The following is a 115,343-nucleotide window of genomic DNA, read 5'->3' on the forward strand; positions in this document are numbered from 1 at the left end:
GCCATCATCAGGCACATCCGTATTTCCATCCAGTGGCAGCATCATTGCTTGATAAGGCTCTGGCACCATTCTATATTGATGAACATAGGAAGTTAGGACGAACCCGTTGCGTTGCCAAAACTGAATGCGTTCCTGATGAGCCTCCGTTGTGCCGGATTCCGCCTCGATAATCATACCTTTGATCCCGTGTTCCTTTAACCCCCAGGCTCTGAGCTGCTCCAGCATCCAAGTCCCGATGCCCGATCCGCGAAGCTTCTGTTTAACCGCGAGGTAATCGATGATCAGGATGCGGTTCGCTGCCTTCCCCGCCAGTCCAGTAACAGCCATCGCAACCACTTCTCCATGATGCACGCCCGTGTGTAAGTAACCAATCCCCCGGTCTAGCATACTGCGCAGAATGGCTTTTGTCTTGGCGCCGGTTGGAAAAGCCTCATGATAGATCCGCTCCATCCGCGCCCACAATGCTTCATCCCACGCCTCTATAGTAGTAAACTCTAATTCCAGCATCTCATTCGCCTCCAGATTTTTATCATAACAAATTCCGCCTCTGCTAACACTGTTAATGCTGCTGCTGTTTTTATTTATTCCGTGTAATCGGTTGATTACAATTTTTTTGAGATTATCCATTAAACAATTTACTTCTCTGGTTGGGAGGAAATAATGCCCTACTTCAACAGGATATGTTCGTCGTCTTTTCCTAAACAATAAGCGGATAAACCTAAAACAAGAACCGGTTCAGGGTCGATCTAACATAGATAACATAATAATCGGATTATACTTATATTAACCATAGGAGTTGTCGTCATTAAAAGTATATTGATTCCATCTATAATGGCAAACAAATGCTGGCTCAATTACGAAATGTTCGTGGAAGACTTTTCTGAGAGAATGACTATGTACACCAACTTGTTAGTGTAATTGGAGCATAAAATAGATGGCCTTCTCGTAAAGTTGGTAAAAAGCAAAAAAGCACCAGCACCTGCTTCGCAGGGATCTGGTGCTTTCAGAGAATTGTATTCAATACGATTAGTATAATCTACGATCCTAAGGCTCGTCAGCGCTCGGAATTTCGTAATATTGCTCAAGCCGTGAAGACCTATAATTCCATAAATCCCCATGTCAGTCCCCTAATATCATTCAAGGTTCTAATTCAAGGTGCATCTTGGCTTCCGCCTCATCCCATGGCACCGAGTAACCCGCCCCCTTGGCGCAAAAGATGGAGGAAGATGTATACAATGGGTCTGCCCCTTTGCGGTAGCCCATCCGCTCTATGACTTCCTCCGTATTATGGCAGCGGTCGTAGCCGCCGAACACGCAGCGGATACTGCCTCGTCCATGCGTAAAGGATGCAAATTCGGCACTGTAGTTCATGAAAGTCGACACAGGCACCCTGCCCGTGACCACCGCTTGCGTTCCGGCTGTCTCCGGCGGATTAAAAATACCTGAAGCACGCTGAATATCGGACAGCACCCTGCCCATTTCATCGATAGCGACTTTGATTTTGAAATCGTAATAGGGCTCCAGCAGCACGTTGTCCGCCTTCTCCAGACCCTGCCGTAGTGCTCGTAAGGTAGCCTCACGAAAATCGCCGCCATGGGTATGTTCTTTATGCGCGCGGCCCCTCAGCAGCGTGATGTTCACATCGGTGACCGGCATGCCGGTCAGCAGTCCGTGATGCTCCCGTTCGTAGAGGTGATTCCGAATCAGATTCTGATAGCTGACATTCAGATCATCGGCATGACATCTGCTATCGAACGTGATGCCGCTGCCCCTTTCTCCCGGTTCAATCAGCAGATGCACTTCCGCATAATGTCTGAGCGGTTCGAAGTGTCCGTACCCTTTCACAGCCGATTCAATCGTTTCCTTATACAAGATTTCCGGTTGTCCAAAAGAGATCGCAAAGCCAAACCGCTCTCTAACAAGCTGCTCCAGCACTTCCAGTTGAATCAATCCCATGACGCGGATCGAAATCTCCTGCAATTTCTCATCCCAAACGACGTTCAGAGACGGCTCCTCCGCCTCCAGCGTGCGAAAAGCACCGAGCACCTTCTGTACATGGTTCGAATTATCGAATAATACCTTCGATTGTAACGTCGGCTCCGAATCGTAAGCTAACTTGTCGGATATCGCCCCCAGGCCTTGACCGGTCTCGGCGGCCGACAATCCCGTAACCGCAAACAAATCGCCGGCTTCTACTTGTTCCACCGGCTGCGATTTAAGGCCGTTAAACAAGAAGAGCCGCGTAATTTTTTCGTCATATTGAACCCCGCCGCTCTCATAACGAAGCTGTTCTCTCACCTTCAACCGACCACCCAGTGCCTTAATGAACGTGAGTCTCGCTCCGCCTGCATCGTGCCGAATTTTATACACCCGCCCCTGGAACGAAGCATCCCCGTCATAAGTGGTTGTCGTCAGCAGATGCAGCTGATCCAGAAATTCAATGACGCCTGTATCCTGAAGCGCAGAGCCGTAAGCACAGGGGAAGAGAAGACCGGCCGCGATCATCCTCTGCAAAGCCTCCAGCCAGAAGCCAGAATCATCTCTTCCCTCCAGGAATGCTTCCAGCAAAGCTTCGTCCCGCTCCGCCATGGCCTCACGCAGCGGCTCACCGATGATGCCGTCAGCGAAGCCCTCTGTAATGCAACATACTTCCCCTGTCAACTGCTGACGGATATCCGCCTCGGTTCTGCCTGCATCCGCTCCGATCCGATCCGTCTTGTTGATAAAGAAAAACGTCGGAACCCGATGCTTGCGCAGCAGCTGCCAGACTGTCTCAGTATGGCCTTGGACGCCTTCAACTGCGCTTACAATCAGAATGGCATAATCAATGACCTGAATCGTTCGCTCCATCTCCGGGGAGAAATCGACGTGTCCTGGCGTGTCTATTAAATAGTAGCTGTCTCCTTTATATTCTATTACCGCCTGATCTGCGAACACCGTAATGCCCCTTGCCCGCTCGATGTCGTGGCTGTCCAGAAACGCATCCTGATGATCCACCCGCCCTCGCGACCGGATACTGTTCGTATGGTACAGCAGCTGTTCCGCAAAAGTAGTTTTACCTGCATCCACATGGGCGAACAGGCCAATCGTTAGTCGCTTCATCGAATCCCACTTTCAACATTTCTTGTTTTTACTGCTCATTCTATTTAAGCATAGAAATCGGGAGAGTGGGTAGAAGTCCGTTTGGAGAGAGAGTTCGGTTTCTTCACTGTGACTCCATGGTTGAATGTGACCGTTCCGAATTAATCCGAATACCCTAAAAAATGCACCTCCAATTGTTAGTTGTGTCTAACAATTGGGGATGCAGTTCATATCCTTGGGTGTCTTTTATATTGCTTGAATGAATAATATCATGCCTTAGGTATTTCATTGAAGAAAGTGACATCTTCAATCGGTAATCTTACCGTTCGGTGTCCGGGCTTCGTCGCCTTACCGATGGCGATAAGCATAACAGGAGCGTATCTCTCTGGAATATCGAACGCCTCTACAAATTTAGTGTGGTCAAAGCCGCCCATAGGGACCGTATCATAGCCTTTAGCGCGGGCGACAAGCATAAGCTGCATGGATACCAACCCACTGTCAATAAGTACTTTTCGGAGAACATTTTCTTGGGACATGCCCGCGAACAGTCTTTGGTAGCGTTCCACGAATGATTTAGCTGTCTCTTCAGGCATGTAACCCGCATCGACCGCCATTCCATAAATTTTCTCGGCCAATGTGTACCCTTCCAAATCTCCGAGTACCGCAATGACTGCTGAAGCCTCAATCACTTGCTGCTGGCTGTTGGCGATAGGAAGCAGTTTTTGCTTCAGCTCCTGCGAGTCGATTACAAGGAACCGCCACGGCTGCAGATTGGCGCCTGATGGAGCCAGCGTAGCTTGCTGCAAGATTTCTTTCATTTCCTCCCGTGGGATCATTACTTCAGTATCAAAGTAGCGTATGGACCGCCGATCTTGAATAATGTTAAAAAACGGCTGCTCCACCTTTTGGTTCGGTTGTACAAAAGACATTCTTCTCTCCTCCTCATACTCACTATCCTCAATTGAGTCACAGTTAACAGTCTCATTTACTCTGTAAGAAACAAGCCCTAAATTTCACTTATCTTTGAACGGATATCCGGAATCGATTAATTCCGGGAATAGCTTGCGGACACTAGAAGTGTCCAATTCCAAAATCAATATCTTTTAGCACATAGCCATACTCCTCCCTAAGCTTTATAAGACTAATTCTGCTTTAGTTAAACCACATAGCACTGCAGTAAAATAAGTCTTATTGTTACTATAAATTATTCAATATATAATCTAAAGTAGACACATTATTTTAATATAGCCTTATAAAGTAGACTAACTATATTATAGTAAGGAATGATTTTGTGGATATAAGCAAAGAGAACGAACTATGCCTCATCTCCATTTGCGAAGCTTTAGAGGTTGTTCGCGGAAAATGGTCTATTTTGGTACTTACCTTACTTAGTTTGGGTCCGCAGCGATTTAATCAAATGCGAAGAAATTTAGACAACGTCAGCATCAAGTCTTTAACGGATGCCCTGCGTCATTTGGAGCAGCATGAAGTAATCAACCGCCAGGTGTTGCCTACATCACCTGTCACCGTTGAGTATTCGCTAACGGATAAAGGAAGGGCATACACTCCCGTACTTCGGGAATTGCGCATATGGGGTGAGACCTGGGGGAGAGAAACGTCTGAAGCACGTTGATGATCGCGAACCCTCCTTAGGTTAAGCTGTTCCATAACTTCTCTAACCGGACTGAATGCTAATTTAATATGAATTGCACTCATCTATATTTACACTGTTGCCACAAAACACACCTCCAAGATGATGTCCATATCTTACGACATGGTTACATTTTCTTGAAGGTGTTTTTATATTAAGCCACCAAGCGGGGTTTGTCCCCTTGTGGGAGATTGGGAAACATCAACTATTCATTTTGGTAAGGTGTTTCATAAGGTTCAACATACAATCCTATTTTTTTAGATGAACTTCTAACCGTAAGTAGAATGGTTTTCAGTTCACTATCTTGCATTATTCAGTACTGCATGCTATTATTCTTTCTGTACTACTGAATAATGAACAATAGCTTGATTTGCGATCTATTTCCAACTTTGACCGGGCCGTGATCTCTTTATTCATTAATGGTGGTTTGATTTATCTAGCTAAAGTCATCCGTTAGCGGACTGGTGATAACTTGAAAGGCGGTAACAACCATGTTTAACATTAGTTCAAAAAATGACAAGAAAGCACTCAGAAGACGGCTGTCAAAGTTTCCTCTTCCACGTATCTCTCCCCTTCCGTCGGGATGGAAAGGAGCTATTTTTGGAGTTTCTATTGTTACGTTGTTCATTTGTTTAGTTCAAGCTTTCTATTACCTTGGGTCGCGAGGGGTTCAGGACTACTTCGTCGGTACAATATTATCGATTCTGGCCGTTCTTGGACTCACGGGACTTGTTGCAGGCGTGTTGCATTGGGCTAAAAAAATGCCTTCTCGGTATGTTTGGTTCCTGCTGGCATCTATTGGTTTACTGTATCTCAGTTTTTTAGGACCCCTACCGTTAACGTTATCCATTCTTTTATGCATCCTCTTCTCCTTTTCTTTACTTGGAGCCTTGCTTTATCGATTCATAAAGGGTTCGTATCGCGAAGCTGCAAGGTGGGTAAAAGTAACAGCAAGTTCAGGGATTGCTGCGGTGTTTATTTTCATTTGTGTACTGGGATATTGGCTCACTTGTGGAGGTTTTGCCGAGTTAGAGGTTCAGTATCCTTTACAAACCGTCAAGACTGCGGACAATTACTCAAACTCCGTGGCCAATCCGGCTGAACCTGGTACATTTCGTGTAAATTCAGTGACCTATGCAAGTAATCCTACGTATCGCAAAGATCTTGATACCCAAGGTCGTCTAACGACAAAGACTGTGGATGGATCGGCATTTGTAGGAAATTGGTCTTCCAGACGTACGAACACCTTTGGTTTCGGTCCAGAAGCGATGCCGCTGAATGGCACAGTTTGGTATCCTGAAGGCGACGGCCCCTTCCCGCTTGTCCTTGTTGTACATGGTAACCATCTTGCGACCGAGTTCTCTGATCCCGGATATGCCTATTTGGGAAAATTACTGGCAAGTCGTGGATATATCTTAGCTTCGATCGATGAGAATTTTCTGAATATTTCTCCGTACGATGATCTGTTTATTTTAGATGGATTGGAGGGTGAAAACCGTGCACGAGGTTGGTTACTGCTCGAACATTTAAAAACGTGGGAGTCATGGAATGCTTCTGAAGGAAATCCGTTCCATAGCAAAGTAGATATGCAGCATATTGCACTGATGGGACATTCCCGTGGGGGTGAGGCCATCACTACGGCAGCCGCGTACAATCAAATGACAACATATCCCGAAGATGCAACCATCAAGTTTGATTACCATTTTAATATTCAATCCCTTGTCTCGATCGCAGGTACCGACATGCAGTACCAACCGGGCGGACAACCCATCGAGCTTCATGATATCAACTATTTGTCCCTACATGGCTCCCACGATATGGACATCAATTCGTTCGTTGGAGCGAATCAGTATTTTCGTACACGCTTTACTGAAAATAGTCATTATTTCAAATCATATGTGTACATATACGGTGCAAATCATGGACAATTCAACACGGTTTGGGGTAAATCCGATGCTGCCGGGATCGGAAACATGTTATTTAATAACTCAGAGATCCTTCCTGGTGAACAACAGATTCAAGCTGCAGAAGTATTGATATCCTCCTTTTTGGAGGCCACATTGAGGAACAATCATTCGTATCGGATGGTATTTCAAGATCTAGGATACGCCAAGGAATGGTTGCCAGAAACCATGTATATCAGCAATTATTGGGACGGAAACACGACCACCCTCACTAATTATGAAGAAGATTCCGATCCGGGGACAACCACGTTACCCGGCGGGCGTTTGGAAGGAGACTCCCTAAAGGTCTGGAAAGAAGACAAAGTAAAGATGGAACTGTCGGATGAACAGTATAGCGCGGTTTTCTTGGAGTGGGATAACAGATCGGCTTCCTCCACTCCTGTATATAAGGTCATATTGCCGGATTCGGGGATTGATATAACTGACACAAGTACTCTTGTTTTTTCCATCGCTAACCATGATACCGGGCAAGAAGCTCATGAAGCAGACACTTTAGTCGACCTAACGATCTCCGTTGAAGATGAAACTGGAAACGTGAGTCGCTTGCCACTTAGCAATTTTTCACCCCTTCTCCCCATGTTCGAAGGTGTTCTTGCCAAGCGGCCGTTAGGATTCTTCCAAACGATTAAGGAACCGATTTTTCAAAACTTTGCTTTCGATATGAATGATTTTATTAAAGCCAACACCAATTTAGTGCCCGAACGGATCCGCAAGATTAGTTTTATTTTTGACCAGACCACCAAAGGTAATATCTTAATGAAAGACATCGGTATTCGGAATGATAAAAAATAAATGACTATGGATTTGGAGGTGTAGGCACAGCGGGTTCTCCATCGCGGCCAAGCCGCCGGCTTGCCGTTTCTCTACGACCCGTTGCCGGGACGTGAGTTCCCGCTTTTGCCAAACCAAACGTCGGCATATTGTTGTACATACATTCATATTGCCCTTCTGGGACTAGATAGGTTTCGTGAAAAATACCTACATCTCCTCCTGTTCCAATTTTGCGGTTGAAATCCCTCCATGCCTTCAAATGGTTAGCTCCGTGTCGGGCATAGTGCTCCAAGTGTTCAAAGCTTCTCCAATATTGAATGAGTGTAAGTCCCCGTCCAGAAAAGTGATAGGAACCTTCCATGAACCCGAGCTCCTCTTTGTTCCGGTACAGTTCCTGAAGCATCGGGGACATGGCATTCATAACAGGCAGCCATTTATGTACCGCCCACCACTTGTTAATCCGAAAACCAATCACGAACACAACGAAGGAACCCTCCATATGTGCGGTATACCGACCTGCAATCACGTTACCCATGCTTATTCACTCCTTCTCCTTTATTTCAAGCAAACCCATATGCGTTTCATAGAAGCGACCGATATCCGTAGAATTGTACAATTGAGCCGTCAGGAACGCACCATAAAAAATGGTGAAACAGATCTGTACAGCTTGTTCCAAGGTAAGAGTGTAATGGAGCTTCCCAGCTTGCTGTTCATCCCTCATGAACTGTTCGAATAAAACAAACATATTAGGCGATTGACTTCCTGCTTCCTCTTGGCCCGGAAAGAGCAGCGATACTTCAGCCCGACTCAGCTCAGGCATGCAAGGCTGCATGTTCTGTTCTGCGAGAAAAGAGATCAAACTCGGCATCATTCCCGGTCTTACTTGATACTCCTTAGCGACCTCGGACAGCAAATGGCGGAATGCATGAAATCCTTTTATACCTTCCTGTTCGATTTCGATTATCCGTTCAGTGAGCCAAACCCGCATAAAATAAATAAGGAGATCCTCTTTACGTTGATAAAACTTGAAAAAAGTGACCTTGGATATTTCAGCTCTCTTGCAGATATCCTCAATCATGACCTGGCTGAACATCCGATCCTTCATTAAGGATAATCCCGCTTCATACAGCGCAATTTTGTTCTTGGCTTTTTTTAATTCCCTTAATGGGATATCCCGGCTCATAGCGATTGCACCTCTTTAATATTAACTACAGTAAATAAATTAACACGAGTTAATTTATTTTGTCAATGTGGCTAAATAGACAAAAAATACCCCTTACATTGTTATACAGATGCAGGGGTACGGCCTAGTGTAAATCATTTTTATCCTATTGGACTCATTAAATAAATCGCCAAGGCCCGATGTCTGTGATTCGGCGCCCAAACCGCATGGTTCAATAATTCGATCATAACCAAAAATAAATGAATCATGTGAGAAAAAATCTTTAGTATCCAAAAACTGTGATTGATCTAGAAGCACATAAATATAGTTATTCATGTCAATACAGTCCATCAAAAAAGTGCATATATCCTTGTTGAAGTGCCGGATCAACTGACGACTTAAATGTTGGCGAAGAAACCAAGGACAAAATTCAAAGGAGGGAGTGCGGTAGAAGTCCACGTAAGTGCTTCCCTTATTCAAGGTGAGTTGGAGCGGAATGAAATGTGTCATAATCCATGGTTTAGCCTGTGAGTAATTGGCTAAGACGGCAAACATATTTGCCTGCCACTGCCACGAGGTTATAGCCGGATACTTCATCGGTAATATATTGGATCGCAATTAGGCACCCCCTTGGGTAAAGAATTTAATTTTCCCAAATGCTTGCCAGATCATTGATTTGAAGTGACACGACCTTTAGTTCTCCGCCAAGAGCATAGAGTTCTAGCCCCCTACTTTCCAAGTCGGGGAAAATCATGTCTGAAACGATTGTTTTTCCTTTATTGCCGAAGACCTCTACACTAGACCAATCCACGTAAATGCTCAACTGTATCTGTTCATGCTCTGACTTCATAAAGGCCTTGTGTTTTGCAGCAAAATCGGGATGAAAATCAATAGCGTTCGACTTCGTCCGATCGACAAACAACTCCTCATTCAAGACATTATATCCAATGATCGTCTCCTGATTGGAAGACTTTCGCACCTTGAACCCAAATTCTATGGCAGTACCGATTTCAAATTCCGCAATAATTTCTGCCTTTACAGCAGAAATATCTGACAAGACGTTGCTGCCTGGCTTAATCGTCAAGTCTTTCAGTGATAAAATCGGTTTCCTTAGTTGGCTTAACTCACTTATAGGTGCTTGAATTAAACGGAGCCCCTCCGAACAACTCTTAAGTTGTATCTCCCGGGGAATGGACATGTTGCCACGCCATTCCTTTGAAGGAAGAGTGGAAGCATACCGCCAATTGTTCATCCATCCAATCCATATCTTTCGTCCGTCCTCGTTCGGAATGCCATCCCAGGTCACGGCCGCGTAAAAGTCAGATCCGTAATCGATCCATCTGATAGCATCCAAAGATTCCAATGTTTCATCTGGTGTGAATGACTTACCGTCAAAGCTCCCTATGAAATACATCATGCCAGAACCTCCAGCCGGTGGCTCTGGATCCTTTGGATTCACACCATTTCGATCCCCGACACTTAGCGTCAGAATCCACTTCGTAATACTGGGATCCTCAGCTACTTGGATTCGAAATACATCGGGACACTCAAATACCCCACGGTGAATACCCGGAATATCGGAACCGAACTCGCTTGCAAAAGACCATTCCTTAAGATTTGAGGACGTGTAAAATTCGACACGGTCTCTTACAGCAAGAACCATTATCCACATTGAGGATTCATCATGCCAGAATACCTTCGGATCACGAAAATCTAGCGTTTTCATTGGGAATAAAACCGGGTTGCCTTCATATTTTGTCCAGGTTCGACCTTTATCCCTGCTGTAAGCGATGCTTTGTACCTGCGGTTTTCCTGGCTGAGCACTGTTGCCATCATTAGTATAGATAGCAACTAATCCGGATCCATCCTTGTTGAAAAATCCACTTGTATTGTTTTTGTCCACCACCGCACTCCCCGAGAAGATCGCTCCATCTTCTTCAGGAAAAATAGCCGGTGGAAGTTCCTCCCAATGCACTAAATCCTTGCTTACCGCATGCCCCCAATGCATTTTGCCAAAGTCAGGCTGGGTATCATGAGGTGTATGTTGGTAGAAAAGGTGATATTCTCCTTCATAGTAAACCATGCCGTTAGGATCGTTCATCCAATTTTCCTTCGGCGAATAATGTAATTGGGGCCTGTATTTATTTTCGCAAAAACTATTCTCTGGTTCTTTTCTGCCACTCATCTCACCCGATAAATGAATTTTCTTAATGTTATTCACTCTCCTTTTAGGTTATTTAGGATCTTATTGGAATGCGTGCTGGTAACTGCTTAGTGTACCTGAAATATGCATCCCTTATTAACAAAATAATCCATCTTCGTGCATTTGTCAAAATATTTTTACTTAAATATATATATTTTTGGTTATATGATTCATTTTATTTTTACATTTGCACAAAATTCTATCAATCCACTCGAAAATGACCAGTTTTATTTAAGATGAGCTAATTACCCTTCTTTATTTTGTAAACCAAATGTTCATCCCAGATGTTCATTAAAGCGCTGTCAAATTACATTTTTTATTGAATTTTATTTGATTCATCAAATTATGTTGTTAAAATTATTATTTCTAAGCTATTAGCATACTGTTTGGAGTGGTTATATAAATTCAGGCGGAGTCTATCCAACGTTTTATGAACCAAAACGAGACATTTCATTCAGAGGCTTTAACTTCACCGGTTTTTATTTAGATCCCCACCTAATCGGCAATCAGACTATGTTCTTGTTCTTTCCGGCAATAGAACTTGTACCGATAACATAAATAAGCCGCTAAAATAGCGACTTTAATGGGAATATGTTCTTGTACCTCGACATCTTTGGTCGAGATACCTGCTAATCTCATTTCAATAGTCTGCATCTACACTTCTACCGGGTAGTCAGTTCCTCGCAGCTTTCAATGGGCAATCTTTTTGTCATCCGACACGTTTATATCATGCAACTATTTTCTCAATTTATTATTTAAAGATGGATAAGAATATTGATAAGTTTCCCGAATGGGTCTCTAACAAAAAAACGCCGAACTCCCCATGGCTCCTCAGTTGGTCCATACTCAATTGGAATTCCTGCTTCTTTTATACGAGTCAACGCGTCATCAAGATCATCAACCTCAATTGACAGATCAGGCACAGGTGTTCCAGAGCCTCCTTCTAATAGAAAACTAACCTGAGTGTCCATTTTCTCGTTCGAACCGTATGTTGTAATAAATCCCATATCCATTAATTGATGAAGTCCAAGGATTTCCCCGTAAAAATGCGAGGCTTTGGAAAAGTCCTGCGCTGCAACATTTGCAACAATTCGTTTGACCTTCATTTTTCATCCTCCTAAAGTTTTGATATCTAATCATAAAAGCGATTGAGAAACTGAAATATATACGTAACACCAACTGGGGACAATTTCAGTTTGGGGCGAGCTAAGCGGTAATGTTTAAATTTAAACATATTCTGCAGCAACAGTCCAAGAAAGCGGCATAGGGATTATCGGCAAGTTCAAAAGGCAGCAAACACCGCTGACAACATGCCTTTTAAAAGGTACATTATTGGGCCCGAACGGGCCATATTTTTGAGTGGATTTAAATAAGACCTACATTTTGTTGTTATTATGTAAAATACAATGGGTTCATAGATTGATTTTTCACAAAAAAGCTAGCCAATGTTTATCATCGGCCAGCCTCTCTTTAATTAAACCATTAACATTGTGAGACACAGGTTCATTGTATTCCGAACCTCTTTTTCCTTTTACGATAATGGTATATGTTCCCGATGGATCTGTCTTTACACTAAGGCAGCTGAATTCAATCCGATGCCAACTCGTTTCCCGGCTGAATAATTCAGTCGTTTACCGCTCGCGTTATGGAGCTTCCTGATCGGCCTTTAAAAGACAACGTATACTCCGGACACCTTATTCATTGTGGAGTACATTGACCGCATTAGCCGGAAGTCTTTTTCTTGTTCTTGCGGAGCAGCATCGTCAAGAACAGGAGGAGCGGAAGCGCAACCTGGAAGATCGGCCAGATTCTATTCAAGGCCACATGGAGACCGAACCATACAAATTCGGTAAATCGGGGTGAAATAAACGTCAGACCGTATATGATAATGCTCAGGAAAAGGAGGGCAGGCTTGTATCTGAAAGGGGTGACCGTTTGCATGCCGATGACGGCACCGAACAAAAACCCCGCCGTTTTGATCCCGATTCCAATAAACAATATCATGGTAAACAGGACGTCTGCCCGTTCAAACACCTTGGGCACCTGTATAAGCTGCGTTACCTCGAATAACGGATAGGTGCTGGATGCAGCCAACTCCGGGCCCAGCACAAGGATGGAAAGCTCATTAACGACTATAAGGAAAATGGCCGTAATCCAGTATACGATAACGATCCACCGCTTCAGCTTACGTTTATCCGCAATAAGTTTAAACAGAGTTAAGAAAAGTACCGTCTGCCCGAAGGGGAAGGACATAATTTCGGGTATGGCTGCCTTCACTACGGGCATGAAGCCGTTCTCCAACACGGGAAACAAAAATTCAAAATGCAAAAGCCCCGTAAAAGGAATCAGCAGCATAATACTGCCATAACCCAAAACCATGAGCAGCACCCATATATGGCAAAGAAGAAACCAGACTCTTGGACCGAACCGCACCACATCGGCACAGACGATTAACGCAATTAAAGTAACGATCCCGGTTGGGGTTCTGTTCAGTAATGTCAAGGTCCCGAGCTCCCCCATATCCCTGATCGTTCGGGATGACTCATATGTAAAGTAACCGATGAACCCGAGTCCCGCCAGACTTCCCATCCATCTTCCCCAATAATGGCGGAACATCTCGAATAAATCCAGCTCCGGTTCAAGGCGGTGAATGGTCAGGTACATCAGCAGCAGAATGAAGCCGGCGATGGCCCCGATCATCATGGCCAGCCACGCATCCTGCTTTGCATCGCCTCCCAATAGGAATAGTGTTGTACTGCCAACCTGAAACAAAGAGAAGGCCATGACCAATCCGGATACACGGGTAACGGTTTTACTCATCCTTTTTCGCTCCTCCAACAGGGTTAGGATTTGCTCCCGATATGCTTCTGCAGAAGCCCCGGGCGCCGAATTTGCGCATCCACCCGAACATCCAATTCCATCTTTTTAAATTCCCGCCCCCACTCGCTTTTCACTGTTTTCCACTCCTTCGGGTATTTGCGGTGAATCCGGTCAGCGAATCCCGCTGCGTCCACGCCAAGCTCTTGAAGCCTGGTCCAGCCTTCTTGAATCGTCCGTTCAACTTCTTTTTCGATCTCCGCTTCCATCTCATGGATGGTCTTCATTTTGGAGATATCTTTGTCGCATGTGGTTTCGATCAGTCCCCCGGTAAGTTTGACCGCAATCTCCATCGTGTAATGGAATCCGGTTTTGCGGGGGGTTAATTTGACTTTGGCGTTGTCTGCCCTGAACGACGTGTACATCTCGGACTGGTCGCCGCAAGGGAAACTAATTTGGGTATTCTTCACCTTTTGCGCCAAATAAGATAAGCCCAAACTTTCATCCCTGTTCAGGAATCCTTTGAGTTTTCCTTCATGAAACAACGCCAATTTGGTTAGAGTCAGCCTGAGCGGAGTTGAGGTCTTTTTGAAGACATCCATATTTTCGGCTTCCTCTTCGTTTTTGCGGGTTACCTCCCCGGTCAATTCGGCAACCGGCACTCCAATGGACTTGGAATCGGAATTCATGCTTAAAGCGAAATCATAAATCCTTGTTTTAGGAAAGACGGACAGGGTATCGCTTTCCTTATCGATCAAATCAGCCATCCCGGCACCAGGGAGCTTTTCGGGCGGCATGAGTTTTTTCAAAGTATCTGAAGCAGACCCCTCCGTCACGACCAAAGCTACCATTTCCCTAGCCTCGGTATTGCGCAGATAAAAATCGATCAGACGGTCCATGCCTGCCTCCGCCGCTCTTTTTCCAACATACACCACGCGATTATGCGAAATGTAGATCCGCCGCGATGTCTCCAGATTGCTGTTCGACAAAGCCTGATTATAGGTTTTTCCTTTTACCGAAATGACATGTGATGCGAGTTGGGAAGCTCCTCCAGATCCTCCTCCGGTTCCGCTTGCAATGGCCGACGGGATAATGACCTGATAGGATACCATCCACGAGCCATCCTCCATCATATCAACTCCCGTGGCTGAAGTTACCCACAGCTCGTTGAGCTCGATCCGGTTCCAACAGCCCGTTAAACCGAACAAGGCAGCCAGGACCATAATAAACCTGCCGAATTGATGCAACATCCGTTCCTCCTTATGCCATTGGGTCCCGACCGTGTTCCCCCGCCTGTTCCGCATAGGATTCCTGTTCCGTGGCCTGCCTTACCGGATTGACGTCGCCAATCATCACCGGCCGTTTTTTCATCTTCCACCAAGGCGCTCGTACAAACAGGTCTTTCATGTTGCTCCTATTGAACGGTGCGAGCGGCATCATGTAAGGAACGCCGAACGACTCCAACGCTACCAAACGAACGAGAATAGGTACAAGCCCTGCCAATACGCCATATAATCCAAAAGAGCCGGCCAACAGCATCAGCACAAATCGGAGCAAGCGGATGGAGCCGGCCATGTTGATGGCAGGCAGCACAAAGTTCGAGATGGCGGTGAATGATACCACGATAACCATGGCAGCGGACACCAGCCCTGCCTGGACAGCGGCTTGTCCAAGCACCAACGCCCCAACGATGGAGATGGCCGGCCCGATCGCCCGCGGCATTCGGACTCCGGCTTCGCGGATGACCTCGAAAGTCAGCTCCATAATGATGGCTTCGAACAGTGTCGGCAGAGGCGTGGCCTCGCGCTGCGCGGCCAAACTGATCAGCAGCGTGGTCGGCAGCATCTCCTGGTGAAACGTCGTGGTTGCAATGTAAACCGAAGGCAGCAGCAAGGCCAGGAAAAAGGCAGCCATCCGAATCACTCGAAGAAAGCTTGCGAGATCGTACCGCTGGTAATAGTCCTCGCTTGATACGATAAATCGAAAAAAGGTAATAGGGGCTATGAGCACAAATGGAGTCCCGTCAACCATTATGGCGACCTGGCCTTCAAGCAAGCCGCCCGCTACGGCATCGGGACGTTCGGTGTTATTCAGGGTGGGAAACGGTGTCCACACCCCATCCTGGATGAACTCCTCGATATATCCGCTCTCAAGGATGCTGTCGGTATCGATGGAATCCAATCGTTTGGAAATTTCCTGAACCACATCCGGATCCGCGATTCCCTGAATATATACGACCGATACCCTTGTCTGCGTATAGGCACCCAAGCTGCGGGATTCAATACGGAGCTCGGTCGATTTGATCTTTCTTCGAAGGAGCGCGATATTGGTAGAAATATCTTCGGTAAATCCCTCTTTGGGTCCCCTCAGCACCGTCTGGGACGTCGGCTCCTCGACCGACCTTTTGGATCCTCCACTGATCGAGACGGCAAAAGCCCTGGAGCTTCCTTCGATGATGAAGGCCACCTCTCCGTTCAGAATGGCGTCAATCAAGCCTTGATCGTTGTTGATGCAGGTTACACTCCCTATGGTGATATGATCCTTCAGCCACGTTACGTCATGCAGGTCGGAGATGGCTTCATTTCGGATATCATTAGCGAGATCTTCCACTATTCTCGTAAGAAGCTGCTGATCGATCAGGCCTTCGATGTAACCTACGGCCAAGGACGGGTTGCCATGGCAGTTATTCCAGCTGCGAAGAACAAAATCAGAGCTATGTCCCATTCGCTGATTCAGCATGGTCATATTGTCCTTAAGTGCACAGCTTAGCGGCTTCGATACGTCCGGCGTTTGCCGTCGATCGTTCGAACCACGCTTTCCACCACTGCTATGGGGGCGTTCCGGCTGTTTAAACAGCCATTTTTTCAACTTCTGAATCACGGAATACGCCTCCTTCTGGCTGGCGGTTAGGATGTAGTATGCAAAAATGTACATCTTTGTATACAAAGTACATGCAGAACAATCTCTTTCAGCATTGCTGAAGATGCGCCAAAGGCAGCAAAAGCCAAAAAGCCACCCTGAGGGCGGCTCTGATCCATGCTGCTTAAATAATCGGTTGCATAACGGAATCCAATGTCATCTCGACAACCTTTTGGATTGAAGGAGATTGGGGATAGAACGCAAGCAGTTCTTTCAGATTTTGCTCCAGAACTTGAATCGTGCCTTTATACAGTCTATTCAATGCCGGATCGGTCACTTCCTTTATCGCTTTTTTCAACTTAATCAGGACGACGGAATGAAAAGCGACAAGTTCATGTAATTCCATCGTTTCATGCCAGGCCAGATGTTTTTGCTGCACGCTCATGGTTTCCTCCTCGAGTGACACACCAGCATACAATAATGCGTTTGCTTCGATGGTTACTCTTAGTCGTGTCGGGTAACGGATACTGCAGCAACTGCTAAAAAGTTGCCGGGAGCACATGAAAGAAGCCGGTTATTCGGCTTCTTTCATATCTTTTTATGCAACATTTTTTCGGATATAGCGTTGTTTACTTATACATACATTTTTCATCGATGAGAAGAGGCATGGTCATGAAAAAAAATAAGCTCAACATTATGATTGTTATGATAGGAATTCTTGTTGTTGTTTCTGCTTGTGGGAATGTTACTGAAGAAAAACAGCTGGAGACTGCTCAAAACGTAAAACAGGAAAATGGTAATAGGGATGGCCTACAATCAGAAACAACAAACTCTGCATTTAATGCTAACTTTGAGAAAGGTGTATTTGTCGATTTCGGTAAAGATAATGACCCTTTATTGAATGAACAGATTAAGGAAAATTTAAAGGTAACCCTTGAAGCACAAACGAATGGTGACAAAGAAGCTTTCCGCAATACGTTCAAGACCCCTGAGACTGGTGATGCATATTTAGGTGTCATAGGTGATTATAAATTTACAGATATCGGACTTGTTCAAAAAGACACTACAAAAAATCAGATTTTGGTAGAGGTCCAAGGTGAATTAGCAAGAGAAACAGCAATTGATTCTGCTGCACTCACCTATTATTTTGCTTCGGATCCTGATGGGAATTGGTCTTTGGTTGCAATTGATTAATCTTTTCATTCAATTCGAGTTAAATTTGGGACCCCAACTGTACCAAGAGCTCAGCGTGCTCTTGAGCTAATCCCTTACCACTTTTGGCTTGCACTTGATGGATAAATCCGTTCAATGCGCCATTTTTTGCTCCCGCATTACCCGATTCATCGGCTTGTTGCACTTTGATCCATTGTTCTTTCAGTCTCTCAGCCAGCCCTTGATCATTAGGGAGGAACTCGTCAATAAGTCCTGCCATGCCTTGATAGGTAAGGATCACTTCATAAGAAAAAGAGGACTTTGCAGCATTCCCAGCGATATCATACACGGATGCATCGACCAGATGCGCTCCAATACCCGTTAAATAGGCCGGGCGATCTGCAAGCACAGCATCGCAATCACTTTTGGCTATACCTGATAATGCATCCTGAGCGGAGCATTCGATCCGGATGACATCATCGACTTCATAGACGGGTTTTCCGGAAAATTCAATGATAGGGGCCGTTTTGTCGATCTTTACCTCGGTAGTAGAGGGCACCCCGAACACGCCATAAGCTGATTCTGCCCAATACGTTACTGACGTTACGCCTTCTGCGCTTACTGTAAACTCTGTGGTACTACCTGGGGTCTCACGCTGCTCGATTCTCTCAGCCCCTGTAGTTTCGTAGAAGAGGGAAGCTGCTCCTTCCGAGTTCAACGTTATGGAAACATCTTCATGGTGCCAGCCCTGCTCATTTGCCTGCGGATTAAAGGCAACCTCAGTCAAGGGAGCCGTATGATCCTTAACCGTTACGGCAAAATCGTCGTAGTAAGCTGTTGAGATATTATAACGGCTGGTTACTGCGATCAGTCTGCCATACGCCGTTCCTTCCGGTGCCGTACCGCGTAGGGTTACTTTTTGCCATTGGTGAAGTCGAGATTCATCCAGATGCGTTTCAAGCGTGGACAAACTCTGCCCTTCCGCATTATAAAATCGGAACATGAACCCCGGCTGGCCTGATTCAATATAAATTTGAGTGCTTGCGGTATACTCTCTCCCAGGCACTAGTGCGATTGGATCGCTTTGCACCGCGACGGAGGCTGTACGGACAAGATCCGTTGTTTTCAGGCTGTAATCACCCGCAAAACTCTTGTCGCCGCTTCGCTCAAAATGGGCATCCCCGCTGGTTGCAAACATTGAAGTCCAGCCCGGCAGCTTTCCGTTCTCTTCCGGCTGCTCCAGTCCGGCATTGTTCACCGGCAAAGGTAGTCCCGGCGGTTCGGGTACAATCTCTCCATCGATTTTGATTCTATACAGAACCGTATTCGTTGCGAGATCGGTGAAATACAGGTTCCCATCCATCCCGAGATCAAATCTCGAAGCATCCGCTAATGTTCTGAAATCCAGCGTTTCCGGATCAATGACCGTCAGCTTGTTGTTAAACAGAACATACAATAGTCCGTCTTCCGACCAACGCATCGGATGATGGTGCCACTGGGTGTAATAAAGCTTCGGATATATTTTTTTATATTTAACAAGTTTGTACGTGTCCGGATCGATCGCAAAAATATATTCATAGGATGCTCCCCAGATGAGTCCATCCGGCCCGAGAGACAGGTCCCCAATGAAAACAGGATCGATAAGTTCGGGAATATCCAGGGTAAACTCCGTCATTTTTTGCTCTTTCTGAACATCCCATACAAAAATTTTGGCCTCCTGCTCGCTTGGCGTGGAGCCCAGTCCTCCCCTAATAGTCGTTGATCCAAAAATCTTTCCGTCTACATAGGCAGTACTAAGCACACTCTGATTCTGGACCACGTTGCGATGGACTTTGGTTTCACCTGTCGCTGTATCATGGACCGTCAGCGATCCTCCCAACGTCCCGTATCCGGAAATGGTCGAAATAAACAGTTTGCCGTCCCCTTCAGACATATGCACAAGCCGTTCCTGATCGTTCCCGAGTACAGCGAGACGCTGCGGATTCGTGCTTCCCGGTTCTTGATTCAGATCATAAACGTACAAGCCACCTTCCGGGTAGACTCCCATATAGACTTTGTTTCCAATCGGGTATACACTGTCCGCTTGACCGATGCTGAAAGGTTTTGCCGTCATGGTCTCTAAATCAACCAACGAAGATCTCGCTTGTGAACCTGTTGTTATCAGCTGTGTCTCTGATACGCTTTGAAGACGATTGACGACTCCCGGCAAACCCGGAATAATCGGAGGTTTTACGATGACTTTTTGGGTATCGATATTTAGCATGGCTACCCCGCCGTCATATCGGACCGTAACGAGTGTTTTTCCCGGCAGCTCGGGATTGTTCTGAAACTCTACCCAATCTGCGCCTCTGAATCCACTCTCATAAGTCATGCCGGTTTCCGCCACCTGATGCGTCTTCAGGTCAAAGGTTTTCAGTTTTTTCTCTGACATATAATACAGCTTTCCATCGACCGAGTCGGTCGCATGAAGACCGGTTACCTGCTGGAGCTCCGCATCAAGCCATGATCCTGTTGTTGTATCGTAGATGTAACCCTCACCCGGTATACCACTTCCATCCGTATAACGGGCGAACAAGTAACGGTTATCGATCGTACTCAAATCGTATACTGTATCGTTTTTGACGGTAAGCGAAGATGCAATATTTGTTTTTTCACCTGTAGCCAAATCCACTCTCACGATCTGTTCATGGGCCGTACCGGCATAAATATATCCACCCTGGTAAGCAATGGAACGGACATACTCCTGATCAAGCGCGCCAATAACGCGGCCGTAATCCCTCACTTGCTTGGTAGCAGGGTCATACTGCCAAACCTTGCCGCCCGGATAAGTCCCGACGTACACTCTCCCCTGTTCATCCGTCGTGATGCTGTTGGAGACAGACTGTCCTTCAAATTGGGCTACTTGAACGGCCTCATGGGTGACAGGCGAATACTCCCATAACCGTGCACCCGATCCTTCGGCCGCCACATATAGCGTACCGTTCGGCGCAACGGTATGCGCCCAAGAGCTTTCCGACGGCGCAAGAGAAACGGTCCGAAGCAGTTTGTACTCTTCGAGATCGATCACATTCAGGTAGCCAGGCTTTCCTTTGCTTGTGGCATACATCACGGGTTTTCCATCCTCGTAGCCTACGGTTCCGTTAAAGACAGCTACCGTGTAGTTGTTGGGAACAAGCAATTCTTCGGGTTCGCTGAAGTTTTTTTGATTAAGTCTGGATTCCTCTGCTCGGACAGGAGCAGGCTGCACGGGAAACATCACAACAACAAGCAAACAACTCATGAACATGGTGATCAGGTTGAAAAAAGGCTTTTTCATCACGTATCTCCCCTTCTTCATGTCATCAAAAATACTTGATCAACGTGGCCAGGGCCCCTTGAGCCGAGTCGGATTGATAATTTCCATAGGCTTGAAACGCTTCGTCCAACGCAAACATATGCGTGATAGCAGGACTTACCGTAATTCGCTGATCAGCAAGCAGCCTGACGTACTCGTCCATATTTCTTCCTTCCGTCCAACGCACGAAACCGATCGGATAATCCTGATTGTCCATCTCGTACTGCATATCGTACCTTCCCGGCCCGCCCGCTCTCGAGATCAGGATCTGGGCTTCTTTGCGAAACATCAAATCTCTTGAAAACTCCATGGACAAATCACCGACGATCACGACTTTTCCCCGGTCACGAAGCCACTCAAGTGACTTGTTGATCAGCATTTCTCCAGGTCCGCCAGCACATAAGAGGATGGAATCAAATCCGTGTCCCCCCGTTTCGTTCACCACAAAACGTTCCACTTCCTCTTCGCTTGAAAAGCTCGCTTGAATTCCCATCTGCTCCTGAAGCAGCTGAACCCGTGCTTCGCTCAGATCGTATGCAGCAGTGTGACATGCACCAGCAGCGGCAATTTGGGCCACAAGATTTCCGAGAATACCCAATCCAACGACAAGCACCTTGTCCCCGAACCTCACATCGGCTGTACGCAGTGCATGTATGGCAATGGCCCCGAGCCCTGTAAATGCGGCCTCCTCAGGTTTGACATGTTGAGGCACTTTGGTTACCAGATTGGTCGGTACCGAAATCACTTCTGCATGTCTTACGTAAGGCACACCGTAACAAGCCACTCGATCTCCCGGCAGAATATCCCTGACTTCACTCCCCGTTTTTTCCACAATCCCGACGGCACTATAGCCAAGATATACGGGAGATACGCCTGATTTCTTAATCGCACTCATCTCCGTACCGGGACTAATGCCCGAATATTCGGTTCTCACTTGCACATGCCGCTTGTTCAATTCGGGGATATTCGCTTGCAGTATCGTAACTTTTCCTTCCTTCGCAGCAACGATTTTCATTAGACAGAGCTCCTCCTTATGTCTGTTTAGCCCTTTTCCGAACCGAGCATCACACCTTTAGCGAAATACTTCTGGGCAAACGGATAGATCAGCAGAACGGGGATCATGGAAAGCACGATGGTTGCATTTTTGATCGACTGAGGGGCAAGAGCCGAACGATCCACAAGTCCTGCGTCGTTTTCCGCGCTGTAGATTAGCATATCCCGCAGCACGACCTGCAAAGGATATTTATCCGGATCGTTCAAGTAAATCAGCGGCAGGAAAAAGCTGTTCCAATGACCCATGAAATAAAAAAGACCGATGGAAGCAAGCGCAGGCTTGGATAATGGAATGACAATGTTGAACAGAATCCGGTATTCGGAAGCTCCGTCGATCAGGGCCGCTTCGCGGATCTGGGAAGACATGTTTTCGTAAAAGCTTTTTAAAATAATCAGTTCCATGGTCCAGATGGCATTGGGAAGTACGAGTGCCCAAACCGAATCCGTTAACCCCAGCTGCTGCACGACCACATAAGTGGGAATAATGCCGGGATTCAGGAACATGGTTAGAACGATGGCCATCATAAAAAACCTGCGTCCGAAAAATCCTTTTTGGGACAAGGGATACGCGGCAACCGCCGTAAAAAGTAAATTCACAAACGTGCCGAATGCCGTATAAAAGATAGAATTCAGATAGGCTCTGGGAATCGTATCATTTTTAAGCACCTCGACATAAGCCTCAAGGTTCAGACCTTTCGGGAAAAGAAACACCTTGCCTTGAACGACTGCTGCTGTATCACTTAAAGAAACGGCTGTAATGTACACGAGGGGATAGAGTGTCGCTACAGCAACAAGACAGAGTATCAGCGTGTTTATGACACCAAAAACAGAAATTTTGCGCTCTCCTACCATAAGCCGTTTCCTCCCAGCCTTTTGCTGATCGCATTGGCGGACAGCAGCATCACCATGGCCACAAGCGCTTCGAATAGCCCAACTGCCGCTGCATAACTGTAATTCGATTCAAGCAGTCCTTTACGGTATACATACGTTGAAAAAACGTCGGCAACGTCATAGGTCATCGGATTGTAGAGCAGCAGTACTTTTTCATAACCGACGCGGATCATGGACCCGGTTTTCAATATAAACATGATGAGCATCGTGGGAAATAATCCGGGAAGCGTAACATGGCGGATCATATGGAAACGACTGGCACCGTCCACTTTAGCCGCTTCATAGAGCGTAGGACTGATTCCCGCGATCGCCGCCAGATAAATGATCGATTCGTATCCTGCGTTCGCCCATATTTCCGAAATGACATAGATCGGACGGAACCAACCCGGGTCAACGAGAAAATATTTTTTCTCGAAACCGAATGCAGCCAGCATTTGATTCAAAATACCATGGTTCGGAGAGAGGAAATCGATAATCATGCTGCTGATAATGACCACGGACAAAAATGCCGGCAAATAACTGAAGGTTTGAACGGATTTTTTAAACCATTTGGTTCTGACTTCGTTCAGCAAAAGGGCCAGCATGATCGGAAAAGGAAAGCCAAAAATGAGTGTATACAATCCAAGGAGGAGTGTGTTCCGGAACAGCAGCCAGAAGTCTTGGTTCGTAAAAAACGTGATGAAATGCTCGAATCCTACCCATTCGCTGCCAAGCACTCCTGTAAATACGCTGTAGTCTTTGAAGGCAATAATCAGTCCATATAGCGGCCCGTAACGAAAAATGACGTAGAATAGGATGCAAGGAAGAAACAGCAGAAGCAGCTGCCTGTCGCGCTTGATATGATTCCACGTTTTTCCAAGTCGGCTTCTGAAGCTCTTCTTTGGCACTCCTTTATGGTAAACTGCCGAATGTTCCGTGCCCATGTCTGCCATAAGATTTTCGCCTCCAATCCTTTTTCCCACAAGGAGGGAAACATTCCATCGATCGTCCCTCCAGTGGAATCACGGCCTTAAGGCCGTTTATTTGGACTCATCGTATCTTTTTTGAGCTTCATTATAGATCGTCATCAGTTCCTCCACGCCGCCTTTGCTGATTTGGCCTTTGAAATTCTCCCACTCGGCATCTCCGTAGCTGGCGTCAAGGATATATTTCGCATTAAATTCTTCAGCCGATTTTTGCAGCGATGTCTGCAGCTCGGCGATCTTGGAGGTTTCTTCGTCCGTAAAATTAAGAATCGGATCAAGTGGTTCGAAACGATCCTCATTCACGATTTTATCCTGCGCCTCCTGCTCTTTCTCCGAGAAACGATAGTAGATGCTACGATGGTCCGGTCTTAGGTAAGCTCCTTCCAGCCACATGGCATAACGATCCTCCAGCACGGTGATATCGACAAGTGGAAGCTCCTTCAGTTCCGGGTATACCGGATATCCGTCCTCGCCCCATTCGAAGTTAACCCCTTCCACTCCGATGGTCATCAGTTCACTTCCGGATGGGCTGGTCAGATAGTCGAGCAGCTTGAGCGAGGTTTCTGTATTTTTGTTCTTGGCTACGGCAACGCTGAAATCCGAAACTTCGGGCAGGGTTCTGACATTGCCGGTCGGTCCCACGGGATTGGCATACCTGAGGTCATAGTCCGGATTTTGCCCTTTGATCTGGTTGTAAAAGAGATCAAGGCGTCCAATCCAGTCAAACGTAACAAACGATTTGTCTGTCGTCATCTTGGTCGTCCAGGAATCCTGCGTGTCCGTCAAAAATTCCGGATCAAGCAGCTTTTCGTTGTACAGCTTCTTCATGAAATCGAGCATGTCCCTATGCTCTTGCTGGATTGCGGCGTACTTCCAGGTGCCATCTTTCTCATCGTAATAGGCGGGGTACTGATCCGTATTGCCTAGCCCCCAGCCGAAGGCCCAATCTCTGAAGATATTGGCCAAGCTTTTCGATGCATATGGGTAAGAATCAGGATAAGCTTCTTTTACTTTTTTCAAAGCCTCGTAAAACTCGTTCGTGTTCGTCCATTCCTTAATGCCAAGCTCATCAAAGATATCTTTCCTGTACATGAATCCGTGATTTACTTTGCGATTGAGGTTATAAATAGGCCAGGTATATACATTGCCGGCTTCATCGCCGAAGGATTTGATGACCCAGTCGTTTTCTTCCATATATAGCTTTTTGAAATTAGGGAGCTGATCGGCGTATTCATTGATGGCAGCTACACCGTTTTGTTTGCCGATTTTTTTGAGTTCGGCCGGTTTTAGCCCTGTAAAGATGTCCGGCAGCTTTCCGGATGCCACAATGACTTTTAATTTATCCTGGTAGGTTTGTGGGGAATAGGTTTGGAAGTTCACTTTAATACCGGTCCGTTTTTCAAGCTCCTGGACAACCAGTTTGCTCGGACCGAGATCTTTCGCGTTGCTTGGCAGCATGTACGTGATGGTGGTCGGTTCATCTACAAGAGGCAAAGTGAGGCCGCCTGTATCACCGTACTGTCCGGGCTCCTGGGGCGGCAAAGCAGCAGAACCGCCTTTGTCCGTACCGCTGCTGCAGGCGGCGAGGATTGAGGTGAACAGAGTCATCGCAAGTAACATGGAAATCCTCTTTTTCAGCTTCATCAAACATTCCTCCTTCAGATAGGTGGATCTGATTCACTAGAGCGAGGGGGCATTCCGTATAAGGCTTGATCACATTTCCATGAGGACGGTGCGTTTTTGTAGACGGCTTTGCTCTGCGCACTCCAAAAATCGGATGACTTCCAGCGTTTCAGAGGGATGCACCGTGCACACGCCGTTTTTGAACCAATTCATGACAGACTTTAAAAGCTCTTTGTAGCTCGTTTCAATCGGGACATGCCGGGTAGCGTTTCTGGTGTGCAGGCTTATTCCAAAAGTCTCTGGGCCACTTCGGATTCCGCGGATCGTTCCCATTCTCCCCTCTTTCCAGGTTCCAGTAATGAGATCGCCGTGATCTGTGGAAAAGGCGGTCACCTCCCTGCACCCTTGGCCCATGATTCGAAACAACAGTTCTGCCGTATGGATGCCGTACCAAAAATAATGCCCCTGCGTCGATTCGATGTGCATCGGGCCATACACGTCCGCACCCAAGATGTCTTCTCTTGTACATTCAGGCAGGGCTTCGGCATAACGTAAGCTTGAAGCACTCATTAAAGGGATTTGAAACTCTTCTGCGAGTCTGATGATTTCACTAGCGTCTGCTGTAGACAAAGCAAAAGGCTTATCGATAAATACGGGCTTCCGGTAAGGGCAGATCACCTTGAACTGATTCAGATGTATCCTTCCGTCGGCACTCAAGATAAGGATGGCATCGGTGCTTTCTGCAACCTGCTGCATCGTGGGCATCAACCTCACCCCGTATTCTTTCGTCATCCGGCCGGCAAACGTGTGTACACGGCTCACGCTGAGCGGAAAATCCGGAGATCCGCCCGCATATGCGGCAGTCACGGTCACATCTGAAAAAAGAGTCTCCCGGCTTTCGTGAAGAATACGGGTGAATGCCAGGGCATGCGAGCTGTCAAGCCCGATGATTCCAATATTCATGACTGGGAAAGAGAAGCAAGCCTAAGCCACTCATTCAGATGCTGCTTCACAAAATCGTCATCATGGAGGTGAGGATACTGGCGGTATACACGATCGATTTCCTCTTTTTGCCCTTCGGATAAGGTCTCCTGCGGATTCAAGCACCAAATCCCTTTCATGAGACCCTGCCTTCGAAGAACCTCGTGTATCCCCGGTATGCAGCCGGCAAACTGATGGGCGGGATCAAAAAAAGCGGCGTTGGCATCTGTAATCTCCACGCTGCGCGTGAGCCAATCCGGTGACAATGGCGATCCCTCTTGCTTGCGGAGACGTTTCACTTCTTCCAGCAGCTGGACCGCTTTATGTGTCCAGACAGCAAAGTGGCCCAGCAGCCCGCCAACGATTTTTTTCTCCATGGTGCCTTCTTCCGTTTCGAACCGGAAGGTTGTGAGCAGATCGATCAGGATGTTGTCATCATTCCCTGTGTATAGTGCAATGTCATCCCGGCGGCTGGAGCAGCAAACCGCTCGCACGACATCAATGGTTTGATACCGGTTAAAAGGAGCAATTTTGATGGCGATAACCTGATCGATTTCGGCAAAAGCCTGCCAAAAACCGAAGCTCAACATACGACCTCCGACGGAAGGTTGAAGATAAAATCCGATGACCGGCATGATTTCGGCTATCTTTTCCGTATGCCGAAGCAGGTCTTTCTCGCTCCAACCGTCAAGTCCACCCATACTCAGCAGCACCGCATCATATCCGAGCGCTTTACTAATCCGGGCTTCTTCCGTCGCCTGTTCAGTATCCCCGCAAACGCCCGCCACTTTGATGAAAGGCCGCCGCAGGCTGGCTTGCTCCGTTTCCTCTGCGGCCAAGCGGAGCACCCGTTCATAGAGGTTAACCTTGGGATCCCGAATCTCGAACTGGGTGGAATGCACGCCAACCGCAATTCCGCCCGCTCCTGAAGCGATGTAGTATTTGGTCAGCACCCTCTGATAGACTTCATCCAGCTCTCTGCGTTCATTCAAGGCAAGCGGATGAGCAGGGATGACCAGGCCTTCATGGAATGCGGCTGCCTGCTCCGGCGTAAGTGATGCTTGTTTTTGGTGCATCAGAACCTCCCCTTCCTTTCCGAAAAATGGGTTGGTTTGTTCCACGTATGTCCGCCGGATGCAACCCACTCTGCAATGAGATCAATCATTTCCAGCAAGCCTACTCTCGGATAACCGAATTCGCGAAACGCCTTAGCTGCATTGCTGAGCAGAGCCGTTTCGGATTCGCTTCCCTCAAACGATGCAGCAAGACCGAACCTTTCGGCAAACTGCTGCGCTGCCCAGCGAACTGACATGGTTTCAGGTCCGGTCACATTCAAAATTTCGGGAGGGCTTTGACACTTGAGCAAGCTCCTTAAGGCAATCTCATTGGCATCTCCCTGCCAGATCACGTTGGCATGCCCCATCGCAAGCGGCACCGATTTGCCTTCGTGGACTTTTTTGGCAATTTCAAGCAGCACCCCATAGCGCAAATCAATGGCATAGTTCAAGCGGTACAGCAGCATCGGCGTGCCATACTTGTGAGAGAAGTATTCGAATATCCGCTCTCTGCCCAGTGTGGATTGTGCATATTCACCGAGAGGCTCAGGGGTTACCGATTCATTGACTCCTCCGAGACCCACCGGGGAAAAGGGATACACGTTACCAGAAGAAAAAACGACGATACGCGAATCTTTATACTTTGTTGCCACTCTTCCGGGCAAGTAAGCATTCATTGCCCATGTATAATGCTCCCTGCCCGTTGTGCCAAACTTGTTGCCTGCCATGTATATGACGTTATCCGCTGAAGGCAGCTGCATGAGCTCTTGATCGTCTAAAAGATCGCAGGAAATCGTCTTTACTCCAGCGCTTTCAAGATCGTTCTTCACCTCCTGATCCTGAAATCGGGATACAGCAGTCACCTTCTTGTTCATTCCTCCCGCCTTGATGGCTTGAGCGGCTAATTTCGCAAGACTTGGACCCATCTTCCCGCCTGCGCCTAATATCAGAAGATCCCCGTCCACTTTATGTAAGTCGCTGATTAGCCGGTCTGATGCCTCCGAAAGCTTTGCTTCCAATTCAGCCACGGTCTTCATCCGAATAAGGTCCCCTCTCCTTGTTAAGCCCTTGTAATTGGATCATATGTGGTACTTATTTTCAATAAGAAATTAGCATATGCCATGTTGTCTGTCAACTGGTTCTTTTGTAGTTCATATAAAATCAAAAAAGCACTTGCTCATGGCAGTGCTTTTTTAGGCTTCTTTTCGTTTTTTAAAGATTGAGACTTTTTGACGGAAGCAGCACTTCAGCGAGTCCCTCTTCATCGATTAAATAAGACATGTACTGCTTCAGGCTTTCTCCGAAACGAATCTGGGTTTGCATGGAAATCGACAGATCGCGATACGTCATGTATTTCGAACTATAGTCTCGATGAAGCTCCAACCTGGACGGTTTGTTTTGAAGCTCTACTGAAACCGATTCTGTAATATATCTGCTTGCAGGTAAACTGTATGTGTACTGCCTGATATAGGTCTGTGCCTCATCTGAAGTGAGATAATTCACAAAGCAGGCTGCCGTGTCCTTTCGGCTCGATTCTGCACTGAGAGCAATGGCTGTAGAGAGAAGGAGTGTCCGATCATTCTTAAAATGTGGTAGCGGAGCGATATCAAAGGAAAAATCCGCATTCTTCAGCTCATTCAGCATGTAATAAGTGGTTAGCATGACGGAGATCTTCTGCTCCTTAAACAATTTCTCGGCTTCGAATTCACCCTGCGCCAAGGCAAGCGGAAATATGCCTTCCTCTGTCACAAGCTCCCTGAGCCATCGTAATCCTTCTGTAGGCAAGCCAGTTCCATTCTGAGTTGGGCTGGAATCGATCGAAGATGGATCGTCCTCATTTTGCATCCAGAAAATGGGCCACCGATTCATGGAAAATAACTGAAAAGCGATGCTGTAACGATGAGGCGCTTTGAGCTCCCTGAGCAGTGCTGCCAGTTCATCCCAGCTCCAGCTGCTGTTTGGTTCACCCAACCTTTTCTCCCTCAGATGCTCCTTGTTGTAACACAAAATAACAGGTGAGTATACGAAAGGCTGTGCTGCCAGAACACCTGATTCCTTCTCAAAATAGGGTGTAAGAAAAGGATATATCGTATCGTCTCGATCCTGGTCGACAAACAAATCAAGATAATTTTTCTCTTGGAATTGGTACATATCCTGCAAGTTGATGGTTAACGCATCGATAATCCCTAGCTTGATCAGATTGGCGATATTGTCTGAATTCATATAAGGAAGCTCAATCGTTTCCACATGAATATGCGGATGTTTCTCGTGGAATCGCTTAATCAGTTCCTCCATCCCCGCTTCTTTATACAATGAGGGATAGACGCCAAAACGAATGGTTTCCTTGGAAGCAGGCTTTGTCACCTGCGTGCCCACCCTGGGAATTTTAATGATCAATCCCTCTTGTACAAGCTCATCCAGAACGTATCTCACCGAGTTTTTGCTTAGTTTGTACTGTTCTGTCAGCGCCAACTCGGAAGGCAGAAATTCTCCCGGACTGTATGCTCCGGAGTTAATTTTTTGCTTCAGATCGGCAGACATATGTCTGGTTCTGGTCTGAAAAGTATGACGATCTATTTTCGCCATTGGCCGTTCCACCTATCCTCTTCATCTTTTTATGTTCTATATAAACCGCACTAAACAATCACACAAGGCACTGCGAGTGCAGTACCATCTTCCGATCGCTGTTATCCCCAGATTTTTTCAAATCCCTTTTTCAAAGGGAAAATCCGGTGATAAGCCTATGCTTCCGACGCAGCTTTCTTTCAGAAAGCTTTAAGACCGCTTCGCTTCTCCAGATTGGTTCTGCCTCTCCGTTAACGTGTGCATCTTTTTTGCGGTTTATATACCTATATTTCATTGTACTTCCTGATTATTATTTATTATACCAGATATGAACCAGTTGCACACGCTGTGAGTAAATTATTTCACCTGAAATAAATACTGAAATTGTTCATGCCTCTTTGGATGTAGTGGATGTTAACACGGGGGTTCTGAACCATTTATCCCTTTTAGAATTTATCGGATTCAAAAAACCGCCACAGGATAAGTACCTTTGACGGTTTAAGAAGTGATCAAACCTGCTGAAGCAGCTTAATCTATCCGGATCGCATCATCCTTCGTGTATCCCTGCCGATCATCAGTATCAAGGCAAGACAATGATCGCGTACAGTGATAAGGGGCGACTTAAGCGTTTATTGGTTAATATTTTGCATGAAACTGTATTAAAGATGAACAGTCCTCCCTACTTGGGCTCCCGAAGATTCAGCCCTTTAGTCTCTCATTGAATCGAGCATCGTAGACATATAGATAGGTTAGGACATTATGATTTCTAGTATTCTTAAACTCTTTTTCCAATTTCATTCCGAGACGGATCGCCACCTTTTTCGAATCGAGATGACTAACCGGCATGTTGGCGCAAATTCTCTTCAGATCCAGCTTGTCCACTCCATACTTCAGAACCGCTGCAGCCCCTTCCACTCCGTAACCATGTCCCCAATATTTTGCTTGAATAATGTAACCTAGATCATTTTCTTTCTTACTGTCGATATCTGAAACCCGAAGACCGGCATCACCGATAAGCGAACCATCGCTCTTAAGGAACACGCCGAGTCGTCCAAATCCAACCGCATACATTTCCATACTTTGCCTCATCCATTGCTGACTTTGATCGAGCGTAAAAGGTGCTGGCCAAAACTTCATGGTTACCGGATCAGATAAAATGGCATGCAGCTGATCTAAATCCCCCCAGTCATACGCCCGTAAGAATAATCTTTCTGTTTCTAATAACATAGGTTACGTACCTCCAGTGGAATCAATTCCATTTTATATATGTGTGTATGAATTACGACTAATTATGTTATAATTCCTGCGTTTCCATTAATTCAAATAGAAATAAAAAACGGCTAAATTAGCGACTTCCATGGGAACGTCTTCTTACCCCTCGACACCCTTCATCTAAAGGAATAATAAATCGTTTCTTTCTAATGGTCATTTCATTCTCACGGATACTCTTTTTTGGGTTTGAAGCCTTGCTTTTTCCGCCCTTAATTCAATGACAAAATCAAAAAACATCATCTCCTCTTAAGAATTACGTCAGTATTAAGGCAAAAAAGACGAAAGGAGCCCGCTGTGTGCAGGCTCCTCCAATTTAAGTACTGATGTAAATTTAATACGTATTTGATCATCTTGGCAACAAAATTTTAGAATGCATAGAAATATGAATTCCTACCGTATATTACCCACGTCCGCCCTGAAAGGACGGATATTTTGTCATCCCTCCATCTGCGAATAAGGTAATACCTGTGACATAACTCGATTCCGATGAAGAGAGCCATGCGGCCACCGCCGCAATTTCTTCAGGCTTACCGATGTATCCGAGCGGTACCAGATCCTCAACCGATGCTCGTAACGTGGGATTGGCAAATTTGGCTGCGTTAATGGGAGTATTGATCGCGCCCGGAGCGATGCTGTTTACGCGAATTCCCTTCGGGGCAAATTCCAGAGCCAGCGTCTCGGTCATCATCTTGACTCCACCCTTGCTCGCAGCGTAATGAAGGAAATGCGGCCATGGGATAACTTCATGCACGCTGGAAATATTAATGATGCGGCCTTTGATGTTATGCTCCAGCATATAATCCACGGCCTCCCGGCAACCGAGAAATGCCCCGGTTAAATTTACATCAATGACTCGCTTCCAGTCTGCCAAACTCAGCTTTTCTGACGGAACCTCGTTCTCTAAACCAGCATTGTTGATCATGATATCCAGGGAACCGAAATGCTCATGCGCCGCCTGAACCAACTTCTGCACGTCCGCTTCTTTCGAGACATCACCCTGTACCCCAATGGCTTGTCCACCATGTAATTTGATTTCATCAATGATGGGCTGTACGTTCTGATTATTACTGTAGTAATTAATCACAACGTTTGCTTGTTCCTGACCAAAACGTCGTGCCATAGCCTCTCCCAAGCCGGTGGCAGCACCAGTAATGACAACGGTCTGTCCTTGAAGATCCTGATACATCTGCGTACCTCCTGTATCCATGACTGATATGTTCTAAATTACATTAACCGATCCCTTCCTCCATAAACATGATTTGATCCAATCAGCGGGGGCAGAAGGGCAGATCGACCAAGATATCATGTTGTTACTAATATGTTTATTATTTAGAGCGAGTATGCAGATGCAGCAAAATCTTGAATGGAGTAATGCTATTCAAGCTTTTTTAGAAGTTTTTGGTGTATCCCCTTAGCAGACTGTCGGAAATTAAATAGTAACTTTCCCCATCATTGTGGCGTCTTTATCTACATGAATCATCTAAAGGTGGGATATCATGCTAAAATCGTTCGCATTAACAATGCTGTTAACTTCATTTATTGTCCTTACGGCGTGTGGTGATACAACCTCACCAACTGATAAATCAACGAATTCGACCAATACAACTCAGAATTCAGTACCTGATACATCTAAACATTCTGAGAATGAAACGGAGCCATCAACTCATTTTAAACCTGGTATTAATATTGATTTTAACAAGGCTGAATCTTCCCTGACAGAAGACGAATCCCCTCTTCTAGATGTACTTAAATTGAACTTAAAAGGACTTGTTGAGCATGACCATCATCTGTACCGATCCGGATTCGTCACCGAGAAATTGGCTGATGCTATGGAGGGGTATTATAATGAGGATTTCCAATATAAGTTTTCAACAATTGAAAGCATTGAAAAATTTGTATCAACCTATAAACAAGTGCATGTTTTTGTTCTTGGGGAACGTTTAGATTCCAGTACAGATACGATTGAAGCAGTTAAAATGATGTACGCATTCCGGAAGAATAATGAAGGTGTGTGGTCCATCTACACCATTGATTGATTTGATTCATTGATTGATGAATTCCGCTAAACGAGCAGCGCTCTTCCAGGCCGCTGAGGGAACGAAATCCAGAAAAACAACGATATAGGAGCTCAGTCTTTTAATAGAAATCCCATGGCTATGCGTTCTTTATCTGCAATCTCGAGCAAAAGCTCGGAAACCTGATTCAACTCCTGGTAGTTTCCCGTTCTTCCCGCAAGATCGATCATAGAAGAAACGTGAACCCACATTGGAGCGATTGCAGTAAACAACAAGTATGCCTGTTCAACTTTGGGGTCACCCGACAGCTCCACGCATTCTTTTAAAAAATCCCGATACAGATTGCGAAACAAAGCGCCGCCGGTTCCCGCTCTTTCCATTAGTAAAGCAGTCAAGCATAGATCGTGCTCCACATTTTTACTGCGGGAAGGCCAATTCAGGATTTCCTTGCTCATTTTTACAATGCCTTTATTCCCCATATTGCTAATGGGCGGGTTCAAGTAGTCATGTGCATTTTGGGCTAAAGATAATCGTATAGCGGGCATAAGCGGCGGACGGGTGTCGAGCGGTTCGATCGTAAAGGAACGATTCCTGGAGCTCATGGGCCCCTTAGCGTTTCTGGCCATAGCCAAATGGTCCAAACTTGTCTTCACAAGTCCTCCCTGTTGTCTGGTATCCGCCATGTAGGCGTATTCTTCATCCATGCCGTATATTACAGCATAATGGGCGGCAAAGTGTACTTTGTTCGTGAAATAATCCAAGTAATAGGAATCTAATTTAAGCCCTACCGGAATTCCGTGTTCGATGAAGCTCTGTACGTTCTGCCACGCTTTTTTTATGGACGAAGTCTCCTGCGCTTTTATGGTGAAATTGAGTCGGGATGCTATGCAAGCAGTCAATTCATCCGGCTTAACCCTTCCCCCAATAAAAGGGAAATCCATCCCCTTTGAATCCCAATATATGAATCCCAGCCCTTGCCCAAGTCCGAATAACATCGGCTCGGATATGCGGACGCCCGCAAATTGAAGTAAATTGCCCATGGTTGTCGTCTCGCAATGTTCCCCTTCAAAAGGAATGAACTCCTCAATTATTTTAGACATGTCCCTTCGCCTCCTCCATCAATTCACTGATTATTTTCGAAACGAATACCTGCTCACTCTCGATAAGATGGATCGGATGAAGGAAAAGCACTCTTACGTGCAGCGGCAACCGAGTGGAGCCTTGTGATTCGTACTTCTGTTTTATATTTTTTAAAGCCTCTTCGAGATAATCAAGCCGCTTCTGCAAAGCTTCGATGGCTGCATTCCTCTATATTTGGAGGACAAAACATAAACAGCCGATCACAATAACCGGCTGCTTTCTTCGTTTCACAATGCTAACGTTTCCCGTTAGTTTAGGCAAGGATTTCCGATTTGACATCATTTTGACTTAAAAATTCCATTAAATCATTACTCAGCTGCACAATCTCATTGTTAGCATGATTCGCATAATCCGGCAACATCATATCCCTAACCATTTTAGTTCGTAGCCATGTCATAAAGAATAGATCCAAGAATACGTTTGGACATTGAAGCACCATTTTAAGTATTGGTGGATCAATTGAAACGCCAGCTTTTTGTATTGCCCTTAGATACGCTTTTAAAGTGACTGTTATTTTGCGTGCCGTCTTTCTGGTTCTAACTGTTTTTTTGTTAATGATCTTATTCTCAGAATACAAAGTGCCCATCATGGCAATGTCTGATACGGAATGTGTGATTAGATACGCTTGCATATCCTTTTTAATAACGTAGGGAAGCTTTGCTGCTTCAAAACATTTTGCGAGGTTTTTTATGCGTTCTGTCACTACACCATTCATTTCTCCAAATGCAGTTGCCACTATAATCCTTGGTAGAAATCGAGCATGCAATACTCCATCTTTAATCTGTCCGCCGAAGCCGGGAAAAGCTGGTAAAAGTCTATCCCCTACGATGTCCAGCCACGAAGAGAATCCAATTGAATTATTAGTCATCGTAACTATATTTTTGCTTTGATTATCTTTTAGCGCTAACAACGCTGATTCGGCCCGATCATAACGAACGGTAACGAAAATAAAATCGTATACATCGTCGTTTTCGAGCGTATCAATGACATTCACTTGGATCGATTTAACCGTCTCTTTTTCCTTATATTGCAGGCCATTTTCTCTTAATGATTTAAATCTATTAGAACGTGCAAACAGGGTAACGTCAAACCCTGCTTCAATGAGCTTAATTGCGTACATGCTCCCGATAACACCTGCACCAAAAATTAAAATTCGATCTTGTTTTGCTGACATTAAAACCACCCCTACTTATGAACATTTCCTTTTGATTATCAGACAACATGTTGTATGATGTGATTGTAAGACGTTATGATTTCTTGATCAACCATCAGTTTTTTATGATTTGTCGGATGATATTCTTATTCGCTAGTAGGAGGGAAACATGAATAAGCAACCCCAAATAACGGAGAAAACAAGACAAAAGTTTATAGAAGTTTTTTGTGAGTTATATAGCCAAAAGCCGATTGAGAAAATTTCGGTTCAGGAAATTGCGAATAAGTCCGGATATAACCGCAGCACCTTTTATCAATACTTTACTGACATTTACGAATTGTTAGACTCTGTTGAGAATGAGTTATTGAATGACATTAAAAAAGAATTGGCGAATAAAGAGATATCGATGCATACGGTTCAAGATACGCTCTATTGTCTGGATAAAAGAGAACATCTCCTGGTTCTTAATGCCCTCTTAGGCGATTATGGAAGTGCCCGTTTTTTAAAACGCTTAAAAAAAGAAATCACTTTGGATCAATTAGAATTAAACATTCCGCAAAACCATTCCTTAACGCCATACTTCATTGAGTTTTACCTGACAACTTCCCTTTCTTTATTTCGTCTTTGGCTCCAGCGTCAAAAGGATTTATCGTCAGAAGAATTTTTCAAGTTAGTGGAGAACCTATATTCAAAAGGGATTACGCCCTATTTTAAAGAATGAGTCTGTCCTTCAAACCAAATCCATATGTGGTATAACCATAAAAAAGCGCGCATCAGCTTGTTTACACAGATACCCCATAAAGACAGTAGCACCTGGTGATTCTGCGCCGGCGCTTTCAGAAAGAGCTAGCCGCAAGCGAACGCGAGTTCCTCCTCATAAAAACACACCACCTCCCTCTTGAGAATTAACTTCATTATTAAGGCAAAAAAAGACAAAAAGAGCCCGCTATGTGCAGGCTCCTCCATTTAAAACCATTTTCAGTTTATCCATTTAAGTGCTGATGTGAATTAATGTGGCGCCATAATGGCCCCCATTACCCCGACCAATGCGAACAGAGCGACCTCCTTCTGAGTGAAATGGAACGGCGGACTTGTCAATACCAACGGAACTGTAGTCCAAAACAAACTGAATGCTCCGAATACACAGGCATGATAAATTGCCCTCCGGCGCAATGCCGGTGTCGCGTTCAGCAGATGCAGCATGGAGTGCAGCAGCGCCGGGTAAGTTGTAACGGTCGAAGGCTTCCTTGAGGGTAGCGCCTTTGCCAATACAAGAGCCAGCGCGAAAATCAATGCCGCGGAGATGAAATATATGGCGCGCCAGCCCATATACTCCGCCACCAAGCTTGAAACGGGACGCGCGAGCATAATCCCCAGAAGCAGCCCGCTCATAACGTTGCCCACATTGCGACCACGCACGGCTTCAGGCGAGAGATGAGCCGCATACGGCACAAGGATTTGTGCTGCTACGGAACCTACTCCGATCACGAGTGAAGCGGTGAGGAACAGGATGGCGCTTTTGATTACAGCGACTATTGCCAAAACGGCGGCTGTAAGAAGCAACGATGAAAGGATCAACTTACGATTTTTCAGGATGTCTCCGAGCGGTACGATAAATAACAAGCCGATCCCCCGGTTTCCATCTTGGGAGAATGATATGCATGAAGCTGCTGAATTTGCTTCAAAACCCGAATCCGTGCTTAATTCAGCAGCTTCATAGCTTGTAAAACTCCTGTGCATTGGCTCCAAATAAACGCTCAATTTGAGGTTTGCCCCACTCCTCGGGAATTGAGCATTTCAGGAGATCAACAACTTCCGAATAATCCGCGGCAAGCAGGCATACCGGCCAGTCGCTGCCAAACATGACCCGTTCAGGTCCAAACAGTTCTATAGCCGTTCGGATATAGGGGGGAAAATCATCCGGGCTCCAAGCCGCATGATCGCCTTCCGTTACCAGTCCGGATAATTTGCAATACATTCCGGGATGTTGGGCAAATTCGCTCATATACGATTTCCAAGGCTCGAATGTCTTCTGTTTAATCTGAGGTTTGGCAAGATGGTCAATGACCCCCCGCAAATTCGGGATTTCCCTGAGCAGCTCAGCCACAAAAGCCATTTGTTCCGATACGAGCAGCAAGTCCACCGGTACTTCCTCATCGGCATAGCTGCGGAGCGCTTTGACAAAGGCCGGTTCCAGAATGCGGGAGGCATCCGGCATGTCCTGGATCATAATCCGGAAGCCCTTAAATTTGGGGCTGCGCCGAAATTGATCATAATGCTGCCTGTGATCCGCATCCAAGAGATCGAGCCAGCCTACCACACCGGCAACCGATGGCGTCTGGTCGGCAATACTGAGAAGGAAACGGGTCTCCTCGATTGTGGGAGCCGCCTGGACAAGGATGCTTGCATCCAGTTCATGTTTCACCAAATATGGTTCCAAATCGGCCGGCATAAAATCGCGATACAGTTCAGGCAGCCCGGGGGTAATCCAGCCGTAGTCATTCCGATCGATCTTCCAGTAATGCTGATGAGCGTCAACACGCATCCAGCTGCACCTCCTTTGCATCATCGTTTCAAAATTCATCTTTCGGTTTCTTGAACATTGTATACGAAGCGATTCTGAATCGTTTAAACCGTGCAGAACGAGCTGAATAAGATCTTTACCGGTTAGTGCTTCAGGATCAATGCTGCTATTGCTCTTCTTGGCGAGTAAAGGTGTAGGATTGCCCTGCGGTTCCTTCAAAGGTCACGGGTCGTAAACCGGGGGCTTCCAAACGGCAAGGACCGGAAACGGTGCACTCCACCACAGCGGTTGATATTTGACCTGAATCCCACGCAAAATCAAGCGTAAAACCTCCCCGGGCTCTCAGTCCTTTAACGGTTCCATGACTCCACTCCTCAGGCAAAGCCGGCAGCAGCCGGAGGATTCCGCCGTGGCTTTGCAATAACATTTCGGTTATGCCCGCCGTTCCGCCAAAATTGCCGTCAATTTGGAAGGGCGGATGATTATCAAACAGATTAGGCAGTGTCGAATGTGCCAAGAGCGCTTTTACGTTATCGTAAGTTTGTGTCCCGTCCTGAAGTCTGGCCCAGAAATTGATAATCCAGGCCCGGCTCCATCCGGTATGTCCGCCGCCGTTCGACAATCTGCGCTCCAACGTGATCCGGGCCGCTTTAGCCAGTTCGGGCGTACGTTCCACGCTGAAGCTTTCTCCCGGGTAAAGGGCAAACAAATGCGAGATGTGACGATGACCCGGTTCTAGCTCCTCATAATCGTTCATCCACTCCTGGATTTGGCCATAACGGCCAATTTGCGGCTGTGGAAGGCGTTCCAGAGCCGCTGCCAGTTCCTTCCGGAATGCCGCATCCATCCCGATGATTTCCGAGCTTGCGATGCAGGCCTTAAACAAAGCATCGATAATCTGAAAATCCATGGACGCCCCGGCACATAATACTCCTGTCTCACCGTTAGCGAGCATGTAGCTATTCTCAGGGGAAACAGACGGACAGGTAACAAGGCGTCCCTCTTCATCTTCAATCAAGTAATCCAGCAGAAATAATGCCGCCTCTTTCATCGTCTCATAAGCTCGGGCAAGAAAGTGCCGGTCCTGAGTATACTCGTAATGCTCCCACAAATGCAGGCAAAGCCAAGCCGCGCCCATCGGCCAGAAAGAAGCCGGCAGGTAGGTATCCTGGGGTGCTGTATCCCCCCAGATATCGGTATTATGATGAGCGGTGAATCCCCTGCAGCCATACATTACCTTCGCCGTTGTCCGTCCGGGCTCGCGCATGCGTTCTATTAAATCGAACAGCGGTTCATGGCATTCGGATAGATTACCATTTTCTGCAAGCCAGTAGTTCATTTGCGCATTGATATTAATGGTGTATTTACTATCCCAAGCCGGAAGAAAACTATCGTTCCAGATCCCCTGCAGATTTGCCGGCAAGGAACCCGGCCTGCTGGAGGAGATGAGCAGGTATCGGCCATATTGGAAATAAGTTGAGATTAAACCGTGGTCGTCCTCCCCTTCACGTATCCTGGCAAGCCGCTCGTCGGTCGGAAGCAAACTTAAATCAGCCCGCTCCGGAAGGGTCAGCTCCACCCTTGCATACAAGGCACGGTAATCGGCGGTATGCCGTTCCAGCAAATCGGAATAAGTCATTTTACTTATCGAGTCCAGCCTCCGTTTGGCCTCCAGCTCCGGATCAGGATGCCGGAAAGTCGTTCCGGCGGCAAGCATCAACGTTACCGAGTCGGCATCATTCACCAGCAAATATTCACCCACGGTCCGGCACTTGCCTTCCTCCGTGACAGCTTTTAGTACAGCATTAAACGTGCTGCCTCCTTTCCCACCGCATTCTCCGCGCATAACGAGTCCGCTCTGCTCCCATTTCTCGTTCTTTTCCAGGTAACGCCAGTTGTTTCTGTTAAACCGGGCTTTCAAGGAGATGGCATTCTTGTGATCTGCAGAGATTCGCATTATGATTGCCTGATCCGGGTAGCTAGCAAATATCTCTCTCGTATAACGGATATCCCCGATTTTATATCGGATCCGGGATACTCCATTGTCGAGGTCAAGCTCCCTCATATAGTCCTCCGCCGGCAAATCATGATTAGCGAACGACAGGAGCAGGTCGCCAAGCGGCAGATAATGCCGCTGGGATTCGGGAAGTCCGGCCATCGCCATTCCCGCAAGCTCTTCCGCCTCACGAAGTTTTCCATCCAGAATCAACTTGCGTATCTGAGGCAAGTGGACCAGTGCATCTTCATTGTTGCGATCACGAGGTCCTCCGTACCATATAGAGTCCTCGTTCAGCGACAGTTTCTCCTCAGCTGTTCTTCCGAAGATCATGGCTCCCAATCTTCCGTTACCAACCGGGAGCGCTTCGTTCCATACGACTGCCGGCTCACGATACCATAATCGCCGGCCCGAATCTAAGCTCGCCATGATTTCCCTCCCCCTTTATAAGTTCATTAATATAGAAACTGCGTTTCAACTGTACCCATGAATCTACCTTGAATTTTTTCGCAGACCACAGAGATTCTTTATATTTCATTATTCCGGTAGGCCCCTGGAGTAGTACCCGTGTATTTCTTGAATACCTTCGAGAAATAATGTTTGCTGTCGTATCCGACCTGCTGGCCAATCGCGCTGACAGAAAGCTCGCTGTTGGACAGCAGCAGCTCCTGGGCCGCCTGGATTCGTAACATATTGAGGTAATTGATGAAGGTATGCCCGGTTTCTTTCTTAAACAAACTGCTGATATAGTTGGGATGAAGATTCATTCGCTCGGCAAGGTCGTCCAATGAAAGATCTTTGCGGAAATGAATTTGGATATACGTGAGGATCCGCTTGGCACGACAGGAATAATCCGCATCGGATTCGTTTGGCAGTTCTTCTCTTATACGCCCAAGCAGACCAGCGATTTCGCCTTTGTCTATCGGCTTTAGCAGATAGTCCACCACGCCAGTTCGAAGCGCTCTGCGCACATATTCAAATTCATCATAACCTGTCAGAATAATGAAACGGTCGCACCATCCGCCGAGTTTGATTTCCTCAATCAGCTCAAAGCCGTTTTTCTCCGGCATATTCAGATCTGTAATGGTTACATCGGGCATATAGTCCTTCATCAGGTCAAGCGCATCATAAGCATTTGTTGCCTTACGGACCTCGGTTCCCAAGGGAGCGACTTCCTGCACAATTTTAACCAGCCCGCTTAAGATTAGCGGCTCATCGTCAACTGTCAATACCTTCATCCCGGCTCCCCTCCCCTTTCGTTATGCTAAAACTACGGCTTTAACCTTTGATCCTGTATATGAATAAAGTTCGATAGGGACGCTGATATCCCTATCGAACTTCTTCATTTATTTAACAAACAAATCCTTCTTCTTCTGATAAACCTCGTTTGCCCAATCCACAAGACGCTGCAGACCCATGTTCTCGGCATTGTTGATCATGGCTTCATAATTGGCCACGGCTTCTTCTTCCGATTGGGCCAGATATATTTTTACTTTTTCATTTTTAATCATTTCGTCGATTTTTGTTTTCATCGTCTTCTCCTCGGAATCAGGCTGCGTTTGAATCAATCCTATTTCCGGTTTATAGACGGTTACAGCTTTTCTCTCCATCAAAGCCTGCGTCTTCTGGGTTCCCGGAACATAACCCTGCAGCCCTTCCATGACTCCGTCGTTGTACAAATACCACCACTTAATCCCGTTGTTGTTAATGAAATCGGCATCGGAAGGAGAGTATTTCAAATCCGGATATCCCTTGTCATTCCATGTCCAATGCTCGCCTTCGACGCCAAACATGGTTAGTTTTTTGCCTTCGTCGCTGGCCAGGTATTGGAGGAACTTAATCGATGCCTCCGGATCCTTGTTTTTTTTCGTAATAAACGTACCCGCAAAGCCTAGTCCGGTGCTTACGATCTTGGTATTTTCGGACAAGGCGCTCGGCAGCATTTTGAACGTGTAAGGTTTTCCGTCGCTTTTGGCTTTAATGTTATCCGTGTCTGCCACAGCGACAGTATGACTGTGAGCAAATGCTTTACCGCTTAATGCGTACTGATCGTCAATCTGATCGTTGGTGTAAGCATAGTTTTCGCCCAGAATATATCCACTGCGATAAAGGCTATTCATAAACTTGAAGTACTCCAGCATCTCAGGCTGTCTAATGGCATAATCGATTTTTCCGTCACGTTCGTACCAGCCATCGATGAGCGCCTCTAAACCGAACTGCTGCATAAAATACTGCTCGATCCAGTCTTTATCCATGATCAAAGGAATCATATCCGGGTATTTCTCTTTAACCCTGCCCAATACCTTGACGAAATCATCGACCGATTGAATGGGCGGATTGCCTAATTCCTTCAGGATATCCTCCCTTACGGCTATACCGGGATTTCCATCGCTGCCGATCGCGTATTTATTTTTACTCATTTCCTCCTGGGTCGCAAAAGAGTTCCGGACGGTATAGAAATTGCCGTCATCCATCGTATGGATCGCTTTTCTCGTATCGTCTATTTTAAAGTCAGGCGCATACTTCTCGATCAGCTCGTTCCAGGGATAAGACAGCTTGGAATCGGACATGCGGTCAATATTGGCATAGGTGAACACCAGATCCGGCAGGTCACCGGAAGAAATCATTAAGGGAAGCTGTTTATCGTCCGTAGCCACTGTTACTTTGAGCTTCACGCCCGTTTTTTCCGTAATCTTCTCGGCGACCGGCCCTTTCCATTCTTTAACCGGATACCAGGAGGCGTCGATGAATAAGGAGAGTTCCTTGACTTCCCCGTTATCCGCCGAGGACTGACTCTCAGTCTCCGCCCCTGCGCTCTGGCCAGGATTGTTATTGCCGCTGCCGCAGGCAGACAATAACACGGTTAGCATAACTATGCTAAGTGACAAAAGCAGTGCTTTCTTCCCCTTTTTCTTTTTCATAAAACCCCTCCAGCATCGATTTTTTGATATTAAAGCAGTGCTTTAATATTAGGTTGGTGATGAACAGGACCATATTAAATCGCTTACAAGAACAAAGTGACGATTCCGCCATTTAGCATGTCTTTATGCGGCCGGTTCTGTTATGTCTTAAGTTTAATCTGCGGTGGAGGAGTCCGGTAAGCCAACATCCTTAAGAAAGCGTTGTCATTTTTTAAGGAGTTTCAATTGGAATTACGATTCTCCCAGCTTTTTAGGTACAACAAGGGTAAGACAGGTTCCGCTGCCCTGAACGCTATCCAGGATCAAGTCAGAGCCCTCTCCATAAAACGACTTTATCCTTTCACTGACGTTGTATAGGCCTACGCCTCCTTCCATCTCATCGATCTGATGCAAAGATTCGCTCGCACCGGATAATCTTGAACGAAGGGCCTGCAGTTTGTCTTCGGGTATTCCCATTCCGCTGTCTGAAATACGGATGCGCATTTCTTCTGCATCCTCCGTTGCCTGCAGTTTGATATGAACCGGCCTCAAGGTCGAGGAAGCCCCGTGGACGATACTGTTTTCGACCAAAGGCTGAAGGATAAAGCGCGGACAAGGAACATGCTCCGTATCCATATGAATGTCAATTTCAATGGAAAGCCTGTCCTGCAGCCGCATCTTATGAATATTGAGATAGAAGATCACGGTTTCGATTTCGCGGGCAAGAACGGTATGATCCTCTTTGGATGACAGGCTGTAACGCATCAGCTTCCCGAACCAATAAGAAATGTCGGCCACTTCTTTATCATGGTTTGATTCGGCAAGCATTCGGATTGTCTCCAGCGTGTTATAGAGAAAATGCGGTTTAATTTGTGCCTGCAGCACTTTATACGCAGCCTCTTTATTCCTCAGTTCGGCACGGTGTACGTTGTTGATCAATTCGTCCATACGCTGAATCATAGCATTATAAGTGCTGGTCAAAAAACCGATTTCATCCTGCCGGCCCAGTTTATCATGTTTGCTGATGTACTGCTTCATGTTGTTATCATTCAAATGGCGCATATGCCGGGCCAGCCGGAGAATACGTTTTGCCAGTGTTGAGGCAAGAGCATAGTAGGCAAAGGACATGGACAGCAAAAGGATAACGATCGTTGAAATCATAATGATTCCTTTTCGTTTAACCGAATGAAACACCTCATCCACGCTGCCGATAACGACGATCCGTGCGCCGAGCTCCTCGACGTCCAGCTGGTTTACAATCGTGTTTCGGTTAATGAAATAGGTTTTCTCCTCTTGGTCGTCACTCAGCTGTTTCCTTGTAACTTCATCCACTTGGATACCGGTCTCTTTAATAGCCTCCCGCACTCCCAGCTTCGGCAGCAGAAGGGCATTCCAGTTATCACCGCTCCCCGTCGCCTTGTAAAATCTGCTTATAAGACCACTATTGATCCGGAGCTCAAGAAGGCCGATAATTTCGGTGAAATCCGTGTTGTAAAGATTCTGATAGAACACGAGGGGCGGCGGAGACGCTCCATAATCGGACATAATCCACACTCCATGGCCCGGCTTCAGCCCGCTTGCCATCTTTTTTACCTCTGGCGAGAGGGTTGAAATATCCAGAAAGCGGTCGGAGATCGGCAAAGTCTGCGGTTTCGTTTTATAGATTTTAAACGACTCGATTTCATTATTGTTAAACAGGGAATGGGAGATAATCGGACTAATGTAACGGTTGTAGGCATAAATGCTTTCCGAATCCGAAGTGTATAGCCCTCCCAAATAATCCGTTACATAAGGGTTATATTGCAGATAACGTTGGATCGAACTGATCCGGACAAGATCCGCCTTCATGTTTGAGTAGGCTTGTTCCAGGATTTTCTGCCGACTTTCGACTAACTGCTGGGTAAGATTCCCATAGATTTGCACGTAGTAGTAATAACCGAACGTCACGACCGGTATAAAAATTAAAATGACGTATCCCCAAATGATTTTTCTGACGATGCTCATGGTTCGAGACCCCCTGCGCCGCATAGTTCTCTTTAAAATACCATAAGCCAAGAGGGTTCAATACTCGTTTTCGGAATCAGCCTTTAACGGAACCGAGCATGATGCCATGCACAAAATACTTCTGCAGGAAAGGATACACGCAAATAATCGGCACAATGGAAACGACCATCGAGGTAACCTGCAGCGAAAAGCTTGTGACCCCCGAAGCGGGACGATTGGCGACAGCGAGTGAATCCATCGGCGCATTGCTCTGGTTGATGACTTCCATCATGCGAAAAGTAAGTGTGCGAAGGCTGTCTGACTGTACGAAATAAGCGGAATCCAGCCAGGAGTTCCATTGTCCCACACCCATAAACAGGGCCATCGTAGCCAGCAGCGGCGTTGAAACCGGCAAAATGATCTTGAAAAAGATGACAAGTTCACCTGCCCCGTCCATGTGAGCGGACTCTTTGAGTTCGCCCGGTATTTCGCGGAAAAAGGAAATGGCGATCAGCAGAAAAAAGGTGTTAAGCATAGAAGGAACAATATAAACGGCAAACGAATTCAGCAAGCCGATCGAACGAAGAACGACGTAATAGGGAATCAGACCGCCGGAAAAGTACATGGCAAAAATGATGATGGTAAAATACGTTTTGCTGAACATAAGGCCCCGGTGCGAAAGCGCGTAAGCGACCAGGCTTGTCAACAGGAGACCAAGCAGGGTTCCCAATACGGTCCGTGCGACCGTTACCAGGAAAGCGCTTAGCCACTTCGTATCTCCGAGGAACATTTTATAGTTCTCCAATGTGACGCTTCTCGGCCAAAGGTAAACGCCTCCCAGCAGCGTGTCGGTGCCTTTGTTGAAAGAGGCAATCAGAACATAATAGAACGGATATAACATGGTAAGCATGATGATAAATAAGGCAGCATAAATGAAACTGTCAAAGAGTATATCTTTTTGCTTCTGAGTCTTTAGCATGCCTGCGCCCCCTTTCTAGAATAAACTTGAACCCGACACCCGTTTGGCGATGTAATTGCTGCTAAATATCAGGATTACGGAGATCACGGACTGAATGAAATCAATAGCCGCCGCATAAGAGAAACGTCCGTCACTTAAGCCGACTTTAAAAGCATAGGTTTGAACGATCTCCGAGGTGGGGTTGTTGATGCTGTTCCCGAACAAATAGGCCTGCTCAAAATTGGAACCGACCAGTCCACCGCCAAGTATGCTTCCGATCGTCAGAACGAGGACAACAACAATTGTCCCTTTCATTCCCGGTAAGGTGATGTGGCGGATCCTTGCCAGTCTCCCCGCCCCATCTATCTCGGCAGCCTCATAAAGCGACGGGTTGATCCCGGTAATGGCCGCCAGGAAAATGATGGTCCACCAGCCCATCTCCTTCCAGATGGCACTGCCCACGGCAAATCCCCAGAAGTAGTTGGGACTCGTTAAAATATTTAACGGCTTGTCGATTAGGCCGGATTCCATCAAAGCTCTGTTGACCATGCCTACATCTGCTGACAGGAAAGCGTAAGAGACACCCACCACCACAACCCATGAAATAAAATGAGGCAGGTAACTGATCGTCTGAACGAAACGTTTGAAGCCCATGTTTTTCACTTCGTTCAGCATGATTGCAAAAAGGATCGGCGCCGGAAAAGCAAAAATGACCTTCAAGAAGCTTAATACCAGCGTATTTCGAACAATATTCCCAAACTGATAATCATGAATAAATTCATTGAAGTATTTGAATCCGACCCACTCGCTTGTGAAAATCCCTTTGATCCCGTCCGAAATTCTGTAATCCTTAAAAGCCATCAGGATACCGAACATCGGCGTATAGGAGAATATCAGCAGGAATATCATGCCGAGTCCGACAAAAAGATGCAGCACCTTTTGTTTTTTGAAACGCTTCCATAAAGACGTACGCCTTCCTGCTTTAGAAGCGGGAAGGGTTGGGAATTGTGTATTTATCTCCATATGCGCTCCTCCTTTTAATTCTAGTCTATCCCGGAGGATGCAGCTGAAGTAAGTCCACATTCTTAAGAAAGCGTTATCAAAATTTAAGAAAGGCTGCTCACTCTTAGACAACATCTGTCCATGTTCAAGCAACGTCAAGCTATGGCTGAATACGCATTTATCGTTTAAGTTCATTGTAGCTATTTTGAAAACAGGATTAGAAAGGAAGCGAGATGATGAGCAACCATTCGTTAACAGGATTCGCCCCTGCGCTGGGCTGGAATTCATGGAATACCTTCACATGGGATATCAATGAGCAATTAATCCGGGACGTCGCTGACGTATTTGTGTCGGAGGGTTACCTGGCAGCAGGATACGAATACATCGTCATCGACGATTGTTGGAGCTTGAAGGAGCGGGATGCTGACGGCAGCTTGGTCGCTGATCCCGAGAAATTCCCGAGTGGAATGAAGGCGCTTGCAGATTATATCCATGATAAAGGCCTGAAGTTCGGCATGTATTCCTGTGTCGGTACACATACTTGTGCGGGTTATCCAGGCAGCTTCGAGCATGAATTTCAGGATGCAGCGCTGTTTGCCGAGTGGGGTGTGGATTACTTAAAATATGACTACTGTTTCAAGCCGCGTCATATCTCTGGCGAACTGTTGTACAAGCGTATGAGCCTTGCGCTCAAAAACTGCGGACGGGATATCCTGTTCTCTGCCTGCAACTGGGGTGAGGACAACGTATATGACTGGATTCGTGAATCAGGGGCTCATATGTATCGCTCCACCGGCGACATTCGCGACAACTGGGAATCGGTCAAGGAGCTGGCTCTTTCTCAGCTCGGCAAACAAAGCTACACCGGCTCCTTCTGCCATAATGACATGGACATGCTCATCGTTGGCATGTACGGAGGAAGCAATAACGACTTTATCGGAACGATTGGCGGCTGTAACGATATTGAATACAAAACCCACTTCTCTCTCTGGTCCATGATGGGTTCGCCGCTCATGATTGGATGCGATGTACGCAAAGCCAATCAGGCCACCAAGGATATATTGTTGAATCCGGACCTGCTTGCCATCAACCAGGACGCGGAGGCACGCGGAGCTTATCGCATCAAACCCGAGCCGCAGTGGTTCCACACAGACGATGTATTCATGCTGGTGAAGGTGCTGACAGACGGAGATCTCGCCATCGGCTTCTTTAACCTGAGCGACAGTCAGCGCGAGCTGTCCCTTCAATTCTGGGATATGGGGCTGCCTTACGCCGCCGGTTATGCCCTGTCACTCTACGATTGCTGGGAGCACAAGGAGCTGGGTATATTCCGCGAGCGTTATGCACCCGTTGTCGGGGCCCATGATTGTCTCGTCGTCCGGGCCAAATTGGTGAAGTAAATGGCTCAAAGCCGCCTATGCACCTCCTGTTCCGTTCCCCTCTCCTCGGACGATGTCGGCATCTATATCAAACTGGTCTCGCGAGCAGCCCAGCAATTTCTCTGCATTGATTGTCTCGGCGTGAAGCTGAACTGTGGACGGGAACCGATCGAGAAGCTGATTCGTTATTTCCGGGAATCGGGGAACTGCGCTCTCTTTCGTTAACGTAAATACGGCTAACCATTATTCTGTGCTATTGATGCACTTTGTGGTATGTGCTTCGGTATTTTGCGCCTTGTTCTATTATCGACAGGTGTCTTTCTGATGCAGCATCATGTATGCTGAGGGCGTATATGATGTTGCTTTCTTGAATACTTTGGAAAAATAAAGCGGGTCATTATAACCGACCGAATAGGCCACGGATTGAACGGTTAAGCCGGATGTTTTCAACAGCTCGCAGGCGCGCCGGATGCGGCATGACATGATGTACGCCGATACCGATTCGCCTGTAGCTTCTTTAAATCGCCGAAACAGGTAACTGCGCTCCAGATTCACGGCCTGCACAATCTCGGCAACAGTCAAGGACGGCTTCCAGTAATTTTGCTCAATATATCTTCTCGCCAGCCATACGTAATCTTTGGGTTCGTCCTGCCGCTCGCTTGGAAAGTATTCCATGTAATAGGACAGCAGCAGGTGCAAGCGTGCATCTGCCCGCAGCACTTCACTTGCCGATGCACCCGCATTCCAGGCCAGATGAAACCAAGGCTCCAGCGTCTCTGGCGCAGCTGATGCAACAGGCTGCGATATCGAAAGTTGGGTCAATTCCAATATCTGCGAGGCGTCCTGCCCGCTGAACTCGACCCACACGTACTCCCACGGATCGTCGGGGTCTGGGTAATAATAGATTTCCTTTTGCGGAAAAATCATAAAACTCTCCCCGGCGCTCAGTCGAAAACGTCGGCCCCCTGTCTCCAGTGTTCCTTGCCCCCGAATAATATAATGCAGCGCATAGACGTCACGCACCCCCGGTCCCCATTGATGGGTGTTACACGGCTTATGTCCGCCGCTGATAAAGTAAACATGACTGGCCCTGCTTCTGTCTCTCCACAATGAGCCCAAACGGATCCTCTCCCTTGTTCATATGTAGTCATTATTAAATATTACTGTCACCTTTATTTTCACTACTGGAAACAAAGCTTCGAGTTGCTTATCATGGATATAGAGAGCTTTTGCCCAGCATAGATGTAAGCGCACCCACGCTTCTTGAGACGACATATGTAATGGATATTCAATCCAGAGAGGAGAATGTTGTGTTGCTTAGAACGGTTACAGTAGAAAATGGTCAAATTCAGGGGCTGCCCGCCGCAGATCCGCGTATAACCAGCTTTAAAGGCATCCCGTTCGCAGCCCCTCCGGTAGGTGAGAATCGGTGGCGCGCTCCGCAGCCTGCGCCCGACTGGGATGGGGTGCTGCAAGCTTTTGATTTTGCGCCGATCTCCATGCAAGCCCCAACGGTCATTGACGATAACAACATATACACCCGGGAATGGGCTGTTGATCCGGATCTGCCGATGAATGAGGACTGCCTGTATCTGAACGTCTGGACACCCGCCAAACGGGCCGATGAGAAGCTGCCTGTGTTTGTCTGGTATTTTGGCGGAGGACTTCAAGTTGGTCACACCGCCGAAATGGAGTTTGACGGTGAACGTATTGCCCGCAGAGGTATTGTTGTGGTTACCGTCAACTACAGGCTTAATGCGTTTGGCTTCCTGTGCCATCCCGAAATCAGTGCCGAATCCCCGGAAGCTCCGGCCAACTTCGGACATCTGGATCAACAGGCAGGCACGCAGTGGGTGAAACGCAACATTGCCGCCTTTGGCGGGGATCCGGATCAGATCACGATTGGCGGACAGTCTGCGGGAGGCGGCAGTGTACTCAGCCAGATGACCTCCCCGCAAAATAAAGGGTTGTTCCATCGGGCTGTCATTATGAGCGGCATGGCGACCGAGCTGTACCCGAATGTACGTGTACCCGCAGTTCGCGGCACACTGCGTGACGCCGAGCAGGAAGGTGTTGCATTTTTCCGCTTCCTGGGAGTATCCTCGCTGGCTGAAGCAAGGCAGCTGGATGCCGAATACCTGCGTGACAAAGCATTGGAATACAAAGGCTTCTGGGGAACCGTTATCGATGAACAGTTCTGTGCAGGCGATCCGTTCACCCGCTTCATTCAGCATCAACGCGAACCCGTTCCCGTGATGCTCGGGCACACGTCTTCCGAGTTCTGGACCCGGCCTGCGGTAAGCAGCCTGGACGAACTGAAACAGATGGCTGCCGAACGTTTTGGCGAGGATGCCCCGGCCTTTTTGCAGCGCTGCGAAGCCGACACCGGTGACTTGGAACATGCCCTGCAGATGGCTTCAGTCCGCATGATCGAACATGCCATCCAGCTGGCGATTCGATCGAACAGCGGGGACCCGTCCGAGACACCGCTCTATTATTATAACTTCGACGCGGAGATTCCAGGTTGGGATCAGCCAGGCACCTTCCATTCTGTCGATTTGTGGTTTTTCTTCGAAACACTCGCCAAATGCTGGCGGCCTTTCACTGGTAAACATTATGATCTGGCGCGCCAGATGTGTAACTATCTATCCCATTTCATCGCGACAGGTAACCCGAATGGTCCGGATTCCACCGGCAAACCTCTGCCCTATTGGATTCCGGCCAGCGTACAACAGCCTTATCGCATGGAATTTGATGAACAGGCCCGGTTACAGCGTGCTGAGCCTGAGCCTGTGCTCGAATTGGTCATTGAGCATTATTTCAAAAAGCAAAATGAGCCTGTTTTGTAACGGTTTGCTGCTACTCTAATATTACAATAAAGAGCCGTGCAAATGTGCATGGCTCTTTATTGTCTTGCCTGTTTAACTTCCCTCTTGTTATCAATGCAGTTATACCTAGTCAGCTGTATGATGTTCAATGTTGCGTTAATCGTTGTCTATGATTTCCCCAAAGCCTTGAATGTGCATGACTCCTCTCGAAATTCGCTCGGGGTTTTGCCGGTATGTTTTTTGAACAGCCTGCTAAAGTATTTCACATCTTCATATCCAATGATCGCAGCCACTTCACTGACTTTTGCAGGAGAGACTGCCAACATCTCCATCGCCCGCCGGATACGCATATTCGTCACAAAATCCCCAAACGTGAGGCCTGTTTCTTTCTTAAACAATTCGCTAAGATGTCCCGGATGCAAATGGACCTGACCGGCCACCTGCTGCAGACTGATCTCCTGTGCAAATCCGGATTCAATGTAGGCAATGGCCTTTTGCACATGTGACGCCTGTCCTTGGCCCATTTCGCAATAATAGGTTTGCATCAGACCGTATAAATGCTGAAACAGCAAATCCCGGAGGTCCGCGGCATCTGCATCCGGTTCCGGCTGCCAAGGTTCATATCGCGCAGGTTCTTCTCTTCCTAATGCATGCATGGTACGAACAAGCCAGCGCTGTCCGGCGATGACCGCAGAATGCAAACAGGCATTGAACGATTCCGGCGTCACTTCCGGATCCATGATAAGCTCGCTTACAAGCTCTCGCGTCCATGCGGTCAGCATGACAGGATCATTATCGAGCAGAAGTGTCCCCAGTGCAGTTTCTTCTTCATGCGAAAGCAAGGTTTTCCCGCCTTTGCGATGACGTACATGTTCAATGCTCCATATTTTATCCTCCAACAACCCCAGAAACTGAAATGCCGTGGATGCGGTCATGTAACTTTCGTGGAGGCGTTCCTCACTAGAAACCGGATGTCCTATAGATGCACGCAGTTGACATTTCAGCAATGGTTCCATGTGATTGAACACCGCTCCCAATATGTTCTGCAGTTCCTGCTGCCTGTTCGCTGACTGTATAACGCCAATAACCTGTTTCTTATGAATATGTACGATTGCGCCAGGCAGCATATCCTCCAGCATGTTATGTACTGCAAACCTCAACAGCGCAGCCGAAGAATGACTCCATCCTTTGGCCTGAACTATGAATACCTGTTGATAGCCAAGCCCCTCATTCAGAGAATCATCGGCGAATTCGACGGCTCCCCTCTTCAGGAATGCAGGGCAAGAACCCGAATCCACGTCACCATCAATAACCCATCGTTCAAACAAGTGCTGCCTGTTCTCCCGTATTAGTCGTCCTTCTTCGGATTTTTCAGCCCAACGATCCATAATTCTTTGTTTGGCTTGAAGAACCGTTTGAATGATTTCTTCCGGTTTGCTCGTTTTGAGCAGGTAGTCCTTCACTCCCTGGCGGATCGCTTGCTGGGCATAAGGGAAGTCATCATATCCGGACAAAATAATAACCTCCAACTCCGGCAGCAATCGCAGCCCTTCGTCGGCCAGTTCAAGCCCCGTCTTACCCGTCATCCGGATATCGGTCATCAGAATGTGCGGGCGTTCACCTGCCAACCGGGTTATTGCTTCTTCCGCTGAGGCTGCCGGTGTGAGAAGTTCTATCCCTAACTCGTGCCACGCAATTACACTGGCAAGTCCGGTCCGAATAATTACTTCATCATCGACAATTAGTAGTCTCATGGTCTTTCCTCCAAAAAGGGTATGGAAAATGAGATCCGAGTTCCCCCGCCGATCCTGCTGTCCATTTCTAATTGAGCGTCAGGCCCGTAATGAAGCAGTAGTCGCTCATTCACATTGTGAATCCCGTATCCGCCAACGAACGGTTTCTCATCCGGCTGATTTTCCCTCAGCTGGTCCAGCTTCTCTTGATCCATGCCAACGCCATCGTCCAGCACGAGTACGTTCATTCGTTCCCTCCCTTGATCCTGCCGAATCATGACGGTAATTGTTCCCGTGCCAACCTTGGGCTGAATACCATGGATCATCGCGTTCTCGACGAGCGGCTGGAGCAGCAGCTTCAGCATCATCCTTTGCTCCAATGCGGGATCCACGATATACTGGACTGCAAATTTATCAGGAAAACGGATGGACTGCACACGTACATAATGCTGGATGTGCGCAATTTCCTGTCCTACAGGACAGTATTCTTTACCGTTGTTCAAACTGATCCGCAGGAAATCACTCAGACCTTCTACCATTTCTGCAATTCGAGTCTCTTTCGACATTAAGGCAATCCAGTGAATGGACGAAAGGGTATTGTACAGAAAATGAGGATTGATTTGTGCCTGAAGCGCCCTGAGATCCGCTTCCTTTTTGCGGGCTTCACCACGTATAACTTCATTCTTCAAACTCTCGATATGCGCCCCAAGCAGATTATAGCTCTCTCCTAGTCTGCCAATTTCATCATCGGTTTCGGTTCCGAACAAAGGAAGTGGACGATGCGGGTCAATACGGGACAAGTGTCTGGTGAGCACACGCAGAGGCCTCGTCACTCGGCGGACGGTAAACCAGACAAGTCCTGCGCAAATGACAGCGGAAGCAACCACAGCGAGTGCCGTAAGAATCAGAATATAACCGTTTTCCGACTTGTATTGATCGTAGGGCACCGTTCCGGTCAACGTCCATCCCGTCAACGGTTGCGGGTAATAGAGGAGCGTGCGTTTATGTTCTCCGCTGCCATACGTTGTCGTGCCGCTCCCCTGCTGCCACATCGTTGTTTGCACATCTGGTTCAACCTGCTCCAGAGATTGCCCAAGCCGGGATTTATCCATGGAAGCCAGTATTTCTCCCGAACGCCCGATCAGCTCCAAGCGGCCTTCGCCTCTGCCAAGTCCCAGCGTAGCCCAGTCTTTGGAGATAGCCTTTTCATCCAAACTGATTGCGAGCCACCCAAGATGACGATAGTCATGAATGCTGCGGATGGGACGAACCAGCGTGATCACATTTTGTATCCCTGCATAGTTGTGAACCGGATACACGCTGGTCCATGTTTTGACTCCGTTTCCGCTTGGTATTGGCGGATAGGCAATCCCCGGCTCATACCAGGTTGCCGTCGTCAGGGAAGCATTGAACCGATCCGGATAAATCGCAATGTTCGCGATATACTTTTTGGAAGCTGCCAGATTGGTCATTCTGCCGACAATGTCCACGCGGTCCAGCTCGTGATCTTCATTTCGACTCAAGTACTGCTGAATATCCCGCTCCCCGATCAGAAAAATCGATAGATTCTCGGCGTCCTGCAGCATATAGCGGAGGTTGGCTTCCACTTGTTTTAATGTATCCATGCCGGATAGCTTCGTTTTCTGTTCGGTAATGCGGGACGAAATCAAAAACGCGAACAGACCTAGCGCCAGCAGCGGCACAATCATGGAAGCTGTTACGACCACCGAGAGTTTTCTCTGGAGCGAAGAAGTAAGCCAGCGTCCCAATGCCATTTCCTCCTCTGGATGCGATTTCGTTTATCCTTTGACCGCACCAGCCGTCATGCCTTTCATGACCTGTTCCTGAAAAACAAGATATAAAATAATGGTCGGAATCACCGATAAAGTCATGGCGGCCAGCGTTAATCCATAGTCCGTCTGATATCCATCTGCGAAGTTCGCAATCGCCAGCGGCAGCGTTTTCAAACCGGTTTTGTTGATGAACACGAGTGCAAACGAAAAATCGTTCCAAGCATGCAAAAAGCTCAAAATCGTAACCGTGGACAAGGCAGGCACCGACATGGGCAGCATGATCCGGACAAACAGTCCCCACAGCCCTGTTCCATCCATAAAAGCAGCTTCTTCGATGTCACGCGGCACACTTGTCAGGTAAGCTGTGAGCACAAAGATGGCTGTAGGCAATGCAAACGCCGTATAAGGCAGAATCAACGCCCAATATGTATTCAACAAGGACATCTGCTTCATTAGAATAAACAAAGGAACCAGCGTACTATGAATGGGAATCAGCATACCCACAACGAAAAAAGTCATGACCAGTCCCTTCCAACGGAACTGGAACCGCGCCAATATGAAAGAAGCAAGCGCAGCAATAAACAGCGTCAATACCAGCGATCCCAACGATACAATCAAGGAGTTGCCAAATGCCGTTCCCAGTTTCGAGCTTTCCCACGCATGGCTGAAATTGGCCGCGTTCCATTGGGCCGGCAGCCCAAAAGGTCTGCTGTAGAAATCTTCATTCGTTTTAAACGCACTAATGACGAGCCAGTAAAACGGATACAATGTTAAAATACCATACACTGTTAGCAGCGTCCAAATGATTCCACTCCGCAGACGACGAACCGGATGGCCCGAAGCTCTTCCTGACGATGGCATCGTTACAGGTGTCGTACGCATTGAATTCACTCCTCTCCCTCAGTTCTCTTTCCGTTTGCGACTGGTCACCCACTGACTTGTTCCGATTAGCAGCAAGGAGATCAGCACGATGGTTGTTGAGATGGCACTTCCGAAACCGTATCGGTATGTCGTAAAGGTTGAATTATACATATAGGTAGCGAGCAGCTCTGTAGCATGTGCCGGCCCCCCCTTGGTCATGATGTACACCAGATCGAAGGATTTCAGGCTGCCCGAAATGCACAAGATGATCGCGACCTGTACGGTTCCCCAAATCATGGGCAGAGAAATGGACACCAGCTTGCGGATTCCTGATGCTCCGTCCATCTTGGCCGCGTCATGAATCTCACCGGGAATGTTCTGCAGCGCAGAGATGAAAATAATCAGGTACAAACCAACGAAGCTCCAGAGCAGCGGCGGTACAAGAGAAAAGATAGCCATCTTATCATCAGAGAGCCATTGCAGTTTCCAGCTTTCCAGCCCCAAGGCGTCCAACAGAAAGTTCAAAATCCCAATCTGTGGATGATAGATATACTGCCAGATCATGCCGATCACGACGGTAGATAACACCATGGGCAGAAAGACGGCGGAACGCAGGAAGCGCTGCAGCGGATTGCTTTTATGCAGCAATACCGCCAGCATCAGCGCTAACGGAATCTGTCCAAAAACGGACGCCAGGACAAAAATCACGTTGTTTTTCAGCGCCCGCCAGAATATGGGGTCATGCCAGATCTCCACGTAGTTGTCCAGACCGATGTAGCTGGACTCCCCGATTCCGGACCAGTTAAAGAAACCATAATAGGCTGACCAAACAACGGGGACAAATACGAACAACGCATATATGATCATTGCCGGAGCAAGCCCCAGCAGGATAAAACGCCGATTGCTTAATGCGTTCATTTATTCACTTCCCTTCGTTAATCGCTTTCTACCGACTGCAAAAACATTCACACCAGGCCACTGCGAGTGCAGTACATTTCACCTTGCAAATGAGAGGTTCAGACGTAAACCCCCTCCCCTGAGGGGAAGGGGGCGATGGCTGCTCAACAATCATTATTGTGCAGTACTTGCATCGTTTTGCGTCTCACCAATACTCGGATCAGACTTCTTAGTTGCCAATAGCATTGGCTTGTGCAGCCTGAATTTTGGCCGCGATCTCTTCGGCTTTGCCGCCCATCAACAGTTCCTGCAGTCCGTTATTAATGACTTCTACCGTTGCAGACCCCAGCTTGGAATCGTAGACCGGGTTAATCTTCACTTCCTGCATTAAATCATACAGCTCCACGAACAAAGGATGTGCCTTGGATTTATCCAGATCAATGTTGTAGCTGACGAGCGTGCTGCTGTCCAGCGTAGCCTTCTGGCCGTCCGGACCAGCCAGTGCGTAGAACAGCTCCATGGCGGCTTCTTTTTGGGCTCCGCTCAGCTTCTTGCTTACACCCAGGCCGGTACCTACCACGCCAGAGGTTGTTCTTGCCTCCCCTTGGCCACCGTCCACGGGTGGAAGAATAGTAATATGCGTATTGTCCAATACCTCTGCAGGAGCGTTGTTCACCAGATTTGCCAAAGCCCATCCACCATTCATGACCATGGCTGCTTTCCCCTGAAAGTACAGCTGCATCATCTGTGTCTCGTCAATACTGTTAAAGCCATCCTGGAAAGCTTTGTTGTTGCCAAGCTCCTGCATCTTATTTAGCGCTTCGATAAATTGCGGATCGGTAAAACTCGCTCCATCCTGGGCGACTGCCTTCAGAAACCAATCCGTGCCTGTAATCCGGTCAGCGAGTGTACTGAAGATCGTGGATTGTGCAACCCAGTTAGCCTTGTTCCCAAGCGCCATCGGAATTACCTTGTTCTCGTTAAATGTTGCAATGGCTTGCTCCAACTCGGCCCAAGTCTCAGGAACTTTGACGTTATACTTTTTAAATAGAGCCTCGTTGTAATAAATGAATGAGCTTGGCGCCAGATTCATCGGCACGGAGTAGATCTTCCCGTCAACCGTGTAACCATCCAGTGCGTTCGGGATAAAATTGTCCCTCCACTCTGGCTTCGCGTCCAGCTCCGCATTAATCGGCTGCAGCAGATCGCCTTTTACAAATTCTTTCGTCATTGCATCAGGCCACATGACAAACAAGTCCGGCATTTCATTGGCAGCGGCCACCGTGCGGAGCCTTGTTCTGAGACCATCCGTAGGCAGGCCCTCATCGACCACTTCAATTTCTGGATGGGCCACGCGGAAATCCTCAATGATCTTGCGCATCGCTACCGCTTTTGCATCCTGTCCGGTCCAATTATGCCAGAGCGTAACCGTAACTTTATTGTTGCTGTCCGTTCCTTCCGACTGATCACTGCCACTGCAGGCGGCGAGTATCATTGAAAATAAGGCAATAGCCATACATCCCGAAAGCCATCTTTTTAACATTCCTTAATCCCCCTCGGCATTTTGAATACATTTATTGTAAATGATAACGCTATCATATCGTAAGGTGACGATCCACGGATGCAGGGGTGAAAAATATCGGATGCATGCTTACCAAGCGTTTCAATTAAAAAAGTCGCTAACTTAGCGACTTGGTAGGGTATTATTTACGATGATATGAGCTCATTACAAGTGTAGCTGCTATCTCATAAGCCGCTGACATCTTTTCCACCTATATCACAATGTGGTCCGCAAACCAAAGCAACATTCGTAACAGGTATGCTCAAATCAAATTCATCCAAAATTGTGAAGGTGTATATGTTATTTGCGGTTTATATAGCTTCATCTTCCAGAATTCAAACAATAGTTGCACAGTATCCTGTTTGCTTCCCTTTTTCAACGGCCTTGATATAACCATCAAAGTAATAAGGGATGTCATCTTCTTTTCCATTCTGAATTCTGCCTCTAACTTTATCGAATGCCAATATTGAAATTGAAAATTCAGGCTCACCTGTAACTAAAACGGGCTGCTCTCTTTCTTGTACCCAATAATACTTTCCACCGTAATTCCTTCTTGCCACTTCGAAAATGTAACTTCCAACCATCGAAGAAACAGAATCCAACGTATCATGATCCAATTCATACTCACATAATTCGTCAAGAATAACGTCTACTTCATGTAGACTGAGTACGCTAAAATCAAAGTTCCCTTTATCCGAGAAATTGTTTTTGAAGCTTTCTGCCGTTGAAATAATGTCTTGTTCTAATCTACTTTGCATAAATCTAACCTCCGCTCATACACCATTGCAAATTGAACTTACCTATATTGCTGGCATATCCCAATATATTATTTTCGCTTGTTCGTCCCCTAATCTATTCTCCAGACATTTCCGTTATCCTACCCGTTAGCTTGACTGAAATTTCAAGCAGACATTGTTTATATACATATTCTATCGGTAATTGGTACAGATAGTTTCATCTACAGAAGTACTGCCGCTCTCTTGAGATTCCGCATACCAATCGCCTACCAGTTTATAGAGATATTCCTTGAGAACATCTTCCTTTTTCTTCATAATTCCTGTAAAAAGAAACGCGGCTTACCTGTCAATGATACATTTGTAACACCATAAAAGATACGTCTGTTGCATGAAGATTGAAAAATGGATGCTTTATCAACTGCCTGGCACGAACAAAATGGAACGGAGATTAAGCAAATGACACTTATACAAAAACGCATCGTCATTCTGATTGTAGTGATGATCGCAGCTGCCATTTTGGGCCGGCTTGCGATGCGGGCATTTTTGATCTTATGCTCGGCGGTGCACTGTTCGGTGGTAACTTCCTATGAAAAATAAAGAAAAAGGCAGGAAAAAAGTATTGTGGGGATTTATTTATGTAGGTGCTTTCATTGTTTGCGGCTATAGAAAAGATGAATGAGTATCTGGACCGATATATGGGAAGTGAATAAAATAGACTGCATGAGCCGGAATTAATTGAACCTGCCCATTTGTTGATATAAAGCAGCCGACTACTTAATCGGCTGCTTCTTGATATTATTGTGTTGTCGTTTTCCCGTTAGCTTGATGATTATTTTTAATTTCAAACAATTTGATACAACATGCTGATCATTTTTGATGGGAATCTTCATTAAAATAATGTTTGAACTGTTTTTCCATTTTATTCGCTACTAAGTGGGTGGAGCGTAAATGTACAATTGCTGTTATGACAAAATACAGGGAGACTATTGTAATAACGGAATAAACGATAACCATCTAAAACTCCTCTCTAGAAGGTAGGTGATCAAAGATTGCCTGGTTCTATTTGACGCGACTCCTGGAACAATAATCGCTAGCCAATCGCGGTCTGCTATGATCTACTTATTGTTACTGACGTGTGAACTGTAGGTTTGAAATACCTCCACCCCTTTTTTCAAACGTTGCAATCCATCTACAAGGCGTTCTCTAGGGCAAGCATAGTTCAATCGAATGAATTCATGTCCGTTACCGCCATAAATGGTGCCCTCAGAGACATATAATCCTGTCTCCTCCCTTATGAGTTTGCACAGATTATTTACATCATGAGTCACAGTCCGGCAATCGATCCAGGCCAAATAAGTAGCTTCCGAATGGATAACCCGCAGCTGAGGCAGCTGACTGACCACAAAATGTTCGAGATACTGCTTATTCGTCATGAGATAGTCCAATAAGGCTTGCAGCCAAGGCTCCCCTTCCGTATAGGCCGAGATTGCCGCTTCAATCGCAAAAGCGTTAGGTTCGGCAACCTCATCGGTATTGATGCTGCGATGTACGAGTTTTCGGATCTCCGGATTCGGCACAATAATACTCGACGTTTGAATGCCTGCAAGGTTGAACGTTTTCGTTGGCGCTACACAGGTAATGCTATTTTGAGCAATTTCTTCCGATACGGAAGCGAATGGGATATATCGGTATCCTGGATGCGTTAAATCACAATGAATTTCATCGGAAAGAATAAGCACTTTATGCTTAACGCAAAGCTTACCAAGTTTCTCAAGGTCTTGTCTGTCCCACACTTTGCCGATTGGGTTATGCGGGTTGCAGAAAATCATAATCGTTGTATCAGGATCGGCCAGCTTCTTCTCCACATCGTCAAAATCGATCGAATAGTGATGGCTATCGTAAACCAAATCACTTCCGAGAACTTCTCGTTGATTGTTCTTAATGGAGTTGTAGAAGATATTATACACAGGCGCAAGAATAAGGACCTTGTCGCCGACTTTGGTCATTTTGCGCACGATCGAAGAGATGGCAGGCACTACGCCTGTGCAAAACATAATCCATTCTTTTTGAATTGAAAATTGGTGTCTCTTTGCCCACCACTGAGCGACTGCATCGTAGTAAGTGTCCGGTACCGTGGCGTATCCAAAAATACGGTGGTTTAATTTCTTTTGCAGGGCATCGACGATAGCCGGCGATGTCTCAAAGTCCATATCTGCCACCCACATCGGCAGTTCTCCCGGTCCAACCTCCCATTTATATGAGTTCTTGTCCAATCGGCTCGTCATTTTGTCAAAGTTGAATGACACTTCTTTCACCTGCTTTATCCAGCTCGTATTTGGTGTTGGCGGCAAAGATTTTATCGTCATCGGTGATGATTTTGCCAATATCCTTTGCTTTGATTTTTCCGGAGATTGGATTTCTAACACTGTCAATCATGGTCTTGGCTTCCACCTCTATGGTTGAGTACTCAAATGCCAAGTCGGTATTAAGAATTGTCCCGTTCTCAATTACGAGGCGGTCCATGTAACACATTCCTTGATTGCTTTCGATGGTGCAGTTGATAAACGTGATGTTCTTTGAATTCCAGCCTAGATATTCTCCGATGATCCATGAATCATAGACAGTGACGTTCTCGCAATTCCAGAAGGCGTCTTTCGATATAAGCTTTGCATTACGGATCGTCATATTCTTTGCTCCATCGAAAGCATAGTTCCCTACCAGTGTGAAATCGTCGATGGTGATATTTTCGCTATTCATTCCAAAGTAGTCGCCTTTTGCGGTCACATGATTCAAGTGAATATCCGTGCAGTTCCATAAGGTCTCTTGTGCATTAGGCAGATCCACATTCTTCAGGAGGATTTTGCTCGAACGCCGAAATGTCTTCGGTGCCTCGATGATGCTATCGTTCATGGAAATTTGATCCGTATACCATATTCCCGATCGGGCCATTTCTAGAAAAGTGCTGTTATTGACGCGAATATTGCTGCAGTACCATAACGGATACTTCCATTTGAAAATGCTATTATGAATAGCAATGTCGTTGCTCTCCTTTAATGGCGACTCGCCATCCGCAAATATCGAATTCTTAATGATAAGATCTTTACTCTTAAAAAGAGCTCGTTCTCCGGTTAGCATTTGTTGATCGATCGTTTGCATTTTACTTTAATTTCCCTCCAAATACCGGGAAGAAGCTATGCTCACCATAATCCTGGATGTGCTCTACATTCTTCAAGGTCTCCATATCTGCATTGCTGATCACAAAATCAAGCTCTGCATTGTTTCTCATGTGATCTGGATTTGCCGTTTTGGGAATGACGACCAGTCCAAGCTGGATACCATAACGGAGGCATAGCTGAGCAACAGATATTCCATACTTTTCAGCTATTACCTTAATATCTGCATGATCAAGGACTGCACCATGTGCAATTGGTGAATATGCTTCTACCAAGATGTCATTCTTCTGACAGAATTCAATGAGCTCTAAGGGCGTATTGCTCACATGTGCCAAGATCTGATTGACCATCGGCTTGATCTCACAGCTCTCAAATATATTCTCTATATCATCCTGAAGGAAGTTAGAAAGACCGATTGCCTTTACTCTGCCTGTTCTATAAGCATCCTCCATCGCTTTCCATACTTCTTTGTTTTCCTCGAAGTAACGGTTCTCCTCACGGAACTCCTTCCAAGGCTGCGGGCTGTGGATAATCAGAAGGTCAATGTAATCCAGCATCATTTTTGATAAAGACTCATCAATGGACTGCGTAACTGCATCATAGTTCTTTGCTTCTGCAGCAACCTTTGTCGTAATGAAAAGTTCTTCTCTTGCGACACCGCTGGAACGGATTCCTTCCCCTACACCAACTTCATTCATATAAGCCTGTGCAGTATCAATATGGCGATATCCGATAGATACCGCATCACGTACTGCCTGTGCCGCCTGTTTATCATCAAGAAGCCAGGTACCAAGGCCCAATTTTGGAATTTCTACACCATTTGATAATTTGTAAGTTTCGTTAAACATGTTTTCGTCTCCTTTGCATGGTTATTTTTTACATCCTTATCAGTAAGTTCATTAGTCAGTGGGTGATGGCAGTGATCAAGGGTTCCTTGTCATTGCCAACATTTTCATTACCCTGACATGCACGCACATAGAGTGAGTCATCAACCACAACAGACCAAATCCAAGTCGGGGTGCCGTAGGTTATTCCGTCTTCGCGGAACGGCGAGATGTGCAGGTCGTCAGCTTCAGTTATTTTGCGCAGTTCTTCTTTCGACCATGTGTCCATGAGAGGCATCCTCCTTATTAGGCAACTATTATAGAATGTTGAATTAAATTCCTATCTAGAAAATTGATTTATGGAACTATACTTGTAATTTCTCATTAAAATAAATACTAAACTCAATATTAAGAATAGGAATCCGCCTAATACGACGTACTGCGTACCCAATCCTGATATAACCAGTCCACCTAACGATGTACCGGTTGTTACCCCCAAGTTACCGGACACCAGAAACAGTCCATTCGAGAATTCAGGGGCTTCCGGAGCTGCAGACGACATCCAGTACTGACTGATATTATTTCCTATAGCCACTACGATTCCAAAAATCAAAACAATGAATGCCATAGGTACAGTGAACTGTCCCATTAAGAACAACAAGATGTAAACGCCCCCTAATACGAATGGAAAAGAGGCGACAGATTTTATGGCATTTTTAGTAAGCAGCTTCCCGGCGACGATGTTTCCTATTATACTTGCCCCACCGAATAGGAATAACATGAAACTAATCGTTTCCCCGGGTACATTGGTAATGGTTTCAAGATACTCGGCAAGGTAACTACTGACTCCATACATCGCTGCATTTATAAAAATGACCGCAGCAATGGACAGCCAAGTCATTGGTTTTGTTAATACAGTTAATTGAGATCCATAAGAGAGTCTTTCCTGAACAGGCATAGATGGTACGAATAGCAATATAGCCATGAATGCTATAGCATTCACAATAGTGAAGAATAACATTGCCATATCAAGCGAAGTTGTATTAGCAATCAAACTAGAGACAGGTGCACCAAGTACCATCCCTCCCGTTACTCCCATAAATACTTTAGAAGTGGCTTTTGGAGCCTCTTCCTTGCTAACAGAGGCTGCTGCCGCTGTCAAAGCGATTGAGACATAAACGGGATGTAAAAAGGCTGGGATCACACGAGCAATTAATAAAATGGTAAAGTTTGATGCAAATATGGAGACCATGTTGCCCAGAACGAAAACGCCTAATACAAGTAACATTACCTTCTTGCGATTGATGCCCGAAAACAATAACGGCATGATGGGCCCAGATATGGCAACAGCAAGTGCAAAGAGACTCACTAGCAACCCTGCTTTGGAGATACTGATATGAAAATGGTCCGCAATTAAAGGTAATATCCCTACGATCCCCATTTCCGTATTTAAGATGCCGAAAACACCTATGGTCAATATTAGAATCAACCATTTATTTCTGTTAGCCAATAATAAGCAACTCCTATCTTCAGCAGTTTTTGCGCAGCAGATGATTTAACAAAGAAGGTTGTTTAATCAACTCATGTCTATTATTATATGGGTAAGAAAGATACATTCAATGGTTAAAATAACGAAGTCTGTTGATATCTCAACACAGCAATCAAAAATGTTAATTATCTAAGAAAGTTTGGTGAAATATAGGATGGTAAAGATGGATCGGAGAATTGCTAAAACGCAGGAAGCCTTGAAAAAAGCTGTTATTGAATTAATGAGGGAAAAAAACTTCGATGATATTACTATTCAGGATATTGCAGATCAGGCTGACCTTAACCGCGGAACTATTTACCTTCATTATCAGGACAAATATGATTTGTTGGATAAACTGATCGAGTCACATATGAATGAACTAAGCGAGATGGATGATTGGGCATGTAAGCTGGATTGGAGCAATGGGCTTGTACCTTTTTTTGAGTACTTTGAGAAAAACTATTTATTTTTTTCGACCATGTTAGCGAGTAAAGGAGCCCCTTCTTTTAGAACTCGGCTTCAAAATTATGTTATGGAAGGATTCAAAGGAGAGATTGATCGAGAAAGCGGAAAAAATGTGGATTTAATTGAAGATGTTATGTTGCAATATGCGGGTACCGCTTATGTAGGAATCATTGAATGGTGGATTCGAAATGAAATGCCGTATCCCCCGCAAATCATGGCCAAACAAGTTGGAACCTTATTGGAGAGAAGCCTATAGAACATTGCTGGTCCATTTGTCATACAGCTATTAAGAAATTAAACCTCCAGATTAGTGATGTTGCCAGGTCGGATTCGCAAGACGAAAGAAGAGCAGGCCACTTTAGGGCCTGCTCCTGATGTACGTTATCAACTGTCTTTTCCCATTAGCAACATCATTCTTCATTTACGCATTCACTTTATAGTTAGGCTTTAATTATGCTCCCAGGGATTTGTGCTCCACACTAACCGAAGGCTTGGAATAAAACAATAGATATAGTCCAACTCCTAGTTTGGTAGCTCCATCAAGAATTCCGAAATAAAGGAAGGGTACGGGCTGAAACAGCATCCCAACTATAGCAACTATTGTACAAACCGTTCCAAGGATAATCATGGACTTTCCGTGAACGTAATAAAATATAAAGAAATGAATTCCCGTTGCAAGAAGTGCCCCGAGCCAGATCATCCGCCAATCCAGGCTTGGAAAAAACGGACCTGCGATCAAAAATATGAGAACAAAAAGAGCGATGACCCCAATATTCCCCACCCGATCCTGAAAAGATGCGCTTGGCCCCTGAGATAATCTTCGATGGACACTCGAATTTAAAAATGAAATATAGAAACCAATAAAGAATCCGGTCATAAAAATGAAAGGATTTAAATAGTATTCTCCTCCAAATAACGTTGATACAATGATGACGGTTCCGATGATGGTCAGCCACAAACCACAGACTCGTTTCTGGTTAAATTGCAATGGAACTTCACGATCATATCCTAGTTTTTGAAGCATCCCCGCCTCCTGGAAAAGATATAGTGGAGCTGTTTGGAGCATAGGCTCAATTCAAGTTATTCTGCGTGGGTGCTCAACGTTCCTGCCAGTTCCTTGAACAAAAGCAGCCGACCACATCGATCGGCTGCTTTTTTGCTTTTACTGTGCTATTGTTTCCCCTACTTTAAACTTCCTTAAGCCATCTTAAAACCTTGTATATCATAAGCCAGTCTTTCAATCCATATGCGAGCCACCGTTAATATCGATTTCCTCTCCTGTAATATAGGACGCCTGACTTGAGGCCAGGAAAGCGATGGCCGACGCAATTTCTTCGGTTTCTCCCGGACGTCCCATTGGAATGCTTGCGATGACTTCTTTCGCCGTATCCTCATCAAGCGATTTCCAAATGTCGGTATTCACAAGCCCTGGTGCGATGCAGTTCACCGTAATGCCGTTCGCAGCCACCTCGCGGGCGAGGTTTTTAGAGAATCCAAGCACCGCTGCCTTCGAAGCCGAGTAATGGGCCCCACCGAAGACGCCGCCGCCACGTTTCGCGGATACGGACGACAAGCTGATGATCCGGCCATATCCCTGTTTTTTCATCTGCCCCAGCACCGCCTGGGTGCACAGGAACAAGCCGAACATGTTTACGTTGAATACGCGAGTGATGTCTTCCAGCGTCATTTCTTCAACGGTTGTTTTTTGGGAAATTCCCGCATTGTTCACTAGAATGTCAATTCTACCGAAATGCCGGATTACTTGCTCCACCATGGCCCGGTTCGATTCCTCGCTGGTTACATTCAGTTCGATGCCGATGGCTTCCCCGCCTTGGGCACGGATTGCGTCCACCGTCTCCTGAATTCCTTCTTGATTGATATCCGCGATGACCAGCTTCGCGCCTTGCTTGGCCAATGTCAAAGCGATCGTGCGACCGATTCCCCGTTTTGAACCGCTTCCTGTGACGATTGCTACTCTGTTATTCAATTCAAACATGAAACTAACACTCCTTTTAATTTTATGATTCAAACCCGCTGGGTTCGATGGATCCGGCATGGGTCGCTTAACGGTTGTTTTTCACCAGGGATTGCGCCGTGTGCACAATGTTCTCCACCGTAATCCCGTTCATTTCAAGAAGCTTCTCATAAGGAGCAGACTCCCCAAACTTATCCTGTACACCGATTCTGCGGACGATGGCGCCTCCTTCCTCGGCGACCACTTCGCTCACGGCGCTGCCTAGCCCGTTTAGAATGTTGTGGTCTTCCACCGTAATAATCCGTCCGGTACGCAAGCAGTCCACCACGGCTTCGCGATCAAGCGGTTTAATTGTATGCATGTCAAGCAATTTTACGGACACGCCGGATTGTTCGAGAATTTCCGATGCTTCCAAAGCCAAATGGACCGTATCGCCGTTTGCAATGATGGCGACATCATTTCCGTCTTTCAGTCTTTTTGCTTTTCCGATCTCGAATTCATCGTCCTCGCCGTAGATGACCGGAATGGTATCACGCGTAAAACGGAGGTAAACCGGTCCATAGTGTTCCGCGGCCTTAGCAACCAACTTGCGGGTGGAAGCATAGTCCGCGCCCATAATAACCGTCATGTTCGGTATGGTGCGAAGGACGCCCATGTCCTCAATCGCTTGATGGCTTCCTCCGTCGTTGGCTGGGGTCAAACCGCCATGGGAGCAGGCGATTTTTACATTCAAGTGTGGATAGCATACCTCTTGTCGAATCTGTTCCGCCATGCGCAGCGAACCAAACACCGCATACGTACTAATAAAAGGAATTTTGCCGGTGGTCGCCAGCCCGGCTGCAAGGCCTGCCGCATTTTGCTCGGCAATCCCAACGTTAATATGCTGATTCGGAAGTTGGTTGGCAAACTCCGTCGTTTTGCACGATTTGCCGATGTCGATGTCCACAACGTAAATATTTTTGTTCTGTTTGCCAAGTTCCAAAATTTCATGTCCAAATGCGTCACGAGTCGCAATTTTCTTAACGGTTGCTTCACTTTTTGGTGTACTCATCATTTTAGCCCTCCCGCAAGTTCTTCCATGGCTTGCTTATACTCGGCTTCCTTCGGGGCGGCGCCATGCCAGCCGCATACGTCCTCCATGAACGAAACGCCTCTTCCTTTGACCGTGTTGCAGACGATGCAAATCGGTTTCCCATGCTTGAGATCCCTTATTTCGTCCAACGTATCTACGATCAGTCCCATGTCATGTCCGTCGATTCTTCTCGTATCGAAACCAAATGCTTTAAATTTTTGCTCCAGATCCAAGTTCGGCATAATCTCGTCGCAAGTTCCGTCGATTTGAAGATTGTTGTCGTCCACAAAAACGATCAGGTTATCCAACTGATATTTGTTCGCCGTTTGCGCCGCTTCCCAGATCTGCCCTTCCTGACACTCCCCGTCGCCGAGCATCGCGAACACCCGGTATGATTTGCCGTCCCTTTTGCCCGCGATCGCCATGCCTACCGCGCAGGAGAGGCCTTGACCTAAAGAACCTGTCGAAATATCAATTCCTGGACATTTTTTCATATCGGGATGTCCCTGGAACGGCGATCCATACTTACGAAGCGTATGCACGTTTTCGAAGGGAACGAACCCTCGATGAAGCAAGGCAGCATACTGGATTGGACACACATGCCCTTTCGATAATACAAAACGATCACGGTCCTCCCATTTCGGATTCAGTGGGTCAATATTCATTTCGTTGAAATACAGCGCGGTTACGATATCCGCAGCAGACAACGATCCGCCCGGATGCCCGGATTGAGCCTCGTAAATCATCGTAAGTGCAGTTTGTCTCAGTTCGATTGCTTTTTGTTTAAGCTCGTCGACCTTAAATTTTGTCATTGTGCTCACCTCATTTTATGATTATATACCGATTTGTCATGTTGTATACTTGTATCCTAAGTTATTGTAAAAAAAACGAGTATTTAGATCCTTTCTTATACTCATTTTTTAAAAACATTAGCCGACCTTACTCGAGCTTGCACGATCCAACGATGTTCCTGAATGGATTTTATGGCTTTTGCCCGTTTGCTTCACCAAGAAGATGATAATTGCAGCGCTTACAATCATGCTGATCCCCAGCACAGTCAAACCGAGATTATGACTGCCTGTCATGTCATTCACAAATCCAACGAAGTATGGGCCGAAAAACCCGCCAAGGTTTCCGATACTGTTGATCAAAGCGATCGCTCCGCCAGCGGCTGCTCCCGTTAGGAAAGATGGCGGGATTGCCCAGAACGGAGAGTATGCGCCGAATGCTCCGCAAAGGCTAACCGTTAGAAGTGCAAACGAACCGACTAGGCTGAATTCCGACACGTACAAGCTGGCTATCATTGCAATGGCACTTATCGTCAGGCAGCCGGCAACGTGAAACTTTCGCTCATTCTTTTTGTCCGAGCTTTTTCCCACCAAATACATGACAACCATGGCACAAAGATACATGCAGCCTAGCAACCAGCCGATGCTTTGCAGACTCCATCCGGTCGTTTCGGTTAGTCCTCTTGAAATGGTTGGCAGGAACATATTAATGCCGTAATATCCGAACATCCAGAAGAAGTAGCCGATCGCCAAAACAAGAACATCTTTGTCCCGCAACACTTCAAGAAACGTCGGTTTTTTCACTTTTTGCTTCTCCAGCGCCTCTTTGCGGGTCACATCCAGCAGCCAAGTTTTCTCATCACCGGTCAGCCACTTGGCGTCTTCAATGCGATCCGTCAGGTAGTAATAGCAAATGATGCCCAGAATCACTGCCGGAACCGCTTCCAAAATAAATAGCCACTGCCAACCGGAAAGTCCAAACCATTCAATCTGCAAAAGAAACGTCGATAACGGGGAACCGATTGCGTTTGCGGCCGGAATGGCGATCATGAAACCGGCAATGGCTTTCGCGTGATGTTTGGATTGATAGAATCCACTAAGATAATGAACCATACACGGATAAAAGCTGGCTTCAGCAACGCCGAGCAAGAAGCGAACGATATAAAACTGGATCGGGGTCTGAATGAACGCCATGACGACCGCCATGATTCCCCATGTAATCATGATCCGGCTGATCCAGCGCCTTGCACCAATCTTGGACATCATCGCGCTGCCTGGAACCTCCAACAAGAAGTACCCCAGAAAGAAAATTCCTGCACCGAAACCGTACACCGCCTCGGAAAAACCGAGTTCTTCATTCATTCGCAAGGCAGCAAAGCCGATGTTTACCCGGTCCAGAATCGAAATTGCGAAACATAAAAACAAAAAAGGGATCAATCGCATCGTTACTTTACGAACTGTAGATTTCTCAAGCTGAAGTAGATCCATAGAAAATCCTCCCATTAATTAATACGAATCCATTTTTGATTTAAACGCTTACAATTTGGTTCGAAAATGGATACCATATCTTCCATTGCAGAGTTTCCAATAGTTAATTTGCTTCACCTCCAATTGATTTGTAATCTTGTAAACTTGTATCCTAAGTTAACTTGTCTAGAATATAACAAGTTCATTTTTAATTGTCAATAACTGATTATAAAATTTTTAAAGAATAAGCATAACAAAAATCCCTATGCCTTTACCTTATGCATAGGGATTTTTGTTAATCTTTCCAATAACGATCATAAAGATTTTGCATATGCTCCGTCATCAGCCTGACAGCGGTATCCTCTTCTTTTTGCTCAATAGCATTAATGATTTCCTGGTGCTCTTTAAAATTAGTGTCTCTATAGTCCGGACGGGTTACTGTCCGATCCCGAATAAATCTCCACATTTCCTGCTGTTTCATTGCTTGGGTAATCACAGTCATAAACTGAATATATAGATCATTGTGCGAAGCTCGAGCAATTTCCATATGCAATCGTTCATCGGTTTCAGGCACATAGTGTCCTTTCGAAGTTTCGGACTCCATCTGTTTGATCGTTTCTCGAAGAAGAAGGATTTCTTCTTTGGTAGCCCTTTGAGCCGCCATTCTGGCAATGAGCGGTTCAATGCTCATTCTCGCTTCGACAATGTCCTCTGGAGACACCGAGTTTATTAACGATTCGTCGGTAAGCGACTCATCCTGTGCGACAATGCTTTTGACGTAGACACCTTCACCTTGTCTGGAATAAATGTACCCTTTCATCTCCAATGCACTCAGTGCTTGTCTTATAGGAGCACGGCTTACTCCAAATTGCGCACACAATTCACGTTCCGTTGGAAGCTTGTCTCCGATTTGAAACGTACCGGATTGTATCTCGGAAAGAATCTGATCATAAATCTGAATGTACAGTTTGTTGCTGGATACGCGATTGAATTGTATTGTAATCATCTCCCTCTTTCAGCTCTACTTGCTCAATCTACTTGCACTATATCCATAAATATTATATAAATTAGAGTCTTGTTAGACAACATAATGTAAGACAAATGTGCAGAATAACATATCGTATCGTGAAGCCCTGAGTACTCCGCTATACCATAAAAGCCAAACAAGCTGCCTGTAGGCAGCTTGTTCAAGTGCATTCACTCCATATGATTATTAAGGCTGAATGACAAATGTCGTTACGCTCTGGGCTGGAAGGTTTGCCGTAAATCCATTGCCGGATATCTGGAGTGAGGAGCCTGCCGCCAGATTGCGCGTGCTATCCGTGATCCAGGAGGATACGGCGGATCCCTTTACATTTTTCACCTTGAATCGCTGATTCACGTCCGATGTATTTTTGTTAATAGCGACAATGACGATCTTGTTGTTGTCTCCCTTGTACGCCGAGACATACACGCCGTTCGCCGGATTTTTGGTTGCATCTACCCTGACGTCTCCAGGACGGATGAATTTGGAGTAATGAGCCATACTGTAGCCGCGTTTGCTAATGGTTCCGTCTTCCTTGATCGGACCATAATGTCTGCGAATGTACCACCATACATAAGCCTGGAAGTTCCCTTCAACCATGGCGTTATACATGTGCTCCGCAACACCCAACGCCTCCGGCCAGCGATCTGCCGAGTCGGTTTCGCTGTTTGGATAGTAGACTTCGGTCATCCATAGCTCCTTGCCTGCACCCTTTTGCTCGTACAATGGATATGGAAAATCACTGTATTGTGTGCCATACGTATGTGCTCCGAGAATATCGAGATTGGCGAGCGCTTGTGGATCATTTAAAATCGGATCCGACATTTGTTTCACATAGGAGAAGGACTCCGGCGCAATGACCCTGTTGTTGATCGAGCCTGCATTTTCTTTCATGAATCGCAGCATCTCCTCCGGAGACCACCAGGTCCAGTCATGGGCGTAATCCGGCTCGTTCTGGACGGAAATGGCATACAGGTTCACGCCGTTATTTTTCATAAACGTATCGAACTCATTCAAATACTGTGAGTAGGCATCATACTTGTCGTATTTGAGCCGTTTGGCCTGTGTGTCCTGAACATAAGCCGTCACATTGATATTGTCGATGTTCGGTCCACCTGTTCCCGTGGACACCAGCTTTAAGGTACTCGTTCCATTGACCATCGGAACCTGAATCGATTTTTCCTTCCACGTATCCCCACTGCCCGTGGCTTCAAAAGGAACATTGCTAAGTTCTAATGTACCGTTCACATATACATCCAGATTACTCGTCCCTGACGGAAGCGAATAACGAATCTTTACGTTTTTGGTGCCTGTGCTGCCAATCAGGATTGTATTCCACAGAACAGCCGAGCCGCTCGCATTTTGAAAATGAACATAACCCGTTCCCGTATAGCCTGAAAATGAATTCGCTACCGCTGCTCCGGTCAACGTTGTCGTTGATTCGGCTTCATACGTCGAACCGTTGCCCGAAGTCATGCCAAGCGTGAAGGTTTCCGTCATGTCACTCGGCGGATTCCATGGAGAGGCGAATACAATCGCCCCGTGTTCAATCGCTTTTTTGGCCGTTTCCACTTCCCGCTGCCAATTGTTTTTGTTTTCGTCGATCGGGATACGCAGCACAGAGAAGCCCAGCTGATTCGCACCATTGCCAAAAGCCGTTTCTCTTTCTGCTGCGGTCAGATCACCAATCCAGCCCGAATGTGTCATTCCGCCAAAACCACGAATAACCTGTTTTTGCGAAGAGACATTAATGACGACATCGTTAGCTGCCATCACTCTGGAAGCCGCGGGCACAAAAAACAAGGGCAAAGCTGTCGCCACAGCCAGTACGGTACAGAACGATTTTTTCATGAAAGTATTCACGCATTCTCATCTCCCGACGTTCATGATTTGTACGAATTCAATGCTTACCCCTTCACACCTCCAATCGTCATCCCCTGTACGAAGTATTTCTGGAGGAACGGGTACACCATCAGAATCGGAACGCTGGCTATGATGGTCATGGTGGCCCGAATGGAAGTCGGCGTAACAGCAACCCCGCTGTTCTCGGCCGACTGGTATGCATCACTTGCCGATGAGGTTGCCGCAGTCGTCGATGTCTGCAAAATCTTCATTAATTCATATTGCAGGGTGCTGAGTTCCTTGTTGGATGAATTGTACAGAAATACGTCGAACCAGGAATTCCACTGACCTACAGCCACAAAGAGTGATACCGTTGCCATTGCCGGAATGGTTAAGGGAAGGACAACACGGATGAATGTCGTAAACTCCCCTGCCCCGTCAATGCGGGCTGACTCGAGAATGCCCTCAGGCAACCCTTCGATAAACGAGCGGATCACGATCATGTTGAACACTCCAATCACTCCGGGAATGATATAGACCCAGAAGGAGCCAATCAGCCCGAGATCACGAATCAACAGATACCCTGGAATCAGCCCTCCGCTGAAGTACATCGTAAATACAAAGAACATGGTCACAAACTTGCGAAGCACAAATTCCTGCCGACTGAGCGTATAGGCAAGCATGGCGGTACAGAAAACGGACACGATCGTCCCGATGATCGTACGAAGCGCCGAGATCAGCGTGGCATGGTAGATGTCGGATTCCCCAAAGATATATTTGTAATTATCCAGTGTCCACACACGGGGCCACAGATAGATCCCCCCGCGAATGGCGTCGTTGGCGTCATTGAGGGAAACGGCTATCATATTGAGAAAAGGGTAGATCGTGACAATCATCAAACAGACCATAAATATGATATTAAATGCATCAAACGCCCGGTCCCCGGCGCTGCTGTTCCGCAAGCGGGATGATTTTGCTTTTGGCATGGTCTAGGCCTCCTCTTAGAATAATCTGCTTTCTCCCATTTTTTTCGCAATGTAGTTGGCGGTGAAGAGGAAGATGAAGCTGACCACGGTCTTGAAAATACCTGCCGCTGTACCCAAGGAGAAGTTCCCCATTCCGAGACCATACTTCAGTACAAAGATATCCAGGTTTTCTGAATAATCCATATTCATTCCGTTGCCCAGCAAGTATTGAGGTTCAAATCCGGATTCCAGGATGCTGCCCATATTCATAATGAGCAAAATAACGATAACCGGCTTCAAGCCTGGCAGCGTAATATACAGCATGCGTTTGAACCGGCTGGCTCCGTCAATCTCCGCAGCCTCATACTGGGCAGGATCAATCGCCGTGATTGCCGCCAGATAGATGATGGTGTTCCAGCCAACGTCTTTCCACACCTCGGTAGCGCCCAGTATGCCCCAGAAATACTCCCCTTTCCCCATCCACAACACCGGACTGTCGATCAGGTGAAGCTTCATGAGCAGCAGATTGATAATGCCGTCTGGTGACAATACGGTCAGGACGATGCTCGAAGCGACAACCCAGGAAATAAAGTGAGGCAGATAGCTGACCGTTTGCACAAAACGTTTAAAAATGATATTCTTCAGCTCATTTAACAAAAGCGCCAGCGTAATTGCGGTAACAAACCCAAGCACCAGTTTGATCGAACTCATGACAAGCGTATTTCGCAGCACCCGATAGAAGGTATGATCCTCAAAGAGGGTCTGAAAATGTTTCCATCCCACCCACTGCTGATCCGTAAATGCTCTGGCCGGCTTGAAGTTCTGGAAAGCCATCGTCCAGCCCCATAATGGCAAATACTTGAAGACAAACGCCCAGACGACAAAAGGAATACACATCCAGGCCAGCGTTCGTTGCTGCACAAGTCGTTTCCAAAAAGAGGTTGCTATGGTTCCCTTCGGGCCGGAAGCCGGCGGCATAGCTTGAAGAGATGCATTCGGTTTCTCCACGATGCAGATGCTCCTTTCCCATGCTGTTATTCATGCGCGGAAAAGCCTGGTTAACAGGTAGTCAACGTCTTCTCCAGCGCACGTAACAGTTTGTTTTGACCATCAATTTACCATTTGCCTGCAATCCGGTTTTGGACAATCTCGGTGATGGTTTTCTCGTAGCCTGCTTTGTCCAGCTTGTTCAATTCGGTCATGTAGGCATTCCACAGATTGTCGAAGTTCGCTGGTGTACCCAGGATCATCTCGGGCAAATATTTACGCTGCAAATCATCCGATTTCGTTGTAAAAATCTGTTCCGGTGAGCCCTGCTCCAGTGCAATGGACCATGCTGGGAACCACGGACGCTCTTCCGGCTTGTTGAATAGTTCACTAAAGCTCTGGATGCCGTAGGCTTCTAGGAATTTCTTATCTCCTTCGGTGTATGTTGCCGCGACTACTTCAGGCTGATTCCCCGGACTGTATGCGTTTCCATCAGAGAGGGTGGATTCTCCTCCATAGCGCGGCCAGTCTGTACCGAAATACGTAAAGCCGAATTTGCGGCTCAACTCCAGATCATCATGCATTTTCCGTTGATCATCGTTCGCATAATAGTAGCGGCCTTTTTCATCCACGCTGTAGGTTTCATCCTTGATGCCCCACTGTACCAAAATCTGATTCTCTTCTTTCAGCAAATTGTCAAAATACTTGATGATACGTACCGGGTCTTTGGCATTAACCGAAATTCCGGTTGCATAGTTGTTTACAAAGCCGGGAGGATCAATGTACTGATCCTTGATGCTCTTGTCAAAGACAATCGGAAGAGGTGCATAACGCTTCTCATCAATGCCTGCTGCAAGCAGGTTTTTGGAGGCATCCCCGATCTGCCAGCCATAGTTAAAATATCCGAGAACACGACCCGAAGTCAGTTTGGCCAGATATTGGTCCTTGTTCATCGTGAAGGACTCCGGATCAAGCATGCCTTTGGCGTTAATTTCGTTCAGCTTCTTGATCCACCGTTTCTGCTCATCGGTTCCGGCAACCACCTTGGCTTCATGGGTCTTCATATCGACCATAACGCTGCCGTCATTCGGATATCCAGCGAGGTGCATGGCCGGATTTTGCAGGGTGAAAAAGTTGTTGGCTACGCCCGCAAGGGATACAAAACCGATCGTTTCCGCTCCGTCAACCGTAGGATGTTTCTCCTTGTAGTCCTCGATCAGGTCGAAGTATTCGTCCAGCGTAGTTATCTTCGGATAGTCAAACTCCTTAAGCACAGAACGCTGAATCCAGAAAGCTCCCCCGCCTATATTGGGGCTGCCCGAGTATTCTCCCTGATTGGCTGTATACGGCAGCGCGTAGATTTTTCCGTCTTCCGCGTTTCTCATTTTGTCAAAGTACGGTCCATACACCTTCTTGATATTCGGTCCGTACTCCTCAATCAGATCATCCAGCGGAATGTAAGCTCCGGCATCCAGCAGCTTCGACATCTCTCCGCTGGAGCTGATGACATCCGGGTAGTCTCCGCTCGCAATCATGACGCCGGCCTTGGTCGCGCTGTCCCCAACCAGGTATTCCATTTTCCAGTCCACGCCCGTCTGTTCCTGCAAGGCCTTGCCAATCGTTGTTTCACTTGCCAAGGTGTCCTTCTTGCCCGAAGAGAACAGGTAATAGGAGAATGTAACCGGACTGTTATCCTCTTCACCTGCAGCTGCAGGCGCTGGGGTTGAATGGTTCGCGCTGCATCCTGCCAGCAGGGCGATCAGCGCTGCAGCCAAGCCTGCCTTTTTCAAAGTCGGTTTCAACATGAATCAATCCCTCCAATGGTATAATCTCAATCGATATGCATTACCACTTTCCTGCTACCCGGTCCTTTACAGCCTGTGTAATTGTAGCCTCGTACGTTTTCTTGTCCAATTGATTCAACTGGCCCATGTAATCATTCCAAGTATTTTCAAACGCCGTAGGCGATTCCATGATCATTTTGGGCAGGAATTTTTTCTGAAGATCATCTGCCTTCGTAATGAAAATCTGTTCAGGTGAACCCTGCTCCAACGCAATGGACCATGCAGGGGACCAAGGGCGTTCATCCGGTGTGCTGAACAGCTCGGCAAACGTCTCTACGCCATACTTTTCCAGCAGCAGCTTGTCGCCGTCCGTGTAGCTGAAGGTAGCCACTTCGGGCTGATTGCCTGGGCCATAAGCATTCCCGTCCTTCAGCAAGGAGTTATTGCCGTATCGCGGCCAACTGTAGTTGAAATAGTCGAATCCAAACTTCTGGCTAAGTTCCGGATCTTCATGGTATTTGCGCTGCTCGTCATTTTCATAATAAAAGCGCCCTTCTTCATTCACGCTATACGTTTGATCCTGAATGCCCCACTGTACCAGAATCTGATTTTCTTCCTTGAGCAAATTGTCAAAATACTTGATGATTCGTACTGGGTCCTTGGCCTTGACGGTTATGCCTACACCATAGTTGTTCACAAAGCCCGGCGGATCGATATACTGGTCTTTGACAGTCTCATCGAACACGATCGGCAGCGCCACGTAACGCTTGTCATCGATTCCAGCCTTTTTGAGATTGCTTGTTGCGTCACCCACCTGCCAGGAATAACTGAAATATCCAAGCACCCGCCCGGAAGTCAGTTTGGCCAGATACTGATCCCGGTTCATCGTAAAGGATTCCGGATCGAACATGCCTTGTGCGTTCACCTCGTTCAACTTCTGAATCCATTGTTTCTGATAATCAGACCCGGCTACGAGTTTCGCTTCATGGCTCTGCATATCCACCATCACACTGCCATCATTCGGGTAACCTGCCAGATGCATGGCCGGATTTTGCAGGGTGAAGAAGCTGCTTGGTTCACCTGCAAGTGTGGCGAAGCCAATCGTGTCCTTGCCGTCCATCTGCGGATACTTCTGCTTGTAACGCTCAATCAAGTCGAAGTATTCGTCCAGAGTGCGGATTTGGGGATAATCGAACTCTTTCAACACCGCACGCTGAATGTAAAATCCCGTCTGAAAATTGGGTTCTGATACATATCCGATGTTGGCTGTGTACGGGAAGAAGTAAATCTGACCATCTTCCTGCCTAAACTTGTCCATGTAGGGACCATATACACGCTTGATATTCGGTCCGTATTGCTCAATCAGCTCATCCAGTGGAATAAATGCACCTGCATCCATCAGCTTCGCCATCTCTCCACTGGAATCAATAATGTCCGGATAATCACCACTGGCAATCATGACACCTGCCTTGGTTGCACTGTCACCTACCAGGTACTCCATCTTCCAATCCACACCCGTTTGTTCCTGAAGCTTCTGGCCGATCGTGGTGCTGCTTGCCAGAATGTCCTTCTTTCCCCCGCCAAATGTAAAATACTTGAACGTAACCGGCGTATTGTCCTCGCTGTCTGGAGACGTTGCCTCCGGACTGGCTTTGTTGCAGCCAGCGAGCGTTAATGCGAGCAAGATAACCAGACCTGTGAACAAAGATTTCTTTCTAAACATGTGGTAGATGCCCCCCTTTGACGACCTTCGTATCGTGAAGCATCCTCAATATATCAAGATAGCGCTTACAATGTTACCCATGAAAGTGTACCTTCTGCTTAGAAAAGTATATTGTCCCCTCAGTCACCACGCATGCACCTTTCATTCAGCGGCAGCTTGATCCGGATCTGTGTCCCTTCACCTTCCCGACTGTGAATGGAGAACGTGAAGCAGTCACCGTAACACAGTCTCAAGCGGCTATATGCATTCTTCATGCCGACATGTTCCCCCATATCCGTGTTCTGATCCAGATACTTTAGCAGCTCTTCCAGCCTGGATGAAGACATGCCGATCCCGTTATCTTCGAGGCATATGTGAAGATGATCATCTTCTGCGGATACGGAGAGCTGAATCAGACCTTGACCCGGCGTGGACTCAATCCCGTGAATGCTCGCATTTTCTACAAACGGAAGAATAACCATCTTTGGAATTCGAACCATAATCACCGCAGGGGCTGCCTCAATCCGGTACTGAAGCTTTTCGCCAAAACGATACTGCTGAATCTGCAAAAAGCTGTCGATCAGTTCCAGCTCTTCCTTCACCGTCACATGCTGCTGGTTCCAGCTGATCGATTTCCTGAACATTTTAGCCATATGATGTACGATTTTGGCTGTTTCCTTCTCGCCTTTGATCAGGCTCCGCATCCGCACGGATTCGAGCGTATTGAACAGAAAATGAGGATTAATCTGACTGTGAAGCGCATGAAGCTGTGCCTGCTGCTGTTTAAGTTCCAGATCTTTCTTCTGAATGTCCGCCAGGTACACCTCATCGATCAAGCTGCGAATCGTCTCGGTCATCCGGTTGAATTCCGTCGTAAGCTGACCAATCTCGTCTCTCGCATTCTCAGGAGGGATGGTCTGAAAATTCTGCGTTTTTACTTTTTTCATATGTTTCAGAATGCGTACCAGTCTGACATGAATGGATCTGGACATCGCTGCAATGATGATCGAAGGCAATACAAAATTAATACAGGCCAGCCAGACAACAGAGGAACGAGATTTTCGAACCTCCCGCAGGACAATCTCTTCATCCATAACGCCTTGCAGCGACCAGCCTTCCAGGTAGTTAATACCGGAATAGATGCTTTCAAACCGAATCGTCTGGTTCGGAAAATGAATCTTGCTGTACAGCTCCCCAATCCGGTTTCCCTGCGTGTCAGGGCCATTGGAAAAGCGGATATGCCCTTCCGGATCTACCAGGTACACGCTTCCGTCAAAACCACTGTTGCGAAAATGTTCCTTGATGACATCCATATTGAAGTCTATTTTCAACAATTGTTCGATACCTCCCGTATCCAGATTATCGAGTCGCTGAACAAGGCTGAGTGTCTGGTCCGTGGCAATCAATGCCGGATAAGGGGCAGAGTATGCCCGAAATTGCTCATACCAGTTCGTTTTGCGCACAGCCGCCGTCAGCCGTTCAATGTACCCTGAGGATAAGATGGTTGGATTATCGGTGTATACCTGGTACCAGCGAATTCCCTGGCTGAGCTGTCCTGAAAATTCCCCTTTCAAATATGTATTGTAGGCCTGAATATATTCAAAATGACTGCCAAACGACCGGGACAATGTATCGTTAAACACAGGATCGGCATAGAACGAATACGATAAGGCCACTGCCTGATCAACCGTAACGCGCAGGTCATTCCTCAGATTGTTCATGGCGACACCAGCGTCACGCGTTTTCTGACTGCGGATATTCGCCGTGGTTACTTGATAGAAAACTACATTGGTAACCACGATGGGAATAAAAACAGACAGCACATACATGAGCAGCAGCTTGTCCCGAAGTTTCATGTAATTCAGATTCCACCGGATCATTGGACACCTCGCTGTCCATTTTCCTTCAGCAGATTACGGTAGGCTGTGGGTGACATCTTGACGATCTTCTCGAACTGGGTCACAAAATAATCGGCGTTCTGGAACCCTACGCGGGCGGCGACCTCATACATTCTCAGATCCGTTTGACGAAGCAGCTTTTTCGCCTCCTGGATGCGCAGGTTCAGCAAATATTCATTGAAATATTGATCGTAGCTTTTGCGAAACAGACGGCCCAAGTAGACCGGATTCATATAAAACAGGGCCGCAATGCTTTTGAGACTGATGTTCTCGGTATAATGGGCATCAATGTATCGCTTAATCCTGCTGATATCCCCTTTGGATTGCTCCATCCGCAGCTGTGTGATGTACCCCTCTGCCTCCTTCAGGGCTGCCAGAAAAGCTTCCTTCAGCAGTTGCAAGCTCCAACCCTCATGACTTTGTTCTGCCAATGTCTTCAACCGCTGAAGCCCCGCGTCGGTTCCACCCATCTCATGAACGACCGCCAATATTCCCGTAATACAGCGCAGCAGAGAGCCGGTTACCGCTTGAGGGGAAAAGCGACGAGCATGAAAAAGCTCAAACATGTCATTTACAATCGCAAGGCACGCAGAGCGGTTCCGTTCCTCCAGACTCAGGATTAAGGGGTCAACATCTTCCTGATTCACATTAAACACATAAAGAGACTTGTCCCTGATATCCGTATACCGCACAAAACCTCCTTGTTCTGCATATTTGTGCTTGGCCGCCTCTGCCGCTTCCTCATAAGACCTCGGAATTTCGCATATTTCATGTACAAGTGTGCCTGCATAGAAACCCGAATCTGCATGTAAATGTTCGCTCAGTTCCTTGTGGATGGCATGCAGTTTGTCTTCCACATGACGTTTCGAAATTTGTCCCTTCCATAACAGCATCAGACCAAATCTGCCGCGCTGCTCCTCCATGACGAAGATACTGAAACCATCCTCCTCCAATGGATGAAGACATTCGCGAAGTTGTTGAAGAGTCACTGTTCTCACTTCCAAACCCTGCTGCGGTTCAATCAGCGCAATCATCAAACTAGCCTGATGACCTATTCCAAGCATCTCGGCATATCGATGCTCTTCCGCCTTATGCACCTGGCCTTTGATCATGTTCTCCAGCATCAGGCTGCTGGCCTGTTCCTCTGGCAAAAAAACATGTTTGCGTTTCGTACGGATCAGGTTCCCCGCTTTTTGCAGCGTTGCTGTCATTTCTTCCTCATCGATCGGTTTCAGAATATAATCCTGAACCCCGTACCGAATAGCCTGCTGCGCATACTTGAAGTCGTGATAACCGCTAATAATGATGAATACGGGTTCCAGGTTCGGTGACTTCACCACGGAGCGAATCAGTTCCAACCCATCCAGAACAGGCATACGAATATCGGTAATAATTACATCCGGCTGCAGACACTCTGCCCTGTCCAGTGCTTCGAGACCGTTCTCCGCTTCTCCGGCGATCTCCATGCCGAGTCCATGCCAGTCAATCAGTTCATGCATTCCTTTTCGAACAAACATCTCATCATCCACCAGCAATACCTTCAACATTCAATCGTCCCCTTCCCTAACCAAAAAATAAACCGAAGGCATCGTTATTACCTCTGCCGAATCCGACACAGCTCCTGCATTGCAAAGTTTGGAATTTGGTTCAGAAACGCCTTATCGGAAAGCGTTTGCATTCTCTGATTCAATGTGCCAGCTGGTTTACAGTTTATAGATTGTTGCCTGTAAATTCATTGCACGAATCGTCCTATTGATTGCGCGAAATGACAACCGATTCACGCCCAAAAGCAAGTATAACGTGTCTCAGATTCGTTACATTTTCAAATAGGCGAAATTGCACCAAATAGCTTCACCTCAGTTCGTTAGCATAGATCAGTTAATGATGGGGCACGACAAAAAGACAAAGCAAAAGGAACGAAGCAGAATATCGATCTGTTTCGTCCCCTCTTTGCTTCATCATGGCAGCAGTCATAGACCTTTCATCTGACGACTATAAGTAAACTGCTGTTGATCATGATTCTCCTTACCAAAGCATTCTTTGTTTCAATCATTTTTCGTTTTGTTCCTTTACTTCCATTCCTCTAGTAAAAAAAACGATACCAATAGCAGCAAAAGTTACATAATTACTTATTCTTGCTATGACGTCTTCATCATTCTCGTAATTAATCCAAAACAAGAGGGCGAATGGCGAAATGATCATTAATACCTTCATAACCAACATAAATACATATTGGACTTTTTGCTTTCGTAAATTCCCTTTTGTTGAGGTTATTCTAAGGCTGACCTTCGAAGAGTCATAGATGGTTATTAGTAATGCGATGATACTAGTGTATGCCGTTATTTTCGAGCTCATTTGAATCCATGGAATAAATGCTACTACGGCAATTCCTAGATAAATTCCTGCAGCTAGGTAAAAAAGGTTGCTTTTGATTTTTCTTTGCAAACTCTCTCGCTCCTCACTTTTATATATCTGTTTTACCATGATTATACAACAACAAGTTTTTGTAAACCTTGTATTATGAAATATCTCTGATTGGTGAACAACAAAAAGACCGCCGAGCTAAGCTCTGCCGTCCTTTGTTGCAATTATTCGCTTGTATAATGGTAAGAACTACATTTGCAGTTTATTCAATCCCTTTAATAGAATGGTTGTTTGCTGAATATCTCCGCCGCGATCAATATACGCAGACCACTTGGGAAAAACCTCTTTGAAGAATTCATTTCCTAAATCGGTTAAATCTGAGCTTCGCAGCACCAAATCGTCTTTGAGCGAGCCATCCTCATGGAAAGGTTCTATAACTATTAACTTGTGCTCTGCCAAAAAATTCATTAGTACCGTTGTCATTGAAGTAACTTGCTGTCGATAAGACAAGCTTTTGCTTCTTTTTAACATCGTGGGATAACTGTATCTTAATATACTCACGCTGATCACCTCAAATTCCACCTACTGGTTATGACTATTCTAATGTATACATAAATCACCAGTCAAATGAGGAGGATTCATGCCTATTATATATTCCCTACCTTAATCTCCCACTCTCTTTGCGCTGTCGTCATAAAAGCTGGACCTTGGGAGACAAAGGGACCATTGCGGGGACAAACAAACCTTCTTAATTCCATGTTCAAGTGGCACTACATCATCCAAATTCCGGTACAAATACTCCACTATCGAGCCGTAAGTAGCACCAAAGGTCGGTCATCAGATCAGTGGATCGTCTCTATTCAGCCCTTCACTGCCGAGCCTACTGTCATCGCACGCTCGACCTGCTCACTCAAGAAAAGATAGACAAGCACCATCGGCAGAGATGCAATGGTCATGACAGCTCCCATGGCTCCCCAATCTGTACTGTAAGAACCCTGAAAGAATAACAGACCAAGCGGCAGCGTTTTCATATTCTCATCCGAGATCAGAATGTAGGCAAGCGTGAACTCATTCCAGTTATTTAGGAATTGAAAAATAGCCACGGTCGCAATCGCTGGAAGTGCCAACGGTACAATGATACTGAGAAATAGACGATAAATGGTGGCTCCGTCCATACAAGCCGCTTCTTCAATCTCCTTCGGAATCGCCATCAGGAAGCCATAGAACACCATCGTAGAGAATGGGAGTCCAATAGCTACATAAGGCAGAATCAAGGCTCCATAGGTATTGGTCAGGTGAAAATCACGTACCAGCAGCGCAAGGGGAATCATGATGACCTGCAACGGCATGAACATGCCGATAATCATGTACGTCCGCGCCAGCGAGTTGAAGCGCCATTTCATACGGGCCACGGCAAAAGCAAACATCAGAGCCAGCAGCATAATCAGTAAGGTGGAGATCGTCGATACCACGAAGCTGTTCATGAAATACCGCGGGATATTGAATTGCTGCCAGGCGTTGATATAATTCTCAAATCGAAAGGTGGTGGGCAATCCAAACGGATTGGTCACAAATATCTCATCATTGTTCTTCAATGAATAGGAAATCATCCAGAATAGCGGGTAGATTGATACGATCAGGTACAGCCACAGCGGTAGCTGCAGGACAGCTTGTCCGATTTTGCGCAGAGCCGTTGTACTCATTTCCGTTCTCCTTTACATGTCTAGTTGCATTCATGCGATTAGGCTTGTTGTCCACGGTCAAATACCTTGTTGATGATTACGGTAGCTAGCAGCGAGAGCAGCACCAGCACCACGGATACAGCGCATGCATAGCCATAATTACTCTCCATGAAGGCATAGCGATAGATCATGAAGGTGAGGGTATAGTTAACGGTACCTGGACCTCCGTTGGTCATGATCAGCATCTGTACGAACGCACCGATCCCTGAAGTAATAGCAATGATGAAGCAGAACTTGTAGGTCTCTCTCATCAAAGGCAGGGTGACGTATAGATGTGCCTTCCATTTGCTGCAGCCGTCGATTGTGGCCGCCTCGAAGTAATCCTCCGGAATGGATTTCACCCCTGCATATAGAAGCGCGAATTGGTAGCCCATGAACTGCCAGGCATTGACAAAGGCAATCGCAATAATGGATTCCGTCGGAGAATTGAGCCAGTTCTGCTGATACGGAATATGCAGCAACGTGAACAGGCGGTTAATGAGTCCGTTGGTCGGATCGTACATCGCAATCCATAGCTGGCATACAACCGTAACCGACAGCACAACGGGAATAAAGTAGGCGGTCTTCAACAATTTTCGACCACGAGTACGGGGATCGGCGCAGATCAGAGCAAGGATCGTACCGAGCCCAATCTGGAAGACAACGAGCACAAGGGCGAAAATGCCCCCGTTCTTCAGCGAGGTCATAAGCAGCGGATCATTGAACAGCTCGATATAGTTGCTGAGTCCCGAGAACTCGGGTGTGCTCAGTCCGTCCCAATCATAAAAGCTGCGAACTACGGTCTGAAGTACGGGATAGATTATAACAATACTGTATATCAGCAGTGCTGGCAGCAAAAACAGAGTCAGTGCTGTCTTGTTACCCAAATATTTATTCATGTTTTTCTTCCACCCTTTCTGTCTATCAGAGCACCCCTTGATGAAAAATCACCAAGGGCTGCCGGGTTCCTAGTTCTCTTTATCCAGCACACGATTTAGACTTTCGATGAATTCCTCTGGCGTGTAGCTATCCACCAGTAGAAACTGTGTGCCGTCATTGATGGCATTCGTAATCGCCGTATTACTTAACAGCTGTGCGTAATTCTCTGCATTCGGCAGAAGATCGGTTGCTACACGCTGCATCATGGCAGGAACATCCGAAGCGATCGGCAGGTCAACCTTAGGCGAAACGATTGGGCTGCCCAGCTGCGTGTAACGGTATTCGGCAGACTTAGCCGCCAAGAAAGCTGCGACTTCGACCGCTGTATCTTTGTTCTTGCTGCCTGGATATACGGCATACCCTTGCGGAGCTCCCGCCCCGTTGATGAAATACTTGGATTTCTCATAGGTAGCCTCGTCCTTGGCTGGCCAATACATCCAGTCCACCTGATCTCCCAGCTTCTCCTGCGAACTGTAAATCTCCCATTGGCCATTTACGAACATGGCGGCTTTGCCTTGATAGAACAAGGAGGACGCCTGATCATAGTTGGTATTCGTTGCATTCGCATCGAATAATCCCGCTTGCTGCAGCTTCTTCATCTGCTGAGCGGCAGTCACGAAAGCGTCAGGCAGCTGTTTCATGCCCTCTTGACCCAACGCACCAAAGCCTTGCGGCTGCTCGCGGGTCACCAGACCGTTATAGAAGGCGGTCGTAATCCACTTTTCCTTCGCAAATATGGACATCGGCACATAGCCGGCAGCCTTCAGCTTCTGCGCAGCCTCGGCCATCTGATCAATGGTCTTGATCGGTGTCTGGATGCCAACCTGTTCGAAGATCGATTTGTTGTAATAGAGGATCTGGAACTCGATTCCCGTATCGGGATAAGCGTATACATGATTGTCCGGCGCTACCAGACGGGATTCTACGCCCGGATTCAGATTCTGCTTGAATTTCGTGGTAGCTTCATAGTCATCCAGCAGCTCGACATTTTTGGATTTTGCCATCGTCTGCAGCGTCGACCAGTCTGTAAAATAGATATCAGGCATATTGCCCGTTGCCGCATAAGTCTTCAGCTTCTGATAGCCATCCTGGACCGCAGCCTCCAGCTCAATTTCTACATTCGGCATTTCCTCTTTGAGCTTTTCCACCGCATAATCGAACGGCTTGGACGTGTCATCATCAAAATGCTGGGCATACACCTTCAGTTTGATTGTCCCATCGCCGGATGGATTCGATGCTTCCGGAGAAGAGGATTCCGTGCTCCCGCAAGCAGCCAAAACCAATGACATTGTAAGCGTTAGCAATGCTGCCTTCAAACGTTTGTGATTCCGTACTTTCATTTCATGGCCTCCCTGTGCAGCTCTCAATTGACTGCGTTTTCATTGATGTAGCTATAGTATAATCAACACGGACATGGTTCTTTAAGGAACAAAACGGGCACTATCTGTAAAAAACGGGACAAATCCCGGCAGGTCGTTCATGAAATGCCTTGAAAGGAAGAGCAGCCATCCTTCAATACCGAAGAATAGCTGCTCTCTATGATCGTAATTTATGGCTTACTTTTATAAATACTATATGGGTTGAACCAATGATTTTTACACAGAGACACTACGCGGGTCAGCACCATCTTCCGATCGCTGTTATCCCCAGATTTCTTTGATCCCCTTTTTCAAGGGGAACATCCGGTGATCAGCCTATGCTTCCGATGCAGCTTTCTTACAGAAAGCTTTTAAGCGACCGCTTCGCTTCTCCAGATTCTTTCTGCCCTCTTGGTAATCGTGTAAATTTCCGGTTCAATCTATATATTATAAAAAGTACAGACGATTATTTGCAGCTATCTCTTCTTGATCTGCTCATATTCGGTCGGCGTCATGCCAAAGCATTTTTTAAAGGACTTGCTGAAATAATTCGGGTCGCTATAGCCGACGCTCTCCGCGATTTCGTACAGCTTGCGGTTGCCCTCCAGCATTAGCTCCTTAGCCTTCTTCATCCGAATATGTGTAATATGATCCACGATCGAGAAGCCGGATTCCTTGCGGAAGACGCGCCGCAGATAGCTGGGGTCGACGAATACTCCGGCGGATACCTGCTCTGCAGACAGGTCTGGGTCTGAATAGTGCTCCTGGATATAATGAATGGCCGCAGCGAACAGGCTCGAGGCCTTCGTCGGGCGGATTTGCTCCATCAACCGAATCAGGCGATGGTATAGCGATACCAGCCACTCCTCGGCGGCCTCCCAGCTTCCAAGCCCTCGCAAATGATCATAAGGAGAGATCACATCCCGGTGATCCCATAGCCGATCATAGCCCATGCCCCGTTCACTCGCAAAGGTCAGAGCCAGGGACAAAATCCCCATCAATGTCGCATCCGCATACTCGTCTCCCCATTCATGCATTCGGAGCTGTCGCAGAGCTCTGCGGACCTCCTCCAGACACTCGCTGTCCTTCATGAGCAGTCCCAGGACGACCGCATCGCGCAGGCTTCCAAGATCGGGCGCTACAGCCCGGACGCCACCAGTACTTTCCATAGACTCCCCAGATTCACCGCGCTTCTCTGCAATCGGCAGCTTCGGCAGATCCGGCCCAATCCGTGTCAGCATCGCGCTCATCTCTTCTGCATTAAAGGGCTTAAGCAAATAATCCTGAACGCCTGTGCGCACCGCTTTTTGCAAATATTCGAACTCGTTATGCCCGGAAATGAATACAATCGCCATCCGCTCGAACCGAACCTTGAGCCGCTGCGCCAGTTCAATCCCGTCCATGAACGGCATATTAATATCGACCAGTGCCAGGTGCGGTTTGTGCTTCTCTGCTTCCTGGAGCGCCTCTTGTCCATTTCTCGCCTCACAGCAGACCTGGAAGCCATGACGTTCCCAGTCCATTTTCAGACGCAGAAAATCACGAAATAACGGCTCGTCATCAACAATCATCACTTTATACACGCTATGCCTCACTTCCCTTTTTCAGCATCGGCAAAGACAGCTCGACCCTTGTCCCCTCTCCGGGAACGCTATGCACCATAATTCCGTATTCCTCTCCAAAATACAAATTCAACCGTTGCTGAACACTATACGTACCGATCGAACGCGTAACCGACTCGGATGAATCCCGTGACATAATAGCTTCTACCTGTGCGGCCTCCATCCCTACCCCGTTATCCTCTACCCGGATGATGACCTTGCCGTTCTGACTGAAGGCGGATATACGGATGAAGCCCTTGATGCCTTTGGCCTTCAACCCATGATAAATCGCATTCTCCACCAGAGGCTGAAGCGACAGCTTCGGAATCGGGGTGCCCGCCAGCTCAGACGGAATGTCAATCTCGTAACGGAATACATCAGGATAGCGGATCTGCAGAATCGTCAGATAGTCGTCCGTCAGCTCCGTCTCCTTCTCCAGAAGGATGAGCTCTCGTCCTTTATTCAAGGCCGTCCGGTAAAAATCAGCCAACGCCTTGGTCGTATCTCTCGCTTCATCATGACGGTCCAGCTCATTCAGCGCATAGATGGTATCCAGCGTGTTGTATAGAAAATGGGGCTTGATCTGTGCGCTCATCAAGGCGAGCTCAAATTCACGCTTGCGATTCTGCTCCTGCCTGACTGTGTCGAGCAGCTCCCGCACCCGTCTAACCATATAGTTAAAGGCCTCGGCAATCGTACCGATCTCATCCTCGGAACGTACATGCGCTACGGTATGTATATCCCCGTTCACTACCTTTCGCATCGCCCCAGTCAGCTGCTCCAGCGGACTGACGACCATTCGGGACAGAAAGCTCGCACCCAGCCAGGAGAATACCAGGCAGAACACGCCAATCGCTGCGGTTAATCCGACATTCTTGCGTACATCTGCCATAAGCAAATTCAGGGACACAACATTCACGAGCTTCCAGTTCATCCGGTCGTAATTGACTACTGTAATCAGATTACCGTTCTCCTGGAACGAGCACGCTGCAGCGGAAGAGTGACCGGCGCAAGACTGCATGGACAGCACCAGCTCGGAGCTAATCGGTTGCATCAGCTGCGCATGATCTTCAGCTACGACCACCTGGTTGCCCCTATCGAGAAAATAGTAGGCTTTCGGCGTGGATGCATCACTGGATTTCAGATATGCAGATAACCGCTCCTCCTTCACCAGCAGGAACAAGGTCCCGTATACTTCCCCATTGTCGATGTGAATGACCGTCTTGCGGAGCGTCAGAATCGGAGAGGCCGGGTCCTGTGTCAGCATGTCTCTGCGTTCCATGTCGATCCAGCTCGCACGCCCATAGCTGTCCAACTCCTGACCGCTAACCACCAGCTTGCGGATACGCTCGGCATCCCCTTTCTCGTCATAGGAGGAGTATATGTTCCCGCTGCGATCCACGAATACAGCTCCGTCTACCTCCTTGAAGATCGATACATCTATGGACAGGCGGCTCTGCATCAGATTCGCAAAACGCGTCTTCTCGACCGTGGATTCCGGAGACCCGCCATTCGATTCATACAAACGGTTAATATTCGTGACCATAATATTCGCGGCGGTCTCTACACTGCTGAAAATGTAATCGGTTCTAGACAAAATCAGTTGAGATTCGTCCATCACATTGCTGGTTGTCCGCTCAATCAAGGAGCGGCTGAAGATTTGGCTCGATCCGGCACCAAGAATAACCAATGATAACATGATTAAGGGAAGAAACAGGGCAATGACCTTGCTCTTGAAGCGCAGCCGCCCGAACCATTGATGTGCCAAAGACAAGTACTTGTACATGATTCGCCCCCGCAATTCGAAGAATACTCATCATGTTAACACAACTCCTCCACAGAAGAGTAGATAGAAAATGCTAGAAAGCCGGGGAAGATGTAAGCGGTTATTGAAATCGCTTGTAGAGTGTGATAGGCTCAAGATACTGTTTTAGTAAAATTATTAACTAAAAGGTGTGAGCGCAGTTGGCAACGATCAAGGACATTGCCCGGCAAGCCGGCGTATCCGCCGCAACCGTATCCAGAGTTCTCAATAATGACCTGTCTCTGTCCGTGAGCGAGGATACCAGAAGCAATATATTCGCCATTGCGGAACAGCTCCAATATAAGCCCAAACGGCTCGGACAGCTCAAGCGGAACATGCAGCGTGCCGGCAAAACGGTCTCGCTGCTGCTCTGGTGCTCCATTGAGGAGGAGCGTGACGATCCTTACTATGCTTCCATCCGGCGCGGAATCGAGATGCGCTGCGAGGAGCTCGGGCTAACACTGGGCCAGACCTTGCGAGGACGCCTCTCCATAGCCCAGCTGCAGCCTGCCGACGGACTCATCGTAGTCGGTGGCGTCAACCCGGAAGAAATCACATCGGTCCCGATCAACAAGGAGGCTATCGTCCTGGTCGATCAGTATCAGGAACTAATGGACTATGATACGGTGCGGGTACATTTTCGCCAAGCGGTCGATCAGGCTCTGGGCCATCTACTGGAGCTTGGACATCAACGCATCGCCTTCATCGGCGGCGAGAGCACTGGAGAACGACGGGCCCACTATTTCAAGAAATTCATGGAGGAGCGAGGATTCTTCAACCCGGAGCTTGTTCGTGTAGGAGCTTGGAGCAGTGCTGATGGATACCGCATGATGAATGAGCTGCTGGCAGAGTCGGAGCGGCCTACGGCTGTATTCGCCGCCAGCGATCCGCTCGCCGTCGGCGTGCTGCGCGCGCTTCACGGGCACGGGCTGCAGGTACCGCAGGATATGGCTGTCGTCGGTTTCGATGACATTGAGATGGCCGCTTACCTGCAGCCTGCGCTCACTACCATCCGAGCCTATCCCGAGCAAATGGGCCGCGCCGCCGTACAGCTGCTCTCCGAGCGACTTGAAGGGCGGGAAGCCCCGGCGCATAGTGTGATCGGAACCAAGCTTATTGTAAGAGAAAGTTCTCGCCCTAGGACGCTTGAAGCGAATCCCGGGTGATCCGCACGGCACGATGACATTATTATTGCTGCAGGAGAATAATGGTCACACACATTTGAACTTCAAGTACCGACGGCTATAAGCCTGATCGGGCAACAAATCATTTTGAACCCGGGAGTGAATCTGATGAATATCCATGTAGACGAGACACTAGGCCTGTTTCATTTGCAGTCCAAAGACAGCAGCTATCTGTTCCAAATCATTGAAGGCTATCCTGCCCATCTGTATTGGGGTGCGCAACTGAACCACGATGCCAGTCTGGGGCACATTCTGGAGCTGCGGGAGCGCTGCTCGTTCTCTCCGAATCCGATACCTGCGAATCGTACGATCTCACTGGACACGCTGCCTCAGGAATATCCGCAATTCGGCACCAGTGACTTCCGTCAGCCCGCTTACCAAGTGAAGCTGGAGGATGGCAGCAGAATTACCGAGCTGAAATACAGCGGCTACCGCATCGTCCCTGGAAAGCCCAAGCTGACAGGACTTCCTGCTGTCTATGCAGAAACGGATGAGGAAGCTACGACGCTCCACCTGTATCTTAAGGATGATTATTCAGGCCTTAAGGCAACTTTGCTGTACACCGTTTTTGCCAATCATAGTGCGATTGCACGCTCCACTTTATTTGAACATGAGGGCAAGGCTGCACTTCACCTCGAAGAAGCCATGAGTGCATCCGTAGATTTCAGCGACTCCGAGTACGAGGCTCTCTATCTGTCGGGTGCCTGGGTACGCGAGCGCCATATTCAGCGGAAAGAGCTCGGTCCTGGCGCCTTGCGTCTGGACAGCCGCCGCGGCTCCAGCAGCCACCAGATGAACCCATTCCTCGCCCTGCTCCGTCCGGACGCCACTGAGGATCTTGGCGATGTATACGGCTTCAGCCTGGTGTACAGCGGCAATTTTGTCGCACAAGCCGAAGTTGAACAATTCGGACAGACCCGGGTCAGCATCGGAATCAATCCGTTTGATTTTTCGTGGCAGCTTGCGCCCGGAGAGTCGTTCCAAACGCCTGAAGTCGTGATGGTGTATTCCGATCAAGGGCTGGGAGGCATGTCTCGTACCTATCACCGCCTGTACCGGACTCGTCTATGCCGCGGCAACTTTAGGGACGAGGTGCGTCCGATTCTAATCAATAACTGGGAGGCGACCTACTTCAATTTCGATGCTGACAAGATCGAAGCGATCGCGAAGGAAGCCAGTCCACTCGGCATTGAGCTCTTCGTCCTTGACGACGGGTGGTTTGGCAAGCGTGATAATGATGACAGCTCTCTTGGGGACTGGTTCGAGGATCGACGCAAGCTGCCGGGCGGTCTAGCTGATCTGGCCAAACGCGTCAATGATAAAGGCATGCAGTTCGGCCTGTGGGTCGAGCCGGAGATGATCTCGCCAGAAAGTGAGCTGTACCGCAAGCATCCAGACTGGTGCCTGCATGCCAAGGGCCGCCGTCGTACGGAAGCCCGTTCCCAGCTTGTGCTTGATCTGTCACGCAAGGAAGTATGCGATTATCTGTACGACACGCTAAGCGCCGTATTTTCCTCGGCCCCGATCACTTACGTGAAGTGGGATATGAATCGGAACATGACGGAGGTGGCCTCGGCGTCTGCCTCCCGTGAGCGGCAGCAGGAGACGGCTCATCGGTATATCCTTGGACTATATGATCTGCTGGAACGCCTGATCACCAGCTTCCCGCACATTCTGTTCGAAAGCTGCTCAGGTGGTGGCGGCCGCTTCGACCCAGGTATGCTGCACTATATGCCGCAAACCTGGACCAGCGATGATACGGACGCTATCGAGCGATTGGCGATCCAATACGGTACGAGCATCGTCTACCCGGTCAGTACGATGGGTGCGCATGTATCGAATGTACCGAACCATCAAGTACACCGTACCACCTCCCTTACCATGCGCGGCGACGTGGCCATGAGCGGAAATTTCGGCTATGAGCTTGATCTGACCGCACTATCCGCGGAGGATAAGGCTCTGGCAGCAAGACAGGTCGCCCAATACAAGGAGATCCGTTCTCTGGTACAGCAGGGGGATATGCACAGACTGCTCAGCCCGTTCGAGGGACGCGGCAATACGGCCTGGATGTTCGTGAACGAGGATCAGTCGGAGGCATTCGTGGCCTTCTTCCGTGTGCTGGCCGAGGCCAATGGACCGATTCGGCGTCTGAAGCTCAAAGGACTCGACCCGAACAAGAAATATCGAATCGAATCAGGCACTGATGCTGCTGGCAATGAAACATCCCCATTCCGACAAGCCTTTGGCGGACAGAGCTTCGGTGGCGATCAGCTGATGCGGATCGGTCTCGTCATCTCAGATCTCCAAGGCGATTTCGCCAGCCAGACCTTCCGTCTGCGGACTGTGGAGTAACTGAATACGCTGTTATTTGAGCTAATGTTCATTAAAGAAATACAGTAAAGCAGCTAGCCGGCAGGGTAACGAAGAAACAATATAAGTGCGCCAGCTTCATCGCATATGTATATGCAAGCAGCCAGTTAAAGAGGGTCCCCCCCTCGATAACTGGCTGCTTTTTTCGTCGTTATACTTTAGCAAAATGGCTTTTGATTATCTCGGCGGCCCGCTTGAAACCGCCGGCATGCCGTAAAGATTCGCCGATAAGGTAAGCCTGCTGCTTGTAGCGCGGATTGCTCAAAACTTCTGTTAATGCCGCTCTCAAATCTGTTGCGCTTAGAGCATGTTTGTTTAAAGTGATGCCCCCTCCCAACTCCTGTACCCGTTTGGCGACAAGAGGCTGGTCCGAAGTTAATGGAATCATCACCAATGGCACGTTGTAATAAAGGGCTTCACTCGCACTGTTCATCCCCGCATGTGTAATAAAAACATCCGTATGCTGCAGCATATCGAGCTGTGCAATGTATGGTTTGACGATAAAATTGTCAGGAATCCGATCAGCCAGCGGCTCCATATCCGTGTATTTTCCAGAAGATAGAACAACATTCACCGGCAAATCTCCCAAGGCTTCAAAACAAAGCCGATAGAAATCCAGATCCTTATTTAAAATGGTGCCCATGGAAATGTACACCGTTTGCGGATAACGTTCACGAAGCAGCTTGAACGAGAAGGTCGGTGCATCTGGGCGCGGTATGATCGAAGGACCCGTAAAAATAAAACTATCGTCCAGCTTATCTGCCTGCGGCTGAAAATAACGGCTTGTATATACGAGCTTTAACCGACCTGCATGTGACGGAATCTCTTCCAGCGCTGGAACCTTCACTTGAAACTCTTGAGCTAACTCACGAATTATCTTCCTCGTGGCCTCATACAGTCCCCCGCTATCCGTCTCCTTGTCATTCGATCCTTGGCCAGCCCCTAGAGGTTCTACAAAAGCAAAGGAGGCGATCGAACACACCGCAGGAATTCCCAGCTTTTCTGCAAGAATAGTCCCTCCCCAGCCTATCAGGGAATCAAAGATCATATAATCGAACTTTTGATGTTCAATCACTCGAAGTACCTCAGGGACGATTTTTCGAATGATACCGCCTGCCATCATATAAATGAACTGATAAGGATGTTTGTACTCCTGAGGTTTCAATACCGGGTCATGAGAGAAGGCATCTTGAGGAAATGGATAGGTAAGTAATTGGGCTCCGGTTTGTTCAATTCGGGAACGGTACTCCTCAGAACACACATAGACAACTTCCTCGCCATGGTCAATCAACTGAGTAACTAATCCTAATGACGGATTCACATGGCCTTCAGCCGGAGTAATGACAACTAACACACGTGCCATCTGGTTTACCTCCCTATAAAATAATAATTTCCCCCGTTCTTCGTGATGGATTTTAACGACGAACCGTTATTTGTTATATGGGAAGATTCTCCTTCGCGTGGCTTATCGGATGATGTTCTTGATGAACGAGTTCTGTGATTCATAAGGATCATGCCAGGAAACTTAACAAAACAAACAATAATTGAAGCGCTAAAACCATCAAAACCCCCGCTGATATACCCCACTGCACTGTTTCCGCCAAGGAGATCAGCGCACCGCCTGTACCGATGCTCAATGCCACATAGAAGGAATCTACGAATTGGAGATGGCGGACATTTTCCTCTCTTTCTTTCGGCACGTTACAAGCTCTTGTCCTTGACTCAGGTCAAGAACTTGTAACGTTCATACCAAAAAGTCGCTAATTTAGCGACATCAGTGGGCATTTTGGAAGTTATGAGTATTTCTTTGATAATAAAAAAAGAAGTTTTTCTTTTACATCCACCCAATCGGTGTCTATTATGCTGTAAAAAACATTATCATGAATGGATCCGTCGGCCTTTACTCTATGCTTACGGAAAACTCCTTCCTTTACAGCTCCAATTCGTTCGATTGACCGTTGTGATCGAATATTTTGTCCACTCACGGAGAATTGCACGCGTATTAGATTCAATTCTTCAAAGCAATGCCGCAGCAGAAGGAATTTGCACTCCGTATTGACACCTGTCCTCCAATAGTCCGGTGAGAGCCATGTCCATCCAATCTCAGCATTTCTATTAATCATATCCAGTTCGCCTATTCGAGTGGTTCCAATGATCTCTCCTGAAGCTTGGTCAAAAATGGTGAAGGGGAGCTGTGTTCCTTTGTTTTTGTTCGCCAATGCATCTGTCAGCACTTGATCCAGTTCTTCCGTTGTATTCATCGTTCGCCAGGTGTATTCCCATACATTTGGAGACATCAAGACTCTGATTAATTCCGCCTTGTGGCTATCTTCCATCGGAACGAGTGTAACTATGTTCCCTTCTAGAACGAAATTCGTATTTTCTTGCAGGATAACCACTCTCCTCCGTCTACTTATATATAATATAGATACAAAGTAACGAAGTGAGAAGGGACAATCCGTAAAAATTTTTTGGTCCACTATATTCATTTATAATAAACGTTCGAAATACTCGCTGGTTTGCTGTTTCATTAAACTTGTCTGCCCATTCGTTTGAACAAAAACAGTCAATCGCAATGATCAACTCATTTATTTCATTTTCCTTTTGTAGAAGACTCTTGACCAAAAGAAAATTGCATTTCCGATCAGCAAAATAGTAAACTCCCAGCCCGTTTTACCTTTCGAGATTAAATTGATTAATGACCAAACCAACAACGCCAAAGTAAAAAATATGTACGTGTTTTTAGCAGATTTATCATTTTGAAATTGTTCCATTTCATCAGCTCTTCGCAGTTTCATTTAGAGTCCTCCTCGTAAGTAAATAATTGGTCAACGGTGGTGCCCAATTGCACTGATAATTTGAACGCTAGGGTCAATGTAGGGTCATATTTATCATTTTCTATGGCATTAATCGTTTGTCTTGTAACGCCACATTTAATGGCCAGATCCTCTTGAGATAGCTTCATCCTTTTTCTAATATCCCTAATCTTATTCTTCAATAAGTGATCACCTTCTCTATATGTAAAAACCTTTTTACATTTTAAAGGGTAAGCCATTTGGACTTTTGTGTCAAATTGTTTTTACATTTTGAATAGAGCTTATTGCACTAAACTGCCCGCTATGAACAAAAGCAGCCGATCACATGGATCAGCTGCTTTCTTTGAATTATCCGATTTTCGTCCCGTTAGGGATATGAATGTCTGGCTTCAACAGCACAACATCCCCCTGTTCTGGCAGTCCGCCTAGAACCAAAACTTCCGACTTGAATCCCGCGATCCGGCGCGGTGGAACATTGACGACACCCACAATCTGTTTTCCAACGACATCTTCAGCTGTATATCTTTTTGTAATTTGTGCGCTGGAAGACCTGATGCCCATTTCTGCGCCAAAGTCAATTTCCGTTTTGATCGCCGGGACTTTGGCTTTGCAAAAAATTCAGCACTAATAACTGTGCCTACACGAAGATGCAGTGTTTTAGAAAATCATCCAATGCTGCCATACGCAATTTCTCCCCGCATCCAGACTTCTGCGTGTCTCTCTGCAAATTGTTGGAAGGAGACAGGCGCATTCCCAGTCACTCTCATTACAGTATCCGTAATTCGATCTTCCGCTCCTTCCTCGCGAATTTTACGGTCGAGTCCGGTCATGATCTCGGCATATTCCTTACTCATCCCTGCTGCTAGCCAGCTGCGGATCAATTCATCGTCGGATATTGACTGGTGTGTAATCTTTCTACCCGTTACTTCACTAATCATTCGACTAACGTCATCATATGAAAGAGAATCGGGTCCCGTAATGATATGCTCCGTATTATGTGCATCCTCATCAGTAAGTGCTCTATAAGCGACTTCTGCGATATCTTCGGCTGCCACAAAACCAATCTTGCCTTCCCCTGCTGCGCTAATGATCAAATCCTGCTGCGAGATGGTTGTTGCATGCTGACCTTCGGTAAAATTTTGCATGAAATAGGAAGGCCTGAGTACGGTCCATTCCGGAACCGATTGCTTCAGTAATCGATGAACAGGGCCAAATACCGAACCTTCCTCCGGGATGGATGCACTGCTAAGAAATACAAACCGGCGTACTCCCTGCTCCAAAGCCGTTTGAATAAATGGCTTCATAACTTTAATGGGTTCCGGATCGCCCACGGGTGCCACCAAATAAACGCGTTCAACATGATACAGAGCAGGAAGAAACGTCGAACTGTCGTACCAGTCGAAATGGACTTGTTTCTCCGGATCTGTAATGGCTTCTGCATTTCTCATGGCAATGGTAAAGGAATACCCCTGTTGATCCAGCCTTTCCGCAATTCTTTTTCCCGTCTTTCCTGTGCCGCCTGTAATAAGTATTTTTCCATGATTCATCATTTTGATTTTATCTCCTTTTACATGTCGATTTAAAAACTTAATCTTGTGCTGCTTCAAGTAAAACCGCCGGATTCCAATAATCCTTAAAAAGCGTTATCTTCCCATCCTTTAAGTGGAACACGGAGATATACGACTGCCGATACGGTCTTTCTGTTTCTGTCATTACTGCATTGCATGTATACTCGGCAACAATTTTATCTTTGGTTACAAGCAGGTCTGGAGATGAGAAAGAGAGAATCCTCATTCGCTTGAACAGTTCATAAATATAGTTACGAATCTCTTCAATACCAACCAGCCTTTGAGTATAACCCGCGGGAGCATAAGGAAACTCAACGACGGCATCTTCACTAAATAGCGTGAACCATTTTTCGAAATCCTCCGTTACTAAGCTGCTTTGAAACACCTTTAGCATTTCGGTTGCCTGGGCATGCAGAACATTTTCGCTTGTCATATTCATCCCTCCTGTTTTTAATAGACCATTTAGTCCGAAATGAGCAAAAAAATAATTGAATCGGACTGTTTAGTCTAGAATTCCGAAAAATAATAATGAAGCAATGAGTTGGCTTCATTATTGATCTAAGGCAGATAAACTTACTGTGACGTAATCATCCATAACCTTGGGGTCACTCGTCATTTTGGCCAATTGGATCAAGGAGTATCTTGCAAAATTCAAGTAACGAGCCAAAGCTCGAAGGTCTCGGTCACTCGCAATTTCTCCATTCTCCTGTCCCCGAACCAAAGCTGCATAAAAGGCTTCTTCCAGCGTATTCAAATCCTCCAATAAAAATGATCTAATTTCCATATCATGAGGCATCTGATCAATGGCTGAAAAAATAATAAAGCATTCCTTTTGCCGGTTCTTATCCTTTAATACCTTTGCTGCTTCATGAAATACATAAGCTATCCCCTGCTTTGCAGATTCAGAGGTCGCTAAATACTTCATGGCTGCGCTGCTCTTTTCATTTACGTAATGCTTCAAAGCAAGGATGAACAAGTCTCTTTTCGTACCATAAGTGTCATACAAGCTTTGCCGGGCAATACCGAGTCCTTTCAGCAGTTGAGGCAATGAGGTTCCCTCATAGCCGTAATGTCCGAAAACCTCCATAGCTTTACGAAGTACTTCCAACGTATCAAACTCTTTGTTTCTTCCCAATTTCACCCTCCTTTGATCGTCATTATATCCTTTTCGGACTAAACAGTCAAGAAAAAAAACGACATATCTACACAGATTTAGGTGAGAAACTTCCTTCCCCAGCCTCTAATCGAATCGATGATACATGGCAGCGTTTTTGATGATCATGACAGCCTGCCCTATGCGCAGAAACCTTTCCTGATCTCTAAATCAAATGTGACGCCTCTTATGATTTTCCCTTCTTTGAAACAATTTTAATCAACGGAAATGAACATCTACTTCATATATCTCCAAAACATTTGCTTTTCGTATCCATATTTTGTACGGTTGCATGCCATGGACAAGGCAACGGATGTGGTGCTCATCTATCAATTCACTTCGATATAAATCTTCTACTACGTGGATCTCCCTGCAAATTCTCGGCTCTGTTCGGCATCCTCACCAATGGTAGGTACTTCGTAAACTCTGCCCCTTCCGTAATGTGTACACCGACCACAAGAAAGTGGCAAACACTGCGTCTTCTTAACATGGAATAGTCCCCTGTTCTTGTCCTCCGACAATCAGCAGCAGACTATTTCATTTTGTTTTCCTATTAACCCAATCCATGTGAAGCCAAAAGAATAATATATCTTATCACTTTGAGGAGGTTGATCTCTATGACATTGGTAAGATACTCTACTGGTCCAGTTGAAAATGCTATTAATTTGTCGACACTTCCGGGAGAATCCAGAACTTTTTTCGCAAAGGCAGTCAATAACGGAAGTAGCACTGCTAAGGTGCGTATCCGTTTATTCCGTTTGAATGGTGAAAAAACTTTGGTTAGATCCGTTATTTTCACTCTTGCACCAGGCGCTTCCAGCTTCCGAGTTCTGAACGTGGCTAATTTGGTTCAATTTGAAGTTGAGTATACTACAAACAGCAAACATGTCCTTGTGTCAGGATGGGGTAAAAACGCATCTGGCCGACTCGTTGCAGCTCATCGCTTCTCACCTACTGAATTGGCGAAGAAGCGTATTAAAAAGCATAGATAATAATTAATAGCTTGGAGATCCACCTGCTTCCGCAGAGGTGGGTCTTTTTTTGTATGTATCTCTAATCGGTATATGTTCCTCTGCCGCACTTCCTCCATACCAAATCTGCCTGCTTCCCCATCCTGTCGTAGAATAATAGGAGGTCTCAAATCGTGGCCCGCACCGTCCAAAGGCCACATGGCATGTTTATGAGCAAATCCCTTATCCTTCAGCCTCTTCATGATTACTCATTCATCCTTGCGAAAAGCCATACCCCATCGTCTGTTCCCGAAGTGAAAGCAAGCCCGCTATTGTCTCATCCAATAAGGATGGCGTATCTAGAAATAGCCCTTCGGTTTACCGGATGCGCGTGCCAACACAAAAACACCTCCAAGGATGTTTCCATATCTCAGCATATGGTTGCATTCTCTTGAAGGTGCTTTAGTATGCCATCGGTCCATGATGCACACATGGGAGAGTTGTTGAAGGATTTCCGTATTACAGGTATTGAACGGCGATGAAGTAGAACATACCGTCCGAATTGAAGTTACCTACAATCGTAGGGGCTCCTTTTTTCTCAAAAACAACGCGGTCAGATGGGAAAGCTTCCTTCGTTGCTTTGTATCCGGTCAGATCAACACCAAGCCAATTTTTAGCCTGCTCCGTAGCTTGTGCTAACAGCTGCTTTTCGGTGAGTGCTTTGATGGATTTTTCATATTTATCAATAACATCCTGATCCTTGCCATACAGATCATCTGCCAATGCTCTGGCGTTCACACTTTGGACATCAAGCGTTTTTTTGTCGATCTCTATCCACGTCCCGAAATCACCGTCCACGAACATGAACTCATACACTTGTTTAGTCCCTTTTTTAATAAGAGAGACACCGGCCAGCTCTCCCTGTTCCACACCTTCCAGTTTGTCGAAAACAGCTTCCGCAGCATCTTGTACAGAAGAGTCTACTGCATCCGGTTGAATTGACTCGGAAGTGTGGCTCAGCTTGTCATCATTAATGTAGTAGGTCAGATTGTCAGTACTGATGTTAGCATTACTAATTTTTCCTTTTGCATCAAAAATAACATGGCTATAAGGGGATTTTTTAATGGAATAGGACCATTCCTTCGCGCCGAAGGACTCACCTTTGTCAAGTTTATAAGCAGTGCCCGTTATTTTCTTTAATGTTTGCTCCACTTTCTTGACTGCCGCAGCAGGTGCAGTTGTTGCGTTTTTTTCAGCTGCAGTAACCGTTGATCCGACACTGGCTGCACTAGCCTGTGTTTGAGAATAGGCCATAGAAGTGGCACCAATGATTCCTGCCAGTGCTACAGAGCTGAGTACTTTGTACATCTTTTTCATAATGGTTCCTCCATATTGTGTAATTTGTTTTACACCTATATAACGCTCAAGAACCTATCAATTGTGACACAAATGATTTTTTATTCTAAAATTATGATTCTCAAGAAGTGAAAACCATTCAAAAGGCCGTTTGCGTCGTTTGCTTAAATGCAAATCATTTTATGAACAATTACTGAATGTTTTGAATTTAAACTATATTCGATGTATCGAATGCACTACAATGTGTAGTAAGTGATTATATCAATTTATATATATCGGAGGGCTTCTTATAATGGTACTTACATTATTAAGCATATTAATGATTGTGTTATTGTCCGGATACATGGTTCTGAACACCCATAAACAAAAAAGCAGAATCACGGGCATGCCTGGAATGATGATTGCCATGAGCATTGGAATGATGTCTAGTCTTGCCCTTGGTTTTCAACTGGGCATTGTGTTTGATCATGATTTGGCAGTTCCTTCAATTATCGCTATTTTATTCGGTTTGGGGACCGGTTACTTTACAGGAAAGCCTGTGAGCATACTGGCATCGTTGGATGGTATGTTGGCTGGAATTATGGGTGGAATGATGGGGGCCATGCTCGGTTCAATGCTTGGTTTTACCTATATCATGGCATTGTTTATTGATATCTTGTTTATCCTTATCTTTTGTGTTGTTCTTCAATTAACAAGTTCAAATTCAGTGGAAACCCATAAAACCAAACGTAACGGGATCAGCGTGCCCTTTATTGCAGGTATCATAACGGTTGCCTTTGGAACGGTTTCGGTCGGTTTACTCCTTTTTAATCAGTATCAAGATCATCGAGCCTCAGCAGTTTCTTCCCAAAATAAGCAACAGAGCTCTGCTCAAGAAAATGCAGGCTATAAGGTGATTTCAGTGGATGTCAAATCTAATGGTTTTAGCCAAGACAATATTGTAGTCCAAGCAGGTGTTCCTACAAAATTAAATTTTATAAAACAAACAGGCTATACTTGTATAAAAAGTGTGGAGTCCGCGGATCTGGGCATTGATGTGTACCTTGAAAAGGGAGATAACTTCATTACGTTAAATGATTTGAAACCTGGAACATATCATTTCAATTGTGGCATGTATATGTACTATGGAACGATCACTGTTGTATAACGTGAAATTTTGATGTTGTAGATGAGGTTTTTAACCCCCTTTTCCGCCCAACTCCATGTTGGTGAACGCCGAAGTGTAGTTTCCTGAGAGGATATTCTATCTTCATTCTCTTCATTCAATGCGTGGTTTTCACACAAAAGTTAACCGCCCAATGAAAGGCGGTTAACTTAATCCAATGGCTATTCATCTATAGATGCTATTTTTGTCTCCTTTCAGCCCAAACTTTAATCCAGCGTTTTCTTTGACAAGTGTTATAGCGAGTTTACGAACTTTACCTCCGGAAAGCGGCTATCCGGTCCCTTCATTAATATTCCGCCTTTATTTTTCAAATACATATCAAAAAAGTCCAGCATATAGGCATTGATTATGGAGCTCGCTCTCTCAGGCGCAATCTTTCCTGTAATGCCAAGCATGTTGAAACTCGGAGAAATGAACTGGACGTCGGTAAAATTCAAATGCTCTGTATTTTCGATATAGAGAACTTGTCCCCCTTCGTCGACCGTTTCGCGCATCCGTTCAAGCTCCAATTTTTTATCTTCCGTTACTTGATCTTCCCACTCTCTTGTTGAGCCCATACGGTTAAGCTCTGCATCGGTGTAGACCCGGTCATCCATCACCCTTTTTAGTTTTTCGAAATAGCTCTCCGAGTTGATGAACAAAAACGGCTTTCGCAGACCCTCTCGGTCACGCAGTCGATAAAGCCCTCCATCAAGGTCGACTCCAGCCGTGATGCGCGGATCGTAAGAAGCATCATAGGCCGTCGCTCCGCCGATGGAATGGCCGAACACCCCGACATGACCGAGATCCATCCTCCCTTTGAGATGACTTGGAATCTGCCCTGATTGGATGAGCTCGAATTGGTCCAGCACGAACGCCACATCGTCGGTTAGAACTTTTCCTAACTCGTCGCGAACTCTTCTACTCGTCCGGTAATCCTGGTCGGGCGAAAATAAGTCGTTCGTTGTGTCCGTCGTGATTCGTCCGTCCGGAAATTCGGTTGCAATTGTATTGTAGGTGTGGTCGACCACGGCCACGATATATCCGTGACTCGCGAGATTTTCGGCTTGCGACGTGTGAAGGAACCTTGAGGAACCATTGCCTGGATTCGCCAGGATTAGCGGGTATCGAGTCTGTGCCGAAGAAACTTCGGCCCCCGAATAAGCATGACTGGATACGTACTTTAGGTGTTGAAAAGTAAACCCGGGAAGACCATAGCTCTCCGCCATATAAGATAAGATTCCGGTATCGGGGATAAAGGGCGTGTACTTTCCGGTGTCAGCTTGAGCCGGATACCATACCTGAACCATCAACTCCCTCTTGCCTGTCGCGGAATTTCCAAATGTCTCCTCCCGGTTTGAATCGACGAAATGAAAAACTTGCGTGCCAACCTTCAACTTGCCAGTTGGCGCCGGAAAGTCGAATACGGGAAACACATAGAGGAAGCACCCCGTTGTAATTAACCCAATCACGATAAAAAGTCGGCCCAGCACCCTACGGATTCGGGAAGCAGTCTGAACGACTTTCGGCATTATGAAAACGTCTTTAAGCGAAAGCATAAGCATCAGGATCGTAAATCCGTATAAAAATAAAAGCTGAACCCTGTATCCTTCGACAAGCAAATGTGTCACTATAAAAATGGAGCCTGCTCCGCTTGTCAGGAGCAAAGCTGATCTTCGAATACGTGGATTGAAAATGAACAGGAGTGCCAACAAACAAACACTTGAAAAGAAAAGCAGCATTTCAAAAAACCTCACACCAACTCCCCCTTAAAAATAATCCTATCAATGGATTAGTATAGGGGGACAGCTAGGTTGATACCATTGATCTAGATGACAATTGCCTTACACTCATGTAAGGTTGACCAGACGCCCAATTTGATTACACTCTTCAGCAAACCAAATATCCCCGTCGCTACCTAGCGCAATACCGTGCGGTTCTGCATTTTTCATAGGAATCGGATATTCCGTAATCATTCCATCGATCGTTATTCGACCGATCTTGTTGCCGCCCCATTCCGTAAACCAAAGATCCCCGTTCCTTCCAGAGATTATAGCGTGGGGACGAGCGTTCGGCGTAGGAATCGGAAATTCCTTTATTTCGCCTGAAGGCGTAATTCTACCGATGTTATTTGCATTAATTTGCACAAACCAAACAGCCCCATCCGGCCCGCAAGCAATACCGACAGGCCCGGAATTCGGTGTAGGGATTTGATACTCCATCATTTTCCCATCCGTGGTTATTCTTCCGATCGTATTGTTTTGATTCTGTGTAAACCATAACGCCTTATCAGGACCCGTAATAATAAAAGAGGGGAACGTATCCTGGGCAGGCAAATCAAACTCCGTCATTTCCCCCCTCGTTGTTATCCTTCCGATCTTTCCGCTCTTCATCTGGGTAAACCAAATCCCACCGTCAGGACCTTCTGTAATCCCGAATGGCGCAGAGCCCGAAGTCGGCACATCATATTCTTTGAATTGACCGTTTAACGACATTCTGCCAATCTTATTTGCGTTATATTCTGTGAACCACAGGTCGCCCGCCTGATCCGAAATGATAGACATCGCTCCAGCGTTTTCTGTCGGAATCGAGAATGATGTGATCTTGCCTTTGGCGTCTATTCGCCCGATATGATTGCCCTTTTGTTCCGTAAACCAAATGGCTCCGTCTTTCCCGGCAGTGATTCCGTACGGCCCTGATTCATGATTGCCGACTGCATATTCAATAATCGTGTGTCTCATACGCTTCCCCTCCAGCAAATTACGCAATGTATCTAAATCCCCGTATACCATTGCTTCAATGTATGGATTGATGCTTTCGATATCATTGTCCCAATTCAGAGAAAACTGCGAACTTAAAACAATCGATTTCACTTTTAGATTTGCAGAACATCGAGCAATTCTAGTGCAGCTCGTTATGTTTCCTCCCCAAAAAACAAAGAGGACCTTAAAAGAGCCCCCGATTCGAAATAGGATATTTTTGAACATTGATCTATATGCGGAAATTAATCGTAGATCACATTTTTTCCTTCTTCACTTAATTTTTTTAAAGATGCAAGCATATGATTGATCTCTTCATCGGAGTGTCTTTCCCATGAAGCTAATTCAGCGACTATCTTTAGAGGTGATTTAGATCTATATGAGCGTGTCGGGTTTCCAGGAAATCTTTTATCCGTTAAGTTAGGATCATTTTCAAAATCTCCTAATGGTTCTACAATATAGATCCGTTCTTTTGAATTAGATCTTGCTAATTCAGCTCCCCATTTGGCAGCATTCAATGTTGCAGTAAAGTATATATGGTTAGATTTTTTTTCTTGGTAATTGGATAAGTATTGCGGTTCCAATAAATCACCAATTTTCAGTTCTGCTTTAGTGCCATGAAAAAAAGGACCTTGATCCAAGACATCTTTTTTGGCTTCCATACGGATGCACCTCTTTTATTTTTTGATTTGTCTTTAGCAGTATAGTGTAGGAATTACGAAAAAAACAGTCTATAAAAAAAATATTAAAAACGGTATAATTTAAGTAGAGAGAATGATATTGAACAGAAATTGCCTATATAGCAGGTGTATGAAGGATTACCTTCTCCCATGTCAATAAACAAAACTCAACAGGGAAAGATGTGAAGGAATCGTGATAAAGCAAAAGGTATATTACGGAAAAGATATCGAGGTCATGTTTAATCCAGAGGTATGCATTCATTCCGGTATTTGCGTAAAGGGCCTCCCTGGTGTTTTTGATTTAAGCAAACGTCCTTGGGTTAATCCCGATGCCGACACTACGGAGGCCATTGCCCGACATATTGATACCTGTCCAAGCGGAGCACTGACGTATAGACGTCTGGACGATGAAAATTCAACGGAGAAAGAGGAATGAACTTGCATATTGTAGAACATGAAACCGCTAATAAAAGATTCCTTATTCGAGATAACGGCGGCATTGCTGCCGTGATGACATATGTCATTTCAAATCCGGAGCTTTACATTATCGATCACACGTTGGTCGAAAATGCTTACCGGGGACAAGGGCTTGGCGATCAGCTTGTCGAAGCTATGGTGGAATACGCCCGGGAAAACGGTATCAAGATTTTGCCCTTATGCCCGTTTGCCAAGGGACGATTCGAACGTTTCTCCGAATACGCGGATGTTCTTCATAAGTAATCACGAATAATATAGTTATGATTATAATAAGATCAAAGAGCCTGAGGGTACGAAATTTCTTCGTTCCTCTCAGGCTCTTCTCCTTTCATCAGTGCTCATTCGTGCATACATCATAAAATCATCCTTCTAACTCATCGCCGTTAACAACACCGCATTCGCATTAAACACACCGTGAACGATCATGCCTGGCAAGAATGTCCACTGATCCATCTTCTTCCACATTTCTGAGCTAGTCATCCTACGGGTTCGGATCTGGTCCATAACGTACAACCGGGCGTTAACCACACTCTTGTTCCGAGGAAACACTTACCTACATATTATATTATGATTTAAAAATTCCAACCCTCTAAAGAGAATTGGCATTGAGAGATGGGAATTGTGTTTAAGTCTAATATGTATTATTTCTATTGATATACCTCACCTGATCCTGCTTAGAAACGTCCTTGTTTTGTGTCGGCCCAAAGTCTAGGTATAATGCTAGGTTGTTTTTGTATTGGAAAATTGTCTTCGAAGATATTTTTGACTGGGACGATGGAGAAGAATTGTAACAACCGCAAAAATATAAATTAGAATGGACAAGACCTCTTTCGAAGAGAACACCTGAAGAAGACCAAGGATAACAATAATCAGAGATGTTTTATACATTTTACAGCTAATAAAAATGACGGCTAATAACGCAGGGATTAACGCAATGTAGATACTAGCTTCAGCAGCTCCAAAAGCATAATATAAGCTTTCCGAATTGGCATCTAGATACATAAACTTGGCATCCGCTTCTCGAATTTTAATTTGCAGCTGCACCATCGAATATACCAAAATGACTAATTTCAAACTTAGTAAAGCGCGGACCACATGCAACATTACAGGCATCTTCATCTTCATGCAATTAGCTTTCTCCAATCTCTATGTATATTATTTTCCTTAATTATACTTTTCAACAAACCAATAACACATTAGACTTAAGTATGGTTTTTTATTGATCCAAATTCGTAAATGTGTATTCGTTTCTTGACTCCACATTTTCAATTTAAGCGTGATGTTTGAAAGACTTGGAGATAGAAAGAGCATAACGAAATTTAAATCGGATTCAGCATCGGCAAAAAAATAGAAAGAGCAGCCTTCTCACAGGCTGCTCTTGAACACAGAACCTGGACTTATTTAACCAGAAATGAACCGAGGCAGATATATGTTATTCTTTTTTAAACCATGTTTTGGCCTCTTGAGAACTCAATCTCCAGATCACGAACACAGGAAGAATAACCCCAATGATAAATCCTGCATTATGCCAGACCGCGAATTCAGTCAAGCGCAGCACAATCATAATGACTGATAATACCTATTTTTGATATCAGCTGCGATCTTGCTTAGAATGCTCACACTCCTTGCTGTCTCTATATCTACCAATCCGTCATTTGTATAGAAATGCTTGTTGTCAATCCATTTATTTCACCAAAAATGGTTCCTTGATGTTGTACCGAATTGGCGTATAAAATATCTTCTTTGAAGTCAACGGAAAATGATAATGGATAAATTTAGACGATATGATAAAATGAGGTGTGTTCCTTGATGTTGCAAAGAGTCGAGTTTAATGGAGGGCATCTTCTTGAAATGGTTATATGTCGTCATGTTCGCATCCCTATGGCTGCTGGGTATCCTGATGCTGTCACAGCATTTTCGTAAAAACTTTTGGATCGGTCTTTCTCTGCTCTGCGGGGGTATGGCGAGCTTCACCTTTTCCATCCATTTAACAATCGTTCCTTATCTATCTAGCAGGGGCTTGCTCAATCCGCTCTTAAGCAACCTTCTTTATACGTCCAGCATTGCGGCCATAACCGTTTATTTTTACTTGTTTGCGTTTGTTTTTTGCATAAGCGGGGTATGGTTCGGGGTGATCCGTAAGAGCAAAAACGCTATTCTGATCACTATTGCTTTATTCATACCCGCAGCTTGTCTACTTGGCAACCATCTGCTGAACGAGCCTCCAAACATCTTTATCATCAACAGCTTTCGCTGGTGGGACGGATTCTACTTCATCTTGGGCTGCTGTCTTTATTTCGCCTCCTATCTATTGGAAAAGGAAGCTGAAGCAAGACGGTCAAAGCGGCGAATAGCTTTCCTATTCTCGGCAGCGATCCTTTGGGCCTTTTCAACGGATTTCCTAGGCTTTAAAACACTTCGTTTGGAAGAATGGCAGTTTCAATTGGAGAGCAACAATGCGTGGAAGAACAACGTGTTCGTTGTTCTTGGCCTAGTCGTGACCATCGTATATTTTACGCTTAAATACGGGTTTCTCGGCATTAAATTGCGGATCGAACGAGAACGTCTGAATTCCTCAATGCGCGCTCTGACACTGGGGGTGTCTATTCTCAATCATTCCATCAAAAACGAAATTCAAAAGATCAGCTACCTGGCTGAAAAAACAGGAGACTACATACACTCCGGCCAGTCTGCTAAATCACAGCAAACGCTTGAGCAGGTACAGACCGTGGCTAATCATTTGCTCAATATGGTTAGCCGCATTAAAGATAAAGCCGATGATATCGCACTTGAAGAGAGGGAATTGGATATTAACGAACTGATCTCTTCCGTTACGTCCCCTTTAAAACCGCAGCTTGAAGGACGCGGTATCGTCCTTCAAGAGCTGATCGAATCAAAAGGTAGATTAAGATGCGATCCCACTCATCTCAAGGAAACGCTGTCAAACCTGCTCCAAAATGCCCTCGACGTAATGCCTGAGCGAAACGGCACGCTAAGCATTCACGTTTATACAGGGAATAAACACTTGTTGATAAACGTTGCCGACAATGGATGCGGTATCCCGAAGGAGCAGCATGGCAAAATTTTTGAGCCCTTTTATACAACAAAGAAAAACACGCTAAGCTTCGGTTTAGGACTCTCCTATTGTGCTTCGGTGATGCAAAAGCATAATGGAAGCATACGTATACTTGAATCCGAGCCTGGAAAAGGCACCGTAATCGGCTTATCCTTTCCGTTGAACCGATTCACCACTGCTTCCAAGGCCAATCGCTACTTTGATTGGAATCCTTTCTCTACAGCCCGCCGAATTAACCGTTTCTAAAAGGGTTGAGCTTGTTTTTTATGCTTTTCAACTGTGATTTGATCGTATTGGTGGATTTGTATAGTTTTTCAGAAATTTGCTGTTTGCTGAGCCCCTGCTTACGTAGCTCGAATACTTCTCGTTCCGTGGGCGTAAGCGGCATTAGCTGAACCTCGTTTCGCATAATACTTGCGGCATCCGCATGAATAGCGGACCGGTTGGCATATGCTTCTCTTACTGCACGAACGATGTCTTTGTAGCTTTGCTTCGTAATGTAATTCATGGCGCCCAGCTGAAACGATTTGATAATAATGTCTTTGTCCGAAAGCGAGGTCAGCATAATAATTTTTACGTTACGATGTGTCAGCAGTGTTGAAATTTCATGGGCGGCCTCCAGGCCGTCCAAATTGTTTTCAGTCAAATTAATATCCATAAGTACGACATCGATCTCTGTTTCAAGTGCAGTTCGAACCGCCTCTTCTCCCGTACCCACTACTGCAACAACATCTATATCCGTTTCCTCCGCCAAATCACTGCTTATATTCTGCTGCCAGAAAGAATCGTCCTCAACGAGCATTACGCGTATACGCTCCATGTAAGCACCCTGCCTTCCGCGGTATTCTTTCTATGGAAACCGGAAGCACTACAGCTTCGAATGTAGTATATCAAAGATGGTTATCGCCTGATAGGATGAAAATTTTTCACCCTTTCAGTATCGCTGCAGGGTGAGAAAAGTTCATCCTCCCCAGCCTATTCTCGAACGCTCTATAATGCGAATTGTGAATGACGGCAACAGCGCCCGAAAGCGCCCATGTCGCAACGATTCCCATTTAAAAAGGAGTAGATTCAGAATGTCCACAAATAAAAAGCAAGACGCCTCCCTTCGCTTAGCCGGAGAAACCAGTGCACCCATCATCAGTTACAACGTACCTGAACCGACATCCTACACCGGTCGTACCTACATTGAACTGACATTTCCCGACGATAGTTTTCTTCCGTCAGCAGCCGGTAATAACTCAATCGTTTCACGAGCAGCATCCGCCAAAAACGAATCTCCGGTTGAGGCGTTACGTAAAGCGAAGCGATCGGGAGAACGGATGACTGAAAAGCTTAAAAAGCTCACCGAAGAGGAGGTCGAGCAAGCAGCCCTTGAAGGCAAGCAGCTGTCAATTTGCCGGACAATGACTGGTGCATTGGCCCACCGGTTCAAAGGTGATTCTACCGCTTCTATAAATGCGGTGAACGCAGCTTCCCTTCGCCCGCCTCTGCCTACGACCGACGACGGCGGATACCCTCCTTCCGTTCCCACGGATCCGGGCGGCGGTGGTGACGGCAGCTTTCCTGACCCGGTAGATCCGAAAATCAGCGTGTCGATTACTTCGCCGGCCCCAAACACCAGGATTACCGGACCACATACCGGAGCTCCAGTGACCATCACGGGTAAAGCCTTGGTAACCGTAGGCGGAGGCACGATTTCACATGTCAGAGTTAAAATAGGAGATGGAGACTACAATGAAGCCACGCTTTTAACCAATGGTTCCTGGACGTTCAATACAATAATTGCGACAGAAGGAAGCCTGGCCATTAAAGCACAGGCAGAGCACAGTTTCGGTTCGGTTACGAACGTATCGACGGTAACGGTAAACGTAGATCTCGAGGATCCGGACACGGTTCCACCAACCGTAGCAATTACCTCCCCTGTTCCGGGACAGCATTACAGCGCTGCCGGGAGAGACTCCATTTCCGTCATGATTGAGGGTACCGCGTCGGATATGCATGGTGTTTCCAAAGTCGAACTTATTGTTGATGGCGGAGCCTCGGTGTTGGTCGATACGTCTGACCGATACGCAAACTGGAAAAAAGCGCTGACGTTAGGAGCAGGAAACCATTCAATTGTAGCTCGCGCTACAGACAGCTTTGGATTAACTGGAGAAACGAGCCTCACGGTATTGATCGATGCCACTCCACCCACCATTTCTATTACTTCGCCCGCAGCAGACGGAAATGTGGCCGGGACGCATACGAAAGGAGCAATCCTGGAGGTGACGGGAACTGCCCTAGACGATCATGGCATACGAGTCGTAGAGGTGACTGTTGATAATAATCCCGTTTATACACGTGCAGCCGAAGTCGAGCCTAATAATTGGTCAAAGTGGAAAGCCGCCGTTCAAATTGACCAATCTGGCCCTCATTTTATAACTGCTAGAGCAACGGATCTTGCAGGCAATACGGTGGAGACAATGATAAAGGTGAATGTCACCATCGTTCCGGAGATTACCTCCCGCACTAACCGCATCATTTTGATTGAGTCCTACCGCCTTTCTTCTTTCTGCGGACAATACGGGATTGGCCGCATGCTGAACACGTTCTCTCTTCTGCCGGGCGAAAAGAGCAAAATAACGATTCGGTCCTATACGCAAAGTGAAGAAAGCTTAAAGGATGCGTCCAGCATTCTTGATTCCGTAACGGACGATATCGCATTGGAATTCGAAAAATCAATCGGGGACGAATCGTCCAATAAAACAGTATATGAGGAAAGCGATGCCTACAAACTTGAAGCAAGCATGGGTATCAGCTGGGGCGGATGCCTGAGCGCATCGGCAAGTGCATCAACTAGTGGCACGACGAATGCCGCGCGCGAGCAACTGACCAAAAACATTGTAAATGCGGCCGAAAAACATGTGTCCAAAGCCTCGGCACGCCGTGACTTGAAAGTGGAAACCACTTACGAAATCAAAACGACCAAATCGGAAGAAAACGTCATTATCCGAGAGATCGAAAATGTGAATATGAGCCGTACTCTTAATTTCGTGTTCCGTCAAATGAATCAGGAATTTATAACGCTGCTACACCTGGTAGATTTGCGGATCGGCTATTTCTGTGCAGATAACGACTACTACAGGGAAGTGACGCTTCCGGAGCTTGATGGCCTTTTGGCTGAGGTGATCGTGGAAGAAAAACGGGCTGAAATCCGAAATGCAATTTTGAATCAAATGACAAACATTTTCGATTACAAGGATCGCCACCATGTCTTCGTTGAGGAAGAACAGTTTACTGATTCTGATGGAAATGTCGTGCCACTCTCCAGTTATTTGAGAGTTAAGAAAGACTACACTACAGAATACTATGACGAAGCCACTGGAACAAAAATTAGTGTCCCCGGCATTATTATGGCAGCCAACCGGCATGTTCTTCGTACTGATGGCATTGCCGTCGAAGCGGTGCTCGGACAGGGCGAAGCGCTGGATGCTTACTCCCGCAATCTGCAGGAACAAGCCGTTCGAGAGAAGGAGCTCCGCAACGATATGCTGGAGGCAGAGATCAAAATGAAACAGCTTGCCCTGTCGATTCTAAAAGAACGCGATGAGGCGGCGGCTCAAATTTACAGTTTGCTGAACCCTGCACCGATTGCAGAGGAAGAATCCACCCCGGCTGCTGCTGTTACTCTTAGATAAGGGGGGGCATACATGGGAACCTCAGGGAACGACAAACATCAAAATCCTGTTCTTCATGAAAGAGCCTTAGAAAAGATCAGCAAATTCATGGTCGACCACGATGTTTTGTTCAAGCTATACAAAAAAGCGGCCGATCAGCTGAAAAAGGCGCTGGAGAAAGGAAAAGCAGGTTATGTACTGGATTTTCATAAAGTCCATATGCAATACCTGATTATGGTCTATACCGCAGTTGTGAAGATCGAGGAAACGGCGGAGGCCGTTTCTCAGTTGGAAAAAAACTTGGATGCTTATGTAGCATCGGCAGAAAAAGAACTGCAATTTTCAGCGACGATCTCACCCGATCCGTTGCAGAGAATGACGACAAACGAGCTGTATTATAACTCTTCGGATCCTATATTTAAACGGCTATACAACGATACCGTTCTAACACAGCGCCAGTTGACCAAGGCTGTTCTGGACTCCCTTGTTGAACACGGTGACCAGGGACGTCTAATCAAGGAGGACACGAAGATAAAACTCGGAGAGCTCAAAGAAAAGCTGGAAGCGATGGTTCCGAAGTCGTCAGCGGAACAATTGATCATTAACCGCAACAAGCAAAACCTTGATATGGTTTCCCTTAAACTGGCGAAGCTGGAGGTCATAATTGGACGTATTGTTCAAGCGATAGCTGAAGCCCAACGAAACGAAGAAACGGCTAATCACTATCCGTTGATGTAAATTCCTGCTTTTCTCGCCGCCTTCAACAACCGCGAAGACGTTGCTCCTGCTGAGGGGTTTGACGAGCTTAGCGTTGGAGATAATGAGATGTATACATCAAAAGGAGGAATCCAAAGATGAATCCAACCTCCGTCAACCTGGAAGCGGTCGAGAAGGTACAGGAACTGATCAAAGACATCGAGATTGCAATGCTTACAACGATATCCGATAGAGGGCTCGTTTCCCGACCCATGAAGACCCAGGACGTTGAGTTTGACAGCAACCTGTGGTTCTTGACGAAGAAAGACACTAGCAAGTTTCATGAATTGCTTCACAACCAGCAAGTCAACGTGGCATACGTAGGAAAGTCTTTCGTCTCCATCCGCGGTGAAGCCGAACTCGTGGACAGTTCGGAGAAGGTGAAAGATTTCTGGAACCCGGCCTACGAAAAAATACTTGAAACGACGTTTGACGATCCAAACCTCGTTCTCATCAAGATCAAAGCCGAAACTGCAGAGTATTGGGATTCCGGTAACAAGTTCAAGATGGTCCAATTTATGTTCCGTAGGCTGCTGGGTCAAAATACGGAAGGAACCGATATCAATCAGACCGTGGAATTGAATTCGTTTAATGATTGATGAAGAAATGCCCATCATGCTATAGGTGATGGGCATTTGCTTTTTGTACTCTACGTGAAGAGAGCGAACCGAACCCAAATCCTGTTTCAATGAGGTACATCTTCATCAAAAGCAGCTGCACGCTTCCCATTTTGAACCTTAACGCCGCCTGATTAATAATCCTTTTCTGCCTGGGTCATGCGACGCCTCACGGCTTCTTCCATCGCCCGATTCAGCCACTGCTCTTCTTCGGGCGTAAACGGAGAGCCGCCGACGGTCAGAGGCTCAAGTCCGGTGATGTCAAACTCTTCCGGATTGCCGATCATGGCAATCGTCTCTTCCCCGACCAGCGTCATCTGGGCCTCCATGTACTGCTCAATGAGGCGCTGAACCTCCGGTGTGTGCACGGGGCCTCCGCTTCTTTGCTTCACTTCCCGGACAAATTCCAGATATAGTCGGTCCATGTCCTGCTGCACCTGCCCCATGTGGTCAAAAATGGCGGCAGCAGCCTGTTTCCCCCTGGCCTGTTCCAGCCATTCCCGCTGCTCCGGCTCGGTCTGAACCCCGCGGATGATTGCCATCAACGTGCTCATCTGCTCGTGCCCGTTCAGTTCCGATAGAGCGCGAAGCCGTGCAAGTGCAGCTAGAGCGCGTTCAAGCTCCTCTTTCTTTATCCG

97 protein-coding genes and 6 pseudogenes (2 of these 103 running past the window's edge) are annotated in these 115,343 nt (G+C 46.5%); 20 read left to right on the top strand and 83 right to left on the bottom strand.

From position 1 onward, the window contains the following. The 3 genes from MKY59_RS16105 to MKY59_RS16115 form a co-directional block, all read right to left on the bottom strand. Nucleotides 1-627, bottom strand: partial view of a GNAT family N-acetyltransferase gene (locus MKY59_RS16105; protein ID WP_339272307.1) — the 5' portion only. Its footprint begins 57 nt before the window's first position; only the first 627 of its 684 coding nucleotides appear in the window; it begins with the start codon at nt 625-627; its stop codon lies off the left edge, out of view. A 510-nt stretch (nt 628-1,137) separates the two neighbouring features. Beyond that, nucleotides 1,138-3,102, bottom strand: coding sequence for a translation factor GTPase family protein (locus tag MKY59_RS16110; RefSeq protein ID WP_339272309.1), 1,965 nt, complete (start codon nt 3,100-3,102; stop codon nt 1,138-1,140). Nucleotides 3,103-3,350: 248 nt separating this feature from the next. Continuing rightward, nucleotides 3,351-4,010: a nitroreductase family protein gene (locus MKY59_RS16115; RefSeq protein WP_339272311.1), complete on the bottom strand. Its 660-nt coding sequence runs from the start codon at nt 4,008-4,010 to the stop codon at nt 3,351-3,353. 362 nt (nt 4,011-4,372) lie between these two features. Here MKY59_RS16115 and MKY59_RS16120 point away from each other — a divergent pair, with 362 nt between their 5' ends. After that, nucleotides 4,373-4,714 (top strand): helix-turn-helix domain-containing protein, encoded by a 342-nt coding sequence (locus MKY59_RS16120; protein WP_236412742.1) that lies wholly within the window; start codon nt 4,373-4,375, stop codon nt 4,712-4,714. Between the two features lie 509 nt (nt 4,715-5,223). Next, nucleotides 5,224-7,488 (top strand): MFS transporter, encoded by a 2,265-nt coding sequence (locus tag MKY59_RS16125; protein ID WP_339272313.1) that lies wholly within the window; start codon nt 5,224-5,226, stop codon nt 7,486-7,488. 4 nt (nt 7,489-7,492) lie between these two features. On the opposite strand, the gene MKY59_RS16130 is transcribed toward MKY59_RS16125, so the two are convergent. The 8 genes from MKY59_RS16130 to MKY59_RS16165 all read right to left on the bottom strand — a co-directional run bounded on the left by MKY59_RS16130 (nt 7,493) and on the right by MKY59_RS16165 (nt 16,953). Continuing rightward, on the bottom strand, nt 7,493-8,002 hold the full coding sequence (locus MKY59_RS16130) for a DUF4188 domain-containing protein (protein ID WP_236412740.1): 510 nt from the start codon (nt 8,000-8,002) through the stop codon (nt 7,493-7,495). 6 nt (nt 8,003-8,008) lie between these two features. Continuing rightward, nucleotides 8,009-8,650, bottom strand: coding sequence for a TetR/AcrR family transcriptional regulator (locus tag MKY59_RS16135; RefSeq protein WP_339272315.1), 642 nt, complete (start codon nt 8,648-8,650; stop codon nt 8,009-8,011). A 622-nt stretch (nt 8,651-9,272) separates the two neighbouring features. Further along, nucleotides 9,273-10,850: a glycoside hydrolase family 32 protein gene (locus MKY59_RS16140; protein ID WP_339272317.1), complete on the bottom strand. Its 1,578-nt coding sequence runs from the start codon at nt 10,848-10,850 to the stop codon at nt 9,273-9,275. Nucleotides 10,851-11,587: 737 nt separating this feature from the next. Continuing rightward, nucleotides 11,588-11,938 (bottom strand): VOC family protein, encoded by a 351-nt coding sequence (locus MKY59_RS16145; protein ID WP_339272319.1) that lies wholly within the window; start codon nt 11,936-11,938, stop codon nt 11,588-11,590. Nucleotides 11,939-12,554: 616 nt separating this feature from the next. After that, nucleotides 12,555-13,652: an endospore germination permease gene (locus MKY59_RS16150; protein WP_339272320.1), complete on the bottom strand. Its 1,098-nt coding sequence runs from the start codon at nt 13,650-13,652 to the stop codon at nt 12,555-12,557. Between the two features lie 23 nt (nt 13,653-13,675). Continuing rightward, nucleotides 13,676-14,899, bottom strand: a complete 1,224-nt coding sequence (locus tag MKY59_RS16155) for a Ger(x)C family spore germination protein (protein ID WP_339272322.1) — start codon at nt 14,897-14,899, stop codon at nt 13,676-13,678. A 10-nt stretch (nt 14,900-14,909) separates the two neighbouring features. After that, nucleotides 14,910-16,529 carry a spore germination protein gene (locus MKY59_RS16160; protein WP_339272323.1) on the bottom strand — a complete coding sequence of 540 codons (1,620 nt, stop codon included), beginning with the start codon at nt 16,527-16,529 and terminating at the stop codon, nt 14,910-14,912. A gap of 163 nt (nt 16,530-16,692) precedes the next feature. Beyond that, on the bottom strand, nt 16,693-16,953 hold the full coding sequence (locus MKY59_RS16165; RefSeq protein ID WP_339272325.1) for a hypothetical protein: 261 nt from the start codon (nt 16,951-16,953) through the stop codon (nt 16,693-16,695). Between the two features lie 227 nt (nt 16,954-17,180). Between MKY59_RS16165 and MKY59_RS16170 the strand changes: the two genes are divergently transcribed. Next, nucleotides 17,181-17,702: a hypothetical protein gene (locus MKY59_RS16170; RefSeq protein ID WP_339272327.1), complete on the top strand. Its 522-nt coding sequence runs from the start codon at nt 17,181-17,183 to the stop codon at nt 17,700-17,702. 19 nt (nt 17,703-17,721) lie between these two features. Here the strand turns inward: MKY59_RS16170 and MKY59_RS16175 are convergent, their stop codons facing one another. The 11 genes from MKY59_RS16175 to MKY59_RS16225 form a co-directional block, all read right to left on the bottom strand. Further along, on the bottom strand, nt 17,722-20,976 hold the full coding sequence (locus MKY59_RS16175) for a hypothetical protein (RefSeq protein ID WP_339272329.1): 3,255 nt from the start codon (nt 20,974-20,976) through the stop codon (nt 17,722-17,724). 25 nt (nt 20,977-21,001) lie between these two features. Further along, nucleotides 21,002-22,009, bottom strand: a complete 1,008-nt coding sequence (locus MKY59_RS16180; protein WP_339272330.1) for a zinc-binding alcohol dehydrogenase — start codon at nt 22,007-22,009, stop codon at nt 21,002-21,004. Nucleotides 22,010-22,035: 26 nt separating this feature from the next. Continuing rightward, nucleotides 22,036-22,899: a carbohydrate ABC transporter permease gene (locus tag MKY59_RS16185; RefSeq protein WP_339272331.1), complete on the bottom strand. Its 864-nt coding sequence runs from the start codon at nt 22,897-22,899 to the stop codon at nt 22,036-22,038. Further along, nucleotides 22,893-23,861, bottom strand: coding sequence for an ABC transporter permease subunit (locus MKY59_RS16190; RefSeq protein WP_339278410.1), 969 nt, complete (start codon nt 23,859-23,861; stop codon nt 22,893-22,895). Before MKY59_RS16190 ends, MKY59_RS16185 begins: the two co-directional genes overlap by 7 nt. Before the next feature lie 96 nt (nt 23,862-23,957). Next, nucleotides 23,958-25,547 (bottom strand): extracellular solute-binding protein, encoded by a 1,590-nt coding sequence (locus MKY59_RS16195; RefSeq protein WP_339272332.1) that lies wholly within the window; start codon nt 25,545-25,547, stop codon nt 23,958-23,960. A 69-nt stretch (nt 25,548-25,616) separates the two neighbouring features. Next, on the bottom strand, nt 25,617-26,489 hold the full coding sequence (locus MKY59_RS16200) for a Gfo/Idh/MocA family oxidoreductase (protein ID WP_339272333.1): 873 nt from the start codon (nt 26,487-26,489) through the stop codon (nt 25,617-25,619). Then, nucleotides 26,486-27,583, bottom strand: a complete 1,098-nt coding sequence (locus tag MKY59_RS16205; RefSeq protein WP_339272336.1) for a dihydrodipicolinate synthase family protein — start codon at nt 27,581-27,583, stop codon at nt 26,486-26,488. The genes MKY59_RS16200 and MKY59_RS16205 overlap by 4 nt, the downstream gene beginning before the upstream one ends. Then, nucleotides 27,583-28,599 carry an NAD(P)-dependent oxidoreductase gene (locus MKY59_RS16210; protein ID WP_339272337.1) on the bottom strand — a complete coding sequence of 339 codons (1,017 nt, stop codon included), beginning with the start codon at nt 28,597-28,599 and terminating at the stop codon, nt 27,583-27,585. Before MKY59_RS16210 ends, MKY59_RS16205 begins: the two co-directional genes overlap by 1 nt. 175 nt (nt 28,600-28,774) lie before the next feature. Next, the gene (locus MKY59_RS16215; RefSeq protein ID WP_339272339.1) at nt 28,775-30,148 is read right to left on the bottom strand and encodes an extracellular solute-binding protein; all 1,374 of its coding nucleotides are present in this window, start codon (nt 30,146-30,148) and stop codon (nt 28,775-28,777) included. A 678-nt stretch (nt 30,149-30,826) separates the two neighbouring features. Beyond that, the gene (locus MKY59_RS16220) at nt 30,827-31,354 is read right to left on the bottom strand and encodes a GNAT family N-acetyltransferase (protein ID WP_236412708.1); all 528 of its coding nucleotides are present in this window, start codon (nt 31,352-31,354) and stop codon (nt 30,827-30,829) included. A 445-nt stretch (nt 31,355-31,799) separates the two neighbouring features. Then, complete coding sequence (locus MKY59_RS16225; protein ID WP_339272343.1) at nt 31,800-32,585, bottom strand: glucose-1-dehydrogenase; 786 nt, start codon at nt 32,583-32,585, stop codon at nt 31,800-31,802. A gap of 310 nt (nt 32,586-32,895) precedes the next feature. Here MKY59_RS16225 and MKY59_RS16230 point away from each other — a divergent pair, with 310 nt between their 5' ends. Next, nucleotides 32,896-33,435: a hypothetical protein gene (locus MKY59_RS16230; protein WP_339272345.1), complete on the top strand. Its 540-nt coding sequence runs from the start codon at nt 32,896-32,898 to the stop codon at nt 33,433-33,435. A 92-nt stretch (nt 33,436-33,527) separates the two neighbouring features. Here the strand turns inward: MKY59_RS16230 and MKY59_RS16235 are convergent, their stop codons facing one another. The 3 genes and pseudogenes from MKY59_RS16235 to MKY59_RS16245 form a co-directional block, all read right to left on the bottom strand. Beyond that, a complete protein-coding gene (locus tag MKY59_RS16235; RefSeq protein ID WP_339272347.1) occupies nt 33,528-34,514 on the bottom strand; it encodes a BtrH N-terminal domain-containing protein in 987 nt (328 codons plus the stop codon). Further along, nucleotides 34,507-34,713, bottom strand: a pseudogene (locus MKY59_RS16240) (PadR family transcriptional regulator); the annotation flags it as partial. The pseudogene MKY59_RS16240 and the gene MKY59_RS16235, both read right to left, overlap by 8 nt. A 94-nt stretch (nt 34,714-34,807) precedes the next feature. Next, a complete protein-coding gene (locus MKY59_RS16245) occupies nt 34,808-35,728 on the bottom strand; it encodes a 2-dehydropantoate 2-reductase N-terminal domain-containing protein (protein ID WP_339272348.1) in 921 nt (306 codons plus the stop codon). 148 nt (nt 35,729-35,876) lie between these two features. Here MKY59_RS16245 and MKY59_RS16250 point away from each other — a divergent pair, with 148 nt between their 5' ends. Further along, on the top strand, nt 35,877-36,428 hold the full coding sequence (locus MKY59_RS16250) for a TetR/AcrR family transcriptional regulator (RefSeq protein WP_339272350.1): 552 nt from the start codon (nt 35,877-35,879) through the stop codon (nt 36,426-36,428). Between the two features lie 293 nt (nt 36,429-36,721). Here MKY59_RS16250 and MKY59_RS16255 read toward each other — a convergent pair. From MKY59_RS16255 to MKY59_RS16290, 8 genes and pseudogenes are all read right to left on the bottom strand, one after another. Continuing rightward, a pseudogene (locus tag MKY59_RS16255) lies at nt 36,722-37,387 on the bottom strand (MFS transporter); the annotation flags it as partial. Nucleotides 37,388-37,421: 34 nt separating this feature from the next. Further along, nucleotides 37,422-38,252: an amidohydrolase family protein gene (locus MKY59_RS16260; protein ID WP_339272352.1), complete on the bottom strand. Its 831-nt coding sequence runs from the start codon at nt 38,250-38,252 to the stop codon at nt 37,422-37,424. Nucleotides 38,253-38,397: 145 nt separating this feature from the next. Further along, nucleotides 38,398-40,656 carry a glycoside hydrolase family 95 protein gene (locus tag MKY59_RS16265; protein ID WP_339272354.1) on the bottom strand — a complete coding sequence of 753 codons (2,259 nt, stop codon included), beginning with the start codon at nt 40,654-40,656 and terminating at the stop codon, nt 38,398-38,400. Between the two features lie 98 nt (nt 40,657-40,754). After that, on the bottom strand, nt 40,755-41,465 hold the full coding sequence (locus tag MKY59_RS16270; RefSeq protein ID WP_236412693.1) for a helix-turn-helix domain-containing protein: 711 nt from the start codon (nt 41,463-41,465) through the stop codon (nt 40,755-40,757). Between the two features lie 108 nt (nt 41,466-41,573). After that, the gene (locus tag MKY59_RS16275) at nt 41,574-43,148 is read right to left on the bottom strand and encodes an extracellular solute-binding protein (RefSeq protein ID WP_339272357.1); all 1,575 of its coding nucleotides are present in this window, start codon (nt 43,146-43,148) and stop codon (nt 41,574-41,576) included. Between the two features lie 231 nt (nt 43,149-43,379). Further along, the gene (locus MKY59_RS16280; RefSeq protein WP_339272359.1) at nt 43,380-45,131 is read right to left on the bottom strand and encodes a sensor histidine kinase; all 1,752 of its coding nucleotides are present in this window, start codon (nt 45,129-45,131) and stop codon (nt 43,380-43,382) included. 76 nt (nt 45,132-45,207) lie between these two features. Continuing rightward, entirely contained in the window at nt 45,208-46,089 is an 882-nt protein-coding gene (locus tag MKY59_RS16285) for a carbohydrate ABC transporter permease (protein WP_339272361.1), read from the bottom strand. A gap of 15 nt (nt 46,090-46,104) precedes the next feature. Continuing rightward, nucleotides 46,105-47,091 (bottom strand): ABC transporter permease subunit, encoded by a 987-nt coding sequence (locus MKY59_RS16290; protein WP_339278411.1) that lies wholly within the window; start codon nt 47,089-47,091, stop codon nt 46,105-46,107. Nucleotides 47,092-47,306: 215 nt separating this feature from the next. Here MKY59_RS16290 and MKY59_RS16295 point away from each other — a divergent pair, with 215 nt between their 5' ends. Both MKY59_RS16295 and MKY59_RS16300 read left to right on the top strand, forming a co-directional pair. After that, nucleotides 47,307-48,470, top strand: a complete 1,164-nt coding sequence (locus tag MKY59_RS16295) for a glycoside hydrolase family 27 protein (protein WP_339272363.1) — start codon at nt 47,307-47,309, stop codon at nt 48,468-48,470. Continuing rightward, entirely contained in the window at nt 48,471-48,674 is a 204-nt protein-coding gene (locus MKY59_RS16300; RefSeq protein ID WP_236412685.1) for a hypothetical protein, read from the top strand. It abuts the gene before it with no gap. A gap of 78 nt (nt 48,675-48,752) precedes the next feature. Here the strand turns inward: MKY59_RS16300 and MKY59_RS16305 are convergent, their stop codons facing one another. After that, nucleotides 48,753-49,568: an AraC family transcriptional regulator gene (locus MKY59_RS16305; RefSeq protein ID WP_339272366.1), complete on the bottom strand. Its 816-nt coding sequence runs from the start codon at nt 49,566-49,568 to the stop codon at nt 48,753-48,755. Between the two features lie 194 nt (nt 49,569-49,762). On the opposite strand from MKY59_RS16305, the gene MKY59_RS16310 reads away from it, so the two are divergent. Next, nucleotides 49,763-51,298: a carboxylesterase family protein gene (locus tag MKY59_RS16310; protein ID WP_339272369.1), complete on the top strand. Its 1,536-nt coding sequence runs from the start codon at nt 49,763-49,765 to the stop codon at nt 51,296-51,298. 146 nt (nt 51,299-51,444) lie between these two features. On the opposite strand, the gene MKY59_RS16315 is transcribed toward MKY59_RS16310, so the two are convergent. The 6 genes from MKY59_RS16315 to MKY59_RS16340 all read right to left on the bottom strand — a co-directional run bounded on the left by MKY59_RS16315 (nt 51,445) and on the right by MKY59_RS16340 (nt 58,880). Further along, nucleotides 51,445-53,031, bottom strand: a complete 1,587-nt coding sequence (locus MKY59_RS16315; protein WP_339272371.1) for a helix-turn-helix domain-containing protein — start codon at nt 53,029-53,031, stop codon at nt 51,445-51,447. Further along, nucleotides 53,028-54,779, bottom strand: coding sequence for a sensor histidine kinase (locus MKY59_RS16320; protein WP_339272372.1), 1,752 nt, complete (start codon nt 54,777-54,779; stop codon nt 53,028-53,030). Before MKY59_RS16320 ends, MKY59_RS16315 begins: the two co-directional genes overlap by 4 nt. A gap of 30 nt (nt 54,780-54,809) precedes the next feature. Continuing rightward, complete coding sequence (locus MKY59_RS16325; protein WP_339278412.1) at nt 54,810-55,664, bottom strand: carbohydrate ABC transporter permease; 855 nt, start codon at nt 55,662-55,664, stop codon at nt 54,810-54,812. Nucleotides 55,665-55,703: 39 nt separating this feature from the next. Continuing rightward, nucleotides 55,704-56,582, bottom strand: a complete 879-nt coding sequence (locus MKY59_RS16330) for a sugar ABC transporter permease (protein WP_339272373.1) — start codon at nt 56,580-56,582, stop codon at nt 55,704-55,706. 208 nt (nt 56,583-56,790) lie between these two features. Then, the gene (locus MKY59_RS16335) at nt 56,791-58,104 is read right to left on the bottom strand and encodes an extracellular solute-binding protein (protein ID WP_236412674.1); all 1,314 of its coding nucleotides are present in this window, start codon (nt 58,102-58,104) and stop codon (nt 56,791-56,793) included. Between the two features lie 353 nt (nt 58,105-58,457). Continuing rightward, on the bottom strand, nt 58,458-58,880 hold the full coding sequence (locus MKY59_RS16340) for a hypothetical protein (protein ID WP_339272374.1): 423 nt from the start codon (nt 58,878-58,880) through the stop codon (nt 58,458-58,460). A 435-nt stretch (nt 58,881-59,315) separates the two neighbouring features. On the opposite strand from MKY59_RS16340, the gene MKY59_RS16345 reads away from it, so the two are divergent. Next, nucleotides 59,316-59,456, top strand: a complete 141-nt coding sequence (locus tag MKY59_RS16345; RefSeq protein ID WP_339272375.1) for a hypothetical protein — start codon at nt 59,316-59,318, stop codon at nt 59,454-59,456. Between the two features lie 518 nt (nt 59,457-59,974). Here MKY59_RS16345 and MKY59_RS16350 read toward each other — a convergent pair. From MKY59_RS16350 to MKY59_RS16370, 5 genes are read right to left on the bottom strand one after another with little or no spacing between them, the layout of a single operon-like run. Next, a complete protein-coding gene (locus MKY59_RS16350) occupies nt 59,975-61,225 on the bottom strand; it encodes a MalY/PatB family protein (protein ID WP_339278413.1) in 1,251 nt (416 codons plus the stop codon). Next, complete coding sequence (locus tag MKY59_RS16355; RefSeq protein WP_339272377.1) at nt 61,149-62,015, bottom strand: DUF3737 family protein; 867 nt, start codon at nt 62,013-62,015, stop codon at nt 61,149-61,151. The genes MKY59_RS16350 and MKY59_RS16355 overlap by 77 nt, the downstream gene beginning before the upstream one ends. 1 nt (nt 62,016) lies before the next feature. After that, nucleotides 62,017-62,880, bottom strand: coding sequence for an aldo/keto reductase (locus tag MKY59_RS16360; RefSeq protein ID WP_339272379.1), 864 nt, complete (start codon nt 62,878-62,880; stop codon nt 62,017-62,019). A 55-nt stretch (nt 62,881-62,935) separates the two neighbouring features. Then, nucleotides 62,936-63,145, bottom strand: coding sequence for a DUF2255 family protein (locus MKY59_RS16365; protein ID WP_339272381.1), 210 nt, complete (start codon nt 63,143-63,145; stop codon nt 62,936-62,938). Nucleotides 63,146-63,196: 51 nt separating this feature from the next. Next, entirely contained in the window at nt 63,197-64,366 is a 1,170-nt protein-coding gene (locus MKY59_RS16370; RefSeq protein ID WP_339272383.1) for an MFS transporter, read from the bottom strand. Between the two features lie 193 nt (nt 64,367-64,559). Here MKY59_RS16370 and MKY59_RS16375 point away from each other — a divergent pair, with 193 nt between their 5' ends. Further along, nucleotides 64,560-65,105 (top strand): TetR/AcrR family transcriptional regulator, encoded by a 546-nt coding sequence (locus tag MKY59_RS16375; RefSeq protein WP_339272385.1) that lies wholly within the window; start codon nt 64,560-64,562, stop codon nt 65,103-65,105. Between the two features lie 195 nt (nt 65,106-65,300). Here MKY59_RS16375 and MKY59_RS16380 read toward each other — a convergent pair whose 3' ends face one another. From MKY59_RS16380 to MKY59_RS16485, 22 genes and pseudogenes are all read right to left on the bottom strand, one after another. Continuing rightward, the gene (locus tag MKY59_RS16380) at nt 65,301-65,873 is read right to left on the bottom strand and encodes a DUF6609 family protein (protein WP_339272387.1); all 573 of its coding nucleotides are present in this window, start codon (nt 65,871-65,873) and stop codon (nt 65,301-65,303) included. Nucleotides 65,874-66,086: 213 nt separating this feature from the next. Then, entirely contained in the window at nt 66,087-66,845 is a 759-nt protein-coding gene (locus MKY59_RS16385; RefSeq protein ID WP_236412664.1) for an SDR family NAD(P)-dependent oxidoreductase, read from the bottom strand. Between the two features lie 67 nt (nt 66,846-66,912). Then, nucleotides 66,913-67,875: a transketolase C-terminal domain-containing protein gene (locus MKY59_RS16390; RefSeq protein WP_339272389.1), complete on the bottom strand. Its 963-nt coding sequence runs from the start codon at nt 67,873-67,875 to the stop codon at nt 66,913-66,915. Next, nucleotides 67,875-68,708 carry a transketolase gene (locus tag MKY59_RS16395; protein ID WP_236412662.1) on the bottom strand — a complete coding sequence of 278 codons (834 nt, stop codon included), beginning with the start codon at nt 68,706-68,708 and terminating at the stop codon, nt 67,875-67,877. Before MKY59_RS16395 ends, MKY59_RS16390 begins: the two co-directional genes overlap by 1 nt. 117 nt (nt 68,709-68,825) lie before the next feature. Then, on the bottom strand, nt 68,826-70,172 hold the full coding sequence (locus tag MKY59_RS16400) for an MFS transporter (RefSeq protein WP_236412660.1): 1,347 nt from the start codon (nt 70,170-70,172) through the stop codon (nt 68,826-68,828). 274 nt (nt 70,173-70,446) lie between these two features. Next, nucleotides 70,447-71,157, bottom strand: coding sequence for a FadR/GntR family transcriptional regulator (locus tag MKY59_RS16405; protein ID WP_339272393.1), 711 nt, complete (start codon nt 71,155-71,157; stop codon nt 70,447-70,449). 207 nt (nt 71,158-71,364) lie between these two features. Then, a pseudogene (locus MKY59_RS16410) lies at nt 71,365-72,246 on the bottom strand (glycoside hydrolase family 30 beta sandwich domain-containing protein); the annotation flags it as partial. Nucleotides 72,247-72,270: 24 nt separating this feature from the next. Next, a pseudogene (locus tag MKY59_RS16415) lies at nt 72,271-72,675 on the bottom strand (carbohydrate-binding protein); the annotation flags it as partial. Beyond that, a pseudogene (locus tag MKY59_RS16420) lies at nt 72,661-73,038 on the bottom strand (glycosyl hydrolase); the annotation flags it as partial. The pseudogenes MKY59_RS16420 and MKY59_RS16415, both read right to left, overlap by 15 nt. Nucleotides 73,039-73,082: 44 nt before the next feature. Beyond that, nucleotides 73,083-74,003, bottom strand: coding sequence for a carbohydrate ABC transporter permease (locus MKY59_RS16425; protein ID WP_236412656.1), 921 nt, complete (start codon nt 74,001-74,003; stop codon nt 73,083-73,085). A gap of 15 nt (nt 74,004-74,018) precedes the next feature. Next, complete coding sequence (locus MKY59_RS16430) at nt 74,019-74,960, bottom strand: ABC transporter permease subunit (RefSeq protein ID WP_339278414.1); 942 nt, start codon at nt 74,958-74,960, stop codon at nt 74,019-74,021. Between the two features lie 137 nt (nt 74,961-75,097). Beyond that, nucleotides 75,098-76,774, bottom strand: a complete 1,677-nt coding sequence (locus tag MKY59_RS16435; RefSeq protein ID WP_339272395.1) for an ABC transporter substrate-binding protein — start codon at nt 76,772-76,774, stop codon at nt 75,098-75,100. 40 nt (nt 76,775-76,814) lie between these two features. Then, nucleotides 76,815-78,476: an ABC transporter substrate-binding protein gene (locus tag MKY59_RS16440; protein ID WP_339272397.1), complete on the bottom strand. Its 1,662-nt coding sequence runs from the start codon at nt 78,474-78,476 to the stop codon at nt 76,815-76,817. 119 nt (nt 78,477-78,595) lie between these two features. After that, nucleotides 78,596-80,335, bottom strand: coding sequence for a sensor histidine kinase (locus MKY59_RS16445; protein ID WP_339272399.1), 1,740 nt, complete (start codon nt 80,333-80,335; stop codon nt 78,596-78,598). Then, nucleotides 80,332-81,900 carry a response regulator gene (locus tag MKY59_RS16450; RefSeq protein WP_339272401.1) on the bottom strand — a complete coding sequence of 523 codons (1,569 nt, stop codon included), beginning with the start codon at nt 81,898-81,900 and terminating at the stop codon, nt 80,332-80,334. The genes MKY59_RS16445 and MKY59_RS16450 overlap by 4 nt, the downstream gene beginning before the upstream one ends. Before the next feature lie 502 nt (nt 81,901-82,402). Continuing rightward, entirely contained in the window at nt 82,403-82,798 is a 396-nt protein-coding gene (locus MKY59_RS16455) for a hypothetical protein (RefSeq protein ID WP_339272403.1), read from the bottom strand. A 168-nt stretch (nt 82,799-82,966) separates the two neighbouring features. Beyond that, nucleotides 82,967-83,287: a hypothetical protein gene (locus MKY59_RS16460; protein WP_339272405.1), complete on the bottom strand. Its 321-nt coding sequence runs from the start codon at nt 83,285-83,287 to the stop codon at nt 82,967-82,969. A gap of 290 nt (nt 83,288-83,577) precedes the next feature. Then, nucleotides 83,578-84,420: a carbohydrate ABC transporter permease gene (locus MKY59_RS16465; RefSeq protein WP_236412646.1), complete on the bottom strand. Its 843-nt coding sequence runs from the start codon at nt 84,418-84,420 to the stop codon at nt 83,578-83,580. A gap of 38 nt (nt 84,421-84,458) precedes the next feature. Then, complete coding sequence (locus MKY59_RS16470) at nt 84,459-85,337, bottom strand: sugar ABC transporter permease (protein WP_339272407.1); 879 nt, start codon at nt 85,335-85,337, stop codon at nt 84,459-84,461. A gap of 69 nt (nt 85,338-85,406) precedes the next feature. Further along, nucleotides 85,407-86,717: an extracellular solute-binding protein gene (locus MKY59_RS16475; protein WP_339272409.1), complete on the bottom strand. Its 1,311-nt coding sequence runs from the start codon at nt 86,715-86,717 to the stop codon at nt 85,407-85,409. A 494-nt stretch (nt 86,718-87,211) separates the two neighbouring features. Next, nucleotides 87,212-88,318 carry a response regulator gene (locus MKY59_RS16480; RefSeq protein WP_236412643.1) on the bottom strand — a complete coding sequence of 369 codons (1,107 nt, stop codon included), beginning with the start codon at nt 88,316-88,318 and terminating at the stop codon, nt 87,212-87,214. A 1-nt stretch (nt 88,319) separates the two neighbouring features. Beyond that, a complete protein-coding gene (locus MKY59_RS16485; protein WP_339272411.1) occupies nt 88,320-90,122 on the bottom strand; it encodes a sensor histidine kinase in 1,803 nt (600 codons plus the stop codon). A gap of 179 nt (nt 90,123-90,301) precedes the next feature. Here MKY59_RS16485 and MKY59_RS16490 point away from each other — a divergent pair, with 179 nt between their 5' ends. Further along, nucleotides 90,302-91,306, top strand: a complete 1,005-nt coding sequence (locus tag MKY59_RS16490) for a LacI family DNA-binding transcriptional regulator (protein WP_339272412.1) — start codon at nt 90,302-90,304, stop codon at nt 91,304-91,306. A 126-nt stretch (nt 91,307-91,432) separates the two neighbouring features. After that, entirely contained in the window at nt 91,433-93,676 is a 2,244-nt protein-coding gene (locus MKY59_RS16495) for an alpha-galactosidase (protein ID WP_339272413.1), read from the top strand. A gap of 169 nt (nt 93,677-93,845) precedes the next feature. Here the strand turns inward: MKY59_RS16495 and MKY59_RS16500 are convergent, their stop codons facing one another. The 9 genes and pseudogenes from MKY59_RS16500 to MKY59_RS16540 all read right to left on the bottom strand — a co-directional run bounded on the left by MKY59_RS16500 (nt 93,846) and on the right by MKY59_RS16540 (nt 99,213). Beyond that, the gene (locus MKY59_RS16500; protein ID WP_339272415.1) at nt 93,846-95,057 is read right to left on the bottom strand and encodes a macrolide family glycosyltransferase; all 1,212 of its coding nucleotides are present in this window, start codon (nt 95,055-95,057) and stop codon (nt 93,846-93,848) included. A 148-nt stretch (nt 95,058-95,205) separates the two neighbouring features. Continuing rightward, nucleotides 95,206-95,394: a hypothetical protein gene (locus tag MKY59_RS16505; RefSeq protein WP_339272417.1), complete on the bottom strand. Its 189-nt coding sequence runs from the start codon at nt 95,392-95,394 to the stop codon at nt 95,206-95,208. Between the two features lie 93 nt (nt 95,395-95,487). After that, nucleotides 95,488-96,093: a GNAT family protein gene (locus MKY59_RS16510; protein WP_339272418.1), complete on the bottom strand. Its 606-nt coding sequence runs from the start codon at nt 96,091-96,093 to the stop codon at nt 95,488-95,490. Between the two features lie 189 nt (nt 96,094-96,282). Beyond that, nucleotides 96,283-96,492, bottom strand: a complete 210-nt coding sequence (locus tag MKY59_RS16515) for a hypothetical protein (protein ID WP_339272419.1) — start codon at nt 96,490-96,492, stop codon at nt 96,283-96,285. Continuing rightward, nucleotides 96,489-96,692, bottom strand: a complete 204-nt coding sequence (locus MKY59_RS16520) for a helix-turn-helix transcriptional regulator (protein ID WP_339272422.1) — start codon at nt 96,690-96,692, stop codon at nt 96,489-96,491. Before MKY59_RS16520 ends, MKY59_RS16515 begins: the two co-directional genes overlap by 4 nt. Before the next feature lie 166 nt (nt 96,693-96,858). Beyond that, a pseudogene (csaA, locus tag MKY59_RS16525) lies at nt 96,859-97,192 on the bottom strand (chaperone CsaA). Continuing rightward, complete coding sequence (locus MKY59_RS16530) at nt 97,176-98,060, bottom strand: ergot alkaloid biosynthesis protein (RefSeq protein WP_339272424.1); 885 nt, start codon at nt 98,058-98,060, stop codon at nt 97,176-97,178. The pseudogene csaA and the gene MKY59_RS16530 overlap by 17 nt, the downstream one beginning before the upstream one ends. 37 nt (nt 98,061-98,097) lie before the next feature. Then, nucleotides 98,098-98,511 (bottom strand): nuclear transport factor 2 family protein, encoded by a 414-nt coding sequence (locus MKY59_RS16535; RefSeq protein WP_339272426.1) that lies wholly within the window; start codon nt 98,509-98,511, stop codon nt 98,098-98,100. A 117-nt stretch (nt 98,512-98,628) separates the two neighbouring features. Further along, nucleotides 98,629-99,213, bottom strand: coding sequence for a TetR/AcrR family transcriptional regulator (locus tag MKY59_RS16540; protein WP_236412625.1), 585 nt, complete (start codon nt 99,211-99,213; stop codon nt 98,629-98,631). 635 nt (nt 99,214-99,848) lie between these two features. On the opposite strand from MKY59_RS16540, the gene MKY59_RS16545 reads away from it, so the two are divergent. Continuing rightward, nucleotides 99,849-100,223, top strand: coding sequence for a hypothetical protein (locus MKY59_RS16545; protein WP_236412624.1), 375 nt, complete (start codon nt 99,849-99,851; stop codon nt 100,221-100,223). A gap of 477 nt (nt 100,224-100,700) precedes the next feature. Here the strand turns inward: MKY59_RS16545 and MKY59_RS16550 are convergent, their stop codons facing one another. After that, nucleotides 100,701-101,558: a hypothetical protein gene (locus MKY59_RS16550; protein ID WP_236412622.1), complete on the bottom strand. Its 858-nt coding sequence runs from the start codon at nt 101,556-101,558 to the stop codon at nt 100,701-100,703. A 271-nt stretch (nt 101,559-101,829) separates the two neighbouring features. Between MKY59_RS16550 and MKY59_RS16555 the strand changes: the two genes are divergently transcribed. Then, the gene (locus tag MKY59_RS16555; RefSeq protein WP_339272428.1) at nt 101,830-102,684 is read left to right on the top strand and encodes a cupredoxin domain-containing protein; all 855 of its coding nucleotides are present in this window, start codon (nt 101,830-101,832) and stop codon (nt 102,682-102,684) included. A gap of 251 nt (nt 102,685-102,935) precedes the next feature. On the opposite strand, the gene MKY59_RS16560 is transcribed toward MKY59_RS16555, so the two are convergent. From MKY59_RS16560 to arr, 3 genes are all read right to left on the bottom strand, one after another. Next, nucleotides 102,936-104,438, bottom strand: a complete 1,503-nt coding sequence (locus MKY59_RS16560; protein ID WP_339272430.1) for a dienelactone hydrolase — start codon at nt 104,436-104,438, stop codon at nt 102,936-102,938. Nucleotides 104,439-104,531: 93 nt separating this feature from the next. Next, nucleotides 104,532-105,422: a Virginiamycin B lyase gene (locus tag MKY59_RS16565; protein ID WP_339278415.1), complete on the bottom strand. Its 891-nt coding sequence runs from the start codon at nt 105,420-105,422 to the stop codon at nt 104,532-104,534. Nucleotides 105,423-105,685: 263 nt separating this feature from the next. After that, complete coding sequence (gene arr, locus MKY59_RS16570) at nt 105,686-106,102, bottom strand: NAD(+)--rifampin ADP-ribosyltransferase (RefSeq protein WP_236412618.1); 417 nt, start codon at nt 106,100-106,102, stop codon at nt 105,686-105,688. A gap of 211 nt (nt 106,103-106,313) precedes the next feature. On the opposite strand from arr, the gene MKY59_RS16575 reads away from it, so the two are divergent. Both MKY59_RS16575 and MKY59_RS16580 read left to right on the top strand, forming a co-directional pair. Further along, nucleotides 106,314-106,556: a (4Fe-4S)-binding protein gene (locus MKY59_RS16575; protein ID WP_290371407.1), complete on the top strand. Its 243-nt coding sequence runs from the start codon at nt 106,314-106,316 to the stop codon at nt 106,554-106,556. A 2-nt stretch (nt 106,557-106,558) separates the two neighbouring features. After that, nucleotides 106,559-106,840, top strand: coding sequence for a GNAT family N-acetyltransferase (locus tag MKY59_RS16580; protein ID WP_236412957.1), 282 nt, complete (start codon nt 106,559-106,561; stop codon nt 106,838-106,840). A 477-nt stretch (nt 106,841-107,317) separates the two neighbouring features. Here MKY59_RS16580 and MKY59_RS16585 read toward each other — a convergent pair whose 3' ends face one another. Continuing rightward, nucleotides 107,318-107,722: a hypothetical protein gene (locus MKY59_RS16585; RefSeq protein WP_339272435.1), complete on the bottom strand. Its 405-nt coding sequence runs from the start codon at nt 107,720-107,722 to the stop codon at nt 107,318-107,320. A 721-nt stretch (nt 107,723-108,443) separates the two neighbouring features. Between MKY59_RS16585 and MKY59_RS16590 the strand changes: the two genes are divergently transcribed. Beyond that, nucleotides 108,444-109,919, top strand: a complete 1,476-nt coding sequence (locus MKY59_RS16590; RefSeq protein ID WP_339272437.1) for a HAMP domain-containing sensor histidine kinase — start codon at nt 108,444-108,446, stop codon at nt 109,917-109,919. Here the strand turns inward: MKY59_RS16590 and MKY59_RS16595 are convergent. Further along, the gene (locus tag MKY59_RS16595; RefSeq protein WP_236412615.1) at nt 109,906-110,493 is read right to left on the bottom strand and encodes a response regulator transcription factor; all 588 of its coding nucleotides are present in this window, start codon (nt 110,491-110,493) and stop codon (nt 109,906-109,908) included. The genes MKY59_RS16590 and MKY59_RS16595 overlap by 14 nt on opposite strands. A 256-nt stretch (nt 110,494-110,749) precedes the next feature. Here MKY59_RS16595 and MKY59_RS16600 point away from each other — a divergent pair, with 256 nt between their 5' ends. The 3 genes from MKY59_RS16600 (at nt 110,750) to MKY59_RS16610 (ending at nt 114,687) form a co-directional block, all read left to right on the top strand. Then, nucleotides 110,750-113,353, top strand: a complete 2,604-nt coding sequence (locus MKY59_RS16600; protein ID WP_339272440.1) for an Ig-like domain-containing protein — start codon at nt 110,750-110,752, stop codon at nt 113,351-113,353. A gap of 12 nt (nt 113,354-113,365) precedes the next feature. Continuing rightward, complete coding sequence (locus MKY59_RS16605; RefSeq protein WP_339272442.1) at nt 113,366-114,070, top strand: hypothetical protein; 705 nt, start codon at nt 113,366-113,368, stop codon at nt 114,068-114,070. Nucleotides 114,071-114,186: 116 nt separating this feature from the next. Further along, nucleotides 114,187-114,687 (top strand): pyridoxamine 5'-phosphate oxidase family protein, encoded by a 501-nt coding sequence (locus MKY59_RS16610; RefSeq protein WP_236412611.1) that lies wholly within the window; start codon nt 114,187-114,189, stop codon nt 114,685-114,687. A 152-nt stretch (nt 114,688-114,839) separates the two neighbouring features. Here MKY59_RS16610 and MKY59_RS16615 read toward each other — a convergent pair whose 3' ends face one another. Beyond that, nucleotides 114,840-115,343, bottom strand: the 3' portion of a protein-coding gene (locus tag MKY59_RS16615; RefSeq protein ID WP_339272443.1) for a MerR family transcriptional regulator. Its footprint extends 279 nt past the window's final position; the window shows 504 of its 783 coding nt (coding positions 280-783); the start codon falls outside the window, past its right edge; the stop codon is at nt 114,840-114,842.

It is taken from the genome of Paenibacillus sp. FSL W8-0426 (genome assembly GCF_037969725.1).
Taxonomy (GTDB): domain Bacteria; phylum Bacillota; class Bacilli; order Paenibacillales; family Paenibacillaceae; genus Paenibacillus; species Paenibacillus hubeiensis.

Excerpts from the sequence above, each read along its gene's own strand:
- MKY59_RS16110 (WP_339272309.1), bottom strand. The coding sequence starts at position 3,102 with ATGAAGCGACTAACGATTGGCCTGTTCGCCCATGTGGATGCAGGTAAA.
- MKY59_RS16115 (WP_339272311.1), bottom strand. The coding sequence starts at position 4,010 with ATGTCTTTTGTACAACCGAACCAAAAGGTGGAGCAGCCGTTTTTTAAC.
- MKY59_RS16125 (WP_339272313.1), top strand. The coding sequence starts at position 5,224 with ATGTTTAACATTAGTTCAAAAAATGACAAGAAAGCACTCAGAAGACGG.
- MKY59_RS16130 (WP_236412740.1), bottom strand. The coding sequence starts at position 8,002 with ATGGGTAACGTGATTGCAGGTCGGTATACCGCACATATGGAGGGTTCC.
- MKY59_RS16135 (WP_339272315.1), bottom strand. The coding sequence starts at position 8,650 with ATGAGCCGGGATATCCCATTAAGGGAATTAAAAAAAGCCAAGAACAAA.
- MKY59_RS16145 (WP_339272319.1), bottom strand. The coding sequence starts at position 11,938 with ATGAAGGTCAAACGAATTGTTGCAAATGTTGCAGCGCAGGACTTTTCC.
- MKY59_RS16150 (WP_339272320.1), bottom strand. The coding sequence starts at position 13,652 with ATGAGTAAAACCGTTACCCGTGTATCCGGATTGGTCATGGCCTTCTCT.
- MKY59_RS16155 (WP_339272322.1), bottom strand. The coding sequence starts at position 14,899 with ATGTTGCATCAATTCGGCAGGTTTATTATGGTCCTGGCTGCCTTGTTC.
- MKY59_RS16165 (WP_339272325.1), bottom strand. The coding sequence starts at position 16,953 with ATGAGCGTGCAGCAAAAACATCTGGCCTGGCATGAAACGATGGAATTA.
- MKY59_RS16170 (WP_339272327.1), top strand. The coding sequence starts at position 17,181 with ATGAAAAAAAATAAGCTCAACATTATGATTGTTATGATAGGAATTCTT.
- MKY59_RS16175 (WP_339272329.1), bottom strand. The coding sequence starts at position 20,976 with ATGAAAAAGCCTTTTTTCAACCTGATCACCATGTTCATGAGTTGTTTG.
- MKY59_RS16180 (WP_339272330.1), bottom strand. The coding sequence starts at position 22,009 with ATGAAAATCGTTGCTGCGAAGGAAGGAAAAGTTACGATACTGCAAGCG.
- MKY59_RS16185 (WP_339272331.1), bottom strand. The coding sequence starts at position 22,899 with ATGGTAGGAGAGCGCAAAATTTCTGTTTTTGGTGTCATAAACACGCTG.
- MKY59_RS16190 (WP_339278410.1), bottom strand. The coding sequence starts at position 23,861 with ATGGGCACGGAACATTCGGCAGTTTACCATAAAGGAGTGCCAAAGAAG.
- MKY59_RS16195 (WP_339272332.1), bottom strand. The coding sequence starts at position 25,547 with ATGAAGCTGAAAAAGAGGATTTCCATGTTACTTGCGATGACTCTGTTC.
- MKY59_RS16200 (WP_339272333.1), bottom strand. The coding sequence starts at position 26,489 with ATGAATATTGGAATCATCGGGCTTGACAGCTCGCATGCCCTGGCATTC.
- MKY59_RS16205 (WP_339272336.1), bottom strand. The coding sequence starts at position 27,583 with ATGCACCAAAAACAAGCATCACTTACGCCGGAGCAGGCAGCCGCATTC.
- MKY59_RS16210 (WP_339272337.1), bottom strand. The coding sequence starts at position 28,599 with ATGAAGACCGTGGCTGAATTGGAAGCAAAGCTTTCGGAGGCATCAGAC.
- MKY59_RS16215 (WP_339272339.1), bottom strand. The coding sequence starts at position 30,148 with ATGGCGAAAATAGATCGTCATACTTTTCAGACCAGAACCAGACATATG.
- MKY59_RS16220 (WP_236412708.1), bottom strand. The coding sequence starts at position 31,354 with ATGTTATTAGAAACAGAAAGATTATTCTTACGGGCGTATGACTGGGGG.
- MKY59_RS16225 (WP_339272343.1), bottom strand. The coding sequence starts at position 32,585 with ATGTATCAGGATCTTCAAGGACAGACCGTTGTCATTACTGGTGCTGCC.
- MKY59_RS16230 (WP_339272345.1), top strand. The coding sequence starts at position 32,896 with ATGCTAAAATCGTTCGCATTAACAATGCTGTTAACTTCATTTATTGTC.
- MKY59_RS16235 (WP_339272347.1), bottom strand. The coding sequence starts at position 34,514 with ATGTCTAAAATAATTGAGGAGTTCATTCCTTTTGAAGGGGAACATTGC.
- MKY59_RS16245 (WP_339272348.1), bottom strand. The coding sequence starts at position 35,728 with ATGTCAGCAAAACAAGATCGAATTTTAATTTTTGGTGCAGGTGTTATC.
- MKY59_RS16250 (WP_339272350.1), top strand. The coding sequence starts at position 35,877 with ATGAATAAGCAACCCCAAATAACGGAGAAAACAAGACAAAAGTTTATA.
- MKY59_RS16260 (WP_339272352.1), bottom strand. The coding sequence starts at position 38,252 with ATGCGTGTTGACGCTCATCAGCATTACTGGAAGATCGATCGGAATGAC.
- MKY59_RS16265 (WP_339272354.1), bottom strand. The coding sequence starts at position 40,656 with ATGGCGAGCTTAGATTCGGGCCGGCGATTATGGTATCGTGAGCCGGCA.
- MKY59_RS16270 (WP_236412693.1), bottom strand. The coding sequence starts at position 41,465 with ATGAAGGTATTGACAGTTGACGATGAGCCGCTAATCTTAAGCGGGCTG.
- MKY59_RS16275 (WP_339272357.1), bottom strand. The coding sequence starts at position 43,148 with ATGAAAAAGAAAAAGGGGAAGAAAGCACTGCTTTTGTCACTTAGCATA.
- MKY59_RS16280 (WP_339272359.1), bottom strand. The coding sequence starts at position 45,131 with ATGAGCATCGTCAGAAAAATCATTTGGGGATACGTCATTTTAATTTTT.
- MKY59_RS16285 (WP_339272361.1), bottom strand. The coding sequence starts at position 46,089 with ATGCTAAAGACTCAGAAGCAAAAAGATATACTCTTTGACAGTTTCATT.
- MKY59_RS16290 (WP_339278411.1), bottom strand. The coding sequence starts at position 47,091 with ATGGAGATAAATACACAATTCCCAACCCTTCCCGCTTCTAAAGCAGGA.
- MKY59_RS16295 (WP_339272363.1), top strand. The coding sequence starts at position 47,307 with ATGAGCAACCATTCGTTAACAGGATTCGCCCCTGCGCTGGGCTGGAAT.
- MKY59_RS16300 (WP_236412685.1), top strand. The coding sequence starts at position 48,471 with ATGGCTCAAAGCCGCCTATGCACCTCCTGTTCCGTTCCCCTCTCCTCG.
- MKY59_RS16315 (WP_339272371.1), bottom strand. The coding sequence starts at position 53,031 with ATGAGACTACTAATTGTCGATGATGAAGTAATTATTCGGACCGGACTT.
- MKY59_RS16325 (WP_339278412.1), bottom strand. The coding sequence starts at position 55,664 with ATGCCATCGTCAGGAAGAGCTTCGGGCCATCCGGTTCGTCGTCTGCGG.
- MKY59_RS16330 (WP_339272373.1), bottom strand. The coding sequence starts at position 56,582 with ATGAACGCATTAAGCAATCGGCGTTTTATCCTGCTGGGGCTTGCTCCG.
- MKY59_RS16335 (WP_236412674.1), bottom strand. The coding sequence starts at position 58,104 with ATGTTAAAAAGATGGCTTTCGGGATGTATGGCTATTGCCTTATTTTCA.
- MKY59_RS16340 (WP_339272374.1), bottom strand. The coding sequence starts at position 58,880 with ATGCAAAGTAGATTAGAACAAGACATTATTTCAACGGCAGAAAGCTTC.
- MKY59_RS16345 (WP_339272375.1), top strand. The coding sequence starts at position 59,316 with ATGACACTTATACAAAAACGCATCGTCATTCTGATTGTAGTGATGATC.
- MKY59_RS16350 (WP_339278413.1), bottom strand. The coding sequence starts at position 61,225 with ATGACGATAAAATCTTTGCCGCCAACACCAAATACGAGCTGGATAAAG.
- MKY59_RS16355 (WP_339272377.1), bottom strand. The coding sequence starts at position 62,015 with ATGCAAACGATCGATCAACAAATGCTAACCGGAGAACGAGCTCTTTTT.
- MKY59_RS16360 (WP_339272379.1), bottom strand. The coding sequence starts at position 62,880 with ATGTTTAACGAAACTTACAAATTATCAAATGGTGTAGAAATTCCAAAA.
- MKY59_RS16365 (WP_339272381.1), bottom strand. The coding sequence starts at position 63,145 with ATGGACACATGGTCGAAAGAAGAACTGCGCAAAATAACTGAAGCTGAC.
- MKY59_RS16375 (WP_339272385.1), top strand. The coding sequence starts at position 64,560 with ATGGTAAAGATGGATCGGAGAATTGCTAAAACGCAGGAAGCCTTGAAA.
- MKY59_RS16380 (WP_339272387.1), bottom strand. The coding sequence starts at position 65,873 with ATGCTTCAAAAACTAGGATATGATCGTGAAGTTCCATTGCAATTTAAC.
- MKY59_RS16385 (WP_236412664.1), bottom strand. The coding sequence starts at position 66,845 with ATGTTTGAATTGAATAACAGAGTAGCAATCGTCACAGGAAGCGGTTCA.
- MKY59_RS16390 (WP_339272389.1), bottom strand. The coding sequence starts at position 67,875 with ATGAGTACACCAAAAAGTGAAGCAACCGTTAAGAAAATTGCGACTCGT.
- MKY59_RS16395 (WP_236412662.1), bottom strand. The coding sequence starts at position 68,708 with ATGACAAAATTTAAGGTCGACGAGCTTAAACAAAAAGCAATCGAACTG.
- MKY59_RS16400 (WP_236412660.1), bottom strand. The coding sequence starts at position 70,172 with ATGGATCTACTTCAGCTTGAGAAATCTACAGTTCGTAAAGTAACGATG.
- MKY59_RS16405 (WP_339272393.1), bottom strand. The coding sequence starts at position 71,157 with ATGATTACAATACAATTCAATCGCGTATCCAGCAACAAACTGTACATT.
- MKY59_RS16425 (WP_236412656.1), bottom strand. The coding sequence starts at position 74,003 with ATGCCAAAAGCAAAATCATCCCGCTTGCGGAACAGCAGCGCCGGGGAC.
- MKY59_RS16430 (WP_339278414.1), bottom strand. The coding sequence starts at position 74,960 with ATGCCGCCGGCTTCCGGCCCGAAGGGAACCATAGCAACCTCTTTTTGG.
- MKY59_RS16435 (WP_339272395.1), bottom strand. The coding sequence starts at position 76,774 with ATGTTGAAACCGACTTTGAAAAAGGCAGGCTTGGCTGCAGCGCTGATC.
- MKY59_RS16440 (WP_339272397.1), bottom strand. The coding sequence starts at position 78,476 with ATGTTTAGAAAGAAATCTTTGTTCACAGGTCTGGTTATCTTGCTCGCA.
- MKY59_RS16445 (WP_339272399.1), bottom strand. The coding sequence starts at position 80,335 with ATGATCCGGTGGAATCTGAATTACATGAAACTTCGGGACAAGCTGCTG.
- MKY59_RS16450 (WP_339272401.1), bottom strand. The coding sequence starts at position 81,900 with ATGTTGAAGGTATTGCTGGTGGATGATGAGATGTTTGTTCGAAAAGGA.
- MKY59_RS16465 (WP_236412646.1), bottom strand. The coding sequence starts at position 84,420 with ATGAGTACAACGGCTCTGCGCAAAATCGGACAAGCTGTCCTGCAGCTA.
- MKY59_RS16470 (WP_339272407.1), bottom strand. The coding sequence starts at position 85,337 with ATGAATAAATATTTGGGTAACAAGACAGCACTGACTCTGTTTTTGCTG.
- MKY59_RS16475 (WP_339272409.1), bottom strand. The coding sequence starts at position 86,717 with ATGAAAGTACGGAATCACAAACGTTTGAAGGCAGCATTGCTAACGCTT.
- MKY59_RS16485 (WP_339272411.1), bottom strand. The coding sequence starts at position 90,122 with ATGTACAAGTACTTGTCTTTGGCACATCAATGGTTCGGGCGGCTGCGC.
- MKY59_RS16495 (WP_339272413.1), top strand. The coding sequence starts at position 91,433 with ATGAATATCCATGTAGACGAGACACTAGGCCTGTTTCATTTGCAGTCC.
- MKY59_RS16500 (WP_339272415.1), bottom strand. The coding sequence starts at position 95,057 with ATGGCACGTGTGTTAGTTGTCATTACTCCGGCTGAAGGCCATGTGAAT.
- MKY59_RS16515 (WP_339272419.1), bottom strand. The coding sequence starts at position 96,492 with ATGAAACTGCGAAGAGCTGATGAAATGGAACAATTTCAAAATGATAAA.
- MKY59_RS16530 (WP_339272424.1), bottom strand. The coding sequence starts at position 98,060 with ATGATGAATCATGGAAAAATACTTATTACAGGCGGCACAGGAAAGACG.
- MKY59_RS16535 (WP_339272426.1), bottom strand. The coding sequence starts at position 98,511 with ATGACAAGCGAAAATGTTCTGCATGCCCAGGCAACCGAAATGCTAAAG.
- MKY59_RS16545 (WP_236412624.1), top strand. The coding sequence starts at position 99,849 with ATGACATTGGTAAGATACTCTACTGGTCCAGTTGAAAATGCTATTAAT.
- MKY59_RS16550 (WP_236412622.1), bottom strand. The coding sequence starts at position 101,558 with ATGAAAAAGATGTACAAAGTACTCAGCTCTGTAGCACTGGCAGGAATC.
- MKY59_RS16555 (WP_339272428.1), top strand. The coding sequence starts at position 101,830 with ATGGTACTTACATTATTAAGCATATTAATGATTGTGTTATTGTCCGGA.
- MKY59_RS16565 (WP_339278415.1), bottom strand. The coding sequence starts at position 105,422 with ATGAGACACACGATTATTGAATATGCAGTCGGCAATCATGAATCAGGG.
- arr (WP_236412618.1), bottom strand. The coding sequence starts at position 106,102 with ATGGAAGCCAAAAAAGATGTCTTGGATCAAGGTCCTTTTTTTCATGGC.
- MKY59_RS16585 (WP_339272435.1), bottom strand. The coding sequence starts at position 107,722 with ATGAAGATGAAGATGCCTGTAATGTTGCATGTGGTCCGCGCTTTACTA.
- MKY59_RS16595 (WP_236412615.1), bottom strand. The coding sequence starts at position 110,493 with ATGGAGCGTATACGCGTAATGCTCGTTGAGGACGATTCTTTCTGGCAG.
- MKY59_RS16600 (WP_339272440.1), top strand. The coding sequence starts at position 110,750 with ATGTCCACAAATAAAAAGCAAGACGCCTCCCTTCGCTTAGCCGGAGAA.
- MKY59_RS16605 (WP_339272442.1), top strand. The coding sequence starts at position 113,366 with ATGGGAACCTCAGGGAACGACAAACATCAAAATCCTGTTCTTCATGAA.
- MKY59_RS16610 (WP_236412611.1), top strand. The coding sequence starts at position 114,187 with ATGAATCCAACCTCCGTCAACCTGGAAGCGGTCGAGAAGGTACAGGAA.